Here is a 112526-nt window from a genome sequence, read left to right on the forward strand (position 1 = left end):
CAGAACCTCACCTGGTCCGCCGACGGCCACCTCACCAGCGTCACCGGCGGCAAGAACGGCGACGCCAGCTACCTCTACGACGCCGACGGCGACCTGCTGCTGCAAAAGCAGGCCGGCACCACCACCCTGTACCTGCCCGACGAACAACTCGCCCTCGACACCGCCGGCACCCTCCACGGCACCCGCTACTACGACCTGCCCGGCGGCGGTCAGGCCGTCCGCACCGGAACCGGCGACCAGTACACTTTCCAGACCAGCGACCAGCAGGGCACCTCACTGCTGACCCTGGACTCCACTCTCACCAAGGCCACCTGGCGCCAGCAGACCCCCTACGGCGCCCCCCGCGGCACCGCCCCGGCGAGCTGGCCTGACAACCACGGCTTCCTCGGCCAAGTCCAAGACGCCACCACCGGCCTCACGAACCTTGGAGCCCGCTGGTACGACCCCGCCACCGGCGCCTTCGCCTCCCTGGACCCCCTGTTCCAGCCCGAAGACTCCCAACAGCAAAACGGCTACGGCTACAGTGGCGGCAACCCCACCACCTACAGCGACCCCGCCGGCACGACCAAGTGCGACGTGGGAATCTGCCCCACTCCCGGCCAGGACTACCACGGCCCCAACTGGTGCGAGACCCACGACTGCAGCAAGCCCGGCGCGCCTTACGATGGTGACCCGGCCGACGACCCCGACCAGAACCCTCACAACGGCCTCAACGGCCACTACGACCCCAACAGCTACGATCGCTACCACGAATGGCTCCGTCACCATGAGGAGATCGCCCGCGAACGTGAACACCAGCTCTTCCTTCAGCGCCTTGCCGCAGAACGAGCTGCTGCTCGGCGAGAAGATATGCTCAATCGCATTCGACAGCTCCAAAATTCGATGAGCCTTTCTCATGCGGGGTGCGCCGACCCAATTTCATGCACTCTCGGAGGCATGAAGCAAGATATGAAGAATGCGTTTGCGTATGTAGGTAGTCATTTTGGAGTCAACTACGGGGCCTGCTTCTTCGCTTGCGCTACACTCACTTTCCAGGATGGGGAATTTTGGCTTTCGTACGACAATATCGGAAATAACTGGGGGGTGGAGAAGGGCTTCGAAGATTGGGGAAAGATTCCGTTCAACTTCAGGGGCTCGTGGAGCGTTCAGTACACTTCGGCCACTCCAGATGAAGGAAATTCTGATTACTTTCAGGGCGGTGCCGGCTACGGTCCTTATGTATCTGCCATGGGAGCGAAGTCTGGCCCTAACGGCAAGGCTTGGGGTGGGGCATCCATCGGTGAAGGGTTTGGCTATACATTCGGCCATACTCATTCTGTCAAACTTCTTTCGCTCAAGAAATATATTCACAAAGCATGGAACTCATGGTAACCTTTAGCGAGATATGGTGCACCCAGCTCCTGGGTGCACCATATTTACTTTGGGCACGAAGTCGCACTTTCATCCTGAAGAAGGGTTTGCGAGGATGTCGCAACTGGCTATTGAGAGATCTCGGCTGGTTCATCTTGTACAGGCAACTGGCAACAAGAGTCCGATCGATTGGAGATATACACTTCTAGTTGGAATTGCAGCGCTGCTGCTTGGACTTTTGGCGATGTTTAACGTCGGCAATCTTTTTGGAGGATGGAGGAAGAGGGGAGAGGCTGTCGATGATGTTCCCGGATTTGCTCGTCGATGGGGGATTGTCGGCACAATTTTTGGTATTGCCATAACTGTGGGCGCAGTGGCGGAGGCTTTTGGATGGAAAGGGTCTTAGTCGCGGTTTGGCGACCCTGTCGCCCCGTAGTCGCCGGTGGACGGCGTGAAGCATTCGCTTGTACTCGGCCAGGGAGAAGGCGGCGCGTTTCCCCTTGTTGTGCCGGTAGTGGTGCGGCCGGAAGATCAATCGGAACCTATGTCCGGAGTGCTAACACACCAGGCCGGCGGCGGATACCCGTCCGCTGTGGTCACCGCCGTTCTCCTCATCTGCAGCCGGTGTTCGCGGCTGCTCTAGGAGCGTCCTCGGAGCGGCGGTCTGAGCCCTTGACCTGTCTGGGCTTTGAAGCAGATCCAGGCGTCCAGGTCGCTCGCGGTGCCTCCACCTGCGGCCGAACCTCCGCTTCCACGCCTCGATCTTGCGGCATCCCGTTGGACGGCGCGGCGGCCGGGAACCTTAAACCGACTAGGGCCTGTTTCGAAGTCCGCTGTGTGACGGTGTGTCGTGATCTCTAAGCAGAGAGGTCTCCGGTTAAGGGGGTTCATCGACCAAGAAGAACCTTTGGATACCGGAGACCTCGTGGCCACCCTAGCGGTGACGCGACGGTTGGATCTGACTGAGGAGCAGTGGGCGCGGCTGGAGCCGCTGCTGCCTGTTCCGCGTCGTCAGGGTCGGCCGTCGGTGTGGACCAAACGGCAGCTCATCGATGGGATTAGGTGGCGGGTGCGGGTCGGGGCGCCGTGGTGGGATGTGCCTGAGTGCTATGGATCGTGGCAGGCGGTGTACGGGTTGTTTCGCCGCTGGCAGCGGACGGGAGTCTGGCGGCAGATCGTGACCGGTCTGCAGGCCGTGGCTGACGCGCACGGGCTGATCACCTGGGAGGTCGGGGTGGATTCCACGGTCTGCCGGGCGCCTCAGCATGCGGCCGGCGCGGCCCGGCACGCCGATGCCCAGGCCGAGTCACCGGGCGGGGTGGCTACCGAGCCCGCCGACCATGCGCTGGGACGTTCCCGCGGTGGTCTGACGACCAAGCTGCATCTAGCGTGTGAGCCGATGGGGAGGGCATTCCAGGCCAGCAGATGGGTCACCTGCTCGCGGTGGACGGGTGTTGCAAAGGGCCGGAACCGGAGCACGTTCTCCTTCAGCACGAACCACCAGCAGGCGTCGAGATGACGCAGCACCCGTAGCTGGTCCATCCGCTCGGTCGGTGGCGCGTGACACGTGCGATGGACACATCAGAGATCTGTGGCCCGAGCGGCCGCGCTGGCCTGACAGTCAGGGATCGAAAATGGCGGAAATGGAACTGGTTCGCGCGGAGCTTTCCGACCCCTCCTGGGAGGAGTTGCCATGCGGCTGCGGCCGACCAGCCTCCCATCTCAGGGAAATCCTGGCAGATCTGGCTTCCCGAGAAGTCCGTGAATTGAATGTTCTGGACGATCTGGAGGGACACGTCTACTTCCCATCAAGCATTCTAGCGCCTGCCCGACGGGTAATTGAATTTTGCTTTGCCGTGTTGGCTGACGACGTACCGATCGGCGCTCGCGAAATCTTCACAGAACTCCTTCTGACCATCCTCAGCGGAGAGGGGCAGCCCGTGGAGATCATTGAATCTGGACGGGACCTGGTTGGCGAGTGTTTTGAAGCCGCCACCCCAGGCACCTGGCTACTCTCTCGAGAGGTTATCTCTAGCAAATCAATAATCTCGGCTCGCTTTGCTTTCGATGTACTCTCCATCCTGAATGAAGAGCCATTGCGGCTAGCAAATCTGCAGAGAATCGCCGCGGACAGACTTCAGCCCTATGAAGAATATTGATCGTCTAGAGAATGGTGCAGTTGCATAAAAATGCTCGCGTTAGCAGGAAACCTATCCTGGGAGCCGTACAGGACGGCGCCTGGTGGGGAGATCGGCGCCTCCGGCAGCTCCGAATTTCTCTGTCTCACATGGATCTGATCTGAGATGACCTCGTTTGACGTGGAAAGGAAGCGTCTCGCGGCGGTACCTAATCCGCCGAAACTACCGCGACGACCTGTCGACCTCGACGGTTGGCGAAGCCTCATTTCTCCGGGGTTTATGTTCGTTATTTGAAGTCCTCGGTTCTGCCCGGGCCGGCCGGCGCTCTGTGAGGTTCGCGTGAGCCCAAGCAATTCGATGCCAGTCAGGCTGGCATCGCCATACAGACCTGTCGCCCCAGCTCGAGGGCGGTTTGCTCTCGTGATCGTCTGGTCCGACAGCGGAGCTATCAGATATAACGCGGCAGAAGACAATGGCTTTAATGCAAACGACTTTAAGTCGACATGTTAAACCTAATTGCAAGATCGACCATTATTGAGAAGCCGGCGGGGCCGTAATCGGTAAGACTGAATAGCTTCTAGGGTAGTGGAATTGGGTGGCGGGTGGCGGATAATTGAATAGAAGCGTTCGTGTGGAGCGGACGCCCGGTTGTGGAGGTCGATCATGTCGAATCGGCTTTCCGGGGGATATGTCCCCGCCGAAGTGGCAGGGGCGAGTTTGGCGCCCGAAGACATGGCGCGGGTCGGCGCGGACGATTGGGCGGACATCGGTCGTCTTGCGCGCGGCTACTGCCGGACGGTGGATGCGTCGCGGAGGCGCAAGTGCATGGACGGCAGCGCGACCGTGACCCATGGCGGGCATCCGTCGCTGGGTACCGATGATGTGTCCGACGACGTGACGCAGGATGCGGTGCTGATCTTCGCCGAGCGGCTCCGGGACGTGGTGAAGTCCTGCGCGGTCACCTCCCAGTGGATCGACACGCGCGAGGCGGCGTCGTGGCGGTATGTCCGCAAGGACGGCACCGAGACCATCATCACGCGCACCACGATGCAGCGGTGGGCGGTGCGCGATGCGGCCAAGCGCAACGGCTACCGGCTGGACATCCCGCCCAGCGAACTCGAGGCGACCCCCAACGCCCAGCTCATGCACGGCAAGCGGCACGCCCAAGATGTCACTCGCGCCGCGCTGGTGGCGTCGCCTGCGTCGGCGTTCACTGCGCAGATGTTCGGGCTTGCCTACGGGGACGGGCGCGATTTCCCGACGCTGGGCAGGCTGCTGTATCTGGCAGGCATGGCCACAGATCTAGGGCGGGCGGGTCTGCTGGCGACCGCAGCCCAAGCGGTGTACGGCGGCTCCTATGGGTCGCGCCGCCAAGTGAACCGTCTGCGCGACAAGGCCATTGCTGAATGGCATGACCTGTCACAGCGGCTGGATGAGATCCGCAACGACATGCTCCACGGCGACGGCCAATCCGGTCCATGAGAATGCGCCGAGATCACGCTCCCCTGCCCCTTTCCGGGGTGGGGGAGCTTCGTGTGAAATGCGCAAGAATTCGCGGGGATGGCGGACGTTCGGGCGTGATCGCCCGCCGTATATATATGAGAGCGAAAAAGCGCCGCTGCACCCCGCGCGGCGCCCATTCGCTCGCTTTTGGCCGCACGGCAATTGGTGCGGCGTTCAGCGGCGGCAGTCCGCATCGCGCGGACTGCCGGACGACCTAGACCCGGCGCTCACCCCGGCGCCGGATCACCACCGGGTCCTGTGGGGGAGTTTCCGCCCTGATCGGGTGAGCGTTGGCTTGCGCGGTGGGGGAGTTGTTGGGCGCCTCTGGCCTGAACGGCCGGCTGACACGCCATGGACGTGGCCCAGGCAACCGGCCGGGCCATGGTCGTTCAGGAGGTCCTGATGGCGAACAACGGTCACCTGGCGCAGGCGATGGAGAACATGGTCAAGGCGTCCCTGGCGGCCAAGGCGTTCCGGACCGGGTCCACGGGGTTCTTCGCCACCGGCAAGATCGAGGTCGGCGGGCGCCGCTACCAGGCGCAGGTCATGGCCGTGCTGATCGGGTCCAAGGACGACCCGAAGGCCAAGGTCCACGCGGACGTGGACCAGGCCCGGTCGGCCCTGGCGGCGCTGCTGCGCGACGGCTTGGTGCCCGCGCAGTTCAAGTCCGGCAAGCGCGGCTACCGGATGCAGGGCAAGGCCGAGATCGGCGACCAGCGGTTCCAGTGCTCGGCGCAGGCTGTCCAGCTGGCCTGACCATCCCACGAGCCGCCCGTGGACGCCACCCCCGGGGATGTGCGTGTCTCCCCGGGGCGCGGCGTCCGGGTGGAGGGGAGGAGACTGATGCCGCCTTCGACGGGACCGGACCTGCGGCCGTTCCGGCTGTTTGTGCGCAGCCCGGCGACTGGTCTGCTGACCGGTGACGGGTTGCTGTACCGGGGTGAGCGCGCCGCGCGCCGCGAAGCCCGCAAGATCACCCGCGTGTGGGGGCTGGAGACCCTGGTCCGGCCCCAGTGACCTTCCCGAAAGCGCCGCCCGGCGGCCCCGGGCCCGCGGCCGCAGGGTGGCGCCTGCCCGGACGGCGGGCCGGTGACGCCCTCCCGCCCGCCGTCCGGGCCCGTCTGACGTGCCCGGGAGCCTGCAACTCGGCTCCGTTCTAGGTGGCTTCTGGCACCCCGTCCCCACCTGTGAGGCCGGGGTGAGGTGCGGAGTTGTGGGGCGGTGCACCGCCTGCCAGCTGGTGGACGGCAGTCCACGCCACCGGCCCCCGGGCCCCTTTCAACCTTTCCAACACCAGCAAGGAGGCCGACCATGCGGCCTGATGCGGTCCCTGAGTGGGGCCGACGACTGCGCGGGACGCTCGCCGTCCTGCTGTACGGCGCGCGGTGGATGGTCGGGGTGGCCACCCGGCGGTATGTGACCGTCCGGGTGTTCCACAACACCGCCACCGACGCCGACGGACACGCCCTGGGGTTCGACGGGTACCGGCCCGAGCACCCGGTGGTGGAGGTCTGGCAGCTGCCCGTCCCCACCGCCCCGCCGCTGGACATCTGCGAGCGCGTCTACCAGCTGCTGAACATCGGCGACGACCCCGATTTCGGGGACCCGGACCTGCGCGCGGTGGGGTACCGGCGGCGCCGCAACCGCAGCCTGAGCGTGGGCGACTGCCTGGCAGTCGGCGACCGCTTCTACGCCGTCGCCCCGACCGGCTTCACCGCGATCGGCCCGCCCCAGATCACCGACCAGGGACGGCCCGGCAGCACCCCGCTGTGGGGCCCGACCCCCACCTGAACCACCAAGCGCGTCCCGCCCCGAGCTGGACGCTCTCCTGCCCGAGGGAGTCCCCATGATGGATGACCTGATCTTGATCGTCGCGCGTGAGCTGCTGCGGTTCGCGGTCCAGCGACAGATCGCCTGCCCGATCACCGGCGAGGTCTTGGACGTCGCCAACGCCGTTTTGGTGGATGCCACCGACCACGGCGGCGCGATGGTGGTGGTGACCGGCGAGGCCTGGGATCAGCACGAGCAGACCATCCGCGCCAAGCTCGGCGGCACCCGCGCCGACGTCCACGACGGCCGCCGGCTGTTCGGCGACACCTGACCGGAGGCCCGCCATGTGCTTCGACAGCCCGCCCACCCACCGACGCCGGTTGACCGATGACGAGATGGCGCAGGTCACCGACGCGATCGTCGCCGCCGCCTCGCCGACCGAGGCGCTGGCGGCCACCGTCCGGACGGTGTACGACGCACTGCTGGCGCCGCTGGGGGAGAGCACCGCCGACTACGGCCCCGACCGTCGCCTGCAGGTGACCGAGTTCGCGATCGCCGCCGACCAGAACGCCTACATCATGCGGGCGCTGGCCGCCAAGACCCGCAACCTCTCCCAGCGGATCTCGATCCTTCTGGACTGGACCAACCTGCGCCCCGACGACCTGCCCGAGGCCGCCGATGCCACGTCCCAGCTCGCCCACGGCGGCTGACCACGTCGGGCTGACCACGACGGCTCGGCGGCTGCCCGCCGGGCTGCGCAGACACCCCGCGGGTTTCCAGAGGGGGAGCTGGAGCCCGCGGGGACCGCGCAGGGGGCGGCACCTCCGCCCACCACGCCCAGCCTGAACAGGGGCAGGTCCGCGCCGAAGGCACCGCGCGGTCACCGGCGAGGGCGGTGCCCTGGCCGCCGCTGCCCGGCGCCCCCCTTCTCGCGCCCCGCCCGCTACCTGCCCATGCCCCAGGAACCGCCCCGTCCCTGCTCTGTGAACAGGAGTCTTGAGATGCTGCCCACCGACCGCCCCACGGTCCTGCTGATCACCAGTGACTGTGAGGTGATGGACCGGATCCACCAGCTCGCCGCTAGCGTCCCGGTCTGGACCTGCGACCCCGACCAGGTCACCGCGCAGCTATGGAACACCGCCCGGCTGATCCTCATCGACGCCCGCGCCACCGCCGACCTGGTTGAGCTGGACCTGCCGCAGCGCCGCGATGTGATCCTGCTGCTGACCGACCCCGACGCCCTGGACGCCCGCATCGGCGACCCGGCCGCGGCGCTGAGCCTGTCCCAGGTCACCACCCTGGACGACCCCGAGGACTGGATCGGCCGCCGGATCCAGGCCGCCGCGGCGCCCGCCAGCTTCACCGTGGCGATCGTCGGCGCCCAGGGCGGCATCGGCGCTTCCACCCTGGCCGGGCACGTGGCCGTGGCCGCCGCCAACACCGGACGCGACACCGTCCTGATCGACGCCGACCCGATGGGTGGAGGGCTGGCCTGCGCCGACCCCGACCGGTCCGTCCTCACCCTGCTCACCCAGGGTGAGGACGGAATGCTGGTCATCCCGCCCGACCTGATGGCCGCCACCATCGAGGAGGCGCGGATGCATGTCCCGCTGGTGATCGTGGACCTGCCCCGCCACCCCGACGCCGCCACCGCGCTGGCCACCGCGCTGGCCGACCTGACGATCCTGGTCACCGACCCGGCCCGGCTGGCCGCCGCCCGCCAGGTGCTGCGCTGGCTGCAGCCGCCCGCCCACCGCCTGGCGATCCTCACCCGCCCCGCCGGCCGCGACGACCCGTGGGTGGACGCGGTCGGGGCCCTGGGCGGACGGCTGCTCGGCCAGATCCCCGACACCCCGGCCGGACTGCCCGCCCTGTGCAGCGAGCTGATCGACCGCGAGCTCCCGGCCGTCCCGCAGCACACCTGACCCGAAGCGCCGCGCACCTTTCGGGCCGCCCGGGCGAGGCCATCTTGTGCGGCCATGCCCGAGCGGCCCTGACGCGACCGCCAGAAGGAGACGCACCATGACCGACCACCACCCCGACGACGTCCCTCCCGCCGACACCGTCCGCACCACGATCCGGATCCGCACCCCCGCCGACGTGGTGGCGGTGGTGCCGTACCTTTGGGCTACCACCCCGACCACAGCGTGGTCGTGCTGAGCATCGGGGGCCGCTACCGCAGCTGCGCGGTCCGCATCGACCTGCCCACCGACGCCGCCACCCGCGCCGACGCCGCCGAGCAGCTGGCCAAGCTGGTCGACAGCGTCTGGCCCGAGCACGTGCTGACCCTCGGCTACGGGCCCACCGACCACGTCACCCCCATGCTGACCCGCCTGCACGATGCGCTCACCGAGCACGGGCAGCACCCGGAGATGATGTTGCGCGTCAGCGACGGCCGCTACTTCGCCGATCCGCCCTGCCCCGACCCCGCCTGCTGCCCACCCGAGGGCCACCCGGTCGACCTCGCCCTCAGCCCGGTCGCCGCCGAGGCCATCCTGGCCGGGCATGTCGCCTACCCAAGCCGCGCCGACCTCGCCGCGACCCTGGACCCGGTCGGCGGCCCGACCCGCCGGCGCATGATCGCCGAGACCGCCCGCGCAGAACAGCGCCTGCTGCCCGGCCCGGGCGACGACGCCCCGCCAGCGCCCGAACTGACCGAGGCGCTCTACCCCGACGCGATCGCCCTGATCGAGGACCTGTACGCCGCGTGCACCCCGCACGGGGAGCCCGCCACCGAGCGGCAGATGGCCGAACTCGGTGTGCTGTTGACCCTCACGCGGATCCGCGACGAGGCGTGGGTGCGGATGGACCCCGACCACCTGCCCCGCTACCTGCCGCTGTGGACCCGCGTCCTGCGGCACGTCCAGCCCGACTACCAGGCCGCACCGGCCTGCCTGCTGGCCTACGCCGCCTACGCCTCCGGCGACGGCACCATGGCCAACCTGGCGCTGGAGCGCGCCGCCCAGGCCGACCCGGCCTACCCGATGACAGACCTCATCGCCGCGGTCATCGCCGCCGGTGTCCCGCCCGAGGCCACCCGCCTGCGCATGTCGCCCGACCAGCTGAACCACCTGTGGACGCGGCCCTCGGCCGGCCCCGCCCCGGACACCGACCGGCACACGTGAGGGCCACCAACAGCCCGGGAACCCACGCCCGCTGGCCGGCCCCGGCCGTTCCGGGCTCACCGACCGACCCCGAAGGGAGCACCATGCGCGTGTTCAACCTGGACCGAGCGCGCGCGGCGTCCTGGCTGACCGAGGCGATCGTCCGCCACGAGATGGGGGAGGCCTTCACCGACTCCACCAGCCCCCTGCCCCTCGGGCTGGACTACCGCGCCGACAGCATCGGCCACGAAGACACCGCCGCCCTGCTCATCCAGGCCGCCCAACGCGACCAGATCCTCACCGGCCCCGACGCCGTCACCATCGAATTCGAATACAGCGACGACGGCGACCAGGGCCTGTTCCGGCTACTGCTGGCCATCACTGCCCCCGCCCCCCTGCGCGTGGCCGGCGAACAACGCCCCCTGCCCGAACTCCCTGCCGCGCAGGCCACCGGCCATCCTGCGGCCCTAGCGCTGCTGGACTACACCGTCACCATCGCCAACCAGCTGTTCCGCCAACTCCAGGACTACCTGACCACCACCCGAAAGCCCCCGACCGGCTGACCGGTTCGGGAGGCGCACCGCTCCCCACCCCGGGTGCTGGGAAGGCGAAGGCCGTGAGCTGCCAGCCGCCCCGGCACGCTCGGAGCACTCACCGCGCTCAGTCAACCGGCCGGTCGGAAGACCGCCCCGCCCGAAGCGCGGTCCGCGGATCAGGAGGCGCGGCACCCGCTGCGCCGAGGTCATCGCCCATCTCGACCGCTGGGCGAGTGCACGAAGCGGCGGCCCGGCTGGTCCGGCCGACCCGCGGCTGGTTCGCCCTTATGAGAAGGAAGCAACGATGAACCCTGGGTTGAAGGGTGACGGCTGGCCTGACGCCGCAGCCCCTGACGAGATCCATCTTCGCGGTCCCGCCGACGCGATCGCGTTGGTGCCCTACGTATTGGGCTTCCACCCTCGCGAGAGCCTTGTGGTGCTCACGCTGGGCGGCGACCACCGGTGTTGCGCCGCCTGCGTCGACCTCCCGCCGGTCGAGGACCACATGGCACCGGCTGAGATGGCCGGGCGGCTGGCCGAGTTCGTGACCGCCCGCCGTGCATCCGCGGTGTCCCTGATCGGGTACGGGGCCGAGGCGCGCCTCGCGCCGCTGCTCGGGGCGCTGCATGCCGCGCTGGACCAGCGCGGGCAGCCGGTCGAGGCCTCGGTGCGGGTAGCCGGCGGCCGCTACTGGAAATGGCCGGGCTGCGGCGACCCGTACTGCTGCCCGCCGCAGGGACGGCCCATCAACCTCGGCTCGGGTGCGCTCGCTGCCAAAGCCACCTTCGCCGGGCGGGCCACCGCCAGCAGCCGCGACGGGCCCGCGCACAGCCTGGACCCCGTCGAGGGACACGCCCGGCGCCGCATGAGCGCCGTCACCGAGGCGGTCGAACGGGACTGGCCGCCCGCCCGGCTGACCGGCGGCGAAGCCGACCCGCTCCAGCACGCGATGCCGCTGATCGGACGGCTCTACCGGCAGGCGGCCGAAGGCGGCCCGCCGCCGACCGAACACGAGATCGCCCAGGTGGGTGTGCTGTTGACGGTGCTGCGCGTGCGGGACGAGGCGCTGGCCCGCATGGACTTCGGCAACCTGCGCGCCTACGCGCGCCTGTGGACGCAGGTGGTTCGGCACGTCGAGCTGCGCTACCTGCCGGCCCCGGCCACGCTGCTGGCCTACTGCGCCCATATGACCGGAGACGCGGCGCTGGCCGACCGGGCCCTGCGCCGCGCCCAGGCCGCCGACCCGTGCTACCCGCTGGCCGCTTGGTTCGCGCGGCTGTTCGTCCTTGGCATCCCGCCGTCGCTGGTGCGACCGGACCGTGGCTCCGACGAACCGGAGCGGTCTCCCGCCCAGGACGAACGCCCGGCGGTGGGCGGTGATGACGATGACCATGCCTGACCGCCCGCCCGCCGAGATCGTCACCGGTTTGCTGGATGCGGGGATCACCGGCCGCGTGCCGGGCGTGACCGAGGCCCGCTTCCGCGTCTGGACCGTCGACGACCACCTGCCCGAAGCGCTCCAACACTGGCCAGCGCCCGTGGATGCGGCCACCGCGCCGCAGGCGGCCTTCTGGCTCGGCTACCGCGCCTGCGCGATCGAGATCATGCGCCGGCTGCTGGACCAGACCCTGACCGAGGACGACGCGCCGTGGAACCGGCGCCACGCCGTCGTGTCCGGGCTGGTCACCCGGCTGTGCGCCCACCACTGACCCCACCCGTGAACCCCCACCCGCCCGCACCAACAGGAGGCGCGGCATGTCCCGCGAAACCCTGCAATGGCTCAACGCCAACACCCTGATCGGCTTCACCGACCAGCGCGGCACCGCCTGGCACTACCGCGCGGACCTGCAAGCCGCCGAACCCAACCACTACCCCGGCCCCGTCCCGGTCGACGACGTCAAACGGCGCCTGTTCCACTGGGAGGCGGTGCCCGCCCCGGTCCTGGTACGGCACCCCGGCACCGGGCAGATCCTGCAGGTCCCCGACCGCACGGCCTACCTGCGCAGCGACACCGGCCACGTGATGGGCATCTTCTCCGACGCCTACCAGCCGCACCCCTACGCCGAGTGGCTGCTGGACACCGTCGCCCGGATCCTCGACGACGACCTGGCGATCGGCTCGGCGATCCTGCTGCGCGGCGGTGCGGTGGCGTGCGTGTCGGTGGAGGTCCCCGACTCCATCACCACCCCCGAAGGCGTCCAGTTCCGTCCGCACCTGCTGGCGGCGACCTCCTTCGACGGGTCGCTGGCCACCACCTTCAAACGCGCCGTCACCAACGTGGTCTGCGACAACACCATGGCCGTCGGCCTGGCCGAGCACGGCCAGCACATCAAGATCAAACATTCGCGGTACTCGCCGCTGCGGCTGGCCGAGGCCCGCCAGGCCCTGAACATCGTCTACCAGACCGCCGACGAGTTCACCGCCCAGGTCGCCGCGCTGTGCGCGGCCGAGGTCAGCGAGCCCGAATGGCGCCGGTTCCTGGACGCGCACGTCCCGCTCCCCGACGCCCAGGGCGCCGCGCGCACCCTGGCCGGGCGCAAGCGCGACACTCTCAACCAGCTGTGGGCCCGGGACGCCCGGGTCGCGCCGTGGCGCGGTACCGCCTACGGCGTGGTCCAGGCCGTCAACACCTACACCCACCACCAGCAGCGCGTCCGCGGCGCGGTCCGCGCCGAACGCAACGCGCTGCGCGCGATCACCGGCGGCGTCGACGAGCTGGACACCGCCACCCTGCACACCCTCGAACACGCCCTGCACCGCCGGCTCGTCAGCCCAGCCGCCTGACCAGCGCCACCCCATGCCCACCGCCTGGCTATGACGTTCGCGATCCCGCCTGCGAACGCCATAGCCAACCGCCCTGCCGAGCAGGTCCCTCTGGTCGCCGCCGGGTTCAGCGGGCAGGATCGAACCACCGGCCCGCACCGTCGAGGTGGAAGGCGGGGCGTGATGAACGAGGCGACCATCGAGCTGCTGTTCGACGTGGTCGCACGCCTGGAACGCAACATCGCGGCCCGGCAAGCCCCCGCCATCTGCGGCCTGGACGGCGACCGGCGCCTCACCCTGTCCGACTACGACTACCTGCGCGACCGCGCCACCGCCTGCGCCTTCGAACAACGCGTCGCCGACTACGCCCGCCGTATCCACGCCCGCCGCTGGGTCCTGGCCGTCCCCATGATCATCACGACGGTGGACGATCCGGTGTTCCTGGCCCGCCCCGTCACCAACCTCGTGGTCCTGCGCCAGGACGAGCAGGAAGCGATCGTGTGGACCGCCTTCGACCCCACCGACGGCATCGACTACGGCATCGTCGCCTACACCCGCCGCCCCAACCTGGAACCGGTCTTCGACGAACCCGAAGTCTTCACCGCCCCCCTCACCAACACCCCGCTCACCCCCGGCGCCACCCTCCTGCAGGCAACCCTGGGCGACGGGGACTAGCACACAGCGCGGGGCGTCGAAACTGAACCGGTCGGCGCGGCCGGCGGGGGGCGACTCGGCAGGGATGCCCCTCTCGGTGAAGCGTTCTCGGCCGAACGCGGATGACCCGTCCGGCCGAGAGGACTGCCAAAGATCGGAGTGGTGGCAATGGCGTTCATGAAATGGGAGGAGCCCGGCATGAGTCCTGCCCAAGCGCGGGCCCTGGTCACCCAGATCGCCGAGCAGATGGAGCCGGGCTGGATGGTCGCCGACGACCGGTACGGCCAGGTCGGCCGGATGGAGCTGCATGGCCCAGACGGAATCCAGCTGTGCCTTCAGGTGGGGCCGCTCCACGTCGCGGTCCGTGGCATCCACGCAGACGTCGGTGGGCACCTGCCTGGTCGTTTTGGCTGTGCGGAGCCGGTGATTCGGTTCGCGGTGACCAAGTCGCCGCAGCGGATGGCCAGTGAGATCACCAGGCGGCTGCTGCCCGCCGTCCGCCAGGATGCGGCAGTGCTGGCGGCGGCCCGGAACGAACGCGACACCCGGCTGGCGGGCCGGCTCGACACCCTGCTGAAGGCACGCGAACTCCTGGGAGGGAACCTGAGCTGGGCCGAGCCGGGGACCGGTCGGCGGCCTGCGGAATTTGAGTCCGCCTCCACTCACCACCGCGCCCCGGGCACCCCGCACCTGGTGATCGAGCTGAGGGACGACAAGGGCGACGACCATGCCGATGAGGTCCGTGTATCGGATCTCACCCACGAACAGGCCCTGATCATTGTGGAAGCCGCCGCCGCGGTCATCGCTCGCCCGCCCAGGTGATCGCACGCGAGACGCCGCCGGTGCCGCGTACGTGAGCCTCTGGCTCGCTCCGGCCGCAAACATCCCTGCCGGGCACTCGCCATGTGCCTCGCGAAGACGGTGATCGCGCCCCTGGCAAGCACAGCCTCAATCTCTGCGAGAGGCCTGCGCGTCCTCTCTCTGCACCGTGTCGCATCGTGCGGCATCTGTCCTTACCCACCGGCGAATCATCCTCACTGCGAAGACGGTACGCACTGCCCGGAAGGAGGCAGACCACCATGGCCGAGGCCAAAGCCGCCTTCAGGCTGACCGCAGCGCCGTGGCTCCGAGCAGGTCGAGCCGTCATTCGCGACGCAGCCACCACACGCGACCCCGACCGGGAGCACCAATGATCGAGTTCGAACGGCGAGGCAAAGCTCCTCGACCGATCCCGCCCGATGCGCAGGTCACATGCAGCGAGCTTCGGCCCGGTGTGGTCGTGGCCCGGTGGAGTGAGAACCCCGAGCAGGGCCCCGACGACATCGTGGTCAAGGCACCATGCTGTGCCGGCTGTTCCACGTCCGCTACGAGTACGCCGGAGCCAATCTCTACCTCCTGCTGTGCACCTTCTGCCAGATCGGCTACGAGGTTCAGGTCATTAACGATGGCGACGGCGGCTTCAGCACCGTGCTGACCGTTGAGGACATCCCCTTCATCACCACCCAGCGCCGACACCGCTGACGGTCCAGAGGGCCTGGTCACTCACCCAGCTGATCACGATGCACGCCACGGCACCGATCTGTGAGCGCAGTCCCTGTTCCGAGCCAACTGCCGCCGCCTGTGGTTACCCGCCGGGAGCGTTGACGGCGCGCGTTGCGACGGCGACCGTGGGGATATGGGTCTCGGGTCGGTGGGGGACGCCATCCGTACAGCTCGTCTCGGACATGGCTGGACTCAGGTCGATCTCGCGCACCGCCTGCACGTTACACGGTCCACGGTGTCGCGGTGGGAGGCGAGGAAGACCTGCTTGGATATTCCGACCCTGCGTCGTTTGGCAGCGGTGCTGGATCTGCCCCCGCAATTGGTGGGACTCGCCGCCGAGCCGCTGTCGGACGCTGCAGGGGTGATGGATGATGACCCGGTGCGCCGACGACACCTGCTGACGTCCCTGGCCGTGACCGCCGCCGCTACGGCTGTGCCCGGCGGGCTGGTGAGCGGAACCGCCCGCGCCGCCATGCCCGCAGGTGACAGTGGCCTTCCCGACGCCTTGCGCAGCCTGCTGTTGGGTACCTCGGTCCCCGCCGGGCCGCTCCCGTCCACCGCCGGCCAGGCCCGCGCACTGCTGGGGCAGGCCACGAACGCGTTCCACAGTTGCCGTTATGCCGACCTGGGCCGGGACCTGCCCGCGATGATCGTCGGCACGCAGCGGATCGCCGGCGCGGCCGACGATCGGTTCGCCTACGGGCTTCTCGCCCAGGCCTACATCCTGGCCACGCGCCTGCTGATCAAGCTGGAGGAGGTCGACCTCGGGCTGCTGGCTGCCGACCGGGCGCACACCTTCGCGAGCGGCGGCGGGAACGCGGCCCTGGTCGGGGAGGCGGCCCGCAACAAGGCTGTTTTGGTCCGCAAGGCCGGATGGCACGACGATGCTGCCGCGATCGCGCTCCAGGCCGCCGATCACCTCACCGGCACCGATCCGGGGGCGCGGGCCGAGCGCGGCCTGCTGCTGATGAGCGCCGGGTACACCGCTGCCAAGTCCCGCGATGCCGCCACACTGACCGACCTGACCGAACAGGCCCGCCGCATCGCCGACGGTCTGGGCGACCGGTTGCTGCTGCCCACGCACGGCGGCGGGTTCAGCCGCGCGCTGGTGGACCTGCATCTGATCTCCGGTTACAACGCGGTCGGTGACCCCCGGGCGGCGCTGGCCGTCGCCGACCGCGTCCGACTGGGCCATCTGCCGACGGTGGAGCGGCGCGCCCGGTGCCTCACCGATGTCGCGACCTCACACGCCCTGCTGGGGCGGCGCGCCGAGTGCGTGGATACGCTGCTGCGGGCCGAGCGGATCGCGCCGCAGGAGGTCCGGGCCCGGCCCGCCGTGCGGCGCATGGTCGGGGACCTGACGGCGACCGGACGGATCTCACCGGACCTGCGCGGCCTGGCTGCGCGGCTACGCCTCCCTTAGCGGTCTGTCAATCCCGCGTGCAGCATCTGCACGCGATGTGCGCAGCGTGCACCATTCATGGCGCGCGCAGATCGGTCGGCGCACCGTGAAGACATGAGCACCTGGTTGCGCACCGACACCGGCTACCGGACCGGCCTGATCTGGGCCGACCCTGAGCACGTCGCTCCTGCCGTTCGCGCCGCCGGTTCCGGCCCCGACATCGAGCTGTCACCGCATCGCCGGCACCCATGGGCGCGCCGCGCCCTGACGGCCACCCCGATCCTCACCGCCGTCCAGGACCGGATCGGACCGGCGGTGGCGGTGGTCGAACCGACGCTGCTGCTGCGCAAGCGCCCCGGCGCGTTCGTCGTGCCGCCGCACCAGGACGGCATCAGCGCCGGGTTCGAACTGGACGCCGACCGCGCGGTCGCAGTGTGGTTCGCCCTCACCGACGCCACGGCCGCTTCGGGATGCCTGCTGGTCGTCCCCGGCTCCCATCATGACGGGTACCGGCCGCACGTCCGCGCTCCCCACGACCCTGGCCGCGGCGCGCCGCTCACCCTCGCCGTCCCGCCTCCCGACGACGCCTTCACTCCTGTGCCCGTACCTGCCGGGCAGGCGCTGCTCATGGACCTCCGCCTCATCCACCGCTCCGACGCCAACACCACCGACCGGCCCCGGATCGGACTCAACGCCATATTCGCTGCTGCCGGAGCCGTGCACCTGCACCACGGCGAACCACCCGCCCTGCAGCCCCTGACCGGCGACTGGCCGACCACCTGAACATGTCCCTACCGCCATCCGAAAGGAGCACGGGCATGACCACCACCCTGTACGAGGTCCCCACCACCGAGCAGGTCACCCGAATCCGGGTGCTCACCGGCTCGGACGCCGACCCGGTCCGCCTGGCCGGGAAGGTCCCGATCGCCAAGAGCGACTGCAGCTACTACTGCCCGAACGCCGAGGTCGCCCAGCGATGCATCGAGGCGCTGCGCGCCTCCGACGAGCGGCTGCGGTCCCGCCCCGAAGAGCAGATGCTCTGGGACTGGGAATGCACCTGGTTCGAGCCCGAGCCCGGCAACCCCGACGGCGGCGGCACCGTGCTCCTGGGCGTCGCCTGGTTCGACGCCGCGTTCTTCGCCGAGCGCCGCGACGCCTGGCTCGGGCGCATGCACACCCGCATCTACGCCGACCTCGGCATCCCGATGGACGACATCACTGTCACCCACTGGACGGCCGCCCCACCGTCCGCCCAGGCGGCCTAATCCAACGCCAGACCCGCGCCCCCGAAGCCCCCGCGGCTCCGGGGGCGCCCGCGTCTCGCAGGTTCCGACACCGAGCCCCTGCGGACACGGCACACTGGTCACTCCAGTGACGTCGTGGCCGAAGGGGCTCAAGCGTGGACCGCCTCATCACCCACCTCGGGCTCGACACCGACCAGGCGAACCTCCTGCACGACCGGCGCGGCACCACCGTCTACCGGATCGACGACCTCGCCCTGAAGATCACCGACGGGCTGATGGCCGGCCGCGAAGGCGAGATCCTCAAGCTGCTGGGCACCGAGTTCTATCGCGACCACGGCTGGGACGGCGACGACCACGGCCCGGACGGCGACCGGTCGTGGCTGCTGCTGCGCTGGATCGAAGGCACCACCCTGTGGGACGCCCTGGAACCGGCACACCGCAGCGACAGCCAGGCCACCCGCAGCCACGCCCTCGCCTGCACCCGCGATGCGGCCGCCGCGCTCGCCGAGCTGCACGCCGCCGGATGGGCACACGGTGACCTCCAACCCGATCACGTCCTGTTCGAACGCGACCGCACACACCTGATCGACCTCGCGTGTGCGCAGCACCCGACGGTGACCGTCCCGTCTTACCTGCACCGTGGCGGCCTGGCCCACACCACCGCCCCGGAGATCGCGGCAGCGATCCTGGCGTCGAAGGAGCACATCACCGCCACGCCGCAGGCCGACATCTGGTCCCTGGGTGCCTGCTTGTGGTGGTCCTGGACCCGGACCCCGCCGATCACCTACGCTGCCCCCGCCGCTGGCCGCCCGGGGCAACTGGCCGACATCGCCGCACTGCGCCGCGCCCCGGCCACGACCCGGCCTTGGCCGTTCCCGGCTTTCCAGGAGATCATCGCCGCCTGCCTGGCCGCCGACCCCGCCGACCGGCCGACCGCCGAGGAACTCGCAACCTCACTGGTCCCACAATCAGGGCACACAACCCAACACTCGCCGCAGCGAGCCTGACTGCCTGGACGGCGTGCTGATCAGGGGGTTAGGTGCAGTGCTGGGAGCTGGGCGAGGGTGTCGTTGAGTTGAGGCAGTTGGAGGCGCGGGAGGTGGATCTGTGCGGCTTCGGCGAGGCCGGTGCCGTGTGTGTCGTCGTCGAGCAGCGGCACGTTGATGCGCCATGAGCTCTTCGTCCAGCGGATGGTGACGTAGTCGCGCATCGTGGTCTGTGCGAGGGCGTTGATGAGGAGGCGGGCATCTCCGGCTGCGGCGCCACTTCGAGCACTGAGCCTTTTCCATCACGGGGCGAGGGCGGCCTCGCGGTTTTGTAGGACGCTGATGGCCTTGGCGAGGTGGCCGGCGCGGTAGGGGCAGCAGCGGAGCTTGGTGAGGATCTTCCATGACTTGAGCTGGGCGTTTCCGCGTTCACCTGGTCCGCGGAGCTTGGCGTGGGCCCGGTTGGCTTGTTTCTGGGAGGCGGGCTTGTTCCTGCCCTTGTAAGGAACGATGATCGCGGGACCGGCGCCGACGTAGCCCTTGTCGGCCAGGACCGGCAGCCCGCACGCTGCCAGGGCGCGGATGATTCCCCAGTTCCGGGCCGCTTTCAGGTCGTGGATCGAGCCGGGTACCGCACCCGACACCCACACGATCTGCCCGTACGGGCCGGCAATTACCTGCAGGTTCACGCCGTGCTTGTGATGCTTGCCCGAGTAGAAGAGCCGGTCGGCGCGGAGGCGGTCGGTCGCGATGAGAGTGCCGTCCAGGATCAGATGTCCCAGCCCGTCTTTCTTCGCCCTGGCGAGTGTGGTGCCGAGCTTGGGTGAGCGGGCCGACAGCCAAGCCACGACCTCGTTCACATACCTCCACGCGGTCGTCGTCCCGACCCCGAAACCTGCCGCGAGCTGCGCGAACGTATCGCCCTTCTTCAAGTATGCGAGCGTCATCAGCGCCTGCTGCCCCGCGTTCAAAGCCCGGCCCTTGCTCTTCAGCTTCGTCCGCTCCCGCCGGACGAGACCGGTCAGGTAGTTCAGAGTCGAACGCGACAACGGCAGCGAAGCACGATAGAAAAGCACGTGAAACCTCTGGTTGTGGGGGGCGGAGGTCAGAGACCCCTCTCCTACCAGGGGTTTCTTCACGTCCACGGCCAGCCACGCCGCCCGCGATCATGCTGTGATCAGCAGCCTTGAAGAGGCTGCTGGAAAAGGTTCACTGGTCAGGAACTGCGCATCTGGCATGACCGGCCTCCATTCTGTGAACCACCCGCCATGCGTGCCTTCGTATAGCACCACTGATCCGGAGCTTCACCCAATCGACTTCGGGCAGGTAGGAGCGTCACCTGGCGCTGTCCAACGACAGGTCTGGTCCGAAGGCTGTCACGCTCATGGTCGCGCGTCGACCAGGGGCAGCATCGAGGATCCCCGTCACCATGACGCGCCGCCTATCGCCGTGATGCCGGACCGCTTCTTGGTAGGTTTCCTCGTCCAAGCCGAACCAGATCGTCTTGCGTCGGTGGTCGACGATCGTCTCCATGCCCACCTCGCCTCCCGAAGCTTCCTCGTCGGCCTCATGGTGCAGGTAGGTGATGCGTCCGAACAGGACATGCTCACGCGGGGTTCGGACGCGCTTCAACTGTTCGGCCACGTACTCGACGTTTTCCTGGGCCTCTTGGGGAAACGTCACCGAGTCGGGCACTCCATGCGGCGCTTGAGTGGCGCGGGACCATGAGAACGTCACGTCCAGTTCCGCGACGCTCTCCTGTTTGAGCGCCGCATCGACGGCCCGACAAAGTTCGCGCGAGACTCCCTCCCGTACGGCATCTGCGACCTCGCGCGAACTGGGACGGCGATCGGATTGAACGGTGATCTCGTGCAGGGTGTTGAGCGCATCGGACATCGTGCTGGTCACGCGGCGATCGAATAGAGCATCCTCGACGGCGATGTCCAGCCCGATCTGTGGATCGGAACTCACCGGAGGGGCTGGGCGGGCGCGACTGATGATCGGAAGGATGTAGGAGCCGCGTTGTGTCTGGCCCAACCGCACGCTGCGGAGGTGCTCTCGTGCTCGTAGGGGCATCGAGTTGCCGAAACTCCCTTGGCGGCGAATTGTTGCCGCCGCGGAGGCTTGGACAAGTTGTCTTGCCGTATAAAAAAGGCGAACGCCGGCATCAAATGGGATTGAGTCGTCGATCAACTCTGGATGAGCTGCCCGCACGCGGGTGACGTCGTGGAAGACCAGCGCGATGTCCCGCTGGATCTGATGACTCTCTCGCTGCTCCACTCGTGCGAGATCCTGCACCAACAACCAGACGCGTTTCTCATAGTCACTTGCCGTCTTGATGAGGGGGACTAGCAGACCCTCCGTGGGGAGGTCGCGCCGACTCCACAGTTCCGCCAGCGGGCCCGCCTCTGAAGGACTCCATCCCTCTAGCCGGAGGTAGGCCTTGATTTCGCTGGGGTCGACGTTCTGCTGCAGGTCAGGCGTCATGCCGCCTCGCCCTCGTCATGCCCTGTCTTTATCCGCCGCAGAGCTACTTGGAACATAAGTTCGAGGGACTCGCATGTCAACGCTTGGGTGCGAGGGAGGCGGACGGCGGTGGTTGCGTTGCCACGGGGCGGAAGTTGGTCTTGGAGCTTTGCCCAGTAGCCGTGACATGCCATCAGGAGACGGGTGGGTTCGTGAAGGATCCAGTCATCCAGGATGGCGGGAACGATGACCAGGGCCATGTATCCCGGGGCGCTGCGTTCTGGGTCGCGTAGCTTGTTGTAGGTTGCGACATCGAGGTCGTAGACCAAGTCACCGCCCGCGCCGCGAGGGTTGTGAGTGCACTTCAGCTGGAAGTCGACCATGAGGCCCCGTCGGCGAAGCGTGACATCCACGCCGTCCTTGTCCTGGTTCCAAGTGCCTATAGTGCAGCCGCCCCTCGTTGCGATCGCGAGCATGTAGGCGTTGCTGAAATGCTCCTTCTGCCACGACTCTGCTTCGGGCAAGCCGCCTTCAGAGGCTGGTTCCAGATCTCCTTCGCTTTCTTATCTTGACCCAGATTTGACCGTGGTGAAAGTGAAGCCCGGTCAGGCGGCCGGGGTGCGGTTGCGCATGAACTTGCCTTGGCGGCCATGGACTCTCGCGGGTCTTGGGGGAGGACGCCAACCCAGGCCGGGTCGCCGCGCCGTACAGGCACGGCGCGCACTCGTACCTGTCGGTCGGCGAGCCGATCGACGGCTGCATCGTGCAGATCCCCGGCGCGCAGTACCGGCCGGTGAACCCCCGGATTATCCCGCCGGGCCCGCCGACGGCGGTCGAGGGCACCGAGTACGACCTGCGCGCCGGGCGGCGGCTCGGCGACCAGAACATCGACCGCGCCTTCACCAGGCACTCATTATGAGTGGCGGGGTTGGCGTGTCCGCCAAGCCACTGCCAACGCGCCGCCCAGCTATTGCCGGGGCGGTGGGGCTGGGCAGGTCGTGGGGCGTGAAGGTGTGGGTGTTGGGCTGGCGGGTGTTGCTGAGGGGGTTGACAACGGGGCGTTGGTGCTGGTGGGAGGGGCGGGGTAGATGCGGATCCAGTCGATGTCCATGGTGACTTTGGCGGGGGTGGTGTGGTCGCGGCAGGCGGTGGGGCCGCGGTCGCAGGTTTGGTCGTTTTGGAGGGTGAGGCCCATGGTGGTGTGTTGGGGGAGGAGGGGGCCGGTGTAGGTCCAGGTGGGGTGGCCGTCGGGCCAGAAGGTGAGGTGGTCGGGGAGCCAGTCGACGGCGATGGTGTGCCAGTGGGTGAAGTCGGCGTGGAGCTGGTGGGTGGCCTGCTGGTCGGTGGGGCCGTGGTGGATGTGGATGTCGGCGGTGTGGCGGGTGGGGTCGGGGATTTCGGTGAAGTCGATTTCGGCTTTCTCGGGGTGGCCGAAGTGGGCGGGCCACAGCAGGGCGACGGGGGAGTAGCCGCGGCCGGGGTCGGCGCGCAGGCGGACTTCCCAGCGTCCGTAGCGTTGCAGCAGGGTGGAGGCGATGCCGCCGGACAGGTCCTTGCCGCCGTAGAGAGCACCGGTGAGGTGCAGGGCGCCGCCGGAGACGGTGGTGGCTTGGGCGGTGCGGGGGTTCACCCTGTCGGTGGGGGGAGTCGTAGACGATCCACTTGGCGGGGTCAAGGTGGGTGCCGGTGAAGTTGTCGGTCAACGCGGGCGGACCCCACGCGTTGGGTGCTGGCGGGGTGCTCGTGGTTGGTGTGGGTGTGGTCCTCGGGGAGCTAGGTTGTGGCCGGTTGTGCTGCTTGATGGTGGCTTGCAGCGCGGGTGCGTCGGTGAGGGTGGGGCAGGCCCAGGCGGGTTGGTGGCCCCAGGAGTAGCTGATGTCGACGGCGGGGTGGGGGATCAGGGCGTCCCAGCGGTTGAGGATCGCCAGCAGTTGCCCGGCGTTGGGTAGCCGCCAGGTTTTCTCGCCGGTGGCGCAGGCCTGGCCGAAGGTCTGGATCACTGGGACGATCATCGAGCGGGGGAATCCGGCGCGGTCGGCTTGGGTGACCATCGTGTCGATGGCTTGCAGGTGGCAGGTGGAGCTGTCGGTGCGGCAGGGGTAGGGGTCCAGGCCGATCAGGTCCAGGTGGCTGGCCGCGGGGCGCAGCGGGGCCATCGGGTAGTCGGTGAGGGAGGCGAAGGCTTTCTGGCCGGGCGCGTAGCGGTGGATGGTGTCGGCGCGGGCGCGCAGGTGGGCGACGATGCCCGGGCATTGCTGGGGGTTGGGTTCGTCGGACAGGTACCAGCCGTAGACGCGTGGGTCGTGGGCGTAGCGGTGGACCAGCCGGGTGAAGGCGGACTCGGTGGTGGTGAAGGGGGCGCAGGTGGTGTTGCCGACCCACAGCAGGGCGCGGCTGCCGGGCGGTAGCTGGTTCAGGTCGTTGGTGTCGGGGGTGGTGTCGAACAGGGTGTAGCCGAGTGCGGCGGCGCGGGGGCGGTCGCCGGCGGGCATGTTCAGCGCCAGGTGCAGCGTCACGTCCGAAGTCGTGGCCGGGGTGGTCGGTGCCGGGTGGGAGGCGGTGGCGTTGCCGGGGAGCGGGCCGAGGAGGAAGCCGATGGCGGTTCCGGTGGCCGCGGTGGCGCAGGCGGTCGCGAGCAGCAGGTGGCGCATGAGGATCCCCTCTCTTCTGGGTGTCAGCGGGGTCGGGCGAAGCCGACCAGGTCTGGGCGGTGGCGGTAGGTCTGGATCTGGACGACGGTGCCGGTGTGCGGGGCGGCGATCATGCGGCCGTCGCCGAGGACGATCCCGACGTGGCCGGGGCCGCCGGGCTCCATGCGCATGAAGACCAGGTCGCCGGGTTGTTCGGTGCCGGGTCGCAGGTGCGGCAGGGTGCGCCATTGGTCGTAGGTGGTGCGCGGCAGGGTGAGTCCGGCGGCCTGGTAGGCGCGCACTACCAGCCCTGAGCAGTCGAAGGCGGCGGGGCCGAGCGCGCCGTAGACGTACGGTTTGCCGAGTTGGGCGCGGGCAAAAGCCAGCACGCGGGCGGCCCGCCGTCCCAGTCCCGCCACGGCGGCGGGGGCGGCGGCGCCGTGCAGGCAGCGGGACAGCCAGCTGGCCGTGGCGGTGGCGGGGGTGCGGGCGTAGCGGGCAGCGCGGTCCAGGACCAGGTGGACATAGGCCAGCGAGTGGTTGTATTCGAACAGCGCGGCCTGCATGCGGGCGGGCGCGCCGGAGTGGCGCAGGTAGTGGGCGGCGGTGAAGATGGCGTCGGCCGGGTTGTAGATGTCGGTGCGGCCGTCGTGGTCGCCGTCGACGGCGAAGTGCCGCCAGTTGTCGGCGACCAGCTGCATCGGTCCCATCGCGCCGGCCTGGTTGGCGCCCGCATGGATGCCGGGGTCGGGGCCGCGTCCGTGGTCGGACTCGACCGCCCCGATCGCCGCCAGCACGCTCCAGGGAAGGCCGTAGGCGTGTCCGGCGGCCTGGTAGAGCGCCAGGTAGCGGGGTGGGATGTCGCGGGTGGCTGCTGGTGGGCGCGGCTGGGTGGCGGGGCAGGTGTGCTGGGCTTGGGCGGTGAGCACCACGACGGGCGCGGTCAGCGCAGCGACCAAGGTGATGGAGGCGGCGGCGGCCAGCCGCACCATGGTCATGGCTGGTCGCCGGGCTGTCCGTCGGCGACCGGAGTGAGCGCGCTGATCCGCCAGTCGCGCGCCGAACCGTCCGCCTCACCCGGGTCGTTTGTGCGGGTGGCGGTGACGGTGAAGGCCTGGGTGTCGGTGCTGGCGGTGCCGTCGCGCAGCAGGTGTTGGCGGCCGGTGACCGCCAGGATGACCGCGCGGGATTGCAGGTCCTGGACAGCGGTGACCTGGGCGTCGGCGGTGGCTGACATGTGGTGGGCGTGGCGGTCGGCCAGCACGGCGGGGTCGGCGGCGGTGCGGGCCAGTTGCTGGTAGAGGGTGTCGTCGGTGAGGGGGCGCAGCGGCGTCAGGTAGGCGTCGGGGGTCTGGTCGTAGCGGTAGCTGCCGTAGGCGGTCACGAACCGGCGGGCCAGGTCGGCCACTGCGGCCAGTTGGCCGGGTGGGATCGGCAGCAGCGCGGTGATGTTTGGTGCGGCGTCCACGGGACGGCCCGGTGGAGTGGTGCGGCTGCCCGAGGTGAGGGTGGTGTAGGCGACCAGGGCCAGGGCGGTGCCCAGCAACAGGCCGGCCACAAGGTGGCTGCGTCGGATCACCACGGTCATGACGGACCCCCGGTCGGCGTGGTGAGGCTGATGAGGGACTGGCGCTCGCCGTCGGCGCCGACCGGCAGCCACACCGGCCCGGCGGGGTCTGCGGTGAGGGCCGCCAGGGTGGTGGCGACGGGGATCGGCGGGGTGCCGAGGGCTTGGTGCAGGCCGTATTCGCGGTGCGGGCCGGGGAGTTGGAACAGCACCGGCAGCGGGCTGCCGGTGTCGTGGGCGAGTTGGACGTACCGGTCGACTTTGTGGGTGAGGGTGTCGAGGGGTTCGGTGCCTAGGTCGATTTCGGCGAAGAAGCCGGTCGTGCGGTCGTGGTCGCGCCAGATCCCGTAGCCGTCGGGGCGGATCAGGTCGCCCCAGGCCTGGCCGCAGCGGCGTTCGGGCCACCACAGCGTCAGCTCCCGGTCGGGGTCGCCGCGTGCGGCAGCCGCCAGGCGGGTGAAGAAGTCGTTGACGGCGACGGTGTGCGGCAGTGCGCGGGAGAACGCCAGCTGGAGCGCGTCGTCGGGCCGGTACGGGAGCTCGGTGAGGGTGACCTCGCGGCGTTCGGCCAAAAGCAGCGCCCCGGCTTTGTCCAGCACATAGTGGTGCGGCGCCGACCCGACCAGGGTGAGGGGGCGGAACCGGTCCACGGCGCGCAGCTCGAACAGGGTGTGCAGCCGGTGGCGGGCGCCGGAGTCGGTGTCGAAGGCGAGCCGCCTCAGCTGCCCGGTGGTGAGGACGCGGTGTTCGGCGAGGGCGGCCAGGATCCACCAGTCGCGCGCCGTCAGCGTCTGGTGGAGGCGTTTGAGCAGCGGGAACGATACGCGGGGGCGCGGATGCGGGCGGGCCAGGCCGCGTCCGACATGGTTGGCGAGCTGGCGCGCGGTGTGCATGGCGATCACTCCTTGCGGAAGACCGGCGGCAGGTAGCCGGCGGCGGCGCCGGGTGGTGCCGGCAGCGGCGCCGGCGTCTCGGGTGGGGGCGGGAGCGCGGCGGTGCGGGCGGCGAACATTTGGCGTAGTTGGTCGGCGCGGCCGGGGATGGGCGGCGGTAGCGGCCGGGTGCGGAAGGTGAAGGCGGGGGTGACGGCGTTGTCGACGATGAGGCGGGCGGCGGCTTGGAAGGCGTCCAGGTGGGCCAGGTCGTGGCGGGTGAGCTGGGGGTGGACGTGGCGCTGGTGGAGTTCGGCGTCTTCGGGGGAGACGGCGAAGAAGATCTTGTTGCGGGCGTTGGTGGAGACCTCTTCGCGCAGGTTCTTGGGGATCTGCGCCATGTCCTGGTGCGCCAGGACCAGGCCGAGGTGGAAGGCGCGGGCTTCGGCGAGCAGGTCTTCCAGGCTGCGGATCAGGCCGAGGTAGTTGAAGGCCTCGTCGATGTAGACGGTGGCGTCGCGGCGCAGGTGTTCGCCGAGCTGGACGCGGTGGGTGGCGTACTCCCACACCGCCGCCAGCAGGAACGAGCCGAGCAGGCGGACGGTGTCGCTGCCGAGTTCGCCTTTGGGGATGCGGATCAGCAGCAGCCCGCCGTCCAGCACGGCGGCCAGGTCGATGGCGGTGTGCGGTCGGGCGATGACCGCGCGGACGAAGGGGCGCAGCAGCAGCGCCCGGAGTTTGTTCTGCACTGGGGCGATCGCAGTGGCCCGGCCGGGGTGCGACAGGTGGTCATACCAAGCCCAGAACTCGGCCAGGACCGGGTCGTCCAGCCGGGCCCGCACGTCGGCGCGGTAGCCAGGGTCGGTGAGCAGCCGCGACACGTCGGCCAGCGACGCGCCGGGCAGCGTGGTCAGCGACAGGCAGGCGGCGCGGAGGATGTCGTCGGTGCGCGGGCCCCAGGAGTCGGCGTACATCTGCCGGAAGGTGGCGACCACGCTGTCGACGGTCAGGTGCGGGTCGGGGCCGGCCAGCACGTTCACTCCGGGCGGCGGACCGGGCTGGGCCGGGTCGATGAGGATGGCGCGGTCGGCGATCTCTAGGGGGAGCCGGTCGAGCAGGTCGATGGTCTGGTCGCCTTTGCAGTCCAGCACGACCGCGCCGCGTCCGGCGGCGGCATCGTCCAGGATCCACTGGGTGAGCAGGGTGGTCTTGCCCGAGCCGGTCGCGCCGGACACGTGCACGTGATGCCGGGCCCCGGCGACCGGCAGCGCAACCGTGCGGGGCGTGCCGGCGTCGGCGTCGCCGAGGATCTTCACGGCGGGACGGGCGTCCAGGACCGGGATGATCGGCGGGGGCGGGATCGCCCGTGCTCCGGCTCGCACCAGTCCGGGCACGGCCTGGTCCACCGGCAGGTGTGCCAATGCCGCCAGTTCCGGCACCGACAGCAGCGCCCCGTGCCGCAACCGGCGGGCGCTCATCCGGGTGGCCAAGTCGCGGCAGGGACGGGGGCGGAGACGGTTGTGGCGGCTGGTGAACAAGGCGAAGCTCGCGGCGATCGCCTCGGCGCGCGCCGCCAGCGGTGAGGGGGTGGCGGTGTCCCCGACCTGGCCGGCGGCGTAGTACAGCGTCGCTTCGAACCGGGGATGGGCGGCCTTGTCCAGCGCCGCCTTGGCCTGCGCGGTGCGGCCCGCCCCGGCCGCGCCCTCCGTCATCCGGGGCGCGAGCACGTCCACCGGACGCACGCGTCGGCCCCGCCCGGTCGGCAGGCCGCCGCCGGAGCGGGCGGCCCGCCACCACGAGGCCGGACGCACCAGCACCTGCACCAGGGCCACCTCGCTGGGTTGACGCGCTGCGGCGGCCGTCAGCAGTGCGCGCAGCGGGTCGGCCGTAAAGTCGCTGCGCAGCGGCAGTGCGTCCGGACGCGCCAGCCGTAGGCAGCCACCCGCGAGGATGGTCGACGGCGGGAGCACCGCGCCGCAGTCGCGGACGCGCGTGTGCGCTCCCGGCCAGGCGGCCTCGACGGCTTGGGCGACCGCGTCCGCAGCGACTTCGGATGGCAGCCACAGCCCGATCTGGACACCGTCGGCGTCCCACTGGTATTCGAACGCCAGACACGCGCCGCGCGGCAGGGCGAAACCCGCCAGGTGCGTCCACAACGTCACCGCCCCTGACAGCGGCGAATCAGGCGGCGGCAAGATCTCCACCCGCACCCCGCCCGGCGCGGGGCCGCAGCGGCGTGCGGCGCGCAGACGGCGGGCGGCTAGCCCGAGCAGCCCGCTGCACACCAGCAGCGCCGCCGGCACCCAGACGAGCGTGGTCCCGGTCATGAGCCGCCTCGCAGCACACGCAGGGACTGGGCGGCGGAGCGTTCGGCCGGGTCGCTGGTAACCATTTGGTGGTCGCGGTCGGACGCGATCGCCTTGAACGGGACGCGCTGGCGTCCGGCCGCCAGCAGCCCCTCGCCGGTCTCGGCGGCGGCCAGGAACGCCGCCTCGCCGGCCGACAGGTGGAACACCTCAGCGACCCGGTCGATCACTTGCGGCGCCTGCCGCAGCAGGATCTGGGTGGCGGCGTTGGCGATGACCGACCGGCCCAGGTCGCTGCCCAGCAGGTCGTCGACGTCCTGGGTGATGCAGGTCAGCCCGACCCAGTACTTGCGGGCCGCCTTGGCGAGGCGGTGCAGGAACCGGGCGCCGTGCACGCTTTGCATCAGCAGCCACGCCTCGTCCACCACTACCAGCCGTGGACGCAGGTCGGTGGGGTTGGTGACGCGCCGCCACACCCAGTCCAATGCGAGCAGGTGCCCGACCGGTTGCAGCTCCTCGGGCAGGTCCCGCAGCGAGAACACGATCAGGTGCGCGTCGGGGCGGGTGGTGGTCGGCCCGTCGAACAGGGCCCGGTGCGTGCCGCGCACGAACGGCACCAGGTGCGCGGCCAGCTCTGCACCGTCGGGATCGGCCGCCAGCACCTCCACCAGGTCGGCCAGCAGCGGCGCTGGACGTCGCCAGGTGCGCGGATCGGTGGTGATCCCGGCCTGCTGGTAGGCGGCCATGATCGCGGTGTCGAGTGCTGCCCGCGCTCGTGCCGGCACCTGGTCGCCGACCAGCACCCCCGCCAGGGTGTGCAGGAACAGCGCGCGGCGGGTCAGGGCGTCGGGGTGCGCGGCGGAGGGAAGGTCGAAGGGGTTGAGCCGCACCTGCGGAGCGCCCAGATGCACATACGCCCCGCCCAGCTCCTCGGCCAGGTGCGCGTACTCGTCCTCGGGGTCGATGACGGCGGCCTCGACCCCGGCCAGCAGGTACCGCTGGGTTTCGAGTTTGGCCAGGTAGGACTTGCCGGCGCCCGAGCGGGCCAGCAGCACGCTGTTGTAGTTCTCCTGGGCGAACCGGTCCCAGACCACCGGCGAGGACGAGGCCAGGTTGATGCCGTACAGGACGCTGGTCGGCCCGCGCGTTCCGGTCAGGTCGGCGGATCCGAAGGGGAAGCACGCGGCGGCCGCGTCGGTGTCGAAGATCCGCCGCATGCGCAGTAGGTCGGTGCCCAAGGGCAGGCAGCTGACCCAGCCTTGCCATTGCCGGAAGGTGACCGGCTGGGCGTCCAGCAGCAGCGAGGCGGCCAGCGCCCGCACCCGCGCCGTCTCGGCCTCCAGCTCGTCGGGGTCGGCGGCGTGCACGGTCAGATACAGCCCGATCCGGAACAGGCGGCCCTCGGCGCGGGCCAGGCGTGCCGCCAGCTCGGTCGCGTCCTCGACCGCGGCCTCCACGCCGGGGTCCTGGAGGCGGCCGTGGTCTGCGGCGGCGCGGCGTTCGGACTCCAACCGGCCCCGCTGGCGCCGCAGTCGCGCGGCGGCCACCGCGGCGGGCACCGGCTCCAGGTGCAGCGCGATCTCGAGTTGCCCGGGGTAGGACAGCAGCGGCTCCAGCCACCCTGCCGCGACCTCCGCCGGGTATCCGGCGACCGCGAAGCTCGCGCACACCCCGCCCGGCAGCTCCAGCCGCCGCGCCATCACCTGCATCCCGGACGGTCCGACTGGTGCCCCCGGCCGCCGGTCGACCGCGGGCCCGGAGGCGATCTTGATCCAGCGGTTCATCACCGCGCTCCTTGGGTCACTTGGTCGGGTGCGGCCCATCCGCTGGTGGCGGGCAGTGGGTCGAGCGGATCGACCGCGGTGGCCAGCAGCGGCGCCAGCTCCCCGCCGTCCAGCCGCCGCACGGTGATCTCGGCGGCGGCCAGCGTCCGCGCCGCCGCCTCCACCCGCTGCACGGCCCGTTCGGCGGCCTGCCCGCGCCCGGCGGCCGGTTCGGTGAACACCAGCAGCACCTGGCGGCGCAGCAGCACACTGCCCGCCTCCAGTTCCAGCAGGAACCGGGCGTGCTGCCGCGCGGCCTGCTCCAGCGCCGGATGCGCCAGCGCGGGGGCGTTGTCCTCCAGCGCGGCCGCCAGCGGCGCCAGGTCCACCCACTGGGCGCGCACCACGATCTGCACCGGCGCGGTGAGGGAGTTGAGCCAGCGCGCGAACGCCGCCACCAGCGCCCGCTGCTCGGCGGGGGTGCGGAAGGCGAACCCGACGGTGGACGCCTCGGCCACCACCGCCACCGCCCCCGAGGACAACTCCAGCACCCCGTCGGCGCCCATTGCGGTGACCGGCAGCCGCACCGCCGCCACCCGGCCCGCGTCGGGGAACCAGGCGGAGGTGTCGACCAGGCCCTCGGGGGCCAGCACCTGCCGGTGCGGGCTGCGGGCGAAGCGCCAGGCCGCCAGCAGGTACCGGTCGGCGCTCAGCCCCTCCCACTGCCCCAGCGCCAGCACCGCCCCGCCGGCCGCCACCACGATCAGCGCCGCGACCGTCACCGGCCACGGCAGCAGCTGTCCGACCAGCAGGTACATCAGCCAGCACAGCGTGCCGGTGCTGGCCAGGATCGCCACCTGCCGGGCCGACCACGACCCGATGAGGTGGTCCTCGCGTTCGATATCGGCGGGCAGCCGCACACTGGGCGGAGCGCTCATCACGGTGACCTCCACCCCGGGCCCTGCGGCGGTCGCGGCTGCGGCCAGCGGCCGCGCGGCACCGGCCGCGGCCGGTGCGGCGGCTGCTGCCACGGCCCGGCATAGGGCGCCGGCCACTGCTGCACCGGCGCGTCCGGCGGCCCCCACCGCCGCTGCTGACGATTCGATTCCGGGCCCGACCCCGGCCGCGGCTGCACCCGCCGGTACCACTGCAGATCCGGCGGCAGCCACCGCCCCTCGGGCCGCGCCCAGCGCGGCTGCGGCGCCACCCCGCCCGGCCGAGGCCCATCCCCGGCGCTGGGGGAGGGCGGCACCGGGGGAGAGGTCGGGCGCGCCGCCCATCCGGCGCGATACCCGCCGCGCGCCGGTGCCTGCGGACGCGGCGCGGAATGCCGGGGACGCACCACCCGCCGCCCCGCACCGGCGCCCGCGGCCCGTCCCGCTGCCCCAGCAGCCCCGGCGCCGCCGGACACCGCCCCAGCCGCCGCAGCACCCGCGCCCGCGGCCCGGCCGCGCCATCGCCCCCACCATCCGCCGGACGGCCCGCCGCCGCCCCGCGGACCCCCGCCAGATCCCGCTCCTGGGGCAGGTCCGGAACCCCAGCCGCCCCAGAACCGGCCCAGGCTGCGTTCGGCGCCGCGCAGCAACCGGCCCGCCGCCAGCCACACCGCCATCCGCACCAGCAGCGGCGACCGGTGCCCGGTGCGCTGCAGCGCCATCCGGAACGCCCACACCGGCACCTTGACCATCACATAGATCAGGCACACGGTGACGATCAGGTTCACCACCTGCCCGCCCGGCAGCAGCCCGCTGGCCTGGCGGCCGTCGGAGTTGCTCAGCACCCGCACCGCGATGATCAGCGACAGGGACTCGACGACCTCCACCGCCAGCACCGCCGCCAACAACCGCCACCACGCCCGCGCCACCGCATCGGTCACCGGCAACGCGTGGCAGGCCAACGCCAGCGGCGCCGCCACCACCAGCAGCAGCGTGACCACCACCCGCACCACCAGCGCGACCATCAACGCGATCAGCAGCACCAGCCCGGCCAGCTCCAACAGCAGCACCAGCCACCCGCCGCCCAGCACCGGCGTGGTCATCGTCATCAGCAGCGACCGCAGCGCCCGGCCCAGATCGATCCCGCGGCCCAGCAGCGCCACCGAGACCGCGTTGCACACCCGGATCGCCCAGTCCACCACCGACAGGCTGGAGGCGGCCGCGACCATCCCGATCACCAGCCGCGGCGCGATCTCCCGCAGCGCGTACCGGGTCTGCACCGACTCGTGCGCCATCACCAGCACCCCGCCGGCCACGATGAACAGCACGTAGCAGGCGATCGCGACCGTCAGCGACGCCGTCCACAAGTCCCGCACCCGCGGTTGGGCCGCCAGATCCGGCGTGGTCAGCGGCGTCTGCACCAGCACCGCCGCCAGCTCCCCGGCGGTCGAGCGCACCACCCCGTCCACGAACGGCCGCACCAACCCACCCACCAAATCGCTCCCACCGCCCGAACCCCCACCGTTGCCACCACTCCCGCCGGGCACCGGCGGCACCGCGGGCGGCGACAACGTGATCTTGGGGGCGGGCAGGTGCGGCAGGCCCGGCCACGACGGCGGAAACCTCCACCGCGACCCCGGCCCAGGCGGCGACGCCGACGGCGAGGGAGCCGACGAGGTGGTCGGCGCTACGGCAGGGGACGGCTGCGGTGAGGGCGCCACGGCCTCCGCAGGAGCCGCGGCACCGAGGACGATCACGCCCGCCACCAGCACGATGGCGACCAGGCCGCTGACCGCGCGAGACCCGTCCCGATAAGAGGTCATTGCCCCACGACCTTCTGCAACAGCACCAGCAGCAGCGGCGCCAGCACCGCGATCGCATAGCCGATCGCCGCGTTCTTCAGCGCGTTCTTGGCCTTGGACACCTGCTCGGGATTGCCGCCGGCGGTCAGGTACAGCACCCCGGCGATCGTCAGGAACAACGTCGCCAGCGCACTCAGCAAACTCACGATCAGCTTGGTGAGGTTGTTCAGCACCGTGTTCAGATCGGCCGGAGCGCCCAGCGGCGCCGCCCATGCCGCAGCGCCCGTCCCCGCCGCCACCAGGCCGGCCGCCGCGACCAGCACCACCAGCCGCACCAGCGCCTTGAGCATCCGCATGGCCACGTCTCCTTCCGGGCCGACATGCGCTGCCTTCCAGCGGGCCGCGGGGCCCCGGGCCTCCTTCGGTGGTGGGCGGGCGAAGAAGACCCGGACGCGATGGCGCCGACGACCCCGCGGCCTAGCCCTGGAAAAGCCCTGCTCATTCCAGCAACGGCGCCACCGAGGCCTCTTCGGGCACCAGCCGCCGAAACACCCGCGCCATCACCTCAGCAGCGCCTGACTCGCGGTCACCGAGCGCCGTGCACAACCGCCACGCCCCAGCCCGGTGCGCCGACCACAACAGCCGCGCCTCCACATGCCGCCGTTCCAGATCCGCCAGCCGCAACCCGGTGACCAACCCCGTCACGACCGCCGACTCCACCTGACCCCGCAGATCCCCGACAGCCTCCAGGCCATCGACCAGGCGCGCGACGATCCGCCGCAACCGCGGCTCGGCCACCCCCAACGCCCCCACCAGCCACACCGGGTCACCCGACCGAACCTGCAGCGCCAGCTCGCGCCAGATCCGCTCGCGCACCAAGCACCCCACCACCGGATCCAGCAACTCCCGCCGCACCTGATCCAACGACAGCGACGGCACCGGCAACGCCGACTCAGCCACACCCGGCAGCACCGGCGCCTGCTCCGAACCCACCACCACCGCAAACGCCGCCGCGATCAGATCCAGCGCCCCGAACCCAGCCACCGCACCAGCCCGGTGCCGGCCCAAGACCCGTTCGTCCTCGAAACCACGCATGCCCCGATGAAGCCAGACCGACCCAACAGCACCCCAACACCGCGATGACCCTTGACCTCACCGTCACGCCCAGCGCAGACATCCCGCCGACGGCGCATGCGTCGCCGTGCTGTTGGGGCGTCGTTGGGTGGCTCTGCGGAGCGGGAGCCGGTGGTTGCGGACCAAGCGCGCGACCGCCAGCAGGAGGGAAGCGACTATGCGGACGTAGGTCTACGCCAGTTCCGACTGCCGACTGCCGCCTGCTGGCCGGCGACGCGAGTGAGGCACCGGCGAACCGCTGGCCGACTCGGTCGACTGCATCGCCGTCAGCCCGCCCTACTGGAGCCTGCGCGACTACGGCTACTCCGCTCAGTACGGCCTGGAGCTCAGCCCCAGGCCCACACGGACCGCCTGGTCGGGGTGTTCGGCTGCCTGCGCCGTGTGGACAGCGACGCGGCGAGCTTGTCCGCTCATGTCTGGTTCCAACTGCCAGGCCCGCGCAGGCTGCGACCTTACTACGTCAAGGTTCGGGCCTTGATGAGCGCGTACCGACGCAGGGCCGATTGCTGTGCCCCCTACGAGTACTCGGCAATGGGGAGGGGTGAACCTGCCAAGATGTCTGTTGTTCCACGCGGCCGAGAGGTGTTGGAGCTGGGGGTTACCAGCCTCTTTCCCATCAGGCGGGGATGCTGGGGCGCTCCTTGCCGAGGGTGGTGTCCTTGCCGTGGCCTGGGTAGACCCAGGTTTCGTCGGGGAGGCGGTCGAAGATTCTTTCGGTGACGTCGGTCATGAGTTGCTTGAACCTCCCCGGGTCACCCCCATGTACCTCCAATTCTCCCTGGAAACCCCGAACCCTTCCGGGACAACAACGAGATCGCGGCTGTGTTCAACCTGCGCAGTCGGGGAACCGTCATGCCCCGGTGCCGATCTCCGAAGTCGCCTGCACGGGACGTCCAAAGTCCTGTCCAACGCGGTTGGGTGAGCGCGCCGGCGTGACGCGACGGAAGGGTGGTGGGAGCCGACGGAGGTGGAGGCGAGGCTGGGTCAAGCCCTGACCAGCTCGCCTCCACCCGGTCGAGCGCTGTTCCAGCACCGTGCGGAACGTGCGCTCGCCGATGCCGCGCATCAGCGGGTTATCCGCTGAGCGCGTCAGGAGGACCAGGGACAGGGCGGGCGCCACCCGCGGCCCCGCTCCCAGGTTGCGTCCTCCGCGCGGCCATAGGCCTGGCGCAGGGCGGTGCGCTGTTGCGCGGTGGACAGCATCCAGGCCACCGAAAGGTCGGTGGCGGGATCTCCGCAAGTGAGGTCGCCGAAGTCGATCACGGCGCTGATGCGGCCGTCGTGGCCGGGTGCAGTTCCCCGTGCAGCCACACCGGCGGCCCGTCCCAAGCGGGCGTGGCGACGGCGGTCTTCCAGATCCCTAGCGCGGCGGCGCGGTCAGCCTGGGCGACGTGCGCCAGTGCCTTCAGGATGCCCTCGGCGCGTCCGGCGAGCGGAATCCCGCGGAAGGGATTGACCGGCGCCTGCGAAGGAGCCGGGGTGTGTAGCCCGTCCAGGAAAGCACCGAGTGTCGCCGCGGCCGACCAGAGACCGCCGGGGCTCTGATCGCGCGGCTATCTGGCTCGACAGAAACGGCACAATGCTCCAAGGCCACGGGTACTGAGCCGTCGGCCGTCCGACACGCACCGGCGCGGGCACAGGCAACGGCAGGCGGCCGGCCAACTGCGGCAACCACTGCTGCTCATGAGCGACGAGCTCGGCGGCCATGGCACGTCGCGGCAACCGGACGAGGAACTCCGGGCCAAGTCGGCACACCAGGTTGTCCCAGCCGCTGGCCGGCACCTCGATCGGCAGGTCCGCCAGATCGGGGTGCTGCTGATCGAGCAGACGCTGGGCCAGCTCAACGGAGACCGAAACCTCTGCGGCGGGCATGCGGTGATCGGTCACAACCAGCACCCTACGGCCGACCACCACGTTGGGATGCCGCAGAGGGAACGGCTGGGCCGCGCAAGGCGATCACATGATCCGCCGGACACGGCCTGGCTAGGCGACGTGCCGCACACGAGGGGCCGTCACCAGTAAGGGACGAACTACTCCGCTGACCCCCTGTTAGCGATCAGATTGGACGTCGCCTCCGTAATTCGTCTTCGCCGTTGTGGTTTCTCTCCCTTTGCCTCCATACGCTCGGGTCGCTCAAGATCGCGACGATTGGGGAGATTCATGTCCCACGTGAGAGCACCGAACACGCACGTGATGCGATGGAGGACGGTGGCTGCGGCAGTTGTACTGTTGCTTCCGGGCATGGCCACCATGCCGAACGCGGCGGACGCGTCCATCGCTGCGGTGCGACCTTACGATTTCAGCCGGGAGAAGGCGCTCCCCGGCACGCAGGGCCCGTTGCCCAAGGGCTTCTCCACCACCGAAATATCGGTGAAGTTCCGCACGGAACGACAGGTGCGGGTGCGCGGTAAACACCTGGTCGCACGCGTCAACGCGGACGCGACCGCGATCGCGGGGCTGCTTTCCAAATATCCGGGCGCCGACATCACGCCCTTGAGCACCCGGCCGGAGAATCAGGTCACCGCCGAGCGCCTCCTGGCGGAGAAGCGGCTCGGGCGGGGCATACCCGACCTGAACTCCTGGTTCGTCATCACGGTCCCCAAAGGCATCGAATCGCTGCTCATCGATTTGAACGCGCTGCCATGTGTGGAGCTCGCCCGGGCGAGACCGCTGACCAGGACACCCTCCGAACCGTGGCAGGGTCAGCAGAAGTACCGCAACCCGGTGGGCTCCAGCGCCGGAACCGGCATCGATGCGGACTATGCCGGCACGGTGCCGGGCGGCAAGGGCGACGGCGTGACCGTCTACGACGTCGAGGGCGACGACGCCGACTCAAGGGGGCCGAGCCCGGCCAACAGTCCGGGATCCCTTGCGGCGTCGGCCTCGCACACGCTGATGGTCTCCTCGGAGTCGACCGTGTACGCCTGGGGCGACAACTCCAAGGGTCAGCTCGGCGACGGGACCACCACGTCCAGGACGACCATGGTGCAGGTCAACGGCCTCACCGATGTCAAAGCGGTGGCGGCCGGTGACGGCTACTCGGTGGCGTTGAAGAACGATGGCACCGTGTGGACCTGGGGTGACAACGCCCGGGGCCAGCTGGGCAACGGCACGACGACCTCCAGCTCCACTCCGATCAAGGTCGGCGACCTGCCTGACGGAATGGTGACCTCGATCAGCGCCGGTCGGGACGGCCACGTGCTGGCGGTGCTGAACACCGGCTCGGTCGCGGCCTGGGGTGAGGGAGGCAGCGGCCAGCTCGGCAACGGCTCCACCAACGACAGCACGGCTCCGGTCACGGTCAGCGTGATCAGCAACGCCGTCCAGGTCAGCTCCGGCGGCTACCACTCCCTGGCCCGGCTCTCGGACGGATCGGTCAAGGCATGGGGGTTCGGCGTGGCCGGTCAGCTCGGCGACGGCGGCACCGACGACCGCAGCACTCCGGTCCCGGTATCCGGTCTGACGAGCGGTGTGACCGACGTTTCCGCAGGGACGTATCACAGCGCCGCCGTCTGCGACGGCAAGCTCTGGACCTGGGGTGACAACAGTTACGGCCAGCTCGGTACCGGCAGTAACACCGACTCCTCCGTTCCGGTCGAGGTCCCAAGAGCGGGCACGCCCGCGACGATCGCCACGGGGCAACAGCACACGGTCGCGGTCTTCCTGGTGAGAGTCCTCAAGGCGTGGGGCGGCAACGACCGCGGGCAGCTCGGCAACGGCACCACCAGCACCAGGACCAGCCCCCTCTCACCAATCACGCTCATGAACGTCTGGAACTCCTGTCATGAGGAGCTGGCCGACCGCCGCCCCGCCCCCGCCGGGCCGCCCGTGGTCATAACCCCACTGGCCGGAGGGCCGTGCAAGCCGGGGCGGCACGGCACGCCGGTAGTCGGGATCGTCGGGCCCAGGACGACAACGGAGCGGGCATGGCCGGGATCGCCCCGCATTCTCCGCTGCGGCTAGCGCTCTGGGCGGCGGGCGGCCTGCCGGCCGCTCTCGAATCCGCCCGGCCTGGCGATGTGGTGCTGATCGAAGGCGTCTACTCGCACGACGACACCCAGGGCAACTATCCGGTCGAGTCGGACGGCGCGGTCTATTCCCAGATCCTCCAGGCCACCGGCCGGGGTGTCATCGTGGTCGAGCCGGCCGGGAACGCCGGCAACAACCTCGATAACACCGCCGACCCGTACGCGAAGCCGATGATGGAGCGGGCCGATTCAGGAGCGATCGTCGTCGCGGCTGGAGAGCCCCCGAGCGAGAACGGCGTCAACTGCATGGGCTCCGGACGTCCAGCGGAACGCAGCCGTCTCATCGGTGCGACGTGGAGCGGCACCTACGGTTCGATGGTGGACCTCCAGGGCTACGGCGACTGCGTCGCAAGCCTCGGGACCCCTGGATGGAAGACCCTGACCCCGTACGAGACCGACCCCAACAAGATGTACCTGAACAACTTCAGCGGCGCCTCGGCCGCCAGCCCGATCGTGACCGGTGCGGCAGCGGTCCTGCAAGGCATCGCCAAGCAATCGGGCACGCTGCTCACACCACGGCAGATGCGAGACCTGCTGGCGAGCACCGGCACGCCGCAGCCCGCCGCGGACGCGGCCCGAACTCCCATCGGCCCGCTGCCCAATCTCAAAGCGGCGATCGCCAAACTGAAGAGCGGGACGCCCGGTTAAGGCCACAGCCGCAAAGTCAGCAGTCCTGGACGGGATGTAGTCCAGGCGCGAACTATCAGGGTCAGTCCAGGTCAGCACCCCCATCGCCGTTACGACCGCCGCGTAAGGGACGACCACAACACCGGCCACTCCGGCGTGCCGCCGTTGCGTCATGCTGATCATGCTGTCCGCCAGGAGGAACCCGGGCCAGGTGGGTACCTGTACTCGGCGCAGCCACTCACCTGGTCCGTTGCCTCGACACGAGGCCGCGCCGGCCGGCGCACGCGGCATGGCGAAAAGGATCTTGTCGCGGTTTAATGGTGGGGACGGGGCCGTTTTTTTAAGTCCGAGCCAATGCGACAACCGGGGCCGGAGGGCGGATGCGCGGCCTATGAGTGCTGACGGTCGGTCGGTCGTCGGGAAGGTCGTCTCGCCCCTGCTGGTGGGGCGGGACGAGGAGATGGCGCGGCTGGTGGCCGCGGTGTGCCGGGCCCCGGCGGTGGTCGTGGTGACCGGTGAGGCGGGCATCGGCAAGACGCGCCTGGTCGCCGAGATGGCGGCGAGCCCGGAGCTGTCCGGACGGCGGATGCTGATGGGGACCTGCCGCCGGATCCGCGAGCCGTTCCCGCTGGGCCCGATCGTCGAGGCGCTGCGCGACACCGGTCCGGCGCTCGCCGGGGCCGGGCTGTCGCGGGTGGCGGGGGCGCTGCGTCCGCTGCTGCCGGAGCTGGAGGACGTGCTTCCGCCAGCGCCGCAGCCGCTCGGCGACCGACTCGCCGAGCGGCACCGGATCTTCCGCGGTCTGGCCGAGGCGGTCGGCGCGCTCGGCTCGGCCGTCCTGGTGGTGGAGGACGCGCACTGGGCCGACGCGCAGACCCTGGAGTTCCTGGACTACCTGTTGTCGGGGCCCCCGCCCGCGCTGTCGGTGGTGGTCACCTACCGCGGCGAGGACGCGGGCCCGGACCTGCGGCTCGTCACGGCCCGTCCGGACCCGGCGGTCACCCGCGAGCGGATCGAGCTGGCCCCGCTGAACACGGCGCGCACGCGCGAGCTGGCGCAGGCGATCCTCGACGCCGACCGGGTCACCGACGAGCTGGCGGCCTACCTGTGCGAACGCGGCTCGGGCCTGCCGCTGGCGGTCCAGGAGCTGCTGGCGCTGCTGCGGCAGCGCGGCACGCTCGCGTGGCGGGGTGGCCGCTGGGCGCGCCGGGCCGTCACCGAACTGGACGTGCCGGTGCGCGTGCGCGACTCGGTGCTGGAACGCGTGGCAAGGCTGTCGGACGGCGCCCGCGCGGTCGCCGAGGCCGCCGCCGTGCTGATGACCGCCGTGCCCCAGGCCGTCCTGCTGGCGGCGGCCCGGGACGGCACCCCCGACGGCCTGGACGAGGCCGTCGAGTCGGGGCTGATCGCCGAGCGCGGCGGCGACTTCGGGTTTCGGCACGTGCTGGCCGCGCAGGCGGTGTACGAGGAGATCCCCGCCGCCCGCCGCCGGGACCTGCACGGACGCGCCGCCGACGCGGTCCGGCACCTGGACCGCGTGCCGCTGGGGGTGCTGGCCCACCACCTGCGCTCGTCGGGCCGGGTGGACGAATGGGTCGAGGTCGCCGTCCGGGCCGCCGAGCAGGCGCTGGAGCTGCGCGACGAGGAGGAGGCGTTCCGGCTGCTGGAAGGGGTGCTGCAGGACGCCGACCTCGCGCCGGTCCGGCGGGCCGAGCTGACCGTCCGGCTGGGCGAGGCGGCGCTGGAGATACTGCACGTCCCGGATCTGCGCCCGCTGTTCGCGCGCGCCCTGGGCGCCGACCTGCCCCGCCGCCTGCGCGCCGAGCTGCGCTTCCGGCTGGGCCTGCACCTGGACTCGGCCGGCCTGGACCCGGAGGAGAAGTGGGCGACGGTCGCCGAGTCGGTGGAGGACCTCGACGAGCGCTCCGGCCTGGCCGCCTGGGCGATGCTCGCGCTGGGCATGCCCACCGAGCCGACCGGGATCGGCATCGCCGAACGCACCCGCTGGATCGACCGCGCCGTGGCGACCGTCCCGAACATCGAGGAGCCCGCGCAGCGGCAGTTGATCCTCGGAAAATCGGCGATGGGCCGGTTGATGAGCGGCGACCCGCGCTGGACGCGGCTGTGGGACCGGCTGCGCGCGGGGCCCGCCGAGCTCGACTCGCGCCGCGCCAACGCCTTCTACTCCCTCGGGCTGGTCGCCGGTTGCACCGGCCGGCACCAGCTCGCCCGCGACGCGCTGCGCACGGCCCTTCGCGTCGGCACCGAGGTGGACCCGGCCGGCGGCATCGCCTACCGCAGCCGGGCCGGGCTGCTCCTGGTGTCCTACCTGCGCGGCGAGTGGGACGGGCTGGCCGAGGCGACGCCGGAGGTGCTGGACGGTCTGCGCTATCGCACCGAGCGGATGTTCGCCCAGGCCGTCACCGCCTGCCTGGACGTGGCGACCGGTGGCCGCCCCGACGCCACCGCACGGCTGGCCGAGGTCGGCGCGATGGCGATGCCCGGTGACGGGACCCTGCTGGGCATCGTGGTGGAGACCTGGCTGCGTGCGGCGGTCGCGGCAGGCGAGCCGGAGAAGGCGCTGGCGGACACGGCCGGCCACGTCGAGCTGTGGGAGACGCGCGGCATGTGGGCGATCGGCGCCCGCGCGCTTCCCGCTCTGGTCCAAGCCCTGATCGCGGCGGGCCGTCCGGACCAGGCCCGTGCCCTGACCGCGCGGTACGCCGCCCGCCTGGACGGCCTCGACGCGCCCCTGGCCGGATGCGCGCTCCCGCACGCGCGCGGGCTGCTCGCCGCCGCCGAGGACGGCGGAGGGGCCCGCGCCGCCGCCGAGTTCGCGGCCGCCGCGCGCGCCTACGACGCGCTCCCCGCGCCCTACGAGGCGGCGCGAGCGCGCGAGCATGCGGCCGGAGCGCTGCGCGAGGTGGACGCATCGGCGGCGGTCGCGCTGCTCACCGAGGCCGTGACGGCCTTCGGCGCGCTCGGCGCGCACCGCGACCTGGACCGGTCCGCGCAGACGGCCCGGCGCTGGGGCGTCGACATCGCCTTCCGCCCGATGGCGCGGCGCGGTCCGCGCGGTTACGGCGACGCTTTGTCGCCTCGCGAACGCGAGGTGGCCGAACTCGCCGCGACGGGCCTGACCAACCGCGACATCGCCGGACGCCTGTTCGTCTCGCCCAAGACCGTCGAGAAGCACCTGGCCTCGGCGCTGCGCAAGCTCGGCCTCCGCTCCCGCGCGGCCCTTGCCGCCCACCTGGCCGAGACCCCGGACGCCGCCACCGGCTGAGCCCGCCCCGACCGCCGCGCCCACCGCCCGAACCGGTCGCCGTCCCGCACCCTCATCGGTTTCGGACGCCCCCACCTGCTACCCCCAGGGGTTTCCGGGCGTGCTCCGCGTCCTGTGAATGGGTGATCCACCCCATGCCGCCGCACCCCGGCGCGCACTGATCCTGTCGGCATGCCCGCGAACCCGAGCGGCCGTCCGCTGGAGCCGGACGAGCCCGACGACCCAGACGCCGAGGACGAGGAGTGGGTGAACGCCTCGTCCCGCCCCCGTATCGACCCCAGGACTCTCAGGAGGGCTTGTGTCCCGATTCCGACTGACCGCCGCGCTCGCCCGAGCACGACGGACCGCCCCAGCACGGGCGACCGACCAAGCATGGCCGAGCGGCGAAGCCGAGCAGACCAGGCCGACCGGGCGAATCAGGCCGACCGGACGGACCAGCCCGGCGGGGCGGCGTAGCCGCCGGGGGCTGTTGGCCGCGCTCGGGGTGAGCGCGCTGCTGGCGACGGCGGGCGCGGCCGTGGGGACAGCGGCCGCGAGACCGGGGGAGGGGGCGCCCAAGCCGCCCGCCCCGCGCGTGGGGCCGAGCCTCGCCAAGCCGTCCGCCAAGGTCGTCAAGACCGCGAACGTCACGCTGGTGACCGGCGACCGCTTCCGCGTGGACGTCTCGGACGACGGGTCGCAGCAGGCCGCCCCGCTGGGCGTCGGCGGGAAGCCGGCCGGCGCGTACGCGCAGTTCGGCTACAACGGCGACACCTACGTGATCCCGGCGAAGGCCGTGCCCTACCTCGGCACCGTCCTGGACCCGCGCCTGTTCGACGTCGGCTATCTGGTCCGAGCCAAGCTGGACGACGCCCACGCCAGGTCGCTGCCGGTGACGGTGAAGGCGTCCGCGGCGGACGCCGAGGCGCTGCCGGGGACGAGCGTCACCTCCTCCTCGGGCGGGACCGTCCGCGCGAAGGTCACCAAGAAGGACGCCGCCGGGCTCGGCAGGCTGCTGTCCAAGAACTGGCGGACGGCGCGCGACAAGGGCGGCCCGGCCGCGCTGTCGGGCGTGACGAGCCTTGCGCCGGCTGTGCCGAGCGGCGCGCCCGCACTGCCGTCCGCCCCCACCCTGGTCGGGCAGCCGGAGCCGAAGGCGCAGAGCGCGGGCGTGCGCTTCCGCAACCTGACCGTCGATGCGATCGACCAGGACGGCAAGCCCGGGGTGATGGTCGGGTTCGTCCACAACGTCGACGACGTCGCGCTCGGCAGCTTCGGCATGGACTACCCCGGGAACGGGAAGCGCGCCTTCAGCATCCCCGAGGGCACCTACAGCATCGAGGCGAGCGTGTTCACCGGCCCGGGCGACGACCCCGCCAGCCGCGCCGCGCTGGTCGTCGAGCCCGAGGTCACCGTCAAGGCCGACACCACGGTCGTCCTGGACGCCCGCAAGGCCGTCCAGTACAAGACCGATCTCGCCGCGCCGCCCAAGGCGGGCATGCCGCGCATCGACTTCATGTCGTTCCTGCGCACCGACACCCGCGGCAACGAGACCGGCGTCCCGCCGAACGGCATCGGCGCGCTGCTGGGCTTCTACAACATGCGGCTCGGCTCGGCCGTCTACAACGGCTACCCGAACCTGTACGCGACGCCGACCAAGCCCGTCACCAAGGGCGCGCTGCACTTCGTCGCGACGACCTCGCTGAGCTCGGGCACCGAGGACGCGATCGGGTCAGGCCCGACCTACAAGATGGTGCTGCCCGCCGAAGGGGCGATCCCGGCGAACCTGACGCGCGCGCTCGCGGCGTCCGACTTCTCGACCGTGCACTCGCACCTGCGCAACAAGCCGTGGGACGACCCGTCAGGCGGGCCCGTCGGGTTCTTCACCATCGCGTTCCTGCCCTGGTCCTACCTCCCGGTCGGATTCTCGGGGAATGTCCCTACCGGTGACCGCACCGACTACCTGTACAGCAGCGCCCCCGACCAGGTGGTCTGGGAGTGGGGTTTCAACCCCGACAAGGGAGAGCGGCTCAACGACCTGCGCCGCACGCTGAAGCCCGGGCAGGTCGTCCGGCAGGAGTTCGCCGGGTGGCCGCTCACGCCGTCGATCGCGGCCGACTACCTGGCGACCACCGGGTTCGACCTCGGCGGCGGGGGGAACCTCCCGGGCTTCAACGACGCGGTGGCGCAGGCGTGCGCGGCGTGCCGCCAAGGCGACCTCGGCGCGCTGTTCCTCAAGGGCGGCGCCGACGCCGACCCCACCCACCACTACTACTACAACCCGCTCGACGGGAACCGCCTGCGCTTCTACCGGGACGGCGCGCTCGCCGCCGACTCGGCGTCCAACCCGAACGCCTTCAGTCCCGACCCGGCGAACCTGCCGATGCTCCCGCGCGCCGCCGGATACCGCCTGATCTGGAACCTCACCGAGCCGGCCACGCCCGACGCGCCGGTCACCACCGACTGGACCTTCCGCTCCGCGCCCGGCGATCCGGCGGCGACGCTGCCGCAGAACGCCTACTGCGGCGTCGACACCACGCGGGGCTGCTCGTTCCTGCCGCTGCTGTTCGTCAACTACGACCTGAAGCTGGACGACGACTCCCGCGCCAAGGCCGGGCAGCCGTTCGACATCGGCTTCCGCGTCTCGCACCAGCAGTACCAGGCCGCGCCGGCCGGGGTCACCGCGACCGTCGAGGTGTCCTACGACGACGGCGCGACGTGGTCCAAGCCCGCCGACGCCACCCAGGCCGACGGGGTGTTCCACGCGACCATCACGCATCCGGCGTTCGACCAGGACCACCGCTGGGTGTCGCTGCGGGTCACCGCGCACGACGCGGACGGCTCCTCGGTCACCCAGACCAACGTCCACGCCTACCGGCTCGACGGCTGAGCGGGGAGCTGACATGAGGATTACCCGAACGAGACTGGCCACGCTGGCCGCGACCGGGTTGCTGGCCCTGGTGGCCGCGGTCCCGTCCGCCGCGACCGCCGCACCGGGCCGGGCTCCGCACACCGCGCCGGACCGGCGTCCGGCCTGCGCTGACGGTAAGGGCGACTGCCGCTTGCGGACGGCGAAACCCAAGGCGGGCAAGGCTCGGACGTTCACCGCCAAGGCGGGCCTCGCCGCGCCCGGTGCCGGACGGACGGCCGCTACCAAGGCCGCCGCCGCGGGCATCCCGCCCGGCGGGCTCACCGCCGCCGACCTGCAGGACGCCTACAAGCTGCCGAGCGACCTGCTCGGCGGCCGCAGCACGGTCGCGGTGGTCGTCCCCTACGACACCACCTACGCCGAGCAGGATCTCAACACCTACCGGGCGGCCAATGGCATGCACGTGTGCGACGCCGAGTTCCCGTGCTTCCGCAAGATCGACCAACGCGGCGGCACGTCCCTGCCGTCCCCCAGCCCCAACTGGACGCTGCACACCGCCGTCGGGCTGGACATGGCCTCGGCCGCCTGCCCGAACTGCGACCTACTGCTGGTCGAGGCCGACGACGACAGCCTGGCCAACCAGGGCGCGGCGGTCGACCGGGCCGTCGCGCAGGGCGCGCGGACGGTCGTGGTCATGGACGGCTGGTTCGCCGAGTACGAGGGGCAGGACGCGCTCGCCGCGCACTTCACCCACCCGGGCGTCGCGGTCCTCGCGGCCTCCGGCTCGGCCGGGTTCAACGCCGGCGGCCACCAGTCGCTGCCCGCCGCCTACCCGGGCGTCATCGCGGTCGCCGGCACCGATCTGTACCGGGACCCGGCCACCAAGCGCGGCTGGTCCGAGACGCCCTGGCGCAACGCCGGCTCCGGCTGCTCGGTGTATGAGAAGCGGCCGTCCTGGCAGCCCAAGGGCGCGTGCGGCGAACGCCGGACGGTCGCCGACACGGCGGCGGTCGCTTCCGACTACACGCCGGTCAGCGCCTACAACTCCGGCAACGGCGGCTGGGTGAACGTGTCCGGCGGCCCGGTCGCGCCCGCGCTGGTCGCCGGGGCGTCGGGGCTGGCGGGCAACCCCGCCTCCACCCCCGCACCGCAGCGCCTCTACGGCAACGCCCGCTACCTGTTCGACATCACGTCCGGGACGAACGGGTCCTGCGGCGGCACCAGCCTGTGCACCGCCGGGTCCGGCTACGACAGCCCGAGCGGAATGGGCGCCCCCAACGGCACCGGCGCCTTCTAGGAGAACGACGATGCGCATCCCCTCACACCCGCGCGCTGGAAAGCGCCGCTTCGCCCACCACCGCTTCACCCACCACCGCTTCGCCCAGCGCCGCTTCGCCCAGCGCCGCGCGGCCGCCCTGCTCGGCCTCGGCATCCTCCTCACCAGCACCGTCACCGGCCTGCTCGCCGCCGGGCCGGCGCTACCGGCCAACGCCGGCTGCGCGCCGGCCTGGAAGCTGGAGACCCCGCCGCTCGCGGCCACCGACGTGCAGGACGCCCAGGCACTGTCGGCCAAGGACGTCCGGTTCACCGCCAACATCGAGCCGGGCTGGGGCGGCGGCATGTCGGAGTCGGTCTGGGACGGCTCCAAGGTCACCGCCGCCGGACCGCAGATCCCCCACCAGCCCAAGCGCCTGGCGTTCAGCGGAGGCCGCAGCTCCTACGACTCGCCCTCCAGCGGATGGGCGCTGGTGGCGCCGGGCGGCGGCTGGGGCGACATCACCACGACGGTTATGGGCCGCTGGGACGGCACCCGCTGGACGCTCGTCCCCGGCGCGGTCTCACCCGCCCCGGCCACCGGCGGGGTCCGGCTGAACGATGTGGCCTCGCTCGCGCCCGGCGACGCCTGGGCCGTCGGCGACCTGGAGGGCAACGGCGCGTTCGTCGAGCACTGGGACGGCACCGAATGGAAGGCCGTGGACAACCCAGGCTCGTCCATACCGACTGCGCAGCTGATGCAGGTCAGCGCGTCCTCGGCGAACGACGTCTGGGCGGTCGGGTTCCGGCGCCTTCCCAACGGCGGCGCGACCGTCCCCTACACCCTGCACTACGACGGCGCGAAGTGGACCGAGGTCACCATGCCGGACGTCGGTGCGCCCGACGCGGTAGCCAGCGCCGTCGTGGCCAAGGGCCCCAACGACGTCTACGTCGGCGGCTGGCGCGGCACCTGGGCCGTCTGGAACGACTACAAGGGCCTGGTTATGCACTGGGACGGGCAGAAGTGGTCCGTCGACACCGGCCCCGGTGAGGTGGCCGGCGGCGGCTTCATGGACAGCCTCTACGTCGCCGGCCCGAACGACCTGTGGGCCGTGTCCGGCGCGGCCGTGCTCCACCGCACCGGCGCCACCTGGACGAAGGTCGCGCCGGAGGGCGCGCAGCCGGGCGGGGAGGGCAGCGGGATCACCTACTACTACCGGGCCCTCACCGGGACCGGCCCCAATGACGTCTGGGCGGTCGGCATGGCCATCTCCACCGACCCGTCCCCGACCCCCGGGACGGCGCTCGCGAGCATCCACACCGCCCTCGCCCACCTGACCTGCGGAGGCAAGTGACCATGCGGTTCACAAGACTGGCCGCCGGGGCCACGGCGATGGTGTGCGCGGCGTCGCTCGTGGCAGCCGCGACGACCGGCGGCGCGGCCCAGGCGGCGCCCGACCCGTCGGCCAAGCTCGACGGCGCGGTGCTGGCGGCCTTCGCACGGTCCGGCACGGCGAACGTGTGGGTGCGGATGTCCGACAAGGCCGACCTGTCGAAGGCGGCGAAGCTCAAGGACCGCGCCGCGCGCGGCCGGGCGGTGCTGGACGGCCTGAAGTCCACCGCCGACGCCTCGCAGAGCCCAGTCCGCAAGGCGCTCAAGGACGCCGGCCTCACCGGACGCTCCTACTGGGCGACCAACGCGGTCTACGTCCCGAACGTCTCGGAGAAGGCGGCGCGCAAGCTCGCCGCGATCCCGGGAGTGGCGCAGATCAGCCCGGCCCGCACGTTCCGGGTGCAGCAGCCGGTCGCCGCGCCGAAACCCAAGACCGCCCCCCGCGCCATGGCCGGCGGCACCCTGGCCTGGGGCGTGGCCGATATCAAGGCCGACCAGGTGTGGAGCCAGACCGGACGCCGCGGCGAAGGCGTCGTGGTGGCCAACGTCGACTCCGGCGTCGCCTACGACCACCCGGCGCTCGTCCGGCAGTACCGCGGCAACAACGGCGACGGGACGTTCAATCCCGACTACAACTGGTACGACCCGTCCCGGACGTGCAAGACCAGCGACCCCTGCGACAACATGGGGCACGGCTCCCACACCATGGGCACCATGGTCGGCGACGACGGCCAGGGCAACCGGATCGGCGTCGCGCCCGGCGCCAAGTGGATCGCGGCCAAGGGCTGCGAGACCGACAGCTGCACCGACACGAGCCTGCTCGCCTCGATGCAGTGGATGCTCGCCCCGACCGACCGCAACGGCGCCAACCCCGACCCGGCGCGGCGGCCCGACGTGGTGAACAACTCCTGGGGCAGCCCGCCGTCCAACGACCCGATGTTCGAGGACGTCGAACTCGCCTGGGCCGCCGCCGGGATCATGGGCGTGTGGGCCAACGGCAACAACGGCCCGAGCTGCCAGACCGCCGGCGCGCCCGGCAGCCGCACCATCAACTACTCGGTCGGCGCGTACGACTCCACCGGAAGGATCGCCTCGTTCTCCAGCCGCGGCCCCGGCCAGGACGGCCTGGTCAAGCCGAACATCTCGGCGCCGGGCGTGGACGTCCTGTCGTCCCTGCCGTCCGGCGGGTACGGCACGATGAGCGGCACCTCGATGGCGACCCCGCATGTGGCGGGCGCGATCGCGCTGCTGTGGTCGGCGCGTCCCGAATACCAGCGGGACCTCGCCAAGACCCGCGAACTGCTGAACCTGACCGCGATCGACACTCCCGACGCCCAGTGCGGCGGCACGCCGGAGAACAACAACGTCTACGGCGAGGGCAGGCTCGACGTCCTGGCCGCCGTCAACGCCGGCACCGCCGGGCTGAGCGACCTGACCGGAACGGTCACCGACGCTGCCACCGGACAGCCGCTCGCGGGGGCGACCGTCCATGCCTCCGGCCCGATGGAGCGCACCTTCACCACCGGCGCGGACGGTGCCTACCGCTTCCGCCTGACCGCGGGTGACTATACCGTCAGCACGGCGGCGTTCGGCTACCTCACCGGATCCACCACGCTCACCCTGACCAAGGACGGCGGGTCCACCCAGGGTTTCGCTCTCGCGCCGACGCCCCGCGTCGACCTGACCGGCAAGGTCACCGACGGCTCCGGTCGTGGCGGCGGCCTCCCGGCCAGGATCACCGCCATCGACGCCGCCGGCCACAGCTGGTCCGCGACCGCTGACGCCACCGGCGCCTACACCCTCCCCCTGCTGCCGAACCTCGCCTACACCGTCACCTACGCCGCCACCGAACCCGGCTACGACCCCGCGAGCCGCAAGATCACCCTCACCGACTCCGGCCAGACCCAGGACGTCGCCCTGACCGTCAGCCTCGCCTGCACCGCCAAGGGCTACCAGGTCACCCGCGACGGCAGCACCGAACCCTTCGACACCGGCCGGCTGCCGAAGGGCTGGCAGGTCACCAACGTTGACCCGCACATCCCCAACTACGCCTACCAGCCCGGCTGGGAGTTCACCGACCCCGGCGGCCGCGGCAACCACACCGGCGGCTCCGGCGGCTTCGCCGTGGTCGACTCCCGGCACACCGGGCCCGGCTACGTCCAGGACACCTACCTGACCAGCCCGTCCTACGACATGTCCAAGCGCACCAAGGCCACCGTCGAGGTCGCCCACGACCTGGCCCCCGCCATCAACTCCACCACCTCGGTCGAGGTCAGCACCGACGGCGGCAGGACCTGGGAGACCGCCTGGACCGCCAGGGGCTTCCCCGGCGCCCCCGGCCCGTCGGTCCAGGTCGTCCCGATCCCGCAGGCCAACGGCAAGGCCGAGGTCCGCTACCGGCTGCACTACCGAGGCCAGAACTCCGGCTGGTGGGCGGTCGACAACGCCTTCACCGGCGACCGCTCCTGCGCTCCCGCCTGACCCCCGACCCGAGACCGCCGGGGCGCCCCGCGGGGGCGCCCCGGCGCCGGCGTCGCGCGGCCTTCTTGACCACCCACCGACCGGGCGGAATCGCGACCAGCCTCCACTTCAGTGACGCAACGCCGACCCAACGTCCACCCAACGCGACCATTGTTCGGCCGGGCGGCTGGTGGTGCTGTTCATCGGTCTCGTCCTGTAGGCGGTCGTCATGTCATGGGAGTCGTGCGGGCGCCGTTCAGCAGGAGCCATGTGTCCCAGGGCAGCGGGCGGCGCTCGCGGGACAGCGGTCGGCCGGGACGGAAGCGACGCGCGGCACCGTGCTGAACTTCGAGCGGCTCCCGAGCTGGGAACGCCTCTCATACCCCCGCGGACGGAAAGCGCTCCAGGCTGCCGTTCAAACCCCGGCCGAGCGCATCTTCTCGGAGATCGTCAGGGGGTCCAGAGGATCTCGGAGCAAGACCCGCGCGGTTCCGCCTGTGGGGCCGACCAACACCGCCACCTGGGGCTTCCGTGACGTTGTGGCGCAAGGTCGGCGCCCTGCTGTGGGGAGCCCCCGACCATCCCGACCCGTACCTCGCGCTGGAGGCGGGCCGCCGCCCCGGACGAGGTGAAGACCGCCGTGCCGTTGCCGTAGGGGACGGCATTGACCAGGTCGATCGCCGCGTCCAGGGACTCGACCCGCAGCACGACCAGGATGGGTCCGAATCTGAGCGTTGCCGGCTTGTGCCTGGAGGACGGACGGCTCGGGCAAGCCCTCGGGCAGAGGCGTTCGCGTGTCCGATCCAGCTCGGTTACCAGCCTCTTTCCCACCAGGCTGGGATGCTGGGGCGCTCCTTGCCGAGGGTGGTGTCCTTGCCGTGGCCTGGGTAGACCCAGGTTTCGTCGGGGAGGCGGTCGAAGATTCTTTCGGTGACGTCGGTAATGAGTTGCTTGAACTTCCCGGGGTCTCCCCATGTACCTCCAATTCCCCCTGGAAAGAGGCTGTCGCCGGTGAAGAGGTGGGGGCGGTCGGGGGCGGTGTAGAGGAGGGCGATCGAGCCGGGGGTGTGGCCGCGGAGGTGGATGACTTCGAGGGTGGCCTCGCCGACGCGGAGGGTGTCGCCGTTCTCGACGGGTTCGGCGACGGGGACGGGGAGCGGTTCGGCGTCGAAGGGGTGGGCGGAGACCGGGGCGCCGGTGGCCTGGACGACGTCCTGGAGGGCCTGCCAGTGGTCCTGGTGGCGGTGGGTGGTGACGACGCGTCCGAGGGGGCGGTCGCCGAGGACCTCCAGGAGCCGGGACGGCTCGTTGGCGGCGTCGATGAGCAGCTGGTCGCCGGTCGCGGTGCAGCGCAGGACGTAGGCGTTGTTGTCGTACGGGCCCACCGCGATCTTGGTGAGGGCGAGCCCGGACAGGTCGCGGGTGTCCGGTGGTCCGCCGACCTCGACGTTGCCGGTGTAGGGCATGGCTCCTCCGATCCGGGTTTCTCCGCTCGCCATCTTCCCCTATCGCGCCCGCACGGGTGGAATGAGTCCGGAGACTCACCGGAGTCGTGTCGGATGGGGCGGAATGGTCCCGCGGACGGCCGCACCATGGGCCGAGGAGGTGACGTTTGGGTGCATCCGAGGCGCGTCCGGGCGCGTTCTGGACCCGGCTGAGCAGATCGGACCGGCAGGCGCTCTGGACGATGGGGCGGCGGGTCGAGGTGCCGCCCGGCGGCATGCTCTGCCACCAGGGGGTGGCGTCACCGGCGGTGTTCGTGCTGTTCCCGGCGGGCGCGCGGACGTCGGGCCGGATCCTGGCGAAGGAGTTCGTCGGCAACGGCGAGGGGGACGAGTCGGTCATCGAGCTGTTCGGCGCCGGGGACCTGGTGGCCGGGCTCGCGCCGTGGGGGCATCCGCAGCGCGGGACGGTCGCGGCGCTGGACCACCTGGCCGCGCTGCGCGTGGACCGGCGCCAGTTCGGCGGGCTGCTCGCGGCGAGCCCGCAGCTCGCGGCCGCGGCGATGGACGCGTTCGCGCGCCAGGAGACCTACAGCGGGCGGCGGCATGCGGTCCGCGTCGCCGACCATCCGCAGCGGCTCGCGCATCATCTGCTGGAGCTGGCGCACCGGTTCGGTGAGCTCGCGCCGCCGCCCGACCCCCGGCGCGACGATGCGCTGCGGGCCATCGAGGTGCCGTCGCGGCTCAGCCAAGCAGACCTCGCCAATTGGGCGGGTGTTTCGCGCGAGACGCTCGTGCGCTGGTACCGGAGGTGGCGTGCCAAGGGGATTCTGACGCCGCGTCCGCTGACCTTGCTCGATCCGGAGGCGCTGCGGCGGGAGGCCGCGCCGTGGGGGGACGAGTGGCCGGCCGTCCCGCGGCAGGAGGAGAGCGCGCCCGAGCCGGATGCCGAACGTCCTGCCGGGCTCGCGCGGAGGACGCCGGTGCCGATCGGCGCGTCCGCTGGTCCGCCGCGGCGGTTGCCGCCTGACAAGCCGTTCTTCACCGGACGGACGGTCAGCCTCGGCAAGCTCGATCTGCTGCTCGCGCAGGCGAGTTGGCCGCGTGCGGTGCTGGTGCAGGGCATGGCCGGCGTGGGGAAGACGACGCTGGCGGTGCACTGGGCGCATCGGGTCGCGGGCCGCTTCCCCGATGGCGTGATCTTCACCGAGTTGCGCGGCGGGACGCGCGGGCAGGCGACGCCGGCCGAGGCGATGGGCCAGGTGCTGCGGGGTGTCGGTGTGCCTGGCGACCAGTTGCCGCGCACCGAGGCCGAGCTGGCGGCGCAGTGCCGCTCGCTGCTGGCCGATCGGCGGCTGCTGCTGATCCTGGACAATGCGACGGGCGCCGAGCAGGTCCGTCCGCTGCTGGACGCGGTGAACGCCGGGTTGGTCCTGGTGACCGCGCAGCGGCGGATGCCGGATCTGGTCGCCGAGGACGGCCGCATCGACGGCGACATCCGCGTGCTGGAGCTGCGCGAGATGAGCCCGGACGAGGCGGCCGACCTGGTCGCGGGCGTGCTCGGTCCCGGTGACGCGCGGCCGCGCGAGGAGCGGCGGGCGGTCGAGTGGCTGGCCCGCGAGTGCGGGTTCCTGCCGCTGGCGCTCGCGGTCGCGGCGGGCGCGCTCGCCGAGAACCCGGACGTGCCGATCGCCGAGACCGTCCGGACGCTGGCCGACCGGTCCGGCGCGTCCTATCCGGCGCCGATGCGTCCGACGTTCGACCTGGCCTACCGGGGGTTGCGGCGCGACCACCGGGCCGCGTTCCGGATGCTCGGCCTCGCCGCCGGGCCGGACGTCACGCCCGCCGCGCTCGCCGCCCTGCTGGACGGCACGACCGACGCGGCGGCCGAGGCGCTGGAAGGGATGCGGCAGGCGTTCCTGGTGCACGAGACCGGGCCGGGCCGGTACCGGATCCACGACCTGCTGCGCGACTTCGCGCGCGAGCGCGGTCTCGCCGAGGACGCCGATACCGACCGGTTCGCGGCGCAGCGCCGGTTGCTGGCCTCCTGTTTGTCCGCCGCGCGGTCGGCCGCCCGGGTGCTGGACAACCGTCGCCGCCCGACATTGGACGATCCGCATCCGCCGCCCGAGGACGGCCACACGGCGCGCTCGCCGGAGGCGCGGGCGCAGGCGCTCGCCTGGTTCGAGTCCGAGCGGCGGACGCTGGTCGCGGCCGTCCACCTGGCCGCGCGGCTCGGCCTGCACCGGACGTGCTGGGAGCTGGCCGACGCGCTGTTCGGCTTCCAGGAGTTCCGCCGCTACAGCGAGGACAACATCGCCGTCCACCAGGCGGGTCTGGGCGCGGCGCGCGCGGAGGAGAACTGGGCGGCGGCGGCCGTGATGCTGCACAACCTCGCCGTCGCGCACTTCGACCTCGGACGGGCCGTCCAGGCGATCGGGTACGGAGAGGACGCGCGCCGCGCGTTCCGTTCGGCCGACCCGGCCAACCGGTACGGGGAGGCGGTCGCGCTGGCGACGCTCGCCGACATCCACGCAGCGCAGGGGCGGTACCTGACGGCGATCGAGCACGCGCAGCGGTCCCTGGCGATCCACCGCGATTTGGATGATCAGGGCGGAGTCGGGCGCGGGCACGAGACCCTCGCCCGCGCGCACCTCGCGCTCGCCGACTACGAGACCGCGCTGCGGCACGCCCGCCTGGCGCTGGAGATCCGGCAGGGCATCGGCGACCGGCGCGGGATCGCCGAGACGCTGCTGACGACCGCGCTGGTGCACCGCCGCCGCGGCGTGGTGGACGACGCGGTCGCCAACGCGCTGGAGTCGCTGTTCCTGCGCGAGGAGGACGGCGACCGGTACGGGTCGGCGCAGGCGCTCACCGAGCTGGCCCGCATGTACGCGACGCTCGGCCTGCGCGACCTGGCCCGCCGCGACGCCGAGCGCGCCCTGGGCATCTACCGGGAGCTGGGCGTCCGGCACGGGCAGGCGCGCGCCCTGACCACGCTCGGCCGCCTGGCCTGCGACGCGGCGAAGTTCGCCGAGGCGTTCACCTTCTGCGGGCAGGCGCTGCGGATGCACCGCGACACCGGCGACCGGCACGGCGAGGCCGAGACGCTCGCGCAGCTCGGCGTGGTGTGCTGGCGGCTCGGCCGCTACCGCGAGGCGCGCGAGCAGCTCGGCCGCGCGCTGGACGTCCGGCGCGAGATCGGCGACCAGCACGGCGAGGCGCACGACCTGGAGAACCTGTCGGTCGTGATGCGCCGCCTGCACCGCTACCAGGAGGCGTTCGTGCACGGCCTGGAGGCGCTGGAGCTGTGGCACCGGCTCGGCGCGCGCGGCAACATGGCCGGGACGCTCGGCAGCCTCGCCCGCACCTACATCAAGCTCGGCCTGCCGGACGAGGCGGAGGGCGCGGCACGCCAGGCGCTGTCGATCCGCCGCGAGATCGGCGACTCCTACGGCATGGGCATCGGCCTGGACACCTTCGCCGCGACGCTGCGCGCGGGCGGGCGTCCCGAGGAGGCGCTGAAGGTGCAGGCCGAGGCGCTGCGCGTGCTCGGCGAGGTCGGCGACCGGCACAGCGAGGGCGCCGCGCTCGTCCACCTCGCCGCGATCCACCTGGAGCTCGGCCGCGCCGAGGACGCCCTGGAGACCGGGCGGCGCGGCCTGGACCTGGCCGTCGAGCTGGGCGACACCCGCGAGCAGGCGCGCGTCCTGCACCACATGGGGCACGCCTGCCAGCTGCTCGGACGGCACGCCGAGGCGTCCGGGCACCTGCGCGGGGAGATCGCCATCCGCCGCGACATGGGCGACCACCTCGGCCGCCGCCGCGCCCTGGAACGGCTCGGCACGTCCCTGTCCGCGCTCGGCGACCAGGCGGGCGCCGCCGACTGCACCCGCCGCATCCGCGCCATCGACCAGTGGCTCGACTCGGAGGGCCCGGAACCCGTCTGAAACCCGGCACGTCGGGGCGTTGTGTGCCGAATTACCGGGTTTCGCGGTGTCGCGCCGCGCTCACTAACACAACAGGGGACCTGTGCGTGCGGCGCCGCCGTGCCGCGCGCGGAGAGGAGGAGCGGCGATGCGGGTCGCGTTCTGGGACGCGCTGCCCGGACCCGCGCGGGAGGCGCTCGAACGCGCCGGGACCGTCGCGCTGATCCGGCCGGGCGCGTTCCTCGCGCGCGAGCACACGCGCTCGACCAACGTGTACGTGCTGCGCTCCGGCGCCGCCAAGGTCTGGGTGGACCGGGACGGCGAGACCGTCATCCTGGACGTACTGGGCCCCGGCGACGTGTCCGGCGAGATGGAGGTCGCCGACGGCTGCGAGCGGGCGGCCAACGTGGAGGCGCTGACCCGGGTCGAGGCGCTCGCGCTGCCCGGTGACCGGTTCCGCGCCGTGCTGAACGAGCACCCGGCCGCGATCTGGGCCGTCACCGCCGTGCTGTCGGAGAAGCTGCGCGACGCCAACGAGGTGTGCACCGCGCACTTCCCGGACGCGCCGGGCCGCCGCCTCGCGTCCCGGCTGCGCCGCCTCGCCGACCGCTTCGGCACCCCGGTCGCCACCGGCGGCGTGGTCGTCCGCGTCCCCCTGACCCAGCGCGACCTCGGCCGCTGGGCAGGCATGGGCCGCCGCAAGGTGGCCCAGCTGCTCTCCCACGAGCACGTCGGCGACGGCATCGCCGTCTCCCGCACCACGATCACCCTCCGCTCACCCGAGGTCCTCGACCACCTGGCAGGCGACGACCCCGACGACGTCCTGGCCTCCACCGGCTGACCGCACGTCCGATCGACCGTCCTGCCCTGGGTTGACCGGCGTCGCGCGCTCGTCGCGGCGGGGGCTCAGGAGAAGGACGGATCGACGGGCCAGTTCGGCGGGACGGGGAGCGCGCCGTCCGGACGGGTGGCGAGCCCCGAGCCGCTCGACCGTCCGGTGATCCAGGCGAGCAGCGCCGCCGCCGAGCCGGTCACCTCGGTGCCGTCCCCGAGGTCGATCGCCTGCCCGGTGTCGGTGGCGCGCAGCCGCGCCCCGTCCAACCCGCCGCGCGCCTCCGGCCCGTGCTCGACGAGACCCTGGAACGTGACGTCCAGCTCCGCGCGCACGTAGTCCTCGGGCCAGTCGGCCGGCCCGTACCCCGCGGCGAGGTCGACGTGGTGCACCTCGATCTCCCGCCACCGTCGGTGCAGCACGAACCACACCGGAAACGCCGGGCCGAAGAGCCCCTGCACCGGAACGTCCCATGCCGCGTCCGGCAGGGCCCGCGCCTGCGCCATGAACCGCTCGGCCGAAACCCGCAGATCCTCGACCAGCTCGTCCCCGCCACGCCCCGCGCCCGCGCGCAGCCCTTCCTCGCGCGCCTCCAGACTCGGGTACTGCGGCACCTTCACCCCGGTCCGCGCCCACTCCAGCAGATTCCACAACGAGTCGGCATTCCGCGCCACATGCGTCGCGACATGCCCCCGCGTCCACCCGGGCAGCCCCGAAGCCCCGCGCAACTCCGCGTCGCTGAGCCCGCCCACCGATTTCGCGAGCCGCTCCGCCCCCGCCTCAATCGCCGCCAGAGCCGCCGCCCGCCCAGTCCCAGAACCGCTCATCAGGCCTCCCAGCTTGTCGAGGGAAGTTCATCCTGACACGCGGAGGCCGGCCTCGAACGCCAGGAGTCCGGCCTGTGTGCGGTTGACGCAGCCGAGCTTCGCGAGTACCTGGGACACGTACCCCTTCACGGTCGTCTCGCTGAGGTGCAGCCGGGCGGCGATGCCCGCGTTCGGCAGGCCCTCGCCGAGGCAGGCGAGCACGTCGGCCTCCCGCGCGGTCAGCCCGGCGAGGAGCCGCGCGCGCCGCTCGCGCTCCCCGTCACGTCCGGCCGCGGACGCCAGCAGCCGCCGCGTCGCCGCCGGGGACATGACCGTGTGCCCGTCGGCGGCGACCCGGACGAGGCCGACCAGGTCCTCCGGCGGCGTGCTCTTGAGCAGGAACCCGGCCGCGCCCGCGCGCAGCGCGCGCACCACGTGCCGGTCGGAGTCGAAGGTGGTCAGCGCGACGACCACCGGCGGCTCGGGCAGCGCGCCGATCCGCCCGATCGCGGTCAGGCCGTCCACGCCCGGCATGCGCAGGTCCATCAGCACCACGTCGGGACGGTGCCGGACCACGGCCTCCACTCCGGCCGCGCCGTCGAACGCCTCGTCCACCACGTCGATGTCGTCCGCCGAGCCGAGGATCGTGCGCAGGTGCGCGCAGACCATCGGCTCGTCGTCCACCAGCACCACCCGGATCACGCGCGCGCCCCCGCGGCCGCCGGCAGCTCCGCGGTGACGTGGAAGCCGCCGCCTTCGCCGGGCCCGGCGGTGAGCCGCCCGCCGAGCAGCGCGACGCGTTCGCGCAGGCCCGTCAGGCCCGCGCCGGACCCGGCCGCGACCAGCGCCCGATCCGGCGGGCGCGTCGCCGGGCCGTTCACGACGCTGACGGTCAGGCCGTCCGGGCGGTAGGCGAGCCGCACGGTCGCCGCCGCGCCCGGCGCGTGCTTGCGGACGTTCGTCAGGGCCTCCTGGACGACCCGGTGCGCGGCCCGGCCCAGCACCGGATCGGCCGTCCGGGACGCGCCCTCCTCCAGCAGCTCGACCGGGACCCCGACGGACGCCGACTCGGCGACCAGCGCCGCGAGGTCCGGGACGGGCGCGTGCGTCACCGGCATCGGCGCGGTGTCGTCGTCGCCGTCCTCAACCCGGCGCAGCAGCCCGATCACGTCCCGGAGCTCCTCCAACGCCTGGCAGCCGGTGGCGCGGATCTCCTCGGCCGCCGCGCGCGCCGAAGCGTCCGGCGACCGGACCCGCAGCGCTCCCGCCTGGAGCACGAGCAGGCTGATCCGGTGCGCGACCACGTCGTGCATCTCGGCGGCGAGCCGCGTCCGCTCCTCCGCGCGCGCACGCTCGGCCAGCAGGTGCCGCTCGCGCTCGGCGCGCTCGGCCCGGTCCGTCAGGGACCGGACGGCCCGCGCCCGCGCCGCGACGTACAGGCCGAGCAGCGCCGGACACACGACCAGCAACAAGGACTGGGCGAAGAAGCCGGTCGGATCGTCCCCCCAAGGACGTGCAGCGAGGACGCCCAGCAACCCGACGCCCGCCCACGAGACCCGGCCGCCGTAGGCCATGCCCGCGTACACCGCGAGCCAGGCCGCCACCGGAATCCAGATCCGGTCACCGTGCGCGTGCGTGGGAGGCACGACCGCTCCCGCGTCGGCAGCCTCGGCGAGCGCGATCGCGGCCGCCGCGCTCGCCGCGATCCAGACCGGCAGCCAAGGCATGCGCCGACGCACCAGCAGGGACACCGCCAGCAACAACTGGACGCCCAGGACGACCCCATCGAGCGATCGGTACAGCGGCCGGTCGCTGAGCACCGAGGCCATTCCCAGGACGACGGCCGTCGCGGCGTTCAGCATGTCGAACACGCGTGGAGCGACTCTCACATTGCAACCGTAAGCATCCCTTCCGGACGGCGGACCCTCCGAAAGTAGGGAAGGGGCCCTGCGTTCTCCGCTGCCGCTCCGCGTCCCGCCCGCGCTGCACTCGAAGGCATGAGCGGATTTCGAGTGCCGACCCTCCCGGTGATGCTCCGGATGGCGCTGCGCGGCCTGCGGGCCCACCGGTCCAGGCTCGTCCTGACCCTGACGGCGATCACGCTGAGCTCGGCCTTCGTCGCCGCGTCGCTGATCTTCCGCGGTGGGATGGAGCGCGGCTTCGACTCCCTGTACGCCAAGGTGGGACGGGGCACCGATGTCGTCGTGCGCGGGCCCGGCGGAGTGCCCACGGACCTGGCCGCCCGCATCCGGGACGTGCCGGGCGTCGCGTCCGTCCGCGCGGACGCCGAGGGGACCGCCGCCGTCGTGGACCGCCGCGGACGGCCCGTCAGCAGCCCTCAAGGGCTCCCGCAGCGCGGCGTCTCCTGGCAGGACGCCTACCGCCTCACCGCCGGGACCCGACCGCGCGGCCCGCGCGACGTCGCCCTGGACGCCGCCACAGCGGATCGGACCGGCTACCGCGTCGGCGACCGGGTTCCGATCGTCCCCGCCGCGCGGGGCGCCGCCGGACCTGCGGCTGCGCGAGGCGGGTCCGGCGCACGTCCGGTCGGCGCGCGTCCGGCCGCTGTGGTCTTCACTCTGACGGGCGTGTTCACGCTGGCGGGGGAACGGGCGACCGGAGTCTCGTCGATGAGCGCGTTCGCGCCGTCCGCAGCTCCGGCGGTGCTCGGCCTGCCGCCGGGGACCACGACGCGCCTCGCCGTCCGCGCGCGGCCCGGAACGAGCGCCGGCACCCTTCGCGCGGCGGTCGCGCGCGTGCTGCCGGACGGCGTGGAGGCGGTCACGGGCAGGCGGTACGACGCGGAGGCGGCGAGCGCCGTGCGCGCGCGGATGGGCCCGCTGCCGAAGATGATGCTGATCTTCTCGTGCGTGTCCGCGTTCGTCGGGTCGTTCCTGATCCTCAACACGTTCGCGATGCTGGTCGCGCGCCGGACCCGCGAGCTGGCGCTGCTCCGCGCGGTCGGCGCCGGGCGGGGGCAGGTCACCGCGCTGGTGCTCGGCGAGGCGTCCGCCGCCGGGGTGGCCGGCTCGACGCTCGGCCTCCTCGCCGGGGCCGGGATCGCCGCCGGCCTGCGCGCCCTGTTCGCCCACGCCGGATCGCCGCTCCCGCCCGGCGGAGCGCCGATCACCGGGACGGCGGCCGTCGCCGCCTACGGGGTAGGGACGCTGGTCACGGTCATCGCCGCGGTTCCGGCCGCGCGGCGGGCCTCCCGCGTTCCACCCGTGGCGGCGATGCGCGGGAGCGCGCACGCCCCGGCCCGTCGCTGGACCCTCGCCGGAGCACTGACCTGGACGGCCGGGGCGGCCATGACCGCGATCGCGCTCGCGGCGTCCGGTGATGTAGCGCTGTTCCTGATGGGCCTCGGGGCCGCGGCCCTGGTCTCCGGCACGGTCCTGCTGCTGCCGTTCCTCTCGTCCCTGGTCATGGGCGCCCTCGGACGGCCCGTCGCGCGCCTGTCCGGTGTCGCCGGGGTGCTCGGCCGCCGCAACGCCCTGCGCGACCCGCGCCGCAGTGCGGCGACCGCCGCCGCGCTCGTCGTCGGCCTCGCCCTGGTCGGGGGAGTGAGCGTGCTGTCGGCGTCGATCCGCGCCACGCTCGTCCGCGACGACCCGGCGAAGGCGTGCGGCGCCGGCCAGTTCTTCGACCTGATCTACGTGCTGCTCACCCTGTCGCTGCTGATGGCCGCGCTCGGGATCGCCAACACGCTCACCCTGGCCGTCGCCGAACGGACCCGCGAGCTCGGCCTGCTGCGCGCCGTGGGCCTGGACCGGCGCGCGACCCGCCGCATGATCCGCGTCGAGGCGGCGCTGGTCGCGGCGTTCGGCGCGCTGCTCGGCCTGCTCCTCGGCGCCGGCTACGCCATCGTGATCAAGTACGCGGCGGGCGGCGGCATCGCCGTCCTGCGCGTCCCGGTCGGGGAGCTGGCCGCGGAGGCGCTGGCCGCGGTCGGCATCGGCGTCCTGGCCGCGTCGCCACCGGCCTGGAGGGCTGCCCGCCTGGACGTACTGGACGCGATCAGGGACGAGTAAGGGCTTTGAGGACGAAGGCCGTGGTGCGGCGGTGCCAGAGGGCCGGGCGGCGGAGCATGGCGTGGCCCTCGTCCGGGACGGGGACGAAGTCGACGGAACCGGCGATCGGGCGGATGCGGTCGGCGTAGCGGACGGACGCCCGGTACGGGGTCGTGGCGTCCTCGGTGCCGTGCATGATCAGGATGTGGCGGCCCGCGAGCTGGTCGACCGGCTCGTCCCTCGGGACCCAGGGGGCGAGCGCGGCGACGGCGGTGACCTGGGGGTCGTCCGCGACGCGGAGGGAGGTGCGGGCGCCCATGGAGTGGCCGATCAGGGCCACCGGGACGTCCGGGTGGGCCTTGCGGAGGCGGTCGAGGGCCCAGCGGGCGTCCGGGACGGGGGACGCCTCCTCGCCGTTCCAGCCGCGGTAGCGGTAGCCGAGCGACCAGACCGCCAGGCCGTGCCGGCGTCCGGCGCTGAGCAGGTGCATCGTGAAGGGGATCATGCGCAGGGCGGCCGACTGCCGGGACGTGGCGGGCTCGCGGCTGAACTCCCGGCCGCCGTGCAGGACGAGCGCCACCGCGCGCGGACGGGCCGGGCCGCGCGGGCGCAGGCGGGGCTGGAGATCCATAAGCCCAGCTTGTCACGGTTGCGGAAAATGGGTGGAGCGGTCCGGGAACGGCGGGGACCATTCGAGGATGAGCACCGAGCGACCTCCGGAGCGGATCGACCTGCCGGAGCTGACCCTGCGCCGCGCGGTAGAGGACGACGCGGCGAACCTGATGAAGGCGGTCAACGACTCCTTCGAACACCTCCAGCCCTGGATGCCCTGGGCGACCGAGAAGCGCACCGTCCAGGAGGAGCTGGCCTGGATCGCGTCCTGCCGCGCCGAGTGGGAGAGCGGCCTCGGCTACGCCTACCTGCTGGAGAACCCGGACGGCGACGTCGTCGGGACGGCCGCCCTTCACAACCGGATCGGGCCCGGCGTCCTGGAGATCGGCTACTGGGTGCACGCCGGGCACACCCGGCGCGGTCACGCCACCCGGGCGGCCGGGGCGCTGACCGGCGCCGCGTTCGGGATGGAGGGCGTCGAGCGGGTCGAGATCCACTGTGATGTGGCCAACAAGCGGAGCGCGGCCGTCCCGCCGAAGCTCGGCTACGAGCTGCTGGTGATCGAGGACGACGTCCGCACCGCGCCCGCCGAGGAAGGGCCGCGGATGCGCTGGGGCATCACCCGCGCGGCCTGGGAGCGGCGCGCCTAGCCCCCGAAGCGTCCGGGCACGGGCGGCGGTTTCGGTGGCGGTAGATCTTCGAACACGTGTACGGTTCGAGTGTGGCCGGTGGTCCCGCGGGGGCGGGAGGGCCGAGCGGAAATTTCGGCCGGCCGCTCCGCTGTTGAGTACACGGGGGAGTCCACGCGCACGCGTTCTGTCGGACCCCCTGGCTACCGTGGGGACACCCGTCCCATCGCCGCGCCCAGAAGAGGAACCGGAACACGCCGTGCATGACCGACTCATCGTGCGAGGAGCACGCGAGCACAACCTGAAGGACGTCTCGCTCGACCTGCCGCGGGACGCGATGATCGTGTTCACCGGCCTGTCCGGGTCCGGCAAGTCCAGCCTGGCGTTCGACACGATCTTCGCGGAGGGGCAGCGCCGGTACGTCGAGTCGCTCTCGGCCTACGCCCGCCAGTTCCTCGGGCAGATGGACAAGCCCGACGTGGACTTCATCGAGGGCCTGTCCCCGGCGGTGTCGATCGACCAGAAGTCGACCAGCAAGAACCCGCGGTCCACGGTCGGCACGATCACCGAGGTGTACGACTACCTGCGGCTGCTGTACGCCCGCATCGGGCACCCGCACTGCCCGGTCTGCGGCCGCCCGATCAGCCGGCAGGCCCCGCAGCAGATCGTCGACCGCGTCCTGGAACTCGACGAGGGCACCCGCTTCCAGGTGCTCGCGCCGGTGATCCGCGGCCGCAAGGGCGAGTACCTGGAGCTGTTCCGCGAGCTGCAGACCAAGGGCTTCTCCCGCGCCATGGTGGACGGGCGGATGGTCCGCCTGGACGAGCCGCCGGCGCTCAAGAAGCAGGAGAAGCACGACATCTCCGTGATCGTCGACCGGCTCGCGGTGAAGGACTCGGCGCGCCAGCGGCTCGCCGACTCCGTCGAGACCGCCCTCGGCCTGGCCGGCGGCACGATCGTGCTCGACTTCGTCGACCTCCCCGAGGACGACGAGAACCGCACCCGGATGTACTCCGAGCACCTCTACTGCCCCTACGACGACCTGTCGTTCGAGGAGCTGGAGCCCCGCTCGTTCTCCTTCAACTCCCCCTACGGCGCGTGCCCCGAGTGCACCGGCCTCGGGACGAGGATGGAGGTCGACCCGGAGCTGATCGTCCCCGACGAGGACCTGTCGCTCGGCGAGGGCGCCATCCAGCCGTGGTCGAACGGGCACGTCAGCGACTACTTCCTGCGGCTGCTGTCGGCGCTCGGCGACGCCATGGGCTTCGACCTGAACACCCCGTGGCGCAAGCTGCCCGCCAAGGCGCGCAAGGCGGTCCTGAACGGGCACGAGACGCAGGTGCACGTCCGGTACAAGAACCGGTACGGCCGCACCCGCTCCTACTACACGTCCTACGAGGGCGTGATCCCCTACATCCACCGGCGGCACGCCGAGTCCGAGAGTGACGCCTCGCGCGAGAAGCTCGAAGGCTACATGCGCGAGATCCCGTGCCCGGCGTGCGACGGCGCGCGGCTCAAGCCCGTCGTGCTGGCGGTGACCATGGGCGGCAAGTCGATCGCCGAGGTCGCGGCCCTGCCGATCGGCGAGGCGGCCAAGTTCCTGCTGGCCATGGAGCTGAACGACCGCGACCGGCACATCGCCGAGCGGGTACTGAAGGAGATCAACGCCCGGCTCGGGTTCCTGCTCGACGTCGGCCTGGACTACCTCACCCTCGACCGCGCGTCCGCGACGCTGGCGGGCGGCGAGGCGCAGCGCATCCGGCTCGCCACCCAGATCGGGTCCGGGCTGGTCGGCGTCCTGTACGTGCTGGACGAGCCGTCCATCGGCCTGCACCAGCGCGACAACCAGCGACTGCTGGAGACGCTGCTGCGGCTGCGCGACATGGGCAACACCCTGATCGTCGTCGAGCACGACGAGGACACGATCAACGCGGCCGACTGGGTCGTCGACATCGGTCCGCGCGCGGGCGAGCACGGCGGCAAGATCGTGGTGTCCGGGACGGTCGAGGAGCTGCTGTCCTCCGAGGACTCGCTGACCGGGCAGTACCTGTCCGGACGCCGCGAGATCGCGGTGCCCGAGATCCGCCGGCCGCGGCAGAAGAGCCGCGAGATCACGGTCAAGGGCGCGCAGCAGAACAACCTGCGCAACGTCGACGTCGCGTTCCCGCTCGGGGTGTTCACCGCCGTCACCGGCGTGTCCGGGTCGGGCAAGTCCACGCTGGTCAACGACATCCTGTACAACTCGCTGGCCAAGCAGCTGCACGGCGCCAAGACCGTCCCCGGCAAGCACAAGCGGGTCAACGGCATCGACCAGCTCGACAAGGTCGTGCACGTCGACCAGTCGCCGATCGGCCGCACCCCGCGGTCGAACCCGGCGACCTACACCGGCGTGTTCGACCACATCCGCAAGCTGTTCGCGCAGACCACCGAGGCGAAGGTGCGCGGCTACCAGCCGGGCCGGTTCTCCTTCAACGTCAAGGGCGGCCGCTGCGAGAACTGCTCCGGCGACGGCACCATCAAGATCGAGATGAACTTCCTGCCGGACGTCTACGTCCCGTGCGAGGTCTGCCACGGCGCCCGGTACAACCGGGAGACCCTGGAGGTCCACTACAAGGGGAAGACGATCTCCGAGGTGCTGGACATGCCGATCGAGGAGGCCGCGGTCTTCTTCGAGCCGGTCACCGCCATCCACCGGCACCTGAAGACGCTGGTGGACGTCGGCCTCGGGTACGTCCGGCTGGGCCAGCCCGCGCCGACCCTGTCCGGTGGCGAGGCGCAGCGCGTCAAGCTCGCCGCCGAGCTGCAGCGCCGCTCGACCGGCCGCACCATCTACGTGCTGGACGAGCCGACCACCGGCCTGCACTTCGAGGACATCCGCAAGCTGCTCGGCGTGCTGAACGGCCTGGTCGACAAGGGCAACACGGTCATCGTCATCGAGCACAACCTGGACGTGATCAAGACCGCCGACTGGATCGTCGACATGGGCCCCGAGGGCGGCTCGCGCGGCGGCACCGTCGTCGCCCAGGGCACCCCGGAGCAGGTCGCGAAGGTGGAGGGCAGCCACACCGGCGCGTTCCTCGCCAAGATCCTCGCCTGACCCCATCCCTGAGACCGCGCGCCCCCGCCCCAGGGGACGCGCGGTCTCGCGCTGTGCGGGGGAGGCGGCGCCGACCGCCAAGGGAGGCGGCGCCCGGCCGACCATCGCGCTGTGCGGGCAGGCGCCACCGACCGGCCAGGCCAGGCGGCGCCGTTCGGCCATCGCACGGTGCGGGGAGGCGGCGCCGCCAGCTGTGGCGTCCCCCGCAGTGTGCCGGGCGAGCGTGGCGCGAGGGGGTTCTTGCGGCGGGGGTGGTGACGGGGGCGGCGGGACGTCCGGGATGATGAGTGACCATGAGTGACGAAGCGACGATGGGGGACCGGGGCGCCGGAACCGGGCCGGAGCGGGCCGTGGGACGCCGGGCGGTGCTGTGCGGGACGGGCGCGGTCGGGGCGGCGCTAGGCGCCGGGCTGCTCACCGGCTGCGGCCCCTCGAACAAGGCCGCCGAGGCGAAGGACCTCAAGGGCAAGGAGATCGGCAAGGTCGCGGACGTCCCGGTCGGCGGCGGCAAGGTCTACGCCGACAGCAAGATCGTGGTGACCCAGCCCAGCCAGGGCGTGTTCAAGGCGTTCAGCGCGGTCTGCACGCACCAGGGCTGCCTGACCAACCGGGTGTCCGGCGGCAAGGTGCACTGCCCGTGCCACGGCAGCGAGTTCCAGATCGCGGACGGCTCGGTGGCGCACGGTCCGGCCAACAAGGCGCTGACCGAGTACCCCGTCCAGATCAAGGGCGACGCGATCTTCATCGCGTGACCTGGGCGATCATGGGCCCTGACCTGGGTGATCTCGATCGGGACCGGTGCGGGGTTCGAGGATTGAACCGTTCCCATTCGAGATACGTACTCCCAGTGACGGCGGAGGCACCGCTAGCACTCAGGAGGCCCGGAGATGTCGCAGGACCACGAGCAGGCCAACACCGGCAACCCAGCCGAGCAGCCCCGCCCCAGTGATCTCGCCAGGCGGGGGATGCTGCTCGGCGTGGGCGTCGCGGGCGTCGCGGGGCTCGCCGCCGCTTGCGGCAAGGGCGGTTCCGGCGGCGGCGGGTACGGCGGGGGCGGCTCATCGTCCAGCGGCGCGGCGACCGGGGCGCTCGGGAGCACCGCGGACATCCCGGTGGGCGGCGGCAAGGTCTTCGCGGACCAGAAGGTCGTCGTCACCCAGCCGACCAAGGGGGTGTTCAAGGCGTTCACGGCGGTGTGCACGCATATGGGGTGCACGGTCGGCTCGGTGTCCGGCGGGCTGATCCACTGCCCCTGCCACGGCAGCGAGTACCACATCGCGGACGGCACCGTCGCGCACCCGCCCGCGCCGCGCCCGCTCGCCGAGAAGAAGATCAACGTCTCCGGCGGCAAGATCACGCTCGCCTGACACAGTCCATCGTTTCCGGGCCCTACCGCCGCCCGTCGCCCCCCGCCCTCCCGAGGTGCCCGTTCGCGGTGCCCGAGGCGCTCGCGGGCCGGGGATCCTCGGGCGGCGGGGCGTCGGGGCCCACGGCGGGGGCGCCGGACGACTCGGTGTCGCGGACGGACTCGCCGGCCGGCTCGGCGGGACCCCCGCCCTCGCGGACGCGCGTCTCCTCCGGGATCTCGGCGCGGAAGCGGGGGAGCGCCTCGGGATGGTGGTCGCGCAGGTAGCGGACCAGGTGCTCGCGGGCGTCGCAGCGCAGGTCCCACGCGCTCGCCGAGTCGGCGGCGCTCATCAGGGCGCGCATCTCGACCAGGCCGCTCGGCAGCACGTCGGTCAGCTGGAGCACCCAGTCGCGCTGGTCCCACAGCGGGTGCTCGCGCAGGTAGTCGTGCAGGACGGTCCGGAGCTCCTCGATCGGGACGCTCCAGTCCACCCGCAGCACCACCGCGCCGACGACGCGGCTGGTGTGCCGCGTCCAGTTCTCGAACGGCTGTTCGATGAAGTAGGAGACGGGCAGGATCAGGCGCCGCTCGTCCCACAGGCAGACGACCACGTAGGAGAGGGTCAGCTCCTCGATCCGGCCCCACTGGCCCTCGACGACCACCACGTCGTCCAGCCGGAGCGCGTCGCTGAACGCCAGCTGCAGCCCGGCGAGGAGGTTGCCGAGCGTGGGCCGGGCGGCGATCCCGACGACCAGCCCGGCGACGCCCGCCGAGGCCAGCACGCCCGCTCCGAGGGCCCGGACGGCCGGGAAGGTGAACAGCGCCACGGCGACCGCGATCACGACCAGCACGACCGCGCCGATCCGGCGCAGCAGCAGCATCTGCGTGCGGGCGCGGCGGGCGCGCCGGTTGCGCTCGCCCGAGACGCGGGTGAGCCGGTCCAGCGGCGGGTCGGTCAGCGCGTAGAAGATCCGCAGCACCAGCCAGGCGGTCGCGGCCGTCGCCACCACGTGCAGCAGGTGCCGCAGGTCGGCGGCGAGGCGGTGCGGCAGGTCCCCGTACGGGACGGCCCCGGCGGCGCTGATCGCGGCGGCGAACGCGAACGCGGGCGCGGTGCACCGCCGGGCCGCCGCGCCGGCCGCGGGCCAGCGGGCCGACAGCCGCCCGGCGAGCAGCCGCCGGGCACCCTCCACGACACCCACCGACAGGGCGACGGCGAGCAGCGGGACGATCAGCGCCCAGAACGCCGACACGACACGATCCCCCCTTCGGGTACGTCCGGAATGCGAAGGCCGCTCGGAATCCTCTTTCCGGTCACGCCCGTTCCGAACGAGATCTGGGTCACCCCGGCAGGGAGTGACCGCGCGGGACCCTGCGAAGTGCGGGACTCCTGGGACTGCCGGGCGGGAAACGGCGGGGCGTCGTCTGTCGGTGCCGCCTACTAGGCTTTCAACGTGGCAGATCCGGCGACCTATCGACCCGCGTCGGGGACGATCCCCGACGAACCCGGCGTGTACCGCTTCCGCGACGAGCACGGCCGGGTGATCTACGTGGGCAAGGCCAAGAGCCTGCGCTCCCGGCTGAACTCCTACTTCGCCGACTTCGCCACCCTGCACCCGCGCACCCAGACCATGGTGAGCACGGCCGCGCGGGTGGACTGGACGGTCGTCTCCACCGAGGTCGAGGCGCTCCAGCTGGAGTACAGCTGGATCAAGGAGTTCGACCCCCGTTTCAACGTGAAATACCGGGACGACAAGTCCTACCCGTACCTTGCGGTGACCCTCAACGAGGAGTTCCCGCGAGTGCAGGTCATGCGAGGCGCCAAGCGCAAGGGCGTGCGCTACTTCGGGCCGTACTCGCACGCGTGGGCGATCCGCGAGACGGTCGACCAGCTGCTGCGCGTCTTCCCGGTGCGCACGTGCAGCGCCGGGGTGTTCAAGCGGCAGCACCAGCTCGACCGGCCGTGCCTGCTCGGTTACATCGACAAGTGCTCCGCGCCGTGCGTCGGCCGGGTCACGCCCGAGGAGCACTTCGCCCTCGCCGAGGACTTCTGCGATTTCATGGCGGGCAACACCGGCCGCTACATCAAGCGCCTCGAACGCGACATGCGCGAGGCCGCCACGTCCATGGAGTACGAGCGCGCGGCGCGGCTGCGCGACGACATCCGCGCGCTCGAACGGGCGCTGGAGAAGCAGACCGTGGTGCTGGCGGACGGCACCGACCTTGACATGATCGCCTTCGCCGAGGACGAGCTGGAGGCGGCCGTCCAGGTGTTCTACGTCCGCGGTGGCCGGATCCGCGGCCAGCGCGGCTGGGTGGTCGACAAGGTGGAGGCCGTCACCACCGCCGACCTGGTCGAGCAGTTCCTCATCCAGATCTACGGCGACAGCGACTCGGTGCCGCGCGAGGTGTACGTCCCGGCGCTGCCGCCCGACGACGAGGCGATGACCGAGCTGCTGGCCGAGCAGCGCGGCGGGCCGGTGCGGCTGCGCGTCCCGCAGCGCGGCGACAAGAAGGCGCTGCTGGAGACCGTCCACCGCAACGCGCTTGAGGCGCTGAAGCAGCACAAGACGCGCCGCGCCAGCGACCTGACCACGCGCAGCCTCGCGCTGCGCGAGCTGCAGGAGGCGCTGGAGCTCGACGAGGCGCCGCTGCGCGTCGAGTGCTACGACGTGTCCAACCTGCAGGGCACCAACGTCGTCGCGTCCATGGTCGTGTTCGAGGACGGGCTGGCTCGCAAGAGCGAGTACCGGCGGTTCACGATCAAGGCGGTGGAGGGGCAGGACGACGTCCGGTCCATCCACGAGGTGATCACCCGCCGGTTCCGCCGCTACCTCGCCGAGAGCGAGAGGACCGGCGAGCTGGACGCGCTCGGCGAGGGCGACGGCACCGCCGACACCGCCCCGAACCCGGACGTCCAGGACGCCTCCGGCGCGCCTGCCGTACACGGCCCGATCGACCCCGAGACCGGCAAACCGCGCCGCTTCGCCTACCCGCCGAACCTGGTGCTGGTGGACGGCGGTCCGCCCCAGGTGGCGGCGGCGCAGCGGGCGCTGGACGAGCTCGGCGTGGACGACATCGCGGTGGTCGGCATCGCCAAGCGGCTGGAGGAGCTGTGGCTTCCCGGCGACGACGATCCGGTGATCCTGCCGCGCAACAGTGAGAGCATGTTCCTGGTCCAGCGGATCCGGGACGAGGCGCACCGGTTCGCCATCACCTTCCACCGCCAGAAGCGGTCGAAGTCGATGACCGCCAGCGAGCTGGACGCGGTGCCCGGGCTCGGCCCGGCGCGGCGCACCGCGCTGGTGAAGCACTTCGGCTCGGTCAAGCGCCTGAAGGAGGCGACGCCCGAGCAGATCGCGGAGGTGCCGGGCATCGGCCTGCGCACCGCGGAGTCGATCGCGGCCGCGCTGAACGGCCCCGGCGCGGCGCGTTCGACCGGGAACACCGGCGGGGCCGCGAGCGCTGCACAGGACGGCGCGCCGCGGCCCGGCTCGTCCGCCCGGGACGCGCATGATCGGCCGGCGTCCGGGCAGAGCCAGGACGCGCCGGAGCGGACCGCGCCCGAGCAGGACGCGCCGGAGCAGGTTGCGCCGGAGCAGGTTGCGCCGGAGCGGGACGCGCTGAAGCAGGGCGCGCCCGAGCAGAGCGCGCCCGGGCAGGGTGCGTCGGAGCAGGGTGTGGAGCAGACGAACGGCACGAAGGGCACGGACGGGCCGGAGCCGGGCGCCAGGGGGGCGGCGCGCGGCGGTACCGGAAGCAGGGGCGACGCCGAACACAGGGGGAGACCAACGTGACCACCGAGACGCAGATCCCGGACATCGTGATCGTCACGGGCATGTCCGGGGCGGGCCGCAGCACGGCCGCCAAGTCCCTGGAGGACCTGGACTGGTTCGTGGTGGACAACCTGCCGCCCGCGCTGCTGGCCACGATGGCCGACCTCGGCGGCCGGGTGAAGGACGCGGTGCCGCGGATCGCGGTGGTGGTGGACGTGCGCAGCCGCGCGTTCACCGCCGACCTGCACTCCTCGATCGCCGAGCTGGAGGCGCGCGGCGTGCACCCGCGCGTGGTGTTCCTGGAGGCCGCCGACGAGGACCTGGTGCGCCGGTTCGAGAGCGTCCGCCGGCCGCACCCGCTGCAGGGCGACGGCCGCCTGGTGGACGGCATCGCGCGCGAGCGCGAGCTGGTCCGCGAGGTGCGCGCCGAGGCCGACCTGGTGCTCGACACCAGCGGGCTGAACGTGCACGAGCTGCGCAACAAGATCATCGGGTTCTTCGGCGACGGCCACAGCGACTCGCGGCTGCGCGCCACGGTCGTGTCGTTCGGCTACAAGTACGGCCTGCCGGTGGACGCCGACCTGGTGGTGGACTGCCGGTTCCTGCCGAACCCGCACTGGGTGCCCGAGCTGCGGCCGAAGACCGGCCGCGACGCCGACGTGCGCGACTACGTGCTGGCCCAGCCCGGCGCCAAGCAGTTCCTGGACGCCTACACCGAGGTGTTGCGCCTGCTCACGACCGGTTACGAGCGCGAGGGCAAGCACTACGTGACGCTCGCCGTGGGCTGTACCGGCGGCAAACACCGTAGTGTTGCCATGGCCGAGCAGATCGGGGCCCGGCTGCGGGACGAGGGCGTCGAGGTGCAGGTCGCCCATCGCGACCTCGGCCGCGAGTGAGCCGCGCGGGCGACCGCCCGCGCGGGTGGACCGAGGAGACGGACGTACCGGTGAACCCCCGTGGGCCCAAGGTCGTCGCGCTCGGCGGGGGGCACGGCCTGTACGCCTCGCTGACCGCGCTGCGCCAGGTCACCAGCGATCTCACGGCCGTGGTCACGGTCGCCGACGACGGCGGGTCCAGCGGGCGGCTGCGCCGCGAGCTGGGCGTCATGCCGCCGGGCGACCTGCGGATGGCGCTGGCCGCGCTGTGCGGCGACGACGAGTGGGGCCAGACCTGGCGGGACGTGGTGCAGCACCGCTTCCGCAGCGAGGGCTCGCTGCACGACCACGCCGTCGGCAACCTGCTGATCGTCGCGCTGTGGGAGCTGTTCGGGCAGGCCGTCCCCGGCGGGGACGAGCAGCTCGGCGCGGCCGTGGTCGGCGGCCCGGGCGTGGTGGCCGGGCTCGACTGGGTCGGGCGGCTGCTCGGCGCGCACGGGCGCGTCCTGCCGATGGCGTCGGTGCCGCTCGACATCGTCGCGGACGTGCGGGGCGCCGACCCGGCGCGTCCGGCCGAGGTGGTGCAGGTGCGCGGGCAGGTGGCGTGCGCGAAGACACCGGGGACGGTCGAGGGCATCTCGCTCATCCCGTCCGACCCGCCGGCCTGCCCCGAGGCGCTCGCCGCGATCGAGGACGCCGACTGGGTGGTGTTCGGCCCGGGCTCGTGGTTTACCAGCGTCCTGCCGCACCTGAAGGTGCCCGGGCTGGCGCGCGCGCTGCGCCGCACGCGGGCGCGCCGCGCGGTCGCGCTGAACCTCGCGCCGCAGCCCGGCGAGACCGACGACTTCTCGCCGCAGAACCACCTGGAGGTGCTGCAGGCGCACGCGCCGGACCTGCGGGTCGACGTGGTGCTGGCCGACCGGGGCGTGGTGGACGAGCCGGACGCCCTGGAGAAGGCGGTCGGCGACCTCGGCGGCCGGCTGGTGCTCGCCGACGTCGCCACGTCCGACGGCTCCCCGCGTCATGATCCCGCCCTGCTGGCCCAAGCCTTCGTACAGATATTCGCTGACTGACGTCCGGCCGCGCCGGGATCGGCGACACTGCTGGAAGTTCGATAGGGGGAGGGGTTCATCTATGGCGATGACCGGTGTGGTGAAGGACGAGCTGAGCCGGCTCCAGGTGCTCAAGCCGTGCTGCCGCAAGGCGGAGGTCTCGACGCTGCTGCGCTTCGCGGGCGGCCTGCACCTGGTGAGCGGGCGGATCGTGATCGAGGCGGAGATCGACACCGGCGCGGCCGCGCGCCGCCTCCGCCGGGACATCGCCGAGGTGTTCGGGCACACCTCCGACGTGGTGGTGCTCGCCCCGAGCGGGCTGCGCAAGGGCAACCGGTACGTGGTCCGGGTGTTCCGGGACGGCGAGTCGCTGGCCCGGCAGACCGGGCTGATCGACAACAACGGCCGCCCGGTGCGCGGGCTGCCCCGGCACGTGGTCGCGGGGGCGGCCTGCGACGCCGAGTCGGCCTGGCGCGGGGCGTTCCTGGCGCACGGCTCGCTGACCGAGCCGGGCCGGTCGATGTCGCTGGAGGTGACCTGCCCGGGGCCGGAGGCGGCGCTGGCGCTGGTCGGCGCGGCCCGCCGGCTGAAGATCCACGCCAAGGCGCGCGAGGTGCGCGGGGTCGACCGGGTGGTCGTCCGCGACGGCGACGCGATCAGCGCGCTGCTGACCCGGCTCGGCGCGCACGACTCCGTCCTGGCCTGGGAGGAGCGGCGGATGCGCCGCGAGGTCCGGGCGACGGCCAACCGGCTCGCCAACTTCGACGACGCGAACCTGCGGCGCAGCGCCCGCGCGGCCGTCGCGGCGGGGGCCCGCGTGGCCCGCGCGCTGGAGATCCTCGGTGACGACGCCCCGGAGCACCTGGTCGGCGCGGGCCGGCTGCGGCTGGAGCACAAGCAGGCGTCGCTGGAGGAGCTCGGCCAGCTCGCCGACCCGCCGCTGACCAAGGACGCGATCGCCGGCCGTATAAGGCGCCTGCTGGCGATGGCCGACAAGCGCGCGAGCGACCAGGGCGTGCCCGGCACCGAGGCGAACCTGACCGCCGAGATGCTCGCCCCCTGACCCTGGTTCGGAATTTTCGCGGAGTTTCAGGGACGTTCGTCACTCGCGTCCCGGTATCGGGTATGGAGCGGTCGAAATCGGGGCGCCCCGGAAACCGGCAGGGGCGAACCCATCGGATTCAGGGGACATGTGTGATTGGTCTAGACGGTGTGGTCTAGACCTCTGCCTGTCCTGGTCCCTGGCCCGGGCCGGTCAAGGCCCCATCACCTGGCGATATCCGGCCCGCCGGTGGCGGGGGTCCGGCGCGGCATTCGATAGGGTCGAGCCTGGGGGAGACCCCGGGATCTAGGTAGGAAGTCGCCCGGAATCACCCGTAACCGGGCTGTCGACGTACGAGGAGAGCGGTTCCGTGACCATCCGAGTAGGCATCAACGGTTTCGGCCGGATCGGACGCAACTTCTTCCGCGCGGCCAAGGCCGGCGGAGCCGACATCGAGGTCGTGGCGGTCAACGACCTGACCGACCCCGCCACGCTCGCCCACCTGCTCAAGTACGACAGCATCCTGGGCCGCTTCCCCGAAGAGGTGAAGGCGTCCGGCGACGAGATCCTCGTCGGCGGCAAGGCGATCAAGGTGCTGGCCGACCGCGACCCCGCCAACCTGAAGTGGAGCGACTTCGACGTGGACGTCGTGGTCGAGTCCACCGGCTTCTTCACCGACGCCACCAAGGCCAAGGTGCACGCCGACAACGGCGCCAAGAAGGTCATCATCTCGGCTCCGGCCAAGAACGAGGACATCACCATCGTGATGGGCGTCAACGACGACCAGTACGACCCGGCGCGGGACACGGTGATCTCCAACGCCTCCTGCACCACCAACTGCCTGGCCCCGATGACCAAGGTGATCCGCGACACCTTCGGCATCGAGAAGGGCCTGATGACCACGATCCACGCCTACACGCAGGACCAGAACCTGCAGGACGGCCCGCACAAGGACCTGCGCCGCGCCCGCGCCGCCGCGATCAACATCGTGCCGACCTCCACCGGCGCGGCCAAGGCCATCTCGCTGGTGCTGCCGGACCTGAAGGGCAAGCTGGACGGCTACGCGCTGCGGGTCCCGATCCCCACCGGCTCGGCCACCGACCTGACCGTCGAGGTCGGCCGCGAGACCACCGCCGAGGAGGTCAACGCCGCGATGAAGGCCGCCGCCGAGGGCCCGCTGCGCGGCATCCTCACCTACACCGAGGACCCGATCGTCTCGTCCGACATCGTGACCGACCCGGCGTCCTGCATCTTCGACGCCGGCCTCACCAAGGTGATCGGCAACCAGGTGAAGGTCGTCGGCTGGTACGACAACGAGTGGGGCTACTCCAACCGCCTCGTCGACCTGGTCACGCTGGTCGGCTCCTCGGTCTGAGCCGTGCCGCGCCCGCCGTGGCCACCGGTGCCCCCGGTGCCCACGGCGGGCGCGCGTCCGGCGGGCGGCCCCTGACCGGGCCGCCCGCGGACAAGGCCCGCGGGCCGCTCGCCGGCCGCGCCGGGCCCGCCGCGGCCGCCGCGGGGCCTCGGCGCCCCGCACGCGACTCGACGGCGGCGCCGCGACACCCCCGCACGCGACTCAACGGAAGGACACCCGCGTTCCGATGCGCACCCTCGACGACCTGGACGTGACCGGCCGCACGGTGCTGGTCCGCGCCGACCTGAACGTGCCGCTGGACGGCGGCGAGATCACCGACGACGGCCGGATCCGGGCCAGCGTGCCCACGATCAGGGCCCTGGCCGAGCGCGGCGCGAAGGTGGTCGTCTGCGCCCACCTGGGCCGTCCGAAGGGCGAGGTCAAGCCCGAGCTGTCGCTGGCGCCGGTCGCCGCGCGCCTCGGCGAGCTGCTCGGCCAGGACGTGGCGTTCGCGTCCGACGTCGCGGGCGACTCGGCCCGCGCCACGGTCGCCGGCCTCGCGGACGGCCAGGTCGCGCTGCTGGAGAACCTGCGCTTCGAGCCCGGCGAGACCAGCAAGGACGACGCCGAGCGCGGCGCGTTCGCCGACCGCCTGGCCGCGCTGGCCGAGCTGTACGTCGGGGACGGCTTCGGCGCCGTCCACCGCAAGCACGCCAGCGTCTACGACGTCCCGAAGCGGCTGCCGCACGCCGCCGGGTACCTGATCACCACCGAGCTGGACGTGCTGAGGAAGCTCACCGAGGACGTCGCCCGCCCCTACGCGGTCGTGCTCGGCGGTTCCAAGGTCTCCGACAAGCTCGGCGTGATCGACAACCTGCTCGGCAAGGCCGACCGCATCCTGGTCGGCGGCGGGATGGTCTTCACCTTCCTCAAGGCCCAGGGCTACGAGGTCGGCACGTCCCTGCTGGAGGAGGACCAGCTCGGCACCGTCCGCGAGTACCTGGCGCGGGCGAAGGAGAACGGCGTCGAGTTCGTCCTGCCGACCGACATCGTCGCCGCCACCGCGTTCGCCGCCGACGCCGACCACGAGGTCGTCCCGGCCGACGCGATCCCGGCCGACCGGATGGGCCTGGACATCGGCCCCGAGTCGGGCAAGCTGTTCGCCTCCCGGCTCACCGACGCCGCGACGATCTTCTGGAACGGCCCGATGGGCGTGTTCGAGATGGAGCCGTACTCGCACGGCACCCGCGCCGTTGCCCAGGCGCTGGTCGACGCGCACGACGAGAACGGCGCGTTCACCGTCGTGGGCGGCGGCGACTCGGCAGCGGCCGTGCGGCGGCTCGGGTTCGACGAGGACCGCTTCTCGCACATCTCCACCGGCGGCGGCGCCAGCCTGGAGTATCTGGAAGGCAAGACCCTGCCCGGCCTTGAGGCTCTGGAGGACTGACCGAGATGGCCCCTTCCGCGAACGCCCCCGCGCGCAAGCCGCTCATGGCGGGCAACTGGAAGATGAACAACAACCACCTTGAGGCGATCGCGCTCGTCCAGAAGCTCGCGTTCGGGCTCAAGGAGGCCGACTACGCCGCCGTGGACGTCGCCGTCCTGCCGCCCTTCACCGACATCCGCTCGGTGCAGACGCTGGTGGACGCCGACAAGCTGGAGATCAAGTACGGCTCGCAGGACATCTCGGCGCACGCGTCCGGCGCGTACACCGGCGAGATCTCCGGCGCGATGCTGGCCAAGCTCGGCTGCGCCTTCGCGACGGTCGGCCACTCCGAGCGCCGCCAGTACCACCACGAGGACGACGCGCTGGTCAACGCCAAGGCCCGGGCCGCGCTCGCCAACAAGATCACCCCGATCGTGTGCGTCGGCGAGGGCCTGGAGATCCGCAAGGCGGGCGGCCACGTCGGGCACTGCGTGGACCAGGTCACCGGCGCGCTGCTGAAGATCCCCGCCGACCAGGTCGCCGAGCTGGTGATCGCCTACGAGCCGGTCTGGGCGATCGGCACCGGCGAGGTCGCCACCCCGCAGGACGCCCAGGAGGTCATCGGCGCGATCCGGGCCCAGATCGGCGAGCTGTACGACGGCGAGACGGCCGGTAAGGTGCGGATCCTGTACGGTGGCTCGGTCAAGGGGAACAACATCGCCGGGATCATGGCCCAGCCCGATGTAGACGGAGCGTTGGTCGGAGGTGCCAGTCTGGACGCGGGTGACTTCGTCAAGATCTGCCGTTACCGGGACCTCCCGGTCTGAACCGGCGTTGTCACTTGAGATCAATTCGGTCTCGACCCGCCGGTTCTTGCCGAACCAGCGAAGAGTTCGTCGTACCCTTCGGGGGTGACGGGTAAACCGCCCGGCTAGATCCTCCGTCCCAACATCAGACAGGCCCCGCCCGGCGGGGACGGCCAGAGAAGGCGCGCAACTGTGATCATCGCTACGTCCATCGTGCTCATCATCACGAGTTTGCTGATGGTGGTTCTCGTCCTGATGCACAAGGGCAAGGGCGGGGGACTGTCCGACATGTTCGGCGGCGGCATCTCGTCGTCGCTGGGCGGATCGTCGGTGGTCGAGCGGAACCTGGACCGGCTGACCATCGGGGTCGGGGTGGTCTGGTTCGCCTCGATCATCGTGCTCGGCCTGCTGTTCAAGCACAAGGGCGTCGGCTGAGCCGCGCTCGCCGAGCGCCCGTACCACCAGAGCGAAGAAGAACAACTGACACCGCCGAGCCGCCGCCCGGCTCCCCAGAGCTACCTCGCGTCAGCGGGCGGCGGCGTACCAACCGAGGAGTAAGTCCGTGGGTAGTGGGAACGCGATTCGGGGAAGCCGTGTCGGAGCCGGTCCGATGGGTGAGGCCGAGCGCGGGGACGCGGCGCCCCGCGTGTGGGTGACCTTCTACTGCGCCAACCGGCACGAGACCCGGCCGAGCTTCGCGACCGACGTCGCGGTGCCGGACACCTGGGACTGCCCGCGGTGCGGTTTCCCCGCCGGCCAGGACAAGGACAACCCGCCGGCCCCGCCGAAGACCGAGCCCTACAAGACGCACCTCGCGTACGTGAAGGAGCGGCGCAGCGACGCCGACGGCGAGGCCATCCTTGAGGAGGCCCTCGCCAAGCTCCGCCAGAAGCGCGAGGCCGTCAAGCGCGCCATGGAGGCCGCGCGCTCCTGACGCGCCCTCCAGGCCCGGTACCCGACCACGGGACCGGGCCTTTCCGCGTCCCGGGCCTGCTTGGGCCGGGGGCCTGATGGCTGCGCGAACGCGTCCGGGCTCTGCTTCGAGCGGGCTTCCGCGCGGCGCGGGCCTGGGCCGTCCTCCGGCCTACCGGGTGGTGACGGGGTCCCTGGACGGGGTGGGGGACGGGGCCGCCGGGACGCCTTCCTTCGGGTCGGGGTCGACGCGGCGGGCCAGGGCGCGGCCGAGGCGCTGGCCGGGCAGTTCGATCCAGCGGTGCGCGGCCCAGCTCGCCGCGAGCAGCAGCGCCAGGAACGGGAGCAGCAGCAGCGGCTGGTCGCCGTGCGGGCGTCCGATGGTCAGGTCCAGGACGATGAGCAGCAGCTCGTGCAGCAGGTAGACCGAGTAGCTGACCACGCCGAGCCAGGCCAGCCAGCGCGGGACGTGCCGGTGCCGCAGCGCGAAACCGGCCGCGAACAGGGCGAACGCGCCGACTACCGCCAGCGCCCAGGCGCGCTTGGCGCCCAGCTCGGTGTCCCAGCTGGTGTAGTGGTGGACGCGCCAGAGCCCCGTGCCCGCGGCGCTGGCCATGACCAGGACGCAGACGGCGGTGGCCGTCCGTGGCCTGATCTGGCCGCGTTCGGCGCGGTGGACGACCGTCCCGGTGAACATGACCGCGAGGATCGCCAGGCCCTGCCAGGGGTCGACGCGTCCGTTGAACAGGACGAGGGTGAGCGCGAGGACGCCGCCGAGCAGCGCCCCGACCCGCGCGACCAGCAGGCGCCGGGCGCAGGCCAGCGCGATCGCGCCGGTCATCAGCAGGAACGCGGCGAGCGAGATCCGCCCCTCCCCGAACCGGGTGGACAGCGCGACCGCGGGCAGCAGCATCGCCAGCGCCGGCGCCGCGACCGCCAGCGTGGACGCGGTGGCCGCCGACCGCCGGTGCTGCCCGGCCCCGAACAGCGCCACGACCAGCAGGTAGAACGCCATCTCGTAGGAGAGCGTCCACAGCACGTTGATCGCGCTCGGGATGCCCAGCAGGTCCTGCATCATCGTCAGGTGCGACAGCACCACGGCGGCGGGGTGGTAGTGCGTCGCGAGCTTCTCCCGCAGCTCGTACTGCCCGGTCAGGTGCAGGACGAGCATGATCCCCACGGCCGCCGCCAGCAGCGGGTAGATCCGGAAGACCCGGCCGACCCAGAACCGGCGCACCGACCCCCGGCGTTCCAGCGAGGCGGGCACGATGTACCCGCTGACCAGGAAGAACACCAGGACGCCGAAGGCCCCGGGGTCGATCCACTCCAGCAGCGTCCGGCGGAAGTGCGGCAGGTAGTGGTAGGACGCGTGGTGCAGCGCCACCGTGATCGCGGCCACACCGCGCAGGGCGTCCAGCCAGGCCAGCCGGACCGTCGCGTCCGGCCTGCGGAGGGGGAGTTCGGAACGCATCCCAGGGACCATAACGGCTTTCGTGTCGCCCGAGCATAAAAAGGATCAATTGGTCGGATCGCCGGACCGCTATGATGACGGTCACGCGACTGGCGCAGTCAAGGTGGAGCCGACCACCGGGGAGCGAACGCCGTCCGCACACCGCGCGCCTGGGTGTACGGGACACCTCACCTTTGCCGGGGTGCCCGAGACCGAGCCTCCGGCCCTACCTTCGCGGAGGCAGGCATGCACGACCCGTCGATCCCCCACCTGACGGCCGAGGACCCCGAGATCGGCGCGCTGGTGGAGGCCGAGGCCCGGCGCCAGTTCGAGAAGATCCGGCTGATCGCCTCGGAGAACTACGTCTCACCGGCCGTCCTGGAGGCGACCGGGAGCGTCCTGACCAACAAGTACTCCGAGGGCTACGCGGGCCGCCGGTACTACGAGGGCCAGCAGATCGTCGACCCGGTGGAGCTGGCCGCGATCGAGCGCGCGAAGGCGCTGTTCGGCGTCGACCACGCCAACGTCCAGCCCTACTCCGGCTCGCCCGCCAACCTGGCCGTCTACATGGCCTTCCTGAACCCTGGTGACACCGTCCTTGGGCTGTCGCTGCCGATGGGCGGGCACCTCACGCACGGCTGGTCGGTTTCGGCGACCGGCAAGTGGTTCAACCCCGTCCGGTACGGGGTGCGGCACGACACCGGCCGGATCGACATGGACGAGGTGCGCGACCTGGCGCTGCGGGAGCGGCCGAAGCTGATCTGGTGCGGCGGGACGGCGATCCCGCGCACGATCGACTTCCCGGCGTTCGCCGAGATCGCCCGCGAGGTCAACGCGGTGCTCGCCGCCGACATCGCGCACATCGCGGGCCTGATCGCGGGCGGCGCGCACCCGTCCCCGGTCGGCCACGCGGACGTGATCACCACCACCACGCACAAGACGCTGCGCGGGCCGCGCGGCGCGATGGTGATGTCCACCGAGGAGCACGCCAAGGCGGTGGACAAGGCGGTCTTCCCGGGCCTTCAGGGCGGCCCGCACAACCACACCACGGCCGCGATCGCGGTCGCGCTGCGCGAGGCGGCCCAGCCCGACTTCCCGGCGTATGCCCGGCAGATCGTCGCGAACGCCCGCGCGCTCGCGGCCGCGCTGCTCGCCCGCGGGTACGACCTGATCTCCGGCGGCACCGACAACCACCTCATCCTCATCGACCTGACGAACAAGGGCGTCGCGGGCAAGCCCGCCGCCCAGGCGCTGGACCGGGCCGGGATCGAGCTGAACTACAACGCCGTCCCGTACGACCCGCGCAAGCCGTTCGACCCGTCCGGGCTGCGCATCGGCACCGCCGCGATCACCACGCGCGGGCTGACCGAGGAGCACATGGAGCCGGTGGCGGCCTGGATCGACGAGGTCGTCCAGGCCGCGGCCAAGGGTGACGAGGCCGTGGTGGAGCGGGTCGCCGCCGAGATCCGCGACCTGATGGCCGCCCACCCCATGCCCGGCTGGTCCCCCACCCCGTAACGGGCGGCTCGCCGCGCCCGGCTCGGGCCGGGCGCGGCGCGCTGGCCGGTCAGGGGGACGCGGTGGCGGTGGCGGCGCGGTCGCCGGGGCAGCGGGTGCTCCTGGCGACCGCGCGCGGGCACGGGACGGCCGCGCCGGGCGCCGGGGCGAGTTCGGCCGCGTCGTCCGCCGTCCCGGACGCCGAGCGGCGGCGCAGCAGCGTCCCGGCGAGCGCCGCCGCCTCCAGGACGATCACCGCCCCGCCGTACACGTAGACCGTCCGGGGCAGCCCGGCGTGCTGGACGGCGATCCCGGCGGCCACGGCGGGCAGGCTCAGCGCGAGGTAGGAGACGACGAAGATCGCGGTGACCATCTCGGCGCGCCGGTCCGGCGGGGCGAGCGCGGTGAGCGTGCCGAGGGCGCCCGAGAAGGACGGCCCGAACCCGATCCCCGCCAGCACCGCGCCGGTGAAGAACAGCGCGGGGGAGTGCGCGGCGAGCCCCGGCAGGGCCACCGCGACCCCGGCGATCAGCGTGAGCGGCCCGAACCACACCCCGCGCCGGGCGGGCCAGTCGCGGGCGACGACGGCCATGACCGCGCCCGAGCCCTGGAGCGCGACCACGGCGAGCCCGGTGACGACGGGCCCGCTCAGGTGCAGCGACACCCGCAGGATCGAGCCCGCCAGCGACAGGAACAGCCCGGCCAGCGCCCACGTCGCGGCGATCGACGGGATCAGCGCCAGGAACGGCCCGCGCGCCTCCGGCGGCGCCGACACCTTCGGGCGCAGGGACGTCCGCCATGCCCGGTCCGGGGCGGCGACGGTCTCCGGCAGCGCCGCGACGATCAGGGCCGCGAGCACGAACACCCCGGCGAGCAGCCAGTACACCAGCCGCGTCGGGGACGGTCCGTACTGCACGAGCAGCCCGGTCAGGACGGCTCCGGTGGCCAGCCCGCCCGCCGACGCCGAGTTGGCCATCAGCGGCCCGAGGCGCGTCCCGGGCGGCTGGAGGTCGATGAGCGTGGCGCTGATCGCGCCGGTCGCGATCCCGGTCGCCAACCCTTGCAGGATCCGGCCCGCGAACAGCCATCCGACGCCGTCCGCCTCGGCGAACACCAGCATCCCGGCCAGCTCCACGCCCACCGCGACCGCGAGCACCGGACGGCGCCCGACGTGGTCCGACAGCGACCCCGCGAACAGCAGCGCCACCAGCAGGGCGAGCGCATAGGCGGCGTACACGCCGGTCAGCGTGACCGGCGAGAACCCCCACGAGCGCTGGTACAGCACGTACATCGGGGTCGGCGCGGCCGACGCGAACAGCAGGAACATCAGCAGCGCGGCCAGCGACCAGAACGCGGCGGCGCGCGGCAGCGTGACCGCCCTGCGGGGCAGCGCGACGCTCTCCGACACGGGAGCCTCCAAGCATCAGCGCGGCCGGGGGGAGGCCGCGTCGGCGGACCAGTCTGGACCGTTCCGCCCGCCCTGGGAAGGGCCGGAACGATCTTCATCGGTCCGCGGCGGGCGGAGTTCAGGCGCGGCGGAGGATGGTGATCATGCGCCAGGCGGCCGGGTCGGTGAGGGCGACGTCGCCGAAGTCGCCGTACTGCGCGACGGTCTCCAGCGCGCCGGACAGCCGGATCGCCGCGGTGAGCTCGGTCGCGGTCCAGAACCGGTAGGGCACCACGTCCCGGATGACCCGGACGGGCGCACCGGGCTCGTTGATCGTCATGGTGACGTGGTCGTCGGCGATCTGGGTGACCGGGTCCAGCTTGTCGGACGGCTCGCCCCACCGGACGGTCGCCCGCACCTGCCCGCCGGGGCCGTCGCGCTCGACCGTCCAGCCGGTGGCTACGGTCGGGTCGTCGGTGAGCCGGTCGCGCGGGTGCGACATCTCCACGACGTACAGGCCGTCCGCGGTGAGGTGGTCGGCGGCGCGGTCCAGGTGCGCGACGAACGCGTCCAGCGTCATCAGGTGGGACGTGGAGTCCAGCATCGTGGCGACCAGGTCGAAGCGGCGGCCGAGCGCGAAGGCCGTCATGTCGTCCTGGACGACGTCCAGCTCGACGCCCTCGTCCTTGGCCTGCCGGTCGGCGTACGCGCACATCGCCGGATGCAGGTCGAGCGCGGTCGCGGCGAGGCCGCGCCGGGCGAACTCGCGGGCGTGCTCGGCCGGGCCCGCCGCCAGCTCCAGGACGGTCCGGGCCGGCGTCCCCGTCGAGCGGTGCCGGACGGTCCACCCGAGCAGCGCGTCCACCTCGGCGGGTACGTCGCGGAAGGAGCACGCCAGCTCGTAGGCCCAGGGATCGTCGTAGATGCCGCTCACGCGTCAATCCTGCCAGCCGTCCCGCCTCCCGCCCCCGTGCGGGGGGCGGGAAGCAGCGCCGGGGACGAGCGGCGTCAGGGGGCCTTGGATCGGTCCATTCCCGGTCCGGCGGGGGCCGGGCGGCCGTCCAGGCGGAGGCGGATCTCGACGATGCCGGGCTCCTCGGTGCGGCGCGTCCGGCCGCCGAGGGAGACCAGCAGACGGCGCATCCGGGCGTTCTCGCTGAGCGCGGTGGCGCGCAGCTCGACCAGCCCGCGCTCGCGGCCGAGCACGACCAGCAGCCCGGCGAGGGCGCGGCCGAGGCCCCGGCCCTGCCAGGCGTCCTCGACCAGGAACGCCACCTCCGCGACGCCCGGGTCGACCACGTGGATCAGGTGCGCGAGCGCCATCACCGAGCCGTCCGGGCCCTCGGCGACCAGCGTCAGCCCGTGCCACGGCTCGCAGAACCGCTCGACGGCCGAGCGCGGCGGGAACGGCTTGGCGCTGAAGTAGCGCATCCGGCGGCTGTCGAGGGAGCAGCGCTCGTGCATCGCGCGGACGGCGTCCGCGTCGTCCCGCTCGATCGGCCGGACGGTCACCCGCGTCCCGTCGGCCAGCGCCACGCGCTGGGACGCGGCGGACGGCGGCGCGACCGGCAGCGCCGCGCGCACCAGCGCGTCCGCGCGGGCGGCCTCGGTCGCGGTGAACGGCAGCCCGGTACGGGTCAGCCGCACCGCCCGCTGCCCGGCCCGGACGGTCAGCACGTCGCCCTCGTCGTCGTAGGTGACGGCCGCGGTCGTCCACGCCGCCTCGTGCGCGCGCAGGAGCTCGGCCAGGATTTCGGGCAGCGCGTGCGGTTCGACACGCGCCCGGGTAGCGAGGGCCAGCGCGCGCGTCGGTTCGTCCACCAGCTCGCGCGGGCGCGCGGGGACGACGGCCGTGCGCGCACCGCCCGCCGACGCCGCCGCGCGGGCCAGCTCGTCCGGGCCCGCACCGCCGGACGGCACGTCCACGACGAACTCGTCCACCACGCCCTCGGTCCCGACCTGGACGGTCAGCCCGAGGATGTTCGCGCCGCGCGCGGCCAGGGCCGCGGTCAGCGCGGCGAGGCGCCCGGGGCGGTCCTCGATCTCGGTGCGGATGCGCAGCAGCGGCATGGCCAGGTTCCCTTCCGAAGGGGTTCGACCAGGCCACTGTCGCGCGGCGGTGTTACGCGTTCGCTACACCGGCGTGAGGCGGGAGTTTCACCTTTCCCGCCGCTCTTGAGCGGTTCCGCGCGAGCGCCTAGCGTTCCGTGGGTGATCTGCGTTCTGCCCGTCCCCGGCGGAGGTTTCCGCCGTCCCGGACGGTGAGCGAGGAGGTGCGCACCGGGCGCCTGGCGCTGCGTCCGGTGGGCATGGGCGACCACGCGGCGCTGCTGGCGCACTGGACGGGCCCGCTCGTCCGCCGGCACCTGTTCGGCGACCGCCGGGTCTCGGCCGGCCAGGTCACCGAGATCATCGCGGCGAGCCGGCGCGACTTCGCCGCCCGCGGCTACGGGCTGTGGACGCTGCGCCCGGCGTTCGGCGCCGAACGCCTGGTCGGAGTGGCCGGGCTGACCGGTCCGGACGCGTCGGGCGAGGTCGAGATGGTCTACAGCCTGGAGCCGGACCGCTGGGGCCAGGGCCTCGCCGCCGAGGCGGGGCGGGCGGTGCTCGGGCACGCCTTCGCGGTCGCGGGGCTGCGCCGGGTCACCGCCGAGATCGACATGGCGAACGCGTCGTCCCTCGGCGTGGCGGAGCAGCTCGGGATGCGGCACCGGGGGATGGGCCCCGGCGGCACCGCGATCTTCGTGATCGACCGGACGCAGTGGATCGGAACGCGTTCTGATAGGCCGATTCGACAACAGAATCCGTCGCCGGAGATGCTTTAGGCGGGCGAATACAGCAGTATTGGCGCATGAGCCTAGCTTCCGCCCCGCGTTCGGCCGCGTTCGGCAACGGCGCCGTGTCCCACTGGTACCGGGCTCCCGGCCCGCCCTCGCCGGGCGACCCGCTGCCCGGCCCGCGCACGGCCGACGTGTGCCTGGTCGGCGCGGGCTACACCGGGCTCTGGACGGCCTACTACCTCAAACGCGCCCAGCCCGACCTGCGGATCGTCGTGTTGGAGAAGGAGTTCGCCGGGTTCGGGGCGTCCGGGCGCAATGGCGGCTGGGTCGTGGGGGAGATCGCCGGGTCCCGCGAACGGTACGCGCGCCGCCACGGCCGCCAGGCCGCCGTCGAGCTGCAGCGCGCGATGTTCGCGACCGTGGACGAGATCCTGCGCGTGGCGAAGGACGAGGGGATCGACGCCGACCTGGTGAAGGGCGGCGTCCTGAACACCGCCCGGAATCCCGCGCAGGCGGCTCGTGCGCGCGCGATGGTCGAGGCGAACCGCGCGTGGGGCTGGGAGCCCGACGACATCGTCCTGCTGTCGGGGCGCGAGGCGGACGAACGCATCGGCATCGAAGGGCAGCTCGCCGCGACGTTCTCACCGCACTGCGCGCGCGTCCAGCCCGCCAAGCTCGTGCGCGGTCTCGCCGCGACCGTCCGGGCGCTCGGTGTCGAGGTCTACGAGAACACGCCGGTGCTCCGGGTGGTTCCGCGCCGCGACGGTCGTCCCGCCGCCGCCGTCACCCCGCACGGGACGGTCACCGCCGAGTACGTCGTCCGCGCGACCGAGGGCTTCACCGCGCGGCTGGCCGGCCACCGCCGCGACTGGCTCCCGATGAACAGCTCCATGATCGTCACGACGCCGCTGCCGGACGCCGCCTGGGACGCGATCGGCTGGCGGCACGGCGAGGTGCTCGGCGACCTGGCGCACTACTACATGTACGCGCAGCGCACCGCGGACGGCCGCATCGCGTTCGGCGGGCGCGGCCGCCCCTACCGCTACGGCTCCGGCGTGGACGACGCGGGCGTCACCCAGCCGTCCACCGTCGACCAGCTCTGGCGGATGCTCGTCGGCATGTTCCCCGCCGTCGCCGGTTCGGCGAGCGTGGACCACGCGTGGTCGGGCGTCCTCGGCGTCCCGCGCGACTGGTGCGCCACGGCCGTCCTCGACCACCGGACCGGGCTCGGCCACGCGGGCGGCTACACCGGGCACGGCGTCGCCACCACCAACCTGGCTGGCCGCACCCTGCGCGACCTTGTGCTCCGCCGCGACACCGAGCTGACCGCGCTGCCGTGGGTGAACTGGCGCGTCCGCCGCTGGGAGCCCGAACCGCTGCGCTGGCTCGGCGTCCAGTCCATGTACGCGCTGTACCAGGTCGCGGACGGCCGCGAGGCGTCCTCGCGCGCGGCCCGCACGTCCGTGGTCGCCCGGCTCGCGGACACCATCACCGGCCACTGAACTGCTACTTTCGCGAGGGATGAGCAATACGCCCCCACCAGCGATGATGAGGGGCGACCGCGATGGACGCCGCGCGCGGGCGGAACTGGGGCGGCGGGGACGGTGGGGGATGAGCGGCGAACGCGAGCAACTGAACGGAACGCGCGGCTACGCCGCCGAGGCTGACACGCTGGCGCACCAGTACGAGTCGCTGACCAGCGAACAGGTGCTCGGCGACGTGCTGCACCTGATCCCGGAGAAGCCGGGCCGCGTCCTCGACATCGGCGCGGGCACCGGCCGGGACGCCGCCGCGCTCGCGCTGCGCGGCCATTCCGTGACGGCCGTCGAGCCGACCGCCGAACTGCGCGCCCACGGCCGCCGCCTCCACCCCCGCGCCGGGATCGAGTGGCTGGACGACACGCTCCCCGCGCTGCCCGCCGTCGAGGGGACGTTCGACCTCGTCCTGCTCGTCGCCGTCTGGATGCACCTCGACCCGGACGAGCGCCGGCCCGCAATGCGTCGCCTCGCGGGCCTCCTCGCACCCGAAGGCGTCCTCCTGCTGACCCTGCGCCACGGCCCGCCCCCGCCCGGACGGCACATGTTCGACATCCCGGCGGACGAACCGGTCGCGCAGGCCGCCTCATCGGGGCTGCATGCCGTCCACCAGAGCACCTGGGACGACCTGCTCGGCCGTCCCGGCGTCCGCTGGACGACCCTGGCCTTCCGTCAGGGCTGATCGGGCAGCTTGCGAAGGATCTCCTCAAGCAGCTCGTGCCGCTGCCGCGCCGACGCCCAGAAGAAGCAGGCAAGCCCCGAGAAGAACGCGGCCCCGGCCAGCACCGCCGACACAAGCCCACTGAGAAAACGCCCGAGCTGGATCACCTGCGGTGTTGTGAACGCCGCCCGGAGCGGTTGCACGATCACCGCGCCATCCCTCACCGAGCTGAACACCAGCGCCGCCGAGAGCGCCCCCAGCAGCCCCGCCACGACCATGAATCCCCAACCCGCCCTGATCCACGCACCGATCGTCATGGAGGCGATCATGCGCGAGCCGGATCACCCTCCGGTCACCCCGTCCGCATCCGGCCGCCGGTACCGCAGCAGGACGACCCCGTTCCGGAACGGCTTCGCCTCCACCAGCGCCAGCTTGAGCGCCCTGTCCTGGAAGAGCCGCTCACCTGCGCCGATGACGACGGGGTAGACGAACAGGCGGAACTCGTCCACCAGGTCCTCGGCGATCAGGGAGCGGACGAGCGTGATGCTGCCGGTCGCCACGATGTCCTTACCGGGCCGGTCCTTCAGCCGCCGGACCTCGTCCACGAGCGGCCCGTCCAGGACGGACGTGTTGCGCCAGCCCGGCTCGGTCAGCGTCCGCGACACGACGTACTTCGCCACACCGTCCAGATGCCGTCCCACGGGATCATCGACATGCTGCGGCCAGTACCCGCGCATCGCCTCGAAGGTGACCCGCCCGAAAAGCACCGCATCGGACGCGTCCGACTGCGCGTGCAGCTCTTCGAGCATGTCGGACCCGTCGCCGTCCACCTCGGTCGCGGGGCCGAACCACCCGCCCGTCCCGCTGATGTCGCCGTCCAGCGTGATGTTCTCGGTGACCACGAGATCTCTCATACTCGATTCTGACTTGCGGCCCGTCCGAAACTCATCGCGACCACCTCCGGCCGCCCCCGAACCGAGCCACCCCACCACCCGTGCGCTCAACATGACCCGATTCGGACGCCCCGGCACCGCCGCCGCACTGGCCCTGGCGGCAACCGCGCTCACCACCCCGACCGCCCACGCGACCACGGGAACCCGCACCCTCACGTGCACCCAGACCAGCGTCACCCGCCCCGCTTACAAACGCGCCGCGACCGGCACCATCGACGCCACGGACACCCTCCTGTCCGCAACCGTCACCCACGTCGCCACCGGCAAGGTAGACATCACCACGAACCACCCCGTCCTGGACAACACCTTCCTGGACGGCTGGTACCTCACCCACAACAACTGGAACACCTGGCGCCTGGGCATCGCCGGCACCGGCCAGTACCCGGTCTACTACCTGCTGATCCCCGCCACCCCGATCCCCACCGGAACCCCGGTCAACGGCCTCGTCTACATAGACTTCGGCCCCCAAGGCGGCGCCAACTCCTTCCAAATGACCTGCACCGCCACCTAACCCACCAGCCCAGGAACGCCTCTGCCAAGATGCTGCTTTCCATCTGTGCAAGCGCGGGGTTGAGAGTTGATACTGAACGCCTATGTAGGGAACGCGAGGCACTACGACCTGCCATGGTCGGATGTGCAGGGCGTGATCGACGAGGTGGTGGCGAACACCCCCGACCTTGAGCGCTCGCGCCGGAAGGCCCGTTCGCAGGACCAAGCCCCGGGATGGGTCCGACGGGTACTCAGCGAGATGCCGAAGCCGACCTGGCCTTACGGCGGGACGACGGCGTCCTTCACCGTGGCCGCCGAGAACGGCCCGAACCCCGATGTCGGCTTCGACAGTTACCTGCAAGTGACGATCAACGCTATGACGGGCTACGGCGCCCTCATGTGGTTGCTTCCGGAGAACTCGCGTATCCGGGTCGAGGCTGAGATCGCTGATTATGTCTGGCTGTCCGACAATGCCGATCCGCCTGCCGACGATCCCCACGTTTTCGCGGATCCCGGTTACCCGCTGTTCCATCATCCGCGGAGAGTTCTTCCAACGGCTCAGATCCGCGCGGCGGTCGAGGAATACTGCCGCGATGCGACGGGTCTCCGTCCTACCTCCATCAGCTGGACGAAGGGCCGCGACATGACTGGTGGACGCCTCGACCAACCACTCCGAGAGTACTGACAGCCGGGACACCTGGGGCGGGCGCCGCAGCGATGCGCGTCGCCCTCAGAACGGGGTCAGCGGAATGTCGGCCCAGACGGTCGTGCGCTCGCCGTCCGCGCGGTGCCCCCAGGTCGAGCACAGGGCCTGGACGATGTGCAGGCCCCGTCCCGACTCGCCCTCGGGCGAGGGTCGCAACTCGGGGCGCCCGCCGCCCGCGCCATCATCGGTCACCTCGACCCTCACTACCCCGGCCCCTCGAAGCAATGCGATGGTCAGCCGCCCGCCTCGTCCGGACGCGGTGTGCCGAATGGCATTGCCGGCGAACTCGTCCACGACAAGCGTGAGGTCGTCGAGTACGTCGCCGCCGTCCACCACATACATCGGCACGAGCGTGTCGCGAAGAAAGCGACGCGCATACCGCACCGAACGCGGGTGCCCGGGCAAGGTCAGCGACGCGAGGACGGTCATCTCTGTGTTCATGCCGCGGCCTCCGCAGCGATCAGCCGCGCGGCGTGCATGAGCGGCGCGTCGTCCAGCACGTGCGCGCGCCAGACGAGTCGCCAGCGCCCGTCCCGGACGACGGCCAGCACCGGCTCGTTGTGCCCGTCCCGGCATGGCACGAAAAGCACAGGCTCGGCGTAATAGGGAAATACCAGCAATGTGGACGCAGGCACCGCCCGCATCTCCCAGGCGAGCCCCGCAAGCACCCGGAACCGCCCCTCACTCGGCGACGTCATCAACTCCTCCGTTCCACGTCACCGCAAGGTTCGTCGCCACCCGTGATCGCCTCAACACTTTGTCCCGAGGTTCGACACATTCGCGCCGGGGGCTTCGAAAAACTGAAGTATGAAAAAACGAAAGTCTCTAAGTTTCCGGGAACCGGTTGCGGACCGTGTGCACCATGTCACGATGTGGCCATGCTCGACAGTGATCAGCAGGGCTACCGCCGCAGACGGATCGGAACGGCCCTCCGCAAGTTCCGTGAGGAACGCGGCCTGACCCAGGAACGCGCCGCGCACCTGGTCGAGCGCTCACCGGCAACATTGAGCGCGTACGAGAACGGCCACCGCGCGATCCGCCCCCGCGACCTACGCCAGATCCTCGACCACTACGGAATCGCGGACGGGCGTCTCCGCAGGCAGCTACTCGAACTCGCCGCCGACGGACGCAGAGGCGGATGGTGGCGCGATTATCGAGGTGCGGAAGGGGAGTTCATCGTGGACTTCGCTTCGCTGGAGGCCGACTCGTCCCGCATCTGGTCGTTCGAGCCGCAAGTGGTGCCCGGCCTCCTGCAGACAAGGGAATACACCCAGGCCATCTTCGACGTGTATTCGGGACTCGGCGCCACGCCTCCCGACCCTCGCGCAGTCGAGTTCCGGATGCAGCGCCAGCGGATCCTCCAACGCCCGTCGACCCGCGTCTTCTGGGTGGTGCATGAGGCCGCACTCCGGCTCACGGGCGGCCCACCAGAGATCATGAGGGCTCAGTGCCAGAAGATCCTTCGCGTCACCGAGGCCGAGAATCTTGAGCTGAGAGTGCTCCCCTTCACGGCGGGTCTTCATCCGGGGCTGGAGGGAGCCTTCAGCATTCTGGACGTCGGGGATGATGAGCCGATGCAGGTAGTGGCCCTGCACAGCGCCACGAGCAACTGGTTCGTGGACGACCAGGAGAAGATCGAGTTCTACGAGAAGATCCACGTGGATCTCGCGGGTCGGGCACTCTCGAAAGTCGACTCTCGCGCTCTCATCCAGCAGGTAGCTTCGGAGACATGACCCGGGACACTAAGCGCCTCACGTGGCGTAAGAGCAGTTACAGCGCCCAAAGCCAGGGAAACTGCATCGAGGTCGCGCCGCTGGTCACGCGTGCGATGTTGTTGACACGCGACTCAAAAGATCCGGACGGTCCCGTCCTCACACTGAACAGGTCCCAGTGGGCGTCCCTCCTCGCGGCCGTGCGAGACCGGTAACCGCGGACATAGCCCGGTAGCTCAGATAGCTTCGGAGATATGACCAACGAGACATCGCGCCTCGTCTGGCGCAAGAGTTCGCGGAGCGGCCATGAGCACGGCGACTGCGTCGAAGTCGCCGCACTCGTCCACTCCCGCGGCGTGGCGGCACGCGACTCGAAGCATCGGGACGGTCCTGTGCTCGCGCTGACCGTGGGGGAGTGGGACGGCCTTCTGGCAGCGTTGAAAGATGGCGCGCGCGACCGTTGAGGACGTCAGGTTGCTCGATTGCGGGCGACCGCAGTCCGCTGGTCTCCTGCGCTCGTCCCAGCGGGTGGCGTCGGAGGCATGATGCGCAAGGCGTGGCGGCGCACGTGGTGTGCGATCGGGAGAGATCAGGGGCCCTTGGTGGGCGCTATACGGTGAAGCGGTGCTGGGCGACCACCTTCTGGATTTGATCCTGCTCGTGCTGATTCTGCTGTTTGCGGTGTCGGGGTACCGGCAGGGCTTCATCGTGAGCCTGCTGAGCTTCGTCGGGTTTGTCGGCGGGGGTGTGGTGGGTGTGCTGATCGCCCCGCCGATCGCCGAGGCGACCGTCAGTGGTGCGGCGCAGCAGGCGCTGCTGGCGATCGTGATCGCGTTTTTGGCGGCGACGCTGGGGCAGTTGCTGGCGTCGTCGCTGGGGGCGGTGCTGCGCAACCGGGTGACCGACAGCAATGCCCGGACCGCCGATGCGGTGGGTGGTGGGGTGGTGTCGGTGCTGTCGCTGTTGATCGTGGCGTGGTTCTTCGGGTCGCTGGTGGCCAATTCGGAGTTCAAGTCGGTGCGGACGCAGGTGAAGGGGTCGTCGATCATCCGCGGGGTCAATGATGTGATGCCGCAGCAGGCGCAGACCTGGTTCTCCTCCTTCCGGGGGTTTGTGGCCAGCAGCGAGTTCCCGCAGGTGTTCAACGGGCTGGGCGGGGAGTCGGTGGCCAAGGTCCCGCCGCCCAATGATGCGATCCTCAACACCGCCTCGCTGCGCGCGGCCCGGCAGTCGATCGTGAAGATCACCAGTACCGCGCCGGACTGCCAGCGCCGGATCGAGGGGACGGGGTTTGTGTTCGCGCCCGATCGGGTGATGACCAACGCGCACGTGGTCGCCGGCGCCCGCGGCTCGTCTCGGATCGATTCGCTGGACGGCACCCACCGCCCGGGCAAGGTGGTGCTGTATGACCCGCAGCGGGATGTGGCGGTGCTGTATGTCCCGGGGTTGACCGCTTCGCCGTTGAAGTTCGCCGGGCCCGCGCGCGTGCGCGACGACGCCATCATCGCCGGCTACCCCAACAACCATCCGTTCACCGCCCTCGCCGCGCGAGTGCGGGGGCGGCAAATCGCTCACGCCCCAGACATCTACTCTTCAGGACAAACCAACCGCGAGATCTACGCCATCCGCGGCGACGTCGAGCGAGGCAACTCCGGCGGTCCGCTGCTGTCGACCGACGGCCGCGTCTACGGCGTCATCTTCGCCGCCGCCCTCGACTCACGGGAGACCGGCTACGCGCTCACCAAGAGCGAGATCGAGCCGGACGCACGTGCCGCCGAGAGAGCGACCCTCCCCGTCTCCACCGAGGGCTGCACAGACTGACGCGCTCCATGTCCCCGCCCGCGCTTCGAGATCGCGGTGGCTGTGGAATGGACGCTTCTCCAGCGACGCCCTCATGGCGCCACAGCGTATCCGCGTCACAAGAAGGGCCTGCCGGGGCTGACCTGGCCGCCTGCCGTCCTGGGCCGCTTGAAATGGTTCACTGATCTCGCGGCTGCGAGCTGAACTCCGCGGCGATGGACTCGATGAGCGTGTCGGCCCCGGCGAAGTCGGCGGCCCGCTCCATTGCGGCGAACAGCCCTTCGTAGTGCTGGACGTCCGACCCTGTCAAGGTCAGGACCTGCGTCTCGGTTCCGACAGTGACAAGGCGCTCGTCGTAGATCTCGAATCCGTGCAGGGGGATTTCGGAGACCCGGGTGGCGAAGGGGACGATGCCCAAACGCAGCCGAGGGCGTCGGAGCAGGGTGCGCAGATGACGCAGCTGGTCGAGCATCGCCTGGTCGTCGGCCAGGCGCCACCGCAGGGCCGCCTCCGACAGCACCACCGTGATCGACAGGTGCCGGCTCGAAAGCACCGTCTTCTGCCGATCGTGAAGCGCTCGCAGCGACTTCGCCAGCGCCTCGCCCTCAAGCGACATCCCGTAGATCTGGCGGGCGTAGTCGGGGGCCTGGAGCAGCCCGGTCACCATGACCGGCTGGTAGATGCGGAGGCTCTTCGCCTCGCGCTGCGCACGCGCGATCTGCTGCTGCCGGTTCCAGGCCCCTCCGCGCATCAGAACCTTGCGGCTCTCGATGCGTCTGTGCAGTGCGGTGGCCAGCTCCACCAGTTGGGCAGTGCGCTCGGACGAGGCGGAGTAGACCCGGCAGAGCGTCTCCACCATGTCGACCGTCGGGACGGTCGAGCCGGTCTCGATGCGTGAGATCCTGGGCTGGCTCGCGCCCGTCCGCTCTGCGACCTGGGTTCCTGTCAGTCCCGAGCGCACGCGCAGCTCACGTAGCGCGTCGGCCAGTTCCTGGACTCCACGCTGGTAACGCTCAGGTGCTTCTTCCATCAGGGCTTGAAGTCTAGAAGGACGGCAGCGGAGCAGGATGGCGCCCCTCCGTGAACCGCCCCTCCGTGAACCGCCGCTCCACGGGCCGTCGTGCCAGGCGGAGTGTCAGCTGCGCAACCATGACGAGCGCCAGTGCTCGGGATGTGCCTGCCACCACTGCTCGTATGGAACGGACTGCTGTTCGGCCGTCGCCCGGTCCCTCCGCAGCCGACTCGACTCATCTGGACCGGCCAGGTGGGCGCCGACGAAGCGCTGGTGCTGGTCGTAGTGCATGACCACGACCGTGTCGTCGATCATCCAGAAATCCGTGCCGGTCAGGCGGTCGGAGGCCGGGCGAGCGGACAGGTCGAGAATGCGAATTCGCTGCCCGTACTGCGTGGAGGTGGGCCACGCCCATTCACATGCGTATCGGAAGTAAGGACTGGTGGGGTCGCGCAGCACGTGCACCTTGCCCCACTTCTTACCTGCGCGCACCTGTGCGGCCATCTGCTCGTTCCAGCCCATGTCGCCTGGCACGCGGTAGGGCTCCCCGGCGAGGTAGCGACGAACCTGCTCAGCCTCATGTTCGGTGTTGTAACTGTCCAGGTTCTCAAGGCGGAACACTTCGCGGTCGAAGTGATCGAACATCGCTGTGAGGCGCTCAACGTCCAGCATCGGCATCGTGCCGCTCCCATCGGACCTGGACCTCGACGGCCTGCTCACCGTCCGGCAAGGCCAGGCGTTCGAGCGCCTCCTGCTGGCCGACCGGCTCTCCACGCACCAGCCAGGTGCCACGACCGGTCGCGCTCTGCCCGCACCACGGCAGACCGTCCAGGAGGGATGCGGGTACTTCAACCAGGGTCGGATCGCTGTCGTCCACCACCCATCCCTGAATGACGGTGGTGTCGCGTTCGGTGCGATATACGGACGGGCAGATCGGCTTGTTCTCGCAGTCCGTTCGGACGAGTCTCCACACGCTGACCTCCGGGGCTCGGGGGGCGCGCACCCGCGTCCAGAATTCGTCCTGTCGGTGAATAAGTCAAGGCCCTTGCGTTATGCGGTCCGTCATCGAATACTCAGGGCAGGCGCGCATCCGACTGCGGCGCATCGGAGGGAGAGTCCCATGGGCAAGCACGACTCGACCGGCGACGGTCATCGTCCTGGCCAGCCCGTTCCGCCTGACAAGAAGGACGGCGACAACACCGGCGGCGGCGGAAAGCGCGGAAAGTGAGCAACCGCCCGTCAAGCGATGAGCTGGTCGACCGCTTGGTCGTCCAGCTCGTCCGTCATGGATCTCTGGGATCGGAGTGCTGGCGGGCGATGTTCCATGCGGTCCGTCGTGAGCACTTCGTTCCGGAACGGGCCTGGTGCATTCCGGACACCGTCGGCGGGGTGCCGTTCGCCATGGATCGGGAGGCCGACCCGGAGCGATGGCTTGAGGCGGTCTACTCGGATTCGGCGATCATCACTCAGGTGGATGATGGCGACGGTGATCCGACAGGCGGGACGGGGCGTCCGAGTTCGTCCTTGTCAGCGCCCGCTGTCGCGGTCGAGTTTCTGGAACTGCTCGCGCCTGAACCGGGGGAGCGGGTTCTGGAGATCGGGACCGGGACGGGATGGACGGCCGGGGCGCTCGCGCACCGCACTGGAGCTGGGACGGTGACGTCCATCGAAGTTGATTCCGTGGTTGCTGCCCAGGCTGCTGCGAACTTGACCGCTGCTGGGTTCGTCCCGGAGGTGGACGTCCGACTTGTTGTGGGGGACGGGGCTGCGGGGGACGCGGAGCATGCGCCTTACGACCGGGTGCATGTGGCTTGTGGAGTGACGGCCGTCCCGCACGCCTGGATTGAGCAGACTCGACCGGGTGGCGTGATCGTGCTGCCGTGGATGCCGGAGCATGGTGATGGCCGTCAGGTGCGGCTCGTTGTGCAGGCGGACGGGCAAACCGCGCATGGACGGTTCGGTGGCCTCGCGTCCTACATGATGCTGCGCGGCCAGCGGACGCGGATGCCGGATCTTGAACCGGACGACAGCGATCGGTGGGTCGGCAGGAGCAGGACGCGCACCGATCCGCGTGCCCTTGTGTGGGACGGGTCCGGGCAAGATCTGATGGTCACCGCTGTGATGCCGGACGTCATCATCGGCAAGCGGCTCGACATGCGCGATGGCACGTTCCGCTTGGAGCTCGCGACCGTGGACGGGACGAGTCAGGCCGTCGTCGAGTCGCGCTGGGGCGGCGCGTCCGCCCGGGTCTTGCAGCTTGGTGATCGCTCATTGTGGGACGAGGCCGAGGCGGCTCGTGCGCGATGGTTGGATGCGGGCAGGCCGGACGTCGCGTGCTACGGGATCACCGTCGACGCGGGCGGTCAACGCCTCTGGCTGGACGAACCGTGACAGGCGCCAGGTTGTCCGGCGGGAGCTGAGTCGGCCTCGGCCGTCCTGAATGCCGCGGGCGCGTCTTCCGGCGTCCCGCTGCGTCCCGCTCTTGAGGGTGTTCGGGCAGGTCATTAGTGGTGCTGTCCCGCTGTTTCCCGGGCTTGTCCTGTGGCCTTCCGGACGGGTGGGAGCGCTGCCCAGACTCGTCGCAGGCGGTGGTGCTCCCGCCCACCGCCACCCGACGACAGCAGAGGAAGCGACAGGGAGTGATCATGCACAGCACCCGCTCGCCCCGTCCCGACGTCCACGGATCCCGCGCGGCCCGGATCGCGATGACAGGCGTGGTGGCGACCGCCGCGACGCTCACCCTGGCGGCCGCGCCCGCCGATGCGGCCCCGGCCCGGCCGGCGGCTCCGCAGGTGGCCGCGCACACGGCGGCGGCGCCCGACCAGGCGGCCGCCAAGCGCGCCGGCTGGTACACCCTCAAGCACGCCTCGAAGCGGGTGAAGTGGAGCTGGGACCAGGACTGGCGCCGCCGGGGCTCGCGGATCATGCAGGTCAAGGCGCGCTGCTGGGGCGGCAATCGCATCAAGATGTACGTGGTGTTCCAGTACAGGTCCAAGTGGACGGGCTGGCACAACATCAAGAGCGGCAGCCGCCGCTGCGACGGCCAGTACATGGTGCTCAGCATCCGGAACGCCGGGTCCACCACGTACGGCGCGCAGTTCAGCATCGGTAGGCACACCCAGACCATCGAGTACTGGGCGCAGGCTTACGGCTGATCGTCCCGGTTCCTGGAACGGCGCGGGGGCCGGACGGGCGCGGACCGGCTCCCGCGGCGCGTGGCGCCCGTGAGAAGCATGCCGGGAACCTAGGCGGAACGGGGACGGCATCCTGGCGTTTCAGGCGGGATGACCGGTGAAACCGCGGGTACACGGGACTCCGAACACGGTCGGCGATGGGGTGCGCCGACCGTGTTCAACGTCCGGTCTCTTCTGAGTGTCCGGTCGCTACTGGTCGACGGTCGCCGTGGTGGTCACCGTGCCCGCGGTGGACAGGACCCACTTGGCGGAGATCTTCACCTCGGTGCCGAGCGGGACCGAGTCGTCCACGGTGATGGGGAAGTTCGCGCCGACCTGGTCGGACGGGATCTGGACCTTCGCCGGCACCGTCACGCCCGGCGTCTGGCTGGTGAGCTCGATGACCGCGCCGAACGGGTGCCAGCGGTCGCCGAGGCCCACCGACCCGAGGTTGGTCGCGATCTGGCTGCCGCGCCGCAGCTCGCGCGTGACGCCGACGGTGAAGCTCTTCGGCACGAACAGCGGCGCCCGGCCCTGCGGCGGGTGGCCGAGGTCGGCGTCGATGTCGGTGAGGCCGATCGGCCAGAGCGGGATGCTCGGGTAGTCGACGGTGAAGGTGCCCTGCGTGCTCCCGGCCGGGACGACGACGTAGGGCGGGATCTTCGGTTCCGGGCTGTCGGGCAGTCCGGAGCGGTGGGCCAGACGCAGGTCCACGGACGTCCCGCCGGGCTTGGCCGGGGCGGCGAGGGTCACGGTTCCGGTCACCTTGGTCCCGGCGAGGACGGCTTTCGCGTCGCCCGGGACGTTCAGGTCGAGCCGTTCCACCGTCTGCTCGCGCCAGTCCGGCGGGACGACGGTGACGCTGGTGGTCGCGCTGGACCCGCTGCCCGAGGCGATCAGCGGGACTTCCGTCTGGGACGAGTACGCCTCCAACCGGATCGGGAAGCTGACGCTCGTCGCGCCCGCCGGGACGCGGACGACGTCCCCGGTCGCGTAGGAGTAGTTCCGGTCGCTCCGTCCGACGCTGAGGACCTCGACCGGAAGCCCGCCCGCCGGCGCGGGCGCGGTCAGCTTGACGGTCTGGACGGCCTCGTCCCCGCCGGTGATCGTGGACGGCGACACGCTGGTCGACGCCACCTGCGGGGTGGTGTCGGCGTGCGCGGGCAGCGCCGTCGCGAAACCGGCGGGGAGGACGGCGAGCGCGATCGCCGCGGCGGCCAGTCCCGGCCGCCTGACGTGCAGGTTGATCTGTGCCATGCCCGCGAACCTAATGATCATTTGTCCCCGGCGAACAGCCCTCGGGCCCGCACGTTCGACCTCCGTAAGATTTGGCGGCCGTCAGGTCCGGGGAGCGGCGTCCAGGTACTGGGCCACGCCTTCGCCGAAGGACCAGTCGACGAACTCGTTCTCGGTGATGCTGACGAAGACGTTGCGGGGCTCGGTGCCGGTGTACTCGTGGGCCAGCTCGGCGATGCGGCGGTAGAGGTTCTGCTTCTGCTCGGGGGTGCGCCCGGAACGCATGGTGATGCCGAAGACCACGAAGTCGTCGTCCCGGCGGATGCCGAGGTAACCGTCGTCGTACCGGATCGCGCCACCGCCGTTGAGCACCTGGAACAGGTCGTCCTCAGGGATGCCGATGGCCTGGACGAGGGCGTCGTGGACGGCGCGTCCGAGCCCTTCGAGCCGCTTCTGGTCGGCCCGGATCGCATCAATGCGGACAAGAGGCATGGCTAACTCCTTCGGGAGGGTTGTGTGGCGTTCGCTGGTGTCGCGAGGCATTCGGTCGTGTCGCGAGGCGTTCGGTCGTGTCGCGGCCAGCGGTGTCGCGACCGGTGGTGTTGCGAGCAGTGGAGCCCGCGGCCGGTGGTGTTGCGAGCAGTGGTGTCGCGTCCAGTGGTGTCGCGGCTGGTTCGTGCTTGGGCTGGTGGTTCAGCGGACGTGTCCGGTGAGCAGGCCGAGGACGCCGTCCACGGACTGGCTGTAGGCGGACGCGTCGCCGGCCGCGCGGGCCAGGACGTATCCGCCCTGGAGGACGGCGACGAACGCGGCGGCGGTGTCGGCCGGGTCGAGGTCGTTGTCGAGTTCGCCCTTGCGCTGCGCCTCGGCGAGGACGTCGGCGAGCGTGCCGCGCAGCCAGGTGAAGGTCTCCTCGACGGGGGCGCGGAGCATGGGGTCGGCCATGACCTCCGGGTCCTGGGTGAGGCGTCCGACCGGGCAGCCCCGCAGCGCGTCGCGCTCCCGCCGCAGGTAGGTCGTGATGCGCCGGATCGGGCTGCCGGGCGCCGAGAGCTCCGCCTCCGCGCGGTCGCGCAGGTCTTCGGCGCTGCGGGTGATCGCCGCCAGCGCCAGGTCCGGCTTGCCGCGGAAGTGGTGGTACATACTTCCCTGACCCGCGCCCGACCGCTGCTGGACGGCCTTGGGCGAGGTGCCCACGTACCCGCGCTCCCACAGCAGTTCCCGGGCGCTCTCGATCAGCCGCTCCCTGGTGTCCATGCTCCCAATGTACATACCAGTAGGTACAGAAGCAACGGAGATCGCGCGGCGTGCCGTCCCGCGGGATAGCGTCGAGGAGGCGGAGGCGTTCGCGATCTACGAGGAGGATCCTGTGCCCGATGGTCCGCGTGAGGTGCTGGCCCGGTATCAGCAGGCGTCCATCGACAAGGCCCTGGACGCGATGGTCGACCTGTACGCCGAGGACGCCGTGCACGAGTTCCCGTTCACCCGCCCGGGCATCCCGTCCGAGATGCGCGGGCGCGAGGCGATCCGCGCCTTCCTTGAGGCGAACTGGAGAGACAGCCCGCTGCGCTACGAGTCCTACCGCGACGTGACGATCCACGAGACCGCCGACCCCGAGGTCATCATCGTCGAGCGGAAGGCGGTCGGCTCGTCCACGGCCACGGGACGCGACTTCGCCCTTCCTAACATCGTCGTGCTCCGCGTCCGGGACGGCCGGATCGTCCACTTCCGCGATTACGTGAACGTCCTGGCCGCCTCGGAAGCCCTCGGCCTCACGCAACCGCGATAGACCCAGCCCCCCGAGGAGACGACCAGGCCGACCAGCTCTGCCGGGTCGGCTAGCTCCGCCAGGTCCGCCAGGTCGGCCAGGTCCGTCAGTTCGGCCAGGTCCGTCAGTTCGGCCAGGTCCGTCAGGTCGGCCAGGTCCGTCAGGTCGGCCAGGCCCGCCAGGTCGGCCAGGTCGGCCAGGTCGGGTGGGTCAGAGGTCGATGTCCTGGGAGAAGGTCTTCTTGATCCAGTCCTGGACGGCCTCGCTGTCGGTGTGTGCGGGCGGGGCGTCGGCCGGGTCGGGGGCGGCGCGGCGCTGGGCGGCCTCGGCCGAACGGTCGTGGACGGCGGTGAGGTGGCCGTTCTCGAACTCCAGCTCCTGGACGTCCTGGTACTTCCACGAGCTCTGGAAGCCCATGTGGACGTACAGCCCGTCGATGAACTCGCGGCCGAGGAGCAGGCGCCCCGTGAAGCGGACCGGCTCGCGCAGGTTCCTGTAGATGAGGTCGCGCAGCTCGTCCCGCTCCGGAGCGACGCCGAACAGCGTCGGCGGGTCGCCCTCCACGGACAGCTGCAGCTCCGTGAGGACGAGCCCGCCGTCGACCACCGTGTACTCGCAGATGAACCCGCGCCAGCACGCCGTCGACATCACCGCCGGCTGGATGCCGTGGTCGGCGGGGTCGAACAGACCCTCGCCCTCCTGGCCCGTCAGCGAGTACGAGTGGCCCCGATATTGCACCGAATCCGGAATTTGTCCCGTCATGCGGCAACCGTAAACGGCCCGGGCCCCGGTGATCGGGATTTTCAGGCCGCCGGAACCGCCGCGGACGGGTCGTGGCCGTTCACGGCCAACTCGATGATGAACCCGGCGACCTCCTCAAGCTGCCGCGCCCGGTCCGAGCCGCCGAGGACGACGGGGTCCCCGCCCAGGTCGCGGGCCAGCTCGCCCACCGCCTTGAGCGCGCCCGGATCGTCCCCGGACATCACCACGATCGGCGCGCGTCCCGTCGGCGGCTGCGTCCACTGGTAGGAGGGGAAGGTGTGGAACGCCTTGACGACGTGCGCGCCGGGCGCGGCCTGCGCGATGCGGCCCGCCATCGACTCGCCCGGCTCGATGAGCAGGGTGCCGATCCCGTGCGCGACGGCGTTCGTCGCGTCGATGACGGCCGTCCCGGCGGGGATGCGGGCCTGCGCGACCATCGCCTCCGCCGCGTCCCACGGGACGACCACGAGCACGACATCGCGTCCGACAGCCACTTCCTCGACGGGGACGGCGACGGCGGCGCCGGGAGCGTCGGCCAAGGTGTCCGCCAGGGCGCGGGCCTTCTCGGGGGAGCGGCCTGCGATGGCCAGGTCGTGTCCGGCGCGCGCCCACGCGGCGCCGAGCGTCTGCGCCATGTTGCCCGTTCCGATGATTCCGATGCGCATGTGTTCGCCTTTCTCAGCTGGTCGGACGGCCAAGGTAGGCATTCCGAAACGCACCGATCGGTACGTGTCGGATGCGGGATCATTGAGGGGTGACGGACGTTGCGTCGTGGACGCGGGACGAAGACCGGTCGCCGCTCGCGGAGCGGCCGCTGGACGAGGAACGACCGCTGGATGCGGAGCGGCCGCGAGGCGGGGGACGGTCGGCGAACGCGGAGCGGCCGCGAGGCGGGGGACGGTCGGCGAACGCGGAGCGGGCGCAGGGCGAGGGGCGGTCGGCTAGCGCGGAGCGGGCGCTCGGTGGAGAACCGTTGGTGGACGAAGACCGGTCGCCGGACGGGCTGATCGTCGACTGCCAGCTGCGGGCGGGCCTGGAACTCCTCGCCCACACTTGGGACCCGCTGGTCATCGTGGCGCTGCGCGGCGAGCCGCTGCGCCGCCGCGCCGTCAAGGACGCGCTAGGCGGGGTCAGCGACAAGGTGCTGACCGAGGCGCTGCATCGGCTGCTGGCGAACGGGCTGGTCACCCGCCGGTCGTTCGCCGAGGCGCCGCCGCGCGTCGAGTACGCGCTCACCCCGCTCGGCCGCAGCCTCCTGGACGGTCCGCTGCGCGCCGTCGGAGCCTGGCTCGCCGGACACGCCGACGAACTGCTCGCGGCACAGGACGCCGCCCAGGCAGGATGACCGGGTAAGGACGAGCAGGTACCCGCGCCAAGGCGACCGGCCCAGGCCGATGAGTTCCCGTCCGCCCGGCGGTCAGACCAGGTACCACCACGCAGGAGGAACCATGCTGGCCGAACCCGTGGAAGCGACCGACCTCAACATCTACGGTGATGCGAAGCTGCCCTGGAGCCGGGTGGCCGAGGCTCTCGACGCCGGCCTCCCGCTCCCCGAGAGCGCCGTCTTCCTCGGGACGGTCGGACCGGACGGACGTCCGCACTCGGCGGGCATCGGCGCCGCCGAGTGCGAGGGGAGCCTGTACTTCACCAGCGGCCCGAAGGCCCGCAAGACGCTGCGGCTGGAGGCCAACCCGGCCTGCACGATCTCCGCGCGGCTGCCGGGTGTCGACCTCGTCCTCGAAGGGGACGCCGTGCGCACCACCGACACCGACGAGATCGCCCGCGTCGCCGCGGTCTACGCCGCGGGCGGCTGGCCCGCCGAGGCCGCCGGCGACGCGATCACCGCGCCCTACAGCGCGCAGAGCGCCGGACCCGCGCCCTGGTACGTGTTCCGCTTCACCGCCCGCGTGGCCGTCGGCGTCGCCCTCGCCGAGCCCTACGGCGCCACCCGCTGGCGCTTCGCATGACCAGCGCCCCCTCGACGACTGCCCACCGCCCGCCGACACCAGCGCTTCGCACGACCGGCGGGCGTCCCAGACCCGCACCGCCCTCGCGTCGCGTGACCGGCGGGTGTGGGACGCCCGCGCTGCCTTCGCGTCGCGTGACCGGCGGGTGTTCGAGGCGCGCGCTGCCTTCGCGTCGCGTGACCGGCGGGTGTTCGAGGCCTGCGCCGCCCTCGCTTCGCGCGATCGGCGGGTGTTCGAGGCCCGCGCCGCCCTCGCTTCGCGCGACCGGCAGGCGTCCCACGTCCGCGCCGCCTTCGCTTCGCGTGACCGGCGGGTGTTCGACGCCTGCGCCGCCTTCGCTTCGCGTGACGCGCAGGTACTCCGGGAGCGCACGCCCTTCGTCGGTGTTCGGCGTGAGTCGCAGGCAGTTCGCGAGCGCACGGCCCTTGCTGGAGCTTCGCGTGACTGGCGGGCGTTTCGCGTTCGTGTGGCGTCCTTGGGCGTGTCGGAGGTTCGGGTGACCGCGCCGGACGGCGTGCGCGCCGCTGTGGCGGGGCTGGCCGAAGTGGAGGAGGCCACGCATTTCGGGTTGCCGTCCTTCAAGGTGGACGGCAAGGGCTTCCTCGGCGTCGAGAGGGGCGGCGCGACCGCCATCGCGGCCGTTGCGCACGCCGACGCCGAACGCCTGGCCTCCACCGATCCGTCCTTCGAGGTCGTCTGGCGCAAGCACGGCAACCGCCAGATCTACGTCGGTCTGCGTGTCCCAGTCGAAGCCCTCACCCCGGAGCTGGCCAAGGCGGCCTGGCGCAACAAGGCCCCGAAGCGCCTGCTCACCTCAGACGGTTGAACGCGCCGGTTCCGAAGGACGCATTTCGCGGCTCAGCATTCGCTGCTCCGTCAGTGCCGCGATCCGCCTCTCGTACTCGACGCGCCGGGCGCGCCTGCTGCGGACGGCCTCCCCGAGCAGCAGCGTCGCCACGAACTCCACGGTCGAACCGTCCAGGAGGGAGTCGAACGGCTCGGCGCCGGAGTGCCGCAGCCGTCCGGCGGCGTCCGAGAAGATCAGCAGGCCCGCGAGGACGAGCCCGATCCGCCGCCGCTGCGCCACCGCGACCGAGTACAGCGCCACCCAGACCGCGACAGCGGGCGCGCCGCCCGGGTAGTCGAAAAAGTGGAAGACGAGCCACATCGCCGACACCATCGCGAGCACGAGTGCGGGCCAACGTCGCCGTCCGACCAGGCATAACGCCATCGCCAGGCCGAGCCCGTACGCCCACGCGTCGGCGCTTCGGCCGGGGGTGCCCGGCGTGCCCGTCGCGATCCGGCAGGTGTTCGCCGAGCCAGCTACCACGACGACGGCCAGGTCCGCCGACCACGGTTTCCGGATGATTCGCATCGCCCTGCCCCGATGGTCTCCCGATTCGGGCCACGAGCAGAATCGCGCAGGGACGTCAGGATGTGAGGAAACGAGCGGCTTCGTGTGGCCAGGCGCGCATATCTGACAGGGATCGCGCGATCTGGAGCTCCGCGTGGGGGAGTGTCTCGGCAAGCCGTTCCGCCACGGCGATCGGGTGGCTCGGGTCGTCCGGCCAGGCGAGGATCAGCGCAGGGTGGGGAAGTGAGGCGAGAGCGTCCGGATCGGGCAGATCGGATGCGCCGCGTCCTCGGAACAGCGCCGGAATCAGGGATTCGGACACGTCCGGATGAGTGCGCGGGTCCGTGCCGCCCTCGTCCTCGACCAGCTCCGCGAAGACGGGCGGCAACGGCTGGACGGCGGTCGCGTCGATCAGAGCATCGAGCCCGGAACGTTCCACCAGCGTGGCGACCGCCTCCGACGCGCGGGCGATACCGCCGGACGCATCCCAGGCCCGCGGCGGGATCACCAAGACGAGCCGATCGAACCGCTCCGGATGCCGAAGCGCCGCCCACAAAACCGTCCCACACCCCATCGACGCCCCCATCCCCGCCACCGGCCCGCCCAGCGTGGCCGCCGTCCCGTCCGCCGGGCCGACGCCGCCCGTCCCGCCGAAGCTGTCCGCCGCCGCGACGGCCGCCGCCGCGCCTTGCGTGGCCGCTGGGCCGACGCCGCCCGCTGGGCCGACGCGGCCTGTCCCGCCGAAACTGCCCGGCGCGCCGAAACTGCCCGCCGCCGCGCTGTCCGCCGCCGCGCCCGGCGTGGTTGCCGCGCCTTCCGTGGTCGCTGCGCTGACGCTGTTCGTCGTCGCCCTGCCGACCGCTACCGCCGCGCCTAGCGCGGACGCCGCGCCTAGCGCGGACGCCGCGCGGTCCGTGGGCACCGCGCTGATGCTGTACGCCGCGCTGCCCGCTGCGCCTTCCGTCCTCGCCGTGCTGTGCGTCGACGCCGAGCCACCCTTGGTCGCCGCGCCTAGCGCGGACGCCGCGTCGTCCGTCGTTGCTGCGCCGATGCTGGTCGACGTGCTGAAGGTGTCTGCTGTGCCGATTCCGGCTGCGGCGCCGGCCGTCGATGTCGGCGCGGGCGTGGTCGGCGTGCTGGCGGTGGTGTTGAGGACGGCGATCAGGTCGTCGGCCAGGGCGGGCCAGGTGTAGTCGGTGGGGACGGGGCGTCCGGTGGAGCGGCCGTGGCCTCGGGCGTCGTAGCGGACGAGGCGGCGGCCGGCGGTGGCGACCGGCGTCCAGTCGAGCCCCATCAGGGACGTCTCGTGCGTCCGGCTCGACAGGATTCCGTGTGCGTAGATCGCCGTCGGGCCGTGGCCGCGCACGTCGTAGGAGATCAGGGCGTTCGGGCGCTGCACGGTTCCGTCCATCAGGGGCTCCTCTCGCAGAGGTCACCACCTCAGCGGAACCGCCCGATCTCGGTCCAACAGCCGAACGGCGTTGCTGACAACCGATGGTTGTCGCCGCGGGCTGGGCGAAAGCCTCACAAGGCGCCAAAGCGTCCGGTTGGATGGTGATCATGGACGGTACGGCGCGCGTGCGATGGCGGTTCAGGGCGGACGGCGTCCTCACTTTGGGGCCGGTGCTCGGCGGCGCCATCCTGGTGGTCGCGGGCGCCGACGGCATGCTCCACGCGCTGGACGCCGCGACCGGCCGTGAACGCTGGCGGCACGCGCACGACGCCCCGACCTCGGGCATCGCGTTCGCCGGGCGCCACGTGCTCGTCGAGGATTCCGGCGATCTCTGGCCGCACCATGCGCTCACCGGCCAGGTCGATGAGGATGCGTTCGCTGGCCTGGGCGGCAGGCCGATCCAGGTTCACGGCGACGTCCTGCTGCTCCAGGAAGGCGGGATGCTGAGCGCTGCGGACATCCCCACCGAAAGCACGCGTTTCAGGGCGAAGACGGTGGTCCTGGAGGCGCCGGTGGCGATCGCCGACAACGTGATCGTCGCGGCCGGGACGTTCGAGGGGAACTCGTCCGGCGGTGGCCTGCACGCCTTCGACGCCAGCACCGGACGACCCGTCTGGACGTTCGAATCCGATGAAGATGAGGAGGAGGACGAGAGCGAGGGCGGCGCCGAGGTGCTCGTCCCGCCGTTCCATCCGGTGGCCGCGCACGGACGCGCGTGGACCACCGTCGTTCGCGCCTCCGGCTGGGACGCGAAGGAGGAGTGGTGCCGCTCCGAACTGGCCGGATTCGATCTGCGCACCGGCGAGACGTCCTTCCGCCAGGTGATCGGGCCCGAGGACGGCGAGCCGTGTTGCGCGGTCGCGGTCTTCGGCGACCTATTGATCGCCGCTGCGGCCCGGCCGGAGCAGCCCGCCGGCTACCTCACCGCGTTCGACACCGGTCCGGTCCAGGTGGTCGAACTGACCGCCGTCGATGTCGTCCGGGAGGCCGTCGTCTGGAGCCGGTCCCTGCCGGACCTGCCGGTCGGCGCGCCCGTGGTGGCGGACGGGCGCGTCCACATCCTCACCCGCGACGGGACGGTCCTGGCCTGCCGTGCCGACACCGGCGAGACCGCCTGGACCTTCGCGGCGGACGAGCCGCCCGCCGCGTCGGTCGAGGTCGAGTGGGGTGAGGGCGCTCGCGAGGAGCCGCCGCGGATCGCGGTCGGGCACGGCCTGGTGTTCGTCCAGACCGCGACCGGTGCCCTCGCCCTGGAGCCGCCGGAAAAATAACGCTGTTATTTCACCTCGCGATGGAGGAGGCGGTAGGCGCCGACCAGCATCGGGACGACCAGCCAGAGCGCGACGGCCGTCCCCGCGCGCGCCCACTCGGTGCCCGTCGCCGGGGTCTCGCCGTTGAGCGGCTCGAAGGCGCGGTTGGTGTCGAGCCAGGCGGACGCGTTGCGCAGCGGTTTCACCATCGAGCCGACCGTCGTCCAGGCCGTGGGCAGCACGAAGTACAGGACGATCGCGACCGGCGTGTTCATCAGCAGCGTCCCGAACGCGACGCCGATCAGCGCGGTCGCGATCTCGACCAGGAGCAGCGAGCCGATCGCGTGCAGCGGGATGCCCCACGCGCCCGACGAAAGCCCCAGAACGCCGCCGACCAGGCGTCCGAGCCAGGCCAGGGCCAGCCCGAGCAGGACGAACCCGGACGCGAGGACGACCGCCGCGAGCACCTTCGCGGCCAGGACCCGCAGCCGCTGCGGGACGAGCGCGAACGTCGTCAGCGCCGTCCGCTGCGACCATTCGCCCGTTACCGCCAGGATTCCGACGACCGGCAGCAGCAGCCCGACCCCGATTTGGGAGAGGCCGAAAAGCTGTCCCGCCGACTGCTCGTCCGCGGGCCGGACGCCGATGAAGACCGCGACCGCGGCGGCCGCGGCCAGCGCGATGATCGCCAGCAGCCAGCGCCCGGCGCGCGTGTCGGTCATTTTGCGCAGCTCGACCAGCGCGAGCCGCGCGAGCGGCGGACGCGCCGGGGCCTGCGTCAGATCCAGCACGGTCATCGGAGCACCTCCTGCGGAGCGGACGACGGGACGGACGGGACGGCGCCTGCGGCCTGCCGTCCGGTGAGGGTGAGGAAGAGCTCCTCCAGGCCGCCCCCGCTGGCCTGGCGAAGCTCCACCAGCACCGCGCCGGACGCGGCGGCGGCGCGTCCGACCGCCTCGGCCGGGGCCTCGACGACGAAGCCTTCGCCCGTGCCGTCGCTGGTCGGCGGCTCGCGGCGGATCACCGTGAGGCCCGCCGAGACCAGCGCCGTGTACAGGGCCGCCGGGTCCAGCGCGCGGACGAGCGTCCGGCCGGTCGGGGCGAGCAGCTCGGACTTGGTGCCGCTCGCGACGACGCGTCCGCCCGCGATCACCACGAGCGTGTCGGCGACCGCCTCCACCTCGTGCAGCAGGTGCGAGGACAGCAGCACCGTCCCGCCGCGGTCGGCGAAACCGCGCAGCAGCGTGCGCATCCAGTAGATGCCCTCGGGGTCCAGGCCGTTGGCGGGCTCGTCCAGGATCAGCACGGACGGGTCGCCGACCAGCGCCTGCGCGATCCCGAGCCGCTGCCGCATGCCCAGCGAGTAGTCGCCCACCCGGCGGCCCGCCGGCTTCCCGGCCAGCCCGACCGTCTCCAGCAGCTCGTCCGCCCGCGAGGACGGCACCCCCAGCAGCCGCGCGGTCAGCGCGAGCGTCTCGCGCCCGGTCCGTCCGGCGTGCTGCGCGGACGCGTCCAGCAGGACGCCGACGTGGCGGCCGGGATTAGGGAGCGACCGGAAAGGCACGCCGAGCACGGTCGCCGTTCCGGACGACGCGGGTGTCAACCCGCAGATCATCCGCATCGTGGTGGACTTGCCCGCGCCGTTCGGCCCGAGGAACCCCGTCACGGTGCCCGGACGGCACGCGAAACTCACATCCCCGACCGCGACGGCCGGGCCGTAACGCTTGGTCAGTCGCTCAACTTCGATCACACGACCAGACTCGCGCCCCGGGCACACCCCCCGAAACACCCAAAAGTCGGCCACCCCTCCGACCGAAGTCGATGCCGGGTCAGCCGTCGAGCGCCACGTCATGGACGAGCACGGCGGTCAGGCCGGCCATCGAGGTCCGCGTCGTGGCCGGTCGGGTTAGCTGTCGAGGGCGGCGTCGTGGACGAGCAGGGCGATCTGGACGCGGTTGTTGAGCTCCAGCTTCGCCAGCAGGCGGGACACGTAGGCCTTCACGGTCGCGACGCTCAGCGACAGCTCGCGGCCGATCTCGCTGTTGGTCAGGCCGCGCCCGACCCGGGTCGCGACGGCCAGCTCGCCCTCGCTGAGCCGGTCGAGCAGCGCGCGGGCGCGCTCCTGTCGCGGATCCACCCCGGCCTCCGCGACATACCCCATCATCCTGCGCAGCACGGCCGGGGACAGCATCGGCTCCCCGGACGCGACCTGGCGGATCGCGCGGATGATCTCCGGCGGCGGCGTGTGCTTGAGCAGGAACCCGCTCGCCCCCGCGCGCATCGCCCGCAGGATGTGGTCGTCGGTGTCGAACGTGGTGAGGATGATGATCTCGGGCGGCTCGCGCCGGGACCGTAGCAGCTGCGTCGCGGCCAGCCCGTCCACGCGTGGCATCCGGATGTCCATCAGCACCACGTCCGGACGGTGCTCGTTCACGGCCGCGACGACCTCGGCCCCGTCCGCGACGTCCGCGACGATCTCCAGGTCGTCCGCGCCCGCCAGCATCATCGACAGCCCCGCGCGGACGAGCGGGTCGTCGTCCACGATGAGCACCCGGATCACCTCAGCCACGCCCCCACCCTAAGAGTCGCCGATCGGTAGCCGCGCCACCAGCAGGAACGTGCCCTCGCGCGTCGTCCCGTGCTCCAGCTCCCCGCCGACCAGCGCGACCCGCTCCGCCAGCCCCAGCAGCCCGGCCCCGGCCCCGGGCATCCGCCCGGGCCCCACCGCCCGTCCCGGCGGTATCGGATTCTCAATCCGGACGACGAGCACGCCGCCCTCGACGTCCAGCGTGACCTGCACCCGCGCGCCCGGCGCATGCTTACGCGCATTGGTCAGCCCTTCCTGAACAATCCGATAAGCATGCCGCCCAACCCGCCCCGAAACCTCACCAAGCCCACCCACTCCCACGCCCCCGCCCAACTCCGCGCGCTCGCTCACCTCCGCGCGCCCGCTCACCTCTGCGCGCTCGTTCATCTCCGCGCGTTCGCTCACCTCCGCGCGCCCGCTCACCTCCGCGCGTCCGTCCACCTCTGCGCGTTCGCTCACCTCTGCGCGTTCGCTCACCTCTGCGCGTTCGCTCACCTCTGCGCGTTCGCTCATCTCCGCGCGCCCGTCCTCCACCGCGCGCCCGTCCACCTCCGCACGTTCGCTTTCCGCGCGCCCGCTCACCTCCGCGCGTTCGCTCACCCCTGCGCGCTCGTTCAGTCCCGCGCGTTCGTTCAGTCCCGCGCGTTCGTTCAGGTCCGCGCGTTCGTTCAGGTCCGCGCGTTCGTTCAGGTCCGCGCGTTCGTTCAGGTCCGCGCGTTCGTTCAGGTCCGCGCGTTCGTTCAGGTCCGCGCGTTCGTTCAGGTCCGCGCGTTCGTTCAGGTCCGCGCGTTCGCTCGGCTCTGCGCGTTCGCTCGGCTCTGCGCGTTCGCTCGGCTCTGCGCGTTCGTTCAGGTCTGCACCTTTGCTCGGCTGCGCGCGTTCGTTCAGCTTTGAGCGTTCGGTCAAGTCTGCGCTCTTGCTCGGGTCTGTGCGTTCGTTCGGTTCTGTGGGGGCGTTCGGGTGGAGGTGGTCGTGGAGGTCTATGCGGTCGCCGGCGGCGCGGGCTTCGGCGATCAGGGCGGGGACGTCGGCGAGGGTCGGTTGGGGGCGTTCGGGAGCGGTGTTCGAGGCGTGCGGGGCCGTGCGCAGGACGCCGATGACCTCGCGCAGGTCCTCCATGGCCTCGTAGGCGCCGCGGCGGATGATCCCGGCGGCGTCGCGCTGCGCGGGCGGCGCGTCCGGGCCGAACTCCAGGGCCCCGGCGTGGACGGCGAGCAGGGAGATTCGGTGCGCGAGGACGTCGTGCATCTCGCGCGCGAGGCGCTCGCGCTCCAGCAGCCGCGCCTCCTCGACGCGCAGGCGCTGCCCCTCCTCGGCCTGCCGGGCCCGCTCGCGCAGCGACTCCACCAGCAGCCGCCGCGACCGGACGAGCATCCCGGCCGTGACCAGGACGGCGTTCACCAGCGTGAACACGACCGCGCCCTCGATGAACGACTGGTGCGACACCGAGGTCAGCGCCATCAGCACGCACACGATCGCCGACTGCGCCACCGCGACCGGCACCGCGATCCGCCACGGACGCCGCACCGCCACGTTGAAGATCCCGACCGCCGCGACGCCGTAGGCCGCAGCGCCGACGAACTGGGCCGCGATCAGGCCGATCGCCAGCGCCACCGGGTACCGCCGCCGGACGAGCAGCACCGCCAGGCAGCACACCGTCCCGAGTACCAACTCCCGGATCTGCGCGCCCGTGCTGTTCTGGTGCGGCTGGTCGACCTGGGACAGCCCGACCGTCACCAGCGCCAGCACCGCCGCCAGGACGGTGACGCCGATGTCCCCGGCCCACCGCCGGACCGACCGTCCACCTCTCACACGTCCGACGCTATCGACCCGGCTGACCTGCGCGAGCCGCCAACGGTCGGGTCGCGATCGACTTTGGTCTATCCCTGCCGTTCCCGGCTTGACCTTCACATTGATGTGAAGCCTTATCGTGTGGCCCGTTGTTGATCGTGAAGGGGGACGTCATGCCGGGTGCAGTGATCATCGGAGCGGGACCTGGTGTCGGGCAGGCCGTCGCGCGCAGGTTCGCGGCGGAGGGGCTGCCGATCGCGCTGATCGCGCGCAGCGAGGCGACCGTCACCGCCGCTGCCGAGGCACTCGCGCCGTCCGGGGTCCCGGTCGCCGCGCTCACAGCGGACGCCGCCGATCAGGCCGACCTGAACGCCGCGCTGGACAAGGCCGTCGCCGAGCACGGCGTCCCGGACGTCGTCGTCTACAACGCCGCGCTCATCCAGGCCGACGCGCTGGGCGAGCTGTCGGTGCGCGGGCACATGGACGCCTGGGCCGTCAACGTCGTCGGCGCGGCCAACGCCGCCGCCCGCCTCGCCCCGCTCATGGCCGCCCGCGGCGGCGGCACCTTCCTGATCACCGGCGGCATGCCCGAGCCGAAGCCCCAGTACGTCAGCCTCTCCCTCGGCAAGGCGGGCGTCCGCACCCTGGTCACGCTCCTGGACCAGCAGTACGGCCCGTCCGGCGTCCACGCCGCGAGCGTCACGATCGCCGGCGAGGTCGCCCCCGGCACCGCCTTCGACCCGGACGACATCGCCGAGCACTACTGGCACCTCCACACCCAATCCCGAGCCCACTGGACCCACGAGCACATTCACACCGGCCACCCCTAACCCCTCCGTCCACCCGCTGCCTCTCCAGTGCTCAACTCCCGTGGTCGTCGGCAGTCCGACAA

General features: G+C 71.7%; 110 protein-coding genes, 3 pseudogenes and 1 riboswitch. Of the genes and pseudogenes, 67 read left to right on the forward strand and 46 right to left on the reverse strand.

The features are described from left to right. From FHU30_RS32100 to FHU30_RS32215, 24 genes are all read left to right on the forward strand, one after another. Positions 1-1371: RHS repeat domain-containing protein (locus FHU30_RS32100; RefSeq protein ID WP_253880915.1), on the forward strand; the 1371-nt coding region annotated here is incomplete at its 5' end. A gap of 49 nt (positions 1372-1420) precedes the next feature. Then, positions 1421-1756: a hypothetical protein gene (locus FHU30_RS32105; RefSeq protein ID WP_253880917.1), complete on the forward strand. Its 336-nt coding sequence runs from the start codon at positions 1421-1423 to the stop codon at positions 1754-1756. A 501-nt stretch (positions 1757-2257) separates the two neighbouring features. Further along, positions 2258-2869, forward strand: coding sequence for an IS5 family transposase (locus tag FHU30_RS32110; protein WP_253880919.1), 612 nt, complete (start codon positions 2258-2260; stop codon positions 2867-2869). Between the two features lie 115 nt (positions 2870-2984). Further along, complete coding sequence (locus FHU30_RS32115; RefSeq protein ID WP_253880920.1) at positions 2985-3509, forward strand: hypothetical protein; 525 nt, start codon at positions 2985-2987, stop codon at positions 3507-3509. A 642-nt stretch (positions 3510-4151) separates the two neighbouring features. Beyond that, positions 4152-4970 carry a hypothetical protein gene (locus FHU30_RS32120; RefSeq protein ID WP_253880922.1) on the forward strand — a complete coding sequence of 273 codons (819 nt, stop codon included), beginning with the start codon at positions 4152-4154 and terminating at the stop codon, positions 4968-4970. Positions 4971-5393: 423 nt separating this feature from the next. Beyond that, a complete protein-coding gene (locus FHU30_RS32125) occupies positions 5394-5747 on the forward strand; it encodes a hypothetical protein (RefSeq protein ID WP_253880924.1) in 354 nt (117 codons plus the stop codon). An 87-nt stretch (positions 5748-5834) separates the two neighbouring features. Continuing rightward, entirely contained in the window at positions 5835-6008 is a 174-nt protein-coding gene (locus FHU30_RS32130; protein ID WP_253880926.1) for a hypothetical protein, read from the forward strand. 294 nt (positions 6009-6302) lie between these two features. Next, positions 6303-6782, forward strand: a complete 480-nt coding sequence (locus tag FHU30_RS32135; RefSeq protein ID WP_253880928.1) for a hypothetical protein — start codon at positions 6303-6305, stop codon at positions 6780-6782. A 55-nt stretch (positions 6783-6837) separates the two neighbouring features. Continuing rightward, positions 6838-7092 (forward strand): hypothetical protein, encoded by a 255-nt coding sequence (locus FHU30_RS32140; protein WP_253880930.1) that lies wholly within the window; start codon positions 6838-6840, stop codon positions 7090-7092. 49 nt (positions 7093-7141) lie between these two features. Continuing rightward, on the forward strand, positions 7142-7471 hold the full coding sequence (locus tag FHU30_RS32145; RefSeq protein ID WP_253880931.1) for a hypothetical protein: 330 nt from the start codon (positions 7142-7144) through the stop codon (positions 7469-7471). 291 nt (positions 7472-7762) lie between these two features. Further along, the gene (locus tag FHU30_RS32150) at positions 7763-8686 is read left to right on the forward strand and encodes a CpaE-like family protein (RefSeq protein WP_253880933.1); all 924 of its coding nucleotides are present in this window, start codon (positions 7763-7765) and stop codon (positions 8684-8686) included. 97 nt (positions 8687-8783) lie between these two features. Continuing rightward, a complete protein-coding gene (locus FHU30_RS32155) occupies positions 8784-8921 on the forward strand; it encodes a hypothetical protein (RefSeq protein ID WP_253880934.1) in 138 nt (45 codons plus the stop codon). After that, on the forward strand, positions 8915-9886 hold the full coding sequence (locus FHU30_RS32160; RefSeq protein ID WP_253880936.1) for a DUF4192 domain-containing protein: 972 nt from the start codon (positions 8915-8917) through the stop codon (positions 9884-9886). Before FHU30_RS32155 ends, FHU30_RS32160 begins: the two co-directional genes overlap by 7 nt. Before the next feature lie 83 nt (positions 9887-9969). Next, positions 9970-10428 carry a hypothetical protein gene (locus FHU30_RS32165; RefSeq protein ID WP_253880937.1) on the forward strand — a complete coding sequence of 153 codons (459 nt, stop codon included), beginning with the start codon at positions 9970-9972 and terminating at the stop codon, positions 10426-10428. 277 nt (positions 10429-10705) lie between these two features. After that, complete coding sequence (locus tag FHU30_RS32170; protein ID WP_253880939.1) at positions 10706-11800, forward strand: DUF4192 domain-containing protein; 1095 nt, start codon at positions 10706-10708, stop codon at positions 11798-11800. After that, entirely contained in the window at positions 11787-12110 is a 324-nt protein-coding gene (locus tag FHU30_RS32175; protein ID WP_253880941.1) for a hypothetical protein, read from the forward strand. Before FHU30_RS32170 ends, FHU30_RS32175 begins: the two co-directional genes overlap by 14 nt. A gap of 46 nt (positions 12111-12156) precedes the next feature. Further along, positions 12157-13185 carry a DUF932 domain-containing protein gene (locus tag FHU30_RS32180; protein WP_253880942.1) on the forward strand — a complete coding sequence of 343 codons (1029 nt, stop codon included), beginning with the start codon at positions 12157-12159 and terminating at the stop codon, positions 13183-13185. Positions 13186-13347: 162 nt separating this feature from the next. Then, positions 13348-13839, forward strand: a complete 492-nt coding sequence (locus FHU30_RS32185; protein WP_253880943.1) for a hypothetical protein — start codon at positions 13348-13350, stop codon at positions 13837-13839. Between the two features lie 141 nt (positions 13840-13980). Continuing rightward, positions 13981-14640, forward strand: a complete 660-nt coding sequence (locus FHU30_RS32190) for a hypothetical protein (protein WP_253880944.1) — start codon at positions 13981-13983, stop codon at positions 14638-14640. 516 nt (positions 14641-15156) lie between these two features. After that, entirely contained in the window at positions 15157-15339 is a 183-nt protein-coding gene (locus tag FHU30_RS32195) for a hypothetical protein (RefSeq protein WP_253880945.1), read from the forward strand. Positions 15340-15493: 154 nt separating this feature from the next. Then, a complete protein-coding gene (locus tag FHU30_RS32200) occupies positions 15494-16783 on the forward strand; it encodes a helix-turn-helix transcriptional regulator (RefSeq protein WP_253880946.1) in 1290 nt (429 codons plus the stop codon). A gap of 93 nt (positions 16784-16876) precedes the next feature. Further along, positions 16877-17545, forward strand: a complete 669-nt coding sequence (locus tag FHU30_RS32205) for a phytanoyl-CoA dioxygenase family protein (RefSeq protein WP_253880947.1) — start codon at positions 16877-16879, stop codon at positions 17543-17545. A 35-nt stretch (positions 17546-17580) separates the two neighbouring features. Beyond that, a complete protein-coding gene (locus FHU30_RS32210) occupies positions 17581-18027 on the forward strand; it encodes a hypothetical protein (RefSeq protein WP_253880948.1) in 447 nt (148 codons plus the stop codon). Positions 18028-18161: 134 nt separating this feature from the next. Beyond that, positions 18162-19013: a protein kinase domain-containing protein gene (locus FHU30_RS32215; RefSeq protein WP_253880950.1), complete on the forward strand. Its 852-nt coding sequence runs from the start codon at positions 18162-18164 to the stop codon at positions 19011-19013. A 20-nt stretch (positions 19014-19033) separates the two neighbouring features. Here FHU30_RS32215 and FHU30_RS32220 read toward each other — a convergent pair whose 3' ends face one another. The 4 genes from FHU30_RS32220 to FHU30_RS32235 form a co-directional block, all read right to left on the reverse strand. After that, positions 19034-19216, reverse strand: a complete 183-nt coding sequence (locus tag FHU30_RS32220; RefSeq protein ID WP_253880952.1) for a hypothetical protein — start codon at positions 19214-19216, stop codon at positions 19034-19036. A gap of 78 nt (positions 19217-19294) precedes the next feature. Next, entirely contained in the window at positions 19295-20068 is a 774-nt protein-coding gene (locus tag FHU30_RS32225; protein WP_253874200.1) for a transposase family protein, read from the reverse strand. A 259-nt stretch (positions 20069-20327) separates the two neighbouring features. Beyond that, a complete protein-coding gene (locus FHU30_RS32230) occupies positions 20328-21479 on the reverse strand; it encodes a hypothetical protein (protein ID WP_253880954.1) in 1152 nt (383 codons plus the stop codon). Further along, positions 21476-21982: a DUF4365 domain-containing protein gene (locus FHU30_RS32235; protein WP_253880956.1), complete on the reverse strand. Its 507-nt coding sequence runs from the start codon at positions 21980-21982 to the stop codon at positions 21476-21478. Before FHU30_RS32235 ends, FHU30_RS32230 begins: the two co-directional genes overlap by 4 nt. A 143-nt stretch (positions 21983-22125) precedes the next feature. Between FHU30_RS32235 and FHU30_RS32240 the strand changes: the two genes are divergently transcribed. Continuing rightward, positions 22126-22377, forward strand: coding sequence for an aldose epimerase family protein (locus FHU30_RS32240; RefSeq protein WP_253880958.1), 252 nt, complete (start codon positions 22126-22128; stop codon positions 22375-22377). A 48-nt stretch (positions 22378-22425) separates the two neighbouring features. Here the strand turns inward: FHU30_RS32240 and FHU30_RS32245 are convergent, their stop codons facing one another. The 13 genes and pseudogenes from FHU30_RS32245 to FHU30_RS47775 form a co-directional block, all read right to left on the reverse strand. Further along, positions 22426-23088, reverse strand: a complete 663-nt coding sequence (locus FHU30_RS32245; protein WP_253880960.1) for a glycoside hydrolase family 16 protein — start codon at positions 23086-23088, stop codon at positions 22426-22428. Positions 23089-24132: 1044 nt separating this feature from the next. Next, positions 24133-25086, reverse strand: coding sequence for a C40 family peptidase (locus tag FHU30_RS32250; RefSeq protein WP_253880962.1), 954 nt, complete (start codon positions 25084-25086; stop codon positions 24133-24135). Next, entirely contained in the window at positions 25083-25676 is a 594-nt protein-coding gene (locus FHU30_RS32255) for a VirB8/TrbF family protein (protein WP_253880964.1), read from the reverse strand. Before FHU30_RS32255 ends, FHU30_RS32250 begins: the two co-directional genes overlap by 4 nt. Beyond that, positions 25673-26548, reverse strand: a complete 876-nt coding sequence (locus FHU30_RS32260; protein WP_253880966.1) for a replication-relaxation family protein — start codon at positions 26546-26548, stop codon at positions 25673-25675. The genes FHU30_RS32255 and FHU30_RS32260 overlap by 4 nt, the downstream gene beginning before the upstream one ends. A 5-nt stretch (positions 26549-26553) precedes the next feature. Continuing rightward, positions 26554-28854, reverse strand: a complete 2301-nt coding sequence (locus FHU30_RS32265) for a type IV secretory system conjugative DNA transfer family protein (protein ID WP_253880967.1) — start codon at positions 28852-28854, stop codon at positions 26554-26556. Further along, entirely contained in the window at positions 28851-30617 is a 1767-nt protein-coding gene (locus FHU30_RS32270; RefSeq protein ID WP_253880969.1) for a VirB4 family type IV secretion system protein, read from the reverse strand. The genes FHU30_RS32265 and FHU30_RS32270 overlap by 4 nt, the downstream gene beginning before the upstream one ends. Continuing rightward, the gene (locus tag FHU30_RS32275) at positions 30617-31534 is read right to left on the reverse strand and encodes a PrgI family protein (RefSeq protein WP_253880970.1); all 918 of its coding nucleotides are present in this window, start codon (positions 31532-31534) and stop codon (positions 30617-30619) included. The genes FHU30_RS32270 and FHU30_RS32275 overlap by 1 nt, the downstream gene beginning before the upstream one ends. Next, a complete protein-coding gene (locus FHU30_RS32280; RefSeq protein ID WP_504928384.1) occupies positions 31534-33354 on the reverse strand; it encodes a TrbL/VirB6 family protein in 1821 nt (606 codons plus the stop codon). The genes FHU30_RS32275 and FHU30_RS32280 overlap by 1 nt, the downstream gene beginning before the upstream one ends. Further along, positions 33351-33689: a pilin gene (locus FHU30_RS32290; RefSeq protein WP_253880972.1), complete on the reverse strand. Its 339-nt coding sequence runs from the start codon at positions 33687-33689 to the stop codon at positions 33351-33353. Before FHU30_RS32290 ends, FHU30_RS32280 begins: the two co-directional genes overlap by 4 nt. Positions 33690-33831: 142 nt before the next feature. Further along, positions 33832-34428 carry a hypothetical protein gene (locus tag FHU30_RS32295; protein WP_253880974.1) on the reverse strand — a complete coding sequence of 199 codons (597 nt, stop codon included), beginning with the start codon at positions 34426-34428 and terminating at the stop codon, positions 33832-33834. A 655-nt stretch (positions 34429-35083) separates the two neighbouring features. After that, positions 35084-35252: pseudogene (locus FHU30_RS32300) on the reverse strand (MBL fold metallo-hydrolase); the annotation flags it as partial. 304 nt (positions 35253-35556) lie between these two features. Next, entirely contained in the window at positions 35557-35778 is a 222-nt protein-coding gene (locus FHU30_RS47770) for a phosphotransferase (protein WP_372503995.1), read from the reverse strand. A 66-nt stretch (positions 35779-35844) separates the two neighbouring features. Continuing rightward, on the reverse strand, positions 35845-36249 hold the full coding sequence (locus tag FHU30_RS47775) for a phosphotransferase (protein WP_372504005.1): 405 nt from the start codon (positions 36247-36249) through the stop codon (positions 35845-35847). Between FHU30_RS47775 and FHU30_RS32305 the strand changes: the two genes are divergently transcribed. The 8 genes from FHU30_RS32305 (at position 36151) to FHU30_RS32340 (ending at position 50384) form a co-directional block, all read left to right on the forward strand. Next, on the forward strand, positions 36151-36489 hold the full coding sequence (locus FHU30_RS32305) for a hypothetical protein (protein WP_253880976.1): 339 nt from the start codon (positions 36151-36153) through the stop codon (positions 36487-36489). The genes FHU30_RS47775 and FHU30_RS32305 overlap by 99 nt on opposite strands. Before the next feature lie 39 nt (positions 36490-36528). Beyond that, on the forward strand, positions 36529-38430 hold the full coding sequence (locus FHU30_RS32310) for an RCC1 domain-containing protein (protein WP_253880978.1): 1902 nt from the start codon (positions 36529-36531) through the stop codon (positions 38428-38430). Next, on the forward strand, positions 38394-39143 hold the full coding sequence (locus FHU30_RS32315; RefSeq protein WP_253880980.1) for a S8 family serine peptidase: 750 nt from the start codon (positions 38394-38396) through the stop codon (positions 39141-39143). The genes FHU30_RS32310 and FHU30_RS32315 overlap by 37 nt, the downstream gene beginning before the upstream one ends. Positions 39144-39513: 370 nt before the next feature. After that, complete coding sequence (locus FHU30_RS32320) at positions 39514-42408, forward strand: ATP-binding protein (RefSeq protein ID WP_253880981.1); 2895 nt, start codon at positions 39514-39516, stop codon at positions 42406-42408. A gap of 298 nt (positions 42409-42706) precedes the next feature. After that, positions 42707-45277, forward strand: a complete 2571-nt coding sequence (locus FHU30_RS32325; RefSeq protein WP_253880982.1) for a hypothetical protein — start codon at positions 42707-42709, stop codon at positions 45275-45277. Between the two features lie 13 nt (positions 45278-45290). Next, positions 45291-46553, forward strand: coding sequence for a S8/S53 family peptidase (locus FHU30_RS32330; protein ID WP_253880984.1), 1263 nt, complete (start codon positions 45291-45293; stop codon positions 46551-46553). 10 nt (positions 46554-46563) lie between these two features. Next, positions 46564-47865, forward strand: a complete 1302-nt coding sequence (locus tag FHU30_RS32335) for a beta propeller repeat protein (protein ID WP_253880986.1) — start codon at positions 46564-46566, stop codon at positions 47863-47865. 2 nt (positions 47866-47867) lie between these two features. Then, positions 47868-50384 (forward strand): S8 family serine peptidase, encoded by a 2517-nt coding sequence (locus FHU30_RS32340; RefSeq protein ID WP_253880988.1) that lies wholly within the window; start codon positions 47868-47870, stop codon positions 50382-50384. A gap of 552 nt (positions 50385-50936) precedes the next feature. Here the strand turns inward: FHU30_RS32340 and FHU30_RS32345 are convergent. Together FHU30_RS32345 and FHU30_RS32350 are read right to left on the reverse strand one after the other, a co-directional pair. Further along, positions 50937-51089, reverse strand: a pseudogene (locus FHU30_RS32345) (aldehyde dehydrogenase family protein); the annotation flags it as partial. An 86-nt stretch (positions 51090-51175) separates the two neighbouring features. Further along, positions 51176-51829 carry an MBL fold metallo-hydrolase gene (locus tag FHU30_RS32350; RefSeq protein ID WP_253880990.1) on the reverse strand — a complete coding sequence of 218 codons (654 nt, stop codon included), beginning with the start codon at positions 51827-51829 and terminating at the stop codon, positions 51176-51178. A gap of 146 nt (positions 51830-51975) precedes the next feature. Here FHU30_RS32350 and FHU30_RS32355 point away from each other — a divergent pair, with 146 nt between their 5' ends. Beyond that, positions 51976-55755: a tetratricopeptide repeat protein gene (locus tag FHU30_RS32355; protein WP_253880992.1), complete on the forward strand. Its 3780-nt coding sequence runs from the start codon at positions 51976-51978 to the stop codon at positions 55753-55755. A 127-nt stretch (positions 55756-55882) separates the two neighbouring features. Further along, a complete protein-coding gene (locus tag FHU30_RS32360) occupies positions 55883-56575 on the forward strand; it encodes a Crp/Fnr family transcriptional regulator (RefSeq protein WP_253880994.1) in 693 nt (230 codons plus the stop codon). A gap of 65 nt (positions 56576-56640) precedes the next feature. Here the strand turns inward: FHU30_RS32360 and FHU30_RS32365 are convergent, their stop codons facing one another. Genes FHU30_RS32365 through FHU30_RS32375 form a run of 3 tightly spaced genes read right to left on the reverse strand, consistent with a single transcriptional unit; the run spans position 56641 to position 59261 of the window. Further along, positions 56641-57393: a maleylpyruvate isomerase family mycothiol-dependent enzyme gene (locus FHU30_RS32365; RefSeq protein ID WP_253880996.1), complete on the reverse strand. Its 753-nt coding sequence runs from the start codon at positions 57391-57393 to the stop codon at positions 56641-56643. 27 nt (positions 57394-57420) lie between these two features. Further along, positions 57421-58074, reverse strand: a complete 654-nt coding sequence (locus FHU30_RS32370; RefSeq protein ID WP_253880998.1) for a response regulator — start codon at positions 58072-58074, stop codon at positions 57421-57423. Beyond that, entirely contained in the window at positions 58071-59261 is a 1191-nt protein-coding gene (locus FHU30_RS32375; RefSeq protein WP_253881001.1) for a sensor histidine kinase, read from the reverse strand. Before FHU30_RS32375 ends, FHU30_RS32370 begins: the two co-directional genes overlap by 4 nt. 108 nt (positions 59262-59369) lie before the next feature. Here FHU30_RS32375 and FHU30_RS32380 point away from each other — a divergent pair, with 108 nt between their 5' ends. After that, positions 59370-61403 (forward strand): ABC transporter permease, encoded by a 2034-nt coding sequence (locus FHU30_RS32380; protein WP_253881003.1) that lies wholly within the window; start codon positions 59370-59372, stop codon positions 61401-61403. On the opposite strand, the gene FHU30_RS32385 is transcribed toward FHU30_RS32380, so the two are convergent. Next, positions 61390-62013: an alpha/beta hydrolase family protein gene (locus tag FHU30_RS32385; RefSeq protein WP_253881004.1), complete on the reverse strand. Its 624-nt coding sequence runs from the start codon at positions 62011-62013 to the stop codon at positions 61390-61392. The genes FHU30_RS32380 and FHU30_RS32385 overlap by 14 nt on opposite strands. Positions 62014-62080: 67 nt before the next feature. Between FHU30_RS32385 and FHU30_RS32390 the strand changes: the two genes are divergently transcribed. The 4 genes from FHU30_RS32390 to FHU30_RS32405 all read left to right on the forward strand — a co-directional run bounded on the left by FHU30_RS32390 (position 62081) and on the right by FHU30_RS32405 (position 67087). Continuing rightward, positions 62081-62644 carry a GNAT family N-acetyltransferase gene (locus FHU30_RS32390; RefSeq protein ID WP_253881006.1) on the forward strand — a complete coding sequence of 188 codons (564 nt, stop codon included), beginning with the start codon at positions 62081-62083 and terminating at the stop codon, positions 62642-62644. A gap of 238 nt (positions 62645-62882) precedes the next feature. Then, on the forward strand, positions 62883-65720 hold the full coding sequence (gene uvrA, locus FHU30_RS32395) for an excinuclease ABC subunit UvrA (protein ID WP_253881008.1): 2838 nt from the start codon (positions 62883-62885) through the stop codon (positions 65718-65720). A gap of 293 nt (positions 65721-66013) precedes the next feature. Further along, positions 66014-66472 carry a Rieske (2Fe-2S) protein gene (locus FHU30_RS32400; protein WP_253881009.1) on the forward strand — a complete coding sequence of 153 codons (459 nt, stop codon included), beginning with the start codon at positions 66014-66016 and terminating at the stop codon, positions 66470-66472. 135 nt (positions 66473-66607) lie between these two features. Beyond that, positions 66608-67087: a Rieske (2Fe-2S) protein gene (locus FHU30_RS32405; protein WP_253881010.1), complete on the forward strand. Its 480-nt coding sequence runs from the start codon at positions 66608-66610 to the stop codon at positions 67085-67087. Positions 67088-67109: 22 nt separating this feature from the next. Here the strand turns inward: FHU30_RS32405 and FHU30_RS32410 are convergent, their stop codons facing one another. Further along, positions 67110-68321, reverse strand: a complete 1212-nt coding sequence (locus tag FHU30_RS32410) for a mechanosensitive ion channel family protein (protein ID WP_253881012.1) — start codon at positions 68319-68321, stop codon at positions 67110-67112. Positions 68322-68522: 201 nt separating this feature from the next. Between FHU30_RS32410 and uvrC the strand changes: the two are divergent. The 9 genes and pseudogenes from uvrC to FHU30_RS32455 form a co-directional block, all read left to right on the forward strand. Then, a pseudogene (gene uvrC / locus FHU30_RS32415) lies at positions 68523-70508 on the forward strand (excinuclease ABC subunit UvrC); the annotation flags it as partial. Positions 70509-70861: 353 nt separating this feature from the next. Continuing rightward, positions 70862-71740 carry an RNase adapter RapZ gene (rapZ, locus tag FHU30_RS32420; RefSeq protein WP_308211440.1) on the forward strand — a complete coding sequence of 293 codons (879 nt, stop codon included), beginning with the start codon at positions 70862-70864 and terminating at the stop codon, positions 71738-71740. Between the two features lie 50 nt (positions 71741-71790). Then, complete coding sequence (locus FHU30_RS32425; RefSeq protein ID WP_253881015.1) at positions 71791-72792, forward strand: gluconeogenesis factor YvcK family protein; 1002 nt, start codon at positions 71791-71793, stop codon at positions 72790-72792. Positions 72793-72853: 61 nt separating this feature from the next. Beyond that, on the forward strand, positions 72854-73834 hold the full coding sequence (whiA, locus tag FHU30_RS32430; RefSeq protein WP_253881016.1) for a DNA-binding protein WhiA: 981 nt from the start codon (positions 72854-72856) through the stop codon (positions 73832-73834). Positions 73835-74183: 349 nt separating this feature from the next. Next, on the forward strand, positions 74184-75188 hold the full coding sequence (gap, locus tag FHU30_RS32435; protein ID WP_253881025.1) for a type I glyceraldehyde-3-phosphate dehydrogenase: 1005 nt from the start codon (positions 74184-74186) through the stop codon (positions 75186-75188). Positions 75189-75414: 226 nt separating this feature from the next. Further along, positions 75415-76614 (forward strand): phosphoglycerate kinase, encoded by a 1200-nt coding sequence (locus FHU30_RS32440; RefSeq protein ID WP_253881027.1) that lies wholly within the window; start codon positions 75415-75417, stop codon positions 76612-76614. A 5-nt stretch (positions 76615-76619) separates the two neighbouring features. Beyond that, positions 76620-77420, forward strand: a complete 801-nt coding sequence (tpiA, locus tag FHU30_RS32445; RefSeq protein ID WP_253881028.1) for a triose-phosphate isomerase — start codon at positions 76620-76622, stop codon at positions 77418-77420. Positions 77421-77591: 171 nt separating this feature from the next. After that, the gene (gene secG, locus FHU30_RS32450; RefSeq protein ID WP_253881029.1) at positions 77592-77834 is read left to right on the forward strand and encodes a preprotein translocase subunit SecG; all 243 of its coding nucleotides are present in this window, start codon (positions 77592-77594) and stop codon (positions 77832-77834) included. 127 nt (positions 77835-77961) lie between these two features. Continuing rightward, positions 77962-78333, forward strand: a complete 372-nt coding sequence (locus FHU30_RS32455) for an RNA polymerase-binding protein RbpA (protein WP_308211441.1) — start codon at positions 77962-77964, stop codon at positions 78331-78333. A 150-nt stretch (positions 78334-78483) separates the two neighbouring features. Here the strand turns inward: FHU30_RS32455 and FHU30_RS32460 are convergent, their stop codons facing one another. Next, on the reverse strand, positions 78484-79782 hold the full coding sequence (locus tag FHU30_RS32460) for an acyltransferase family protein (RefSeq protein WP_253881033.1): 1299 nt from the start codon (positions 79780-79782) through the stop codon (positions 78484-78486). 75 nt (positions 79783-79857) lie between these two features. Continuing rightward, positions 79858-79944: riboswitch (ZMP/ZTP riboswitch) on the forward strand. A gap of 63 nt (positions 79945-80007) precedes the next feature. Between FHU30_RS32460 and glyA the strand changes: the two genes are divergently transcribed. Next, positions 80008-81279 carry a serine hydroxymethyltransferase gene (glyA, locus tag FHU30_RS32465; RefSeq protein ID WP_253881035.1) on the forward strand — a complete coding sequence of 424 codons (1272 nt, stop codon included), beginning with the start codon at positions 80008-80010 and terminating at the stop codon, positions 81277-81279. Between the two features lie 49 nt (positions 81280-81328). Here glyA and FHU30_RS32470 read toward each other — a convergent pair whose 3' ends face one another. The 3 genes from FHU30_RS32470 to FHU30_RS32480 form a co-directional block, all read right to left on the reverse strand. Continuing rightward, positions 81329-82666: an MFS transporter gene (locus FHU30_RS32470; RefSeq protein ID WP_253881037.1), complete on the reverse strand. Its 1338-nt coding sequence runs from the start codon at positions 82664-82666 to the stop codon at positions 81329-81331. Positions 82667-82784: 118 nt separating this feature from the next. Next, complete coding sequence (locus FHU30_RS32475; RefSeq protein ID WP_253881038.1) at positions 82785-83579, reverse strand: class I SAM-dependent methyltransferase; 795 nt, start codon at positions 83577-83579, stop codon at positions 82785-82787. Between the two features lie 74 nt (positions 83580-83653). Beyond that, positions 83654-84715, reverse strand: a complete 1062-nt coding sequence (locus FHU30_RS32480; protein WP_253881040.1) for a GNAT family N-acetyltransferase — start codon at positions 84713-84715, stop codon at positions 83654-83656. A 203-nt stretch (positions 84716-84918) separates the two neighbouring features. On the opposite strand from FHU30_RS32480, the gene FHU30_RS32485 reads away from it, so the two are divergent. From FHU30_RS32485 to FHU30_RS32495, 3 genes are all read left to right on the forward strand, one after another. Continuing rightward, on the forward strand, positions 84919-85470 hold the full coding sequence (locus FHU30_RS32485; protein ID WP_253881042.1) for a GNAT family N-acetyltransferase: 552 nt from the start codon (positions 84919-84921) through the stop codon (positions 85468-85470). Positions 85471-85496: 26 nt separating this feature from the next. After that, entirely contained in the window at positions 85497-86927 is a 1431-nt protein-coding gene (locus FHU30_RS32490; RefSeq protein WP_253881044.1) for an NAD(P)/FAD-dependent oxidoreductase, read from the forward strand. A gap of 109 nt (positions 86928-87036) precedes the next feature. After that, the gene (locus FHU30_RS32495; protein WP_253881046.1) at positions 87037-87642 is read left to right on the forward strand and encodes a class I SAM-dependent methyltransferase; all 606 of its coding nucleotides are present in this window, start codon (positions 87037-87039) and stop codon (positions 87640-87642) included. On the opposite strand, the gene FHU30_RS32500 is transcribed toward FHU30_RS32495, so the two are convergent. Then, positions 87633-87938, reverse strand: coding sequence for a hypothetical protein (locus FHU30_RS32500; RefSeq protein WP_253881047.1), 306 nt, complete (start codon positions 87936-87938; stop codon positions 87633-87635). The two genes, FHU30_RS32495 and FHU30_RS32500, sit on opposite strands and share 10 nt — an antisense overlap. 24 nt (positions 87939-87962) lie before the next feature. Beyond that, a complete protein-coding gene (locus FHU30_RS32505; RefSeq protein WP_253881049.1) occupies positions 87963-88535 on the reverse strand; it encodes a dihydrofolate reductase family protein in 573 nt (190 codons plus the stop codon). Positions 88536-88626: 91 nt separating this feature from the next. Between FHU30_RS32505 and FHU30_RS32510 the strand changes: the two genes are divergently transcribed. Then, positions 88627-89085, forward strand: a complete 459-nt coding sequence (locus FHU30_RS32510) for a hypothetical protein (RefSeq protein WP_253881051.1) — start codon at positions 88627-88629, stop codon at positions 89083-89085. A 132-nt stretch (positions 89086-89217) separates the two neighbouring features. Further along, a complete protein-coding gene (locus FHU30_RS32515; RefSeq protein ID WP_253881052.1) occupies positions 89218-89748 on the forward strand; it encodes an Imm1 family immunity protein in 531 nt (176 codons plus the stop codon). Between the two features lie 45 nt (positions 89749-89793). On the opposite strand, the gene FHU30_RS32520 is transcribed toward FHU30_RS32515, so the two are convergent. Next, positions 89794-90210: an ATP-binding protein gene (locus tag FHU30_RS32520; RefSeq protein ID WP_253881054.1), complete on the reverse strand. Its 417-nt coding sequence runs from the start codon at positions 90208-90210 to the stop codon at positions 89794-89796. Further along, the gene (locus FHU30_RS32525) at positions 90207-90467 is read right to left on the reverse strand and encodes a hypothetical protein (protein WP_253881056.1); all 261 of its coding nucleotides are present in this window, start codon (positions 90465-90467) and stop codon (positions 90207-90209) included. The genes FHU30_RS32520 and FHU30_RS32525 overlap by 4 nt, the downstream gene beginning before the upstream one ends. 180 nt (positions 90468-90647) lie before the next feature. Between FHU30_RS32525 and FHU30_RS32530 the strand changes: the two genes are divergently transcribed. The 4 genes from FHU30_RS32530 to FHU30_RS32545 all read left to right on the forward strand — a co-directional run bounded on the left by FHU30_RS32530 (position 90648) and on the right by FHU30_RS32545 (position 93302). After that, a complete protein-coding gene (locus FHU30_RS32530) occupies positions 90648-91502 on the forward strand; it encodes a helix-turn-helix domain-containing protein (RefSeq protein ID WP_253881058.1) in 855 nt (284 codons plus the stop codon). Beyond that, the gene (locus FHU30_RS32535) at positions 91499-91696 is read left to right on the forward strand and encodes a DUF397 domain-containing protein (RefSeq protein WP_253881060.1); all 198 of its coding nucleotides are present in this window, start codon (positions 91499-91501) and stop codon (positions 91694-91696) included. The genes FHU30_RS32530 and FHU30_RS32535 overlap by 4 nt, the downstream gene beginning before the upstream one ends. Positions 91697-91735: 39 nt before the next feature. Continuing rightward, a complete protein-coding gene (locus tag FHU30_RS32540; RefSeq protein WP_253881062.1) occupies positions 91736-91945 on the forward strand; it encodes a DUF397 domain-containing protein in 210 nt (69 codons plus the stop codon). Between the two features lie 160 nt (positions 91946-92105). Continuing rightward, a complete protein-coding gene (locus FHU30_RS32545) occupies positions 92106-93302 on the forward strand; it encodes a MarP family serine protease (RefSeq protein ID WP_253881064.1) in 1197 nt (398 codons plus the stop codon). A gap of 157 nt (positions 93303-93459) precedes the next feature. Here FHU30_RS32545 and FHU30_RS32550 read toward each other — a convergent pair whose 3' ends face one another. The 3 genes from FHU30_RS32550 to FHU30_RS32560 all read right to left on the reverse strand — a co-directional run bounded on the left by FHU30_RS32550 (position 93460) and on the right by FHU30_RS32560 (position 95266). Continuing rightward, positions 93460-94311: a Scr1 family TA system antitoxin-like transcriptional regulator gene (locus FHU30_RS32550; protein WP_253881066.1), complete on the reverse strand. Its 852-nt coding sequence runs from the start codon at positions 94309-94311 to the stop codon at positions 93460-93462. A 105-nt stretch (positions 94312-94416) separates the two neighbouring features. Then, positions 94417-94971, reverse strand: coding sequence for a DUF6879 family protein (locus FHU30_RS32555; RefSeq protein WP_253881067.1), 555 nt, complete (start codon positions 94969-94971; stop codon positions 94417-94419). Beyond that, complete coding sequence (locus FHU30_RS32560; RefSeq protein ID WP_253881069.1) at positions 94952-95266, reverse strand: hypothetical protein; 315 nt, start codon at positions 95264-95266, stop codon at positions 94952-94954. The genes FHU30_RS32555 and FHU30_RS32560 overlap by 20 nt, the downstream gene beginning before the upstream one ends. Before the next feature lie 251 nt (positions 95267-95517). Between FHU30_RS32560 and FHU30_RS32565 the strand changes: the two genes are divergently transcribed. Together FHU30_RS32565 and FHU30_RS32570 are read left to right on the forward strand one after the other, a co-directional pair. After that, complete coding sequence (locus FHU30_RS32565; protein ID WP_253881071.1) at positions 95518-96684, forward strand: methyltransferase domain-containing protein; 1167 nt, start codon at positions 95518-95520, stop codon at positions 96682-96684. A 254-nt stretch (positions 96685-96938) separates the two neighbouring features. Continuing rightward, positions 96939-97448 carry a hypothetical protein gene (locus FHU30_RS32570; RefSeq protein WP_253881074.1) on the forward strand — a complete coding sequence of 170 codons (510 nt, stop codon included), beginning with the start codon at positions 96939-96941 and terminating at the stop codon, positions 97446-97448. Between the two features lie 228 nt (positions 97449-97676). On the opposite strand, the gene FHU30_RS32575 is transcribed toward FHU30_RS32570, so the two are convergent. The 3 genes from FHU30_RS32575 to FHU30_RS32585 form a co-directional block, all read right to left on the reverse strand. Next, positions 97677-98723, reverse strand: coding sequence for a hypothetical protein (locus tag FHU30_RS32575; protein ID WP_253881076.1), 1047 nt, complete (start codon positions 98721-98723; stop codon positions 97677-97679). Positions 98724-98804: 81 nt separating this feature from the next. Next, positions 98805-99194, reverse strand: a complete 390-nt coding sequence (locus tag FHU30_RS32580) for a tautomerase family protein (RefSeq protein WP_253881077.1) — start codon at positions 99192-99194, stop codon at positions 98805-98807. 201 nt (positions 99195-99395) lie between these two features. After that, on the reverse strand, positions 99396-99959 hold the full coding sequence (locus tag FHU30_RS32585; protein WP_253881079.1) for a TetR/AcrR family transcriptional regulator: 564 nt from the start codon (positions 99957-99959) through the stop codon (positions 99396-99398). A 112-nt stretch (positions 99960-100071) separates the two neighbouring features. On the opposite strand from FHU30_RS32585, the gene FHU30_RS32590 reads away from it, so the two are divergent. After that, positions 100072-100491, forward strand: a complete 420-nt coding sequence (locus tag FHU30_RS32590; RefSeq protein ID WP_253881081.1) for a nuclear transport factor 2 family protein — start codon at positions 100072-100074, stop codon at positions 100489-100491. A 189-nt stretch (positions 100492-100680) separates the two neighbouring features. On the opposite strand, the gene FHU30_RS32595 is transcribed toward FHU30_RS32590, so the two are convergent. Beyond that, the gene (locus FHU30_RS32595) at positions 100681-101232 is read right to left on the reverse strand and encodes a hypothetical protein (RefSeq protein WP_253881083.1); all 552 of its coding nucleotides are present in this window, start codon (positions 101230-101232) and stop codon (positions 100681-100683) included. Between the two features lie 41 nt (positions 101233-101273). Continuing rightward, a complete protein-coding gene (locus FHU30_RS32600) occupies positions 101274-101897 on the reverse strand; it encodes an NADPH-dependent F420 reductase (protein ID WP_253881085.1) in 624 nt (207 codons plus the stop codon). An 89-nt stretch (positions 101898-101986) separates the two neighbouring features. Here FHU30_RS32600 and FHU30_RS47340 point away from each other — a divergent pair, with 89 nt between their 5' ends. The 3 genes from FHU30_RS47340 to FHU30_RS32615 all read left to right on the forward strand — a co-directional run bounded on the left by FHU30_RS47340 (position 101987) and on the right by FHU30_RS32615 (position 104025). Beyond that, the gene (locus FHU30_RS47340) at positions 101987-102577 is read left to right on the forward strand and encodes a winged helix-turn-helix transcriptional regulator (protein WP_253881087.1); all 591 of its coding nucleotides are present in this window, start codon (positions 101987-101989) and stop codon (positions 102575-102577) included. Between the two features lie 103 nt (positions 102578-102680). Beyond that, positions 102681-103199: a pyridoxamine 5'-phosphate oxidase family protein gene (locus FHU30_RS32610; protein WP_253881089.1), complete on the forward strand. Its 519-nt coding sequence runs from the start codon at positions 102681-102683 to the stop codon at positions 103197-103199. A gap of 145 nt (positions 103200-103344) precedes the next feature. Further along, the gene (locus FHU30_RS32615) at positions 103345-104025 is read left to right on the forward strand and encodes a hypothetical protein (RefSeq protein ID WP_253881091.1); all 681 of its coding nucleotides are present in this window, start codon (positions 103345-103347) and stop codon (positions 104023-104025) included. Here FHU30_RS32615 and FHU30_RS32620 read toward each other — a convergent pair. Beyond that, positions 104014-104574 (reverse strand): DUF7134 domain-containing protein, encoded by a 561-nt coding sequence (locus FHU30_RS32620; RefSeq protein WP_253881093.1) that lies wholly within the window; start codon positions 104572-104574, stop codon positions 104014-104016. The two genes, FHU30_RS32615 and FHU30_RS32620, sit on opposite strands and share 12 nt — an antisense overlap. Before the next feature lie 55 nt (positions 104575-104629). Beyond that, positions 104630-105964 carry an alpha/beta fold hydrolase gene (locus FHU30_RS32625; RefSeq protein ID WP_253881095.1) on the reverse strand — a complete coding sequence of 445 codons (1335 nt, stop codon included), beginning with the start codon at positions 105962-105964 and terminating at the stop codon, positions 104630-104632. Positions 105965-106113: 149 nt separating this feature from the next. Between FHU30_RS32625 and FHU30_RS32630 the strand changes: the two genes are divergently transcribed. Continuing rightward, a complete protein-coding gene (locus FHU30_RS32630) occupies positions 106114-107277 on the forward strand; it encodes an outer membrane protein assembly factor BamB family protein (RefSeq protein ID WP_253881096.1) in 1164 nt (387 codons plus the stop codon). Positions 107278-107282: 5 nt separating this feature from the next. On the opposite strand, the gene FHU30_RS32635 is transcribed toward FHU30_RS32630, so the two are convergent. From FHU30_RS32635 to FHU30_RS32650, 4 genes are all read right to left on the reverse strand, one after another. Next, entirely contained in the window at positions 107283-108053 is a 771-nt protein-coding gene (locus FHU30_RS32635) for an ABC-2 transporter permease (RefSeq protein ID WP_253881098.1), read from the reverse strand. Next, on the reverse strand, positions 108050-109006 hold the full coding sequence (locus FHU30_RS32640) for an ABC transporter ATP-binding protein (protein ID WP_253881100.1): 957 nt from the start codon (positions 109004-109006) through the stop codon (positions 108050-108052). The genes FHU30_RS32635 and FHU30_RS32640 overlap by 4 nt, the downstream gene beginning before the upstream one ends. 156 nt (positions 109007-109162) lie before the next feature. Then, entirely contained in the window at positions 109163-109816 is a 654-nt protein-coding gene (locus FHU30_RS32645) for a response regulator transcription factor (protein ID WP_372504006.1), read from the reverse strand. 18 nt (positions 109817-109834) lie between these two features. Then, positions 109835-111655, reverse strand: a complete 1821-nt coding sequence (locus FHU30_RS32650; RefSeq protein ID WP_253881101.1) for an ATP-binding protein — start codon at positions 111653-111655, stop codon at positions 109835-109837. A 137-nt stretch (positions 111656-111792) separates the two neighbouring features. On the opposite strand from FHU30_RS32650, the gene FHU30_RS32655 reads away from it, so the two are divergent. After that, positions 111793-112464: an SDR family NAD(P)-dependent oxidoreductase gene (locus FHU30_RS32655; RefSeq protein ID WP_253881589.1), complete on the forward strand. Its 672-nt coding sequence runs from the start codon at positions 111793-111795 to the stop codon at positions 112462-112464. Positions 112465-112526 lie beyond the last annotated feature (62 nt).

The sequence above is a fragment of the Actinomadura rupiterrae genome, assembly GCF_024172125.1.
GTDB classification, from domain to species: Bacteria; Actinomycetota; Actinomycetes; order Streptosporangiales; family Streptosporangiaceae; genus Spirillospora; species Spirillospora rupiterrae.

What these genes read in the sequence shown, in the direction of transcription:
- FHU30_RS32400 (WP_253881009.1), top strand. Translation starts at nt 66,014, where the DNA reads ATGAGTGACGAAGCGACGATGGGGGACCGGGGCGCCGGAACCGGGCCG.
- FHU30_RS32255 (WP_253880964.1), bottom strand. Translation starts at nt 25,676, where the DNA reads ATGACCGTGGTGATCCGACGCAGCCACCTTGTGGCCGGCCTGTTGCTG.
- FHU30_RS32320 (WP_253880981.1), top strand. Translation starts at nt 39,514, where the DNA reads ATGAGTGCTGACGGTCGGTCGGTCGTCGGGAAGGTCGTCTCGCCCCTG.
- FHU30_RS32140 (WP_253880930.1), top strand. Translation starts at nt 6,838, where the DNA reads ATGATGGATGACCTGATCTTGATCGTCGCGCGTGAGCTGCTGCGGTTC.
- FHU30_RS32150 (WP_253880933.1), top strand. Translation starts at nt 7,763, where the DNA reads ATGCTGCCCACCGACCGCCCCACGGTCCTGCTGATCACCAGTGACTGT.
- FHU30_RS32385 (WP_253881004.1), bottom strand. Translation starts at nt 62,013, where the DNA reads ATGGATCTCCAGCCCCGCCTGCGCCCGCGCGGCCCGGCCCGTCCGCGC.
- FHU30_RS32185 (WP_253880943.1), top strand. Translation starts at nt 13,348, where the DNA reads ATGAACGAGGCGACCATCGAGCTGCTGTTCGACGTGGTCGCACGCCTG.
- FHU30_RS32360 (WP_253880994.1), top strand. Translation starts at nt 55,883, where the DNA reads ATGCGGGTCGCGTTCTGGGACGCGCTGCCCGGACCCGCGCGGGAGGCG.
- FHU30_RS32570 (WP_253881074.1), top strand. Translation starts at nt 96,939, where the DNA reads ATGCACAGCACCCGCTCGCCCCGTCCCGACGTCCACGGATCCCGCGCG.
- FHU30_RS32630 (WP_253881096.1), top strand. Translation starts at nt 106,114, where the DNA reads ATGGACGGTACGGCGCGCGTGCGATGGCGGTTCAGGGCGGACGGCGTC.
- FHU30_RS32165 (WP_253880937.1), top strand. Translation starts at nt 9,970, where the DNA reads ATGCGCGTGTTCAACCTGGACCGAGCGCGCGCGGCGTCCTGGCTGACC.
- FHU30_RS32180 (WP_253880942.1), top strand. Translation starts at nt 12,157, where the DNA reads ATGTCCCGCGAAACCCTGCAATGGCTCAACGCCAACACCCTGATCGGC.
- FHU30_RS32250 (WP_253880962.1), bottom strand. Translation starts at nt 25,086, where the DNA reads ATGACCATGGTGCGGCTGGCCGCCGCCGCCTCCATCACCTTGGTCGCT.
- tpiA (WP_253881028.1), top strand. Translation starts at nt 76,620, where the DNA reads ATGGCCCCTTCCGCGAACGCCCCCGCGCGCAAGCCGCTCATGGCGGGC.
- FHU30_RS32620 (WP_253881093.1), bottom strand. Translation starts at nt 104,574, where the DNA reads ATGCGAATCATCCGGAAACCGTGGTCGGCGGACCTGGCCGTCGTCGTG.
- FHU30_RS32625 (WP_253881095.1), bottom strand. Translation starts at nt 105,964, where the DNA reads ATGGACGGAACCGTGCAGCGCCCGAACGCCCTGATCTCCTACGACGTG.
- FHU30_RS32460 (WP_253881033.1), bottom strand. Translation starts at nt 79,782, where the DNA reads ATGCGTTCCGAACTCCCCCTCCGCAGGCCGGACGCGACGGTCCGGCTG.
- FHU30_RS32170 (WP_253880939.1), top strand. Translation starts at nt 10,706, where the DNA reads ATGAACCCTGGGTTGAAGGGTGACGGCTGGCCTGACGCCGCAGCCCCT.
- FHU30_RS32280 (WP_504928384.1), bottom strand. Translation starts at nt 33,354, where the DNA reads ATGACCTCTTATCGGGACGGGTCTCGCGCGGTCAGCGGCCTGGTCGCC.
- whiA (WP_253881016.1), top strand. Translation starts at nt 72,854, where the DNA reads ATGGCGATGACCGGTGTGGTGAAGGACGAGCTGAGCCGGCTCCAGGTG.
- FHU30_RS32330 (WP_253880984.1), top strand. Translation starts at nt 45,291, where the DNA reads ATGAGGATTACCCGAACGAGACTGGCCACGCTGGCCGCGACCGGGTTG.
- FHU30_RS32130 (WP_253880926.1), top strand. Translation starts at nt 5,835, where the DNA reads ATGCCGCCTTCGACGGGACCGGACCTGCGGCCGTTCCGGCTGTTTGTG.
- FHU30_RS32120 (WP_253880922.1), top strand. Translation starts at nt 4,152, where the DNA reads ATGTCGAATCGGCTTTCCGGGGGATATGTCCCCGCCGAAGTGGCAGGG.
- FHU30_RS32495 (WP_253881046.1), top strand. Translation starts at nt 87,037, where the DNA reads ATGAGCGGCGAACGCGAGCAACTGAACGGAACGCGCGGCTACGCCGCC.
- FHU30_RS32315 (WP_253880980.1), top strand. Translation starts at nt 38,394, where the DNA reads ATGGCCGGGATCGCCCCGCATTCTCCGCTGCGGCTAGCGCTCTGGGCG.
- FHU30_RS32335 (WP_253880986.1), top strand. Translation starts at nt 46,564, where the DNA reads ATGCGCATCCCCTCACACCCGCGCGCTGGAAAGCGCCGCTTCGCCCAC.
- FHU30_RS32585 (WP_253881079.1), bottom strand. Translation starts at nt 99,959, where the DNA reads ATGGACACCAGGGAGCGGCTGATCGAGAGCGCCCGGGAACTGCTGTGG.
- FHU30_RS32480 (WP_253881040.1), bottom strand. Translation starts at nt 84,715, where the DNA reads ATGCCGCTGCTGCGCATCCGCACCGAGATCGAGGACCGCCCCGGGCGC.
- FHU30_RS32525 (WP_253881056.1), bottom strand. Translation starts at nt 90,467, where the DNA reads ATGACGTCGCCGAGTGAGGGGCGGTTCCGGGTGCTTGCGGGGCTCGCC.
- FHU30_RS32220 (WP_253880952.1), bottom strand. Translation starts at nt 19,216, where the DNA reads ATGCGCGACTACGTCACCATCCGCTGGACGAAGAGCTCATGGCGCATC.
- FHU30_RS32520 (WP_253881054.1), bottom strand. Translation starts at nt 90,210, where the DNA reads ATGAACACAGAGATGACCGTCCTCGCGTCGCTGACCTTGCCCGGGCAC.
- FHU30_RS32275 (WP_253880970.1), bottom strand. Translation starts at nt 31,534, where the DNA reads ATGAGCGCTCCGCCCAGTGTGCGGCTGCCCGCCGATATCGAACGCGAG.
- FHU30_RS32555 (WP_253881067.1), bottom strand. Translation starts at nt 94,971, where the DNA reads ATGCCGATGCTGGACGTTGAGCGCCTCACAGCGATGTTCGATCACTTC.
- FHU30_RS32405 (WP_253881010.1), top strand. Translation starts at nt 66,608, where the DNA reads ATGTCGCAGGACCACGAGCAGGCCAACACCGGCAACCCAGCCGAGCAG.
- FHU30_RS32260 (WP_253880966.1), bottom strand. Translation starts at nt 26,548, where the DNA reads ATGCACACCGCGCGCCAGCTCGCCAACCATGTCGGACGCGGCCTGGCC.
- FHU30_RS32365 (WP_253880996.1), bottom strand. Translation starts at nt 57,393, where the DNA reads ATGAGCGGTTCTGGGACTGGGCGGGCGGCGGCTCTGGCGGCGATTGAG.
- FHU30_RS32350 (WP_253880990.1), bottom strand. Translation starts at nt 51,829, where the DNA reads ATGCCCTACACCGGCAACGTCGAGGTCGGCGGACCACCGGACACCCGC.
- FHU30_RS32195 (WP_253880945.1), top strand. Translation starts at nt 15,157, where the DNA reads ATGCTGTGCCGGCTGTTCCACGTCCGCTACGAGTACGCCGGAGCCAAT.
- FHU30_RS32115 (WP_253880920.1), top strand. Translation starts at nt 2,985, where the DNA reads ATGGCGGAAATGGAACTGGTTCGCGCGGAGCTTTCCGACCCCTCCTGG.
- FHU30_RS32505 (WP_253881049.1), bottom strand. Translation starts at nt 88,535, where the DNA reads ATGAGAGATCTCGTGGTCACCGAGAACATCACGCTGGACGGCGACATC.
- FHU30_RS32580 (WP_253881077.1), bottom strand. Translation starts at nt 99,194, where the DNA reads ATGCCTCTTGTCCGCATTGATGCGATCCGGGCCGACCAGAAGCGGCTC.
- FHU30_RS32530 (WP_253881058.1), top strand. Translation starts at nt 90,648, where the DNA reads ATGCTCGACAGTGATCAGCAGGGCTACCGCCGCAGACGGATCGGAACG.
- FHU30_RS32200 (WP_253880946.1), top strand. Translation starts at nt 15,494, where the DNA reads ATGGGTCTCGGGTCGGTGGGGGACGCCATCCGTACAGCTCGTCTCGGA.
- FHU30_RS32205 (WP_253880947.1), top strand. Translation starts at nt 16,877, where the DNA reads ATGAGCACCTGGTTGCGCACCGACACCGGCTACCGGACCGGCCTGATC.
- FHU30_RS32490 (WP_253881044.1), top strand. Translation starts at nt 85,497, where the DNA reads ATGAGCCTAGCTTCCGCCCCGCGTTCGGCCGCGTTCGGCAACGGCGCC.
- FHU30_RS32540 (WP_253881062.1), top strand. Translation starts at nt 91,736, where the DNA reads ATGACCAACGAGACATCGCGCCTCGTCTGGCGCAAGAGTTCGCGGAGC.
- FHU30_RS32340 (WP_253880988.1), top strand. Translation starts at nt 47,868, where the DNA reads ATGCGGTTCACAAGACTGGCCGCCGGGGCCACGGCGATGGTGTGCGCG.
- FHU30_RS32500 (WP_253881047.1), bottom strand. Translation starts at nt 87,938, where the DNA reads ATGACGATCGGTGCGTGGATCAGGGCGGGTTGGGGATTCATGGTCGTG.
- FHU30_RS32440 (WP_253881027.1), top strand. Translation starts at nt 75,415, where the DNA reads ATGCGCACCCTCGACGACCTGGACGTGACCGGCCGCACGGTGCTGGTC.
- FHU30_RS32270 (WP_253880969.1), bottom strand. Translation starts at nt 30,617, where the DNA reads ATGAACCGCTGGATCAAGATCGCCTCCGGGCCCGCGGTCGACCGGCGG.
- FHU30_RS32595 (WP_253881083.1), bottom strand. Translation starts at nt 101,232, where the DNA reads ATGACGGGACAAATTCCGGATTCGGTGCAATATCGGGGCCACTCGTAC.
- FHU30_RS32265 (WP_253880967.1), bottom strand. Translation starts at nt 28,854, where the DNA reads ATGACCGGGACCACGCTCGTCTGGGTGCCGGCGGCGCTGCTGGTGTGC.
- FHU30_RS32550 (WP_253881066.1), bottom strand. Translation starts at nt 94,311, where the DNA reads ATGGAAGAAGCACCTGAGCGTTACCAGCGTGGAGTCCAGGAACTGGCC.
- glyA (WP_253881035.1), top strand. Translation starts at nt 80,008, where the DNA reads ATGCACGACCCGTCGATCCCCCACCTGACGGCCGAGGACCCCGAGATC.
- FHU30_RS32610 (WP_253881089.1), top strand. Translation starts at nt 102,681, where the DNA reads ATGCTGGCCGAACCCGTGGAAGCGACCGACCTCAACATCTACGGTGAT.
- FHU30_RS32535 (WP_253881060.1), top strand. Translation starts at nt 91,499, where the DNA reads ATGACCCGGGACACTAAGCGCCTCACGTGGCGTAAGAGCAGTTACAGC.
- FHU30_RS32510 (WP_253881051.1), top strand. Translation starts at nt 88,627, where the DNA reads ATGACCCGATTCGGACGCCCCGGCACCGCCGCCGCACTGGCCCTGGCG.
- FHU30_RS32230 (WP_253880954.1), bottom strand. Translation starts at nt 21,479, where the DNA reads ATGACGCCTGACCTGCAGCAGAACGTCGACCCCAGCGAAATCAAGGCC.
- FHU30_RS32135 (WP_253880928.1), top strand. Translation starts at nt 6,303, where the DNA reads ATGCGGCCTGATGCGGTCCCTGAGTGGGGCCGACGACTGCGCGGGACG.
- FHU30_RS32290 (WP_253880972.1), bottom strand. Translation starts at nt 33,689, where the DNA reads ATGCGGATGCTCAAGGCGCTGGTGCGGCTGGTGGTGCTGGTCGCGGCG.
- FHU30_RS32635 (WP_253881098.1), bottom strand. Translation starts at nt 108,053, where the DNA reads ATGACCGTGCTGGATCTGACGCAGGCCCCGGCGCGTCCGCCGCTCGCG.
- FHU30_RS32390 (WP_253881006.1), top strand. Translation starts at nt 62,081, where the DNA reads ATGAGCACCGAGCGACCTCCGGAGCGGATCGACCTGCCGGAGCTGACC.
- FHU30_RS32380 (WP_253881003.1), top strand. Translation starts at nt 59,370, where the DNA reads ATGAGCGGATTTCGAGTGCCGACCCTCCCGGTGATGCTCCGGATGGCG.
- FHU30_RS32210 (WP_253880948.1), top strand. Translation starts at nt 17,581, where the DNA reads ATGACCACCACCCTGTACGAGGTCCCCACCACCGAGCAGGTCACCCGA.
- FHU30_RS32295 (WP_253880974.1), bottom strand. Translation starts at nt 34,428, where the DNA reads ATGCGTGGTTTCGAGGACGAACGGGTCTTGGGCCGGCACCGGGCTGGT.
- FHU30_RS32575 (WP_253881076.1), bottom strand. Translation starts at nt 98,723, where the DNA reads ATGGCACAGATCAACCTGCACGTCAGGCGGCCGGGACTGGCCGCCGCG.
- FHU30_RS32155 (WP_253880934.1), top strand. Translation starts at nt 8,784, where the DNA reads ATGACCGACCACCACCCCGACGACGTCCCTCCCGCCGACACCGTCCGC.
- FHU30_RS32125 (WP_253880924.1), top strand. Translation starts at nt 5,394, where the DNA reads ATGGCGAACAACGGTCACCTGGCGCAGGCGATGGAGAACATGGTCAAG.
- FHU30_RS32600 (WP_253881085.1), bottom strand. Translation starts at nt 101,897, where the DNA reads ATGCGCATCGGAATCATCGGAACGGGCAACATGGCGCAGACGCTCGGC.
- FHU30_RS32305 (WP_253880976.1), top strand. Translation starts at nt 36,151, where the DNA reads ATGAGCGACGAGCTCGGCGGCCATGGCACGTCGCGGCAACCGGACGAG.
- FHU30_RS32175 (WP_253880941.1), top strand. Translation starts at nt 11,787, where the DNA reads ATGACCATGCCTGACCGCCCGCCCGCCGAGATCGTCACCGGTTTGCTG.